Consider the following 80,746-nt stretch of genomic DNA (forward strand, 5'->3'; position numbering starts at 1 on the left):
CCGCGCCGCTAAGCCGGCAAAATCGGACTGCAGCGCGGTTTGGTCGCGCCTCCTCCGCTGTAGTCCGGAAAAACCGGACTACAGCATGCTCGCTTCACGGGCAGCGCTCTCTAGTCCGGTTTTGCCCAGCTGCAGCAAACTTCGCCCCATGTCGCCGACCGCACCACCGCGCCGCCATGCAAAAAAGGACTTCCATCTCACTGTTCAGTGGAAATGGAAGTCCTTTCTATTATCGCAGCTCCGGCACGATGTTCGGAGCAGTCTCACCTTTCAACGCCAGCACCAGGTTGCGGGCCGCAACCATGGCCATGTCGTTGCGCGTCTTCAAGGTCGCCGAGCCGATATGCGGCAGCGTGACCGCGTTGCTTAGTTGCAGCAGGCGGTTCGCCGGATCGACCGGTTCCTGGTCGAAGACATCGAGGCCGGCGGCGTAGATCGTCTTTTGCTCCAGCGCCTCGATCAAAGCCTCCTCATCCACCAACGCGCCCCGCGAAGCATTAATGAAGATGGCGGTTTGTTTCATTAAGGCAAATTGCGCTTTGCCGATCATTTTGTGCGTTTCCTTCGTGTGCGGCGCCATCAGTACAACAAAATCGGAAGTCGCCAGCAGCTCATCCAGCGGAGCGTATTGCACGCCAAGCCTTTCCTCAATGTCAGCTTTGCGGCTCCGGTTGCTGTATTGCACGTTCATATCGAATCCGAATTTGGCGCGCTTGGCAATGGCCTCGCCAATCCGGCCCATGCCGATAATTCCGAGCGTGGCATGGTGAACATCGACGCCGAACAGCTGCTCGTCGCGGACCGATGACACCCAGCCGCCGTCTCTGACCAGCTTGTCCAGCTCCGGCAGGCGGCGCGCTGCGGAAAGAATGAGACCAAACACCAGATCGGCTACCGTATCATCGAGGACATATGGCGTGTGCGTGCCGATGATGTGTCTGGCTTTCATCGCTGCAATATCAAAGTTGTCGTAGCCCACGGAAATATTGCTGACTACTTTCAGCTGCGGCGCGGATTCCAGCAAGGTGTTGTCAATGCGAACTCCAGCTGGAATGAGCCCCTCCACTTCCCCTAACAAAGCGGAAAACTGCAGGCTGTCTGTTTCATTTGAAGAAGGAATGATGATTTCGCAATGATCCGATAAATAAGACATCACTTCGCTTGGAAGCTTTTTCATAACAAGGACTTTAGGCTTGCTCATCGTACGACCTCCTTTTTCTAGTAACTGCCAGTTTCAGCATACCAGAATCACGAGTCAGGAGACAATCCTAATCGTTATGCGCTTCTTTTCATGACGCTGCTCATGCTACGCGAAGGTTTGCGATTCACGAGAACGATACTCATTAATATCAAAATTAACCCCTCTAGCAGCGAAAGCGAAAACGGCTCATGGAAGAATAGCGTCCCTGTCAATATAGCGACTAACGGGATCAAAAACGTATAGGAAGCCACTTTGCTCGCTTCACCGGAATCAATCAGCTTATAAAATACAAGCCAGCCTATCGCAATCACAAAAATGGAGATGAACAGCAAGCTCCAAATAAATGACGGCTCCCACGCAACTTTAGACCAGCTCTCTACTTCGGAGCCTAATAGCGTCATCAACACACCGCCGACGAGCAGCTGAAGGGTAACAAGCCAAATGGGGTCTACCATAGCCCCCTTTCTTTTTACATAGATCGTACCTAAGGCCCAGCTCAATGAAGATCCGAGTGCAAGCAAAATCCCCGCGGCAGAAATATGACCGGACACACCGCCGGAACCAAGGCAAATAACCCCGACACCGGCGAAGCCGAGGATCAATCCGGCGATTTTCAAACCGTTCATCGACTCTCCGAGCCAAATCCAGGAAAAAATGCCGACCAGCACAGGCTGAAGAAAGACGATCGCTGAAAATAAACCGGCAGGCAAAAATTTAAGGCCAATCGTTTGCAGGCCGTAATATAAGATGACATTTACCAGGGCGGAGACAAGATAGATGCCCCATGTTTTTTTCAACTGCAAATGTTTCCATCTAGGTATCGCGACGAACAGCAGCAACAAGCCGCCCAGCAGCGTTCTCGTCCCGGAGAACAATACGGGAGGCATATATGCCAATGCATATTTAGATAAAGGCCAGTTGACACCCCAGACGAGTACTAAGAAGACGATCAGCAGGGCGGTTTTCAACTTCGTAGATTTATTCACTTTGATGTTATTCTCCTTTATCTGCTTTTTACAAGAATGCTTTTAATATCCATGGTGTTATAAAAAGTGTAATGACGGCAGCCATGATCATCGAAATGCTCGATACCGTGCCTGTAAGGCTGCCAAACTCAAACGCTTTGGAAGTGCCGGCCCCGTGAGCGCTCGTTCCGAGCAGCACGCCGCGGGCGATATCGTTGCGGATGTTGCACAGCCGAATCACAAAGGGCCCGATCAACGAGCCGAAAATGCCCGTGATCATCACCGCAATAGCCGTTATCGTCGGAATGCCGCCAATCGACTGCGAGACGGCCATAGCAATCGGCGTCGTCGCGGAATGCGGGATGAGGCTGAAGATGAGCTGCGAGTCCAGATGCAGTGCTTTGGCGAGCCACATGGACGAGGCCACGGCTACCGCGGAGCCTGTCAGCACGCTGACGATAATTTGTACAGCATGTTTTTTCACGAGATCAAAATGCTTCGACAACGGTATGGCAAACGCAATCGTGGCGGGCTGAAGCATATCGGACAGCCAGTGCGCCCCTGCGTTATAGGTTTCGAATTGAATGCGCGAAGTCAGCAAAAGCACCGCTAAGGCCACAGGCGTAATAATTAGCGGAGAAAGAATCATAATAGGTTTGTAGCGATAAAGATGGCTGGATACTACATAAATCAGTACCGTGACCAAAATACTGGCAGCCCCCAAGATCATGGCCGTGATAACCCCTTTCGTTTGGCGATCACTTGCGCGACCAGTCCGCTGCAAACCATCACGATGACGGTTCCGAACACGATCACAAGCACGATTTGCAAACCCTTATCCACTAGCAATTGCCGGTATGAAATGATGCCGACCGCAGGCGGTATGAAAAACAGCAGCATCGTCGCGATCAGCCAGTTAGAGCCCGCCTCCAGCAGCTTGCGGGGAAGCAGCTTCATTTGGAGCAGAAGAAAAACGAGAATCATGCCTAGAATACTTCCGGGTACAGGGATATGCAGCCATTGGACAAGTTTGTTCATAAGCCAGGAAACGATGATTAAAAAAGCAATTTGGATACTAACGGTAAGCCCCGTCTTCATGGATCCATCCCCTTTCATGAAAAGTGTACAGCAGCCACTTTCATAGGTAAAATACATTTACAGAATGGTTTTCATTCCATTCGGTTATGAAGTTAGGGGGAGGAAACATCCGTTGGAAATCCGGCATTTGCAATACTTTTTGGAAGTGGTGCGGTGGCAAAGTTTTACTAAAGCCGCTCAGGCGCTCTATATTACACAACCAACGATCAGCAAAACGATTAAAATGATCGAAGACGAGCTGGGTGTCGTCCTGTTCGAGCGGATCGGCAGCAAACGCATCGTTCTGACCGATGCAGGCTCGATTCTTTTGGCACAGGCCGGGCAGATGGTCCAGTCGTTCGAATATATGACGTCGCGGCTCGATGAGCTTATGCAGGTTAAGGTCGGACGCATCCGCATAGGGCTGCCGCCGATGGTCGGGGTAAGCTTCTTCCCGCCCATTATCGGAAAATTCCACGAGCAGTTTCCGAAGATCACCCTGCAGCTCGTCGAGCACGGCGCCAAAAAAGTCGAGGCTGAGGTCGGGTCGGGCGAGCTCGATATCGGTGTCATCCTGCTGCCGACCAAGGACGAGCTGTTTGAATCCATATGCCTGGTGAAGCAGCGGCTGATGCTCGTCGTCTCCACTGCGCACCGATTGGCTTCAAGTCCCGAAGTTCGGTTGGCTGAGCTGAGGGAGGAGCCTTTTCTGCTGTTTCATGAAGATTTTGCTTTGCATGACCGGATTATTGCCGCCTGCGAGGAGCAGGGCTTCCAGCCGAACGTTGTTTATAAAAGCACGCAATGGGATTTTATTTGCGAGATGGTCGCCGCCAATCTGGGCATCGCTTTGCTGCCCGAAGCGATCTGCAAGGAGCTGGATCCGCAGCGCTTGCGTGTGATCGCTTTGACGCAGCCGGTGCTCCCCTGGCATCTGGCTATGATTTGGCGGCGGGACGGTTACTTGTCCTATGCGGCGCGGGAGTGGATCGCTTTTGTGCAGAAGATGTTCGGAGAGTAAGAATACGAGAAAACGAGACGCCGTTTGTGACGTCCCGTTTTTTTGTATTTTTTAAGTGTCCACTTGGGTTGACTGGGCGGATTTGGCAGCAGGAAATTCGGTAACAACGGAACACAGCCTTACTTCAGCTCAAGCAAGTCAATGGAAAATCAATATTAGCAATGCCGACGGATCCTCTGGTTCATTTGATGCAGCTGTTCGTGATGGACGACCTGTAAGATTTAAAATACATACGCACTTGCAGCGAAAAGAGCCTCCTAACCGGGGGCTCTTTTCGCTGCAAGCTCATTCGTTTCACCGATGAGCTCATGTATGATGGCGATGGCGCTTAGCATATCATCTCCATTAACCGTAAGCCCCGTGTAAGCTTGTTGCACACGCGACTCAAACTGCTCGGGCGCGATGGCGAATCTCGCCACGTAGGCTACGGCGCCTTTTTCATTCAGCATGTAGTCGCCATTCAAGGCAAAAAGCACTTGCGTCAAGCAGCTTACCGCACGAAACAAATGCCCGGCGATATAAGAAATATCGCCGCGGGACACGCCTTTTGAGGCGTTGTCAGCCGAGAATGCCGCTTCCCATAGAAACTTGGCGACTGTTGCTTGTTGCAGCACCGGCGAATACGGCTGCGTATGAGCTTTCAACCCGGCAATCAGCCCTTTGGGGTCCCATAAAGGCCGGCATACCGCGATTTCGCCCATATAAATACTGTTCACAAATCCATGCGGGTGACCAGGCTGATAATCGATGCGCACCATGCCATGCGTGCAATCCTCGATCGTTTCCGCCACTTTCTCGAGCTCGCGATACAGAAAATCAACGCCCAAACCGTTCACTTGCAGCCAGCCGCCGCCATTAATCCACGGTCCCCACTCGCCGATCGGAGTTACCAGACTATCCCGCTTCAAGTCATCGAGCTGTCGGGCAATCTCTGACAATGCATCAAGGTCAAGCGGTCTATTCGCTCTGTAATAAATGCCGATATCCAAATCGGATTTCTCGGTATGTGTCCCCCGAGCACGGGAGCCGCCGAGAACGACGGCTTCCACGCCCGAGACATTTTTCAGTCGATCTGTGATCCGTTCCAGTAAGGAAGTAACTTCCATAGCCGCACCTGCATTCCCTTAACATTTCCTTGTGGCCTTGTTGCCTTATTGCCTTATTGCCTTATAGCCTTATTGCCTTATAGCCTTATTACTTTATTGCCTTCTAGCCTTCTAGCCCTGTGGCCGCCACTATGCGCCAAACGGTCAAACGCATGCCCTTTCCGCTGCCCGCCTACAGCGTCCAAGTTTTCCCGCAAGCCTGCACCTCGATGCCAGCAGCATCGCCGTGCAGGACGCTAACGACAGGCTCAATTTCGCCTGTTGCGCTGTTCTTCGCTTGGCTGTAGGTTCCCCAAGCCGTTCCTGTACTCCAGAAGCAGGTGAACTGCTCCTGCTCAATGACCGGCGCAAATTTCATTTGTTTGCGCGCCATATCAAACTCAAAACCGCTCAGCGCCACCAGCAAGCCCCAGCTTGCCATGGAACGCGCATAGTGGTGGCCGCACTCCACTTCGTTCCACGGGCTGCGGCGCACGCCGTCGTGACGGTCGCGCACGGCTTTGACGACGGTCAGTCCTTCTTCGATCAGGCCTTCATAGATCAAGTGCGTAGCGACTTGGTACTCAATACCGGTCCATACCTCGTCGGAATACACAAACGGCAGGCGGGGACGTCCGCCTTGCGGCCAGGAGCAGAGGAGCAGTCCCTGCTCGTCATTGAGCACGTAGGTTCTCTGACAATTGGCATGATTGGAGAAGTCCGTCTTGAAGTTGTATTTGAACACGGAATGAATCGCCTGCTTGACATGCTCCTTCGGCAATAAATAACCGAGGCCGTACAGATGCGCGAGCTGCTGCCCCAGCAGTTGGTCGGACAGACAGCCGATGCCATGCTGATACTTATACGCATTGACATCTTCAAGGCGCTGTACGTAGTACTCGCCGTTCCACGTCAGCTTCTCGAGCTGGGCGGAGCTTTTGGCGAATACATCTTTGTACAAGTTAACCGTGGCTTCTTCGCCCAAATAAGCGGCCATTTCCTGTCCGGCTCTTAATGCCCCCAGGAAGAAGGTGCCCGTCAAAGGGTTCGGCCCGTAAAACTCGATATCGTACGTATTGTGCTGCACGCCGTCAAACACATAATCTTCATCCGTGTCCCAATGGTTGAAAGCGAATTTCAAAGTCTTTTTCACCGATGGCCACAGCTCACGCAAAAAGGTGTCGTCTCCGGTCAGCTTCCATTCCCGGTACACCCTCATGATCGCGCCCATCTGCCCGTCGGCGGCCGCCGGAGCTTCCTTGCCGTGCCAAATCCATTCGGTGTCGAACATTTTCAGCGCGCGGAAGTTCATTTTCCCATCGTCGTTGATCTCTTCTAGGAACTCGGTGCGCCGCATGTTCTGTTCCAGAGACGGGAACAGGAATGCCAGCGTCTGCGCATAGTTCCATACATGGGTGCAGTTCCCGTCGCAGCAGCCCCAGTCGTTGAAGCAGCCTTCGTAGCCGAGGAAGCGTCCGTCCTTCAGCCAGAAGCAAGTCGTGCTGCGAAGCACTGTGATGTTGTTGGCGATCGCTTCCGTCACGTAAGGCGGGAAAGTGCTGCTGAACAGCGCGTCCCGGAACTTGAACGTTTCCTGCTGTAAGCGGGGTAAATGGTTGACCAGATACGAAGCCGCAGACCACGAGCTGTCGAACTGATTGACGTAGTGATTTTGCGTCAACTCACGCCCTGGCGCCTTTACCCTGACATTCTCGCTCCACCCATTCAACCGATTGGGGAAATACCAGGACAAAATGAACTGGATCGGTTTGGTTTCGCCCGGAGCCAGCGTTTCATACACGCCAAGCGTTGCTGTATCCGTTTTCCCTTCCTCGCTCGGTGTTTCATAGCCTAGGTCATTAAGCCGTCCATCCTCGGCAAAATCATCCCAGAATTCCTGCAGGAAATCAAACCAAACTCCACGCAGCCAAGCTCTTTTGTACGTCACCTGCCGATTCGTTGTCACCAAGGATAAGTTGCCATACTTCTCCTCGCCGGATTGGTATTTATTGGAATATAGATGAAGTCCGCTAAACCCCGCAGCGGTCCGGTACTCATTCACATTTTGCCCCGCTTCAGGAGTGATTAGATTGTAGAACTTATCATAGCTGAAACCGCCAATCGGATTAAGCAGCGATCCGGCGATCGTCACATCCACCGGCTTATCGGATGTATTGGTCACGTGATACGTCAGCACGGCGCCAGGCAGTCCTGAATCGTTCGGATTCAAGGGGATGAACGGGGTAAAAGCTTCCAGCGATACGGACACGGGCAGATCGCGATCTGTAAAATCAATGCGGGCAACAGGGAACTCCCCTCGCAGCGTTGAGGCATCGAGGCGGGGCAGCCCTCCGCCCGAGATCGGATGATAGCCGTGCGACAAGCTGTGCGGCGGCGTGATTTTGGACTCCAGCACCTTCGCGACCGGCGCAGCGCCTTCAGCTTTCGCCCAGATGGCGAAATAGCTGTTCGGCAAGCTGACGCCTTTGCCCGGGTGGTTGAACAGTTCCCAATCGCGCAGCTCCCCTCTCGCACCGAGCGATACGTTCCCGGCGCCGATCCCGCCAAGCAGGAAAGCCGCCTCCGTAGCCTCGCCTGAATAGGTCCGCTGCGGACCTAATTCAAATAATGTTTCCCTCGCATTTCCCATGTTGTTTGCTCCTCTCCCGACATGCATATTTTTGTCATCATGAAGTTCATGGATGCCGTCAGCTAGATTTTCAATCCACCTACAGACAAGCCTTCAATTAAATACTTTTGGCCAAACATATAGAATAGAAGCGGTGGAATTAAGGACAGTGTGACACCGGCGAGCACGGCGGACAAGTTTCCCGTTCCGAAGAGGCCGGTTAATACGGTCATCCCGAGCGGCAGCGTCATTTTCTCATATGTATTGAGGAAAATGAGCGGACGGAAAAAATCGTTCCAGTTGGCAATGAACAGCAGCACGGATGTTACGGATACCGCAGGGAATGCCATCGGCAGAATGACTTTCAAGAACACCCACATGCGGTTCGCGCCGTCCATGTAGGCTGCCTCATCATAGCTGTGCGGAATCGTCAGCATCATCTGGCGAATCATGAATATTCCGAGCGGGTTAATGAGCGCCGGCAAAATGATCGCCCAGTGCGTATCGACAAGCCCCAGCTTCGAGATCAAAATGAACTGCGGAATGATCGTCACCTGTGACGGAATCATCAAGCCGGATAAAAAGACGAGGAAGATGACATCCCTGCCGGGAAATTTGATGCGCGAGAAAGCAAAGGCCGCCATACTGGAAATCAACACGTGGCCGATGACGACGATGGCTGCAATTTTAATGCTGTTGGTGATGAAAGCGGCAAACGGAACTTTCTCGAACACTTCCTGGTAATTCTCCCACACGAAGGAGGTCGGAAAAATGGCCGGCGGCAGCGCGAACGAATCCTTCGCCAGGCGCAAGGAAGTAGAAAATATCCAAAGAAACGGGATAATCATGTAGGCTGCCACAAGCAGAAGCACAATGTAAAGCAGCACGGTTCGGGCTTTAATTCTGGCGCCTGGCCTTCCCGCTTTAACCCCGATCACGCTGTTCGCTGCATAAGCTGGTTTGTGCGCATCCATTTCAATCGGACACCTCCTTTACTCCTGGTCATAGGATACCCATCGGCTGCTGAATCTGAATTGCATGATGGTGATCGCTAGAATGATGATAAATAAACTGAGGGAAACCGTTGAAGCATAACCCATTGCATGGTTTTGAAACGCTTGCTCATAGATGTACAAGCTGATCGTCCTCGAAGCGTCTCCAGGCCCGCCTCCGGTAATTAGGTACGGCTCATCAAAAATCTGAATCGCGCCGATCAAGGTGACGACCAGTACGAAGAAGATCGTCGGTGTCAGCATGGGCAACGTAATGCGGAAGAAAGATTGGGTCGCGTTGGCGCCGTCGATTTCGGCGGCTTCGTACAAGCTTTTCGGAATGTTTTGCAAGCCGACCAAATAGTAGAGAAACGGGTTGCCGACAAACTTCCAGAAACTGAAAATTGCAACCGACACATATACCCAATGCGGGTCATTCAGCCAAGGGATCGGCGCAGCGCCAAACAAACTGAGCAAATAGTTCATGATCCCGAAGTTGAAATCGTACATATACACCCACGCTACGGCCACAGCAGCCGTCGTCACTAACACCGGGAAATAAAAGGCGGTGCGGAAAATATATTTCCATTTCACGGACACCACCTTCGTTACCCCGAGCGCCAAAAGCAAGCCCATGATCAAATGTAAAGGCACGAGAATGAGCACAAATTCAATCGTGTTGCCGTAGACGGTTCCTAAGCGTGTATCATGGAAAAACTTCACAAAGTTATCAAGTCCGACAAACACGGCCGGCGTAATGACATCGTAGCGATGAAAACTTAAAATGATCGAATTCACCAACGGCTCAGCGATGAATAAGCCGAAGACGATCAGAGCAGGCAGCAGGAATAAATAGCCGGCGAACGCGTCTCTTACGGCTTTGCTGTTCATTTCTTCTGCGCCAATAGATCGTTAATTTCTTGGGCAGCCTTCTTCATCGCTGTTGCTGCATCCGATTGATTTGATAAAATATCCGACATATGTCTGTTAAAAATAGCTTCAATGCCTGCATATTCAGCCGGCGCTTGAACCGCTACGGCAATGTCCGCACTTTCGGAATATACGCTCCAGTTCTTGATCGGGCTCTTCGGCAGCACTTCGTTCATGACGGATTTGCGTGCTGGAATGGAGTCGGCGGAAAGCATCGTTCTTTGCGAATCAGGGTTGCTTAAGAAAGCTGATAGCAAATAGGATTCTTTCGGGTGCTTCGTGGATTTCAATACCGGGAAGCTGCCGTCACCGTAGATCACTTTTTGCGTTGTAAACTTTGGTACGAATTGGACTTCTACGGACTTGAAGTTATTTTTCTCGTAGGTGCCGAACGGCCATTTGCCTGCTGCAATCATGCCCACCTGTCCTGTCATCAATTGATTAATCATATCTGTCTTCGGATTCGGTACAGGCGCAACTTTATATTTGTAGATCAAGTCTTGGAAAAACTGCATCACTTCGATCGCTTTCGGATCATCCAGCGTACTCTTCGTCATATCAGCGTTCAACACGTTCGTGTCATTGTTGAGCAGCCATGCGGATGCACCGAAGTAGTAGTTCGGAATAGCGAAGCCGTACGTTTTTTTGCCGTTCTCTTCCGTTGTCATCGCTTGCGCATATTTCAAGAAGTCATCCTTTGTCCAATTCTTATCCGGCACAGGCAGGTTCGCCTTCTTCAGCATGTCCGTATTGAAGTGAACGACGACGTTATTCCAATCCCAGGCAAAGCCATATGTTTTGTTGTCAATGACGAATGCTGACTGCAGTTTCGTATGGAAGTCATCGTAATTTTCCAAAGCTGCCGGATCGCTCTTCATATAGTCATCAAGTGGAAGCGCCATGCCGCTTTTGACGAACATTTGAATACCTTCGATCGCAACACGGATGACGTCTGGGGAGTTGCCGCCAGCAGCCATCGTCTGTAATTTGTTAAAATAGTCTGCCCAGCTATTGTTCGGTACAAAGATCAGCTTCACTTTGATGTTAGGGTATTTATCCGTGAACTTCTTCAGAAACTTCTCCAGATCATCCTTCTTCTCGTCTCCGCCAGGATAAGCCAGCGTAAGCTCTACTTTCTCCCCGCTGCCGGAACTTGATGCGGTCTGACTTGAATTGCTGCTGCAGGCTACCAAACTCAACGTGAAAACCAAGACCAACACCCACGTCAGAATCTTTTTCATTTGAATAGACACCTCTCCGCAATCAAAATGAAAAGCTGTTCCTTCATTTGCGTTCACGTGAACGGAAACCTTGACGAGTAACACCGTTCACGTGAACGAGTTCATTATAGCAAAGCCCAATCGTTCGTGTAAACGCTTTATTTTGTCGTAATTTGGAAAGGTGGACAAAAAATATTTTTAACAGAAATTAGAAATCGTGCACGTGAACGGGATTGACCGCTGCGCCATCCCTGTTATACGATATGCCTATATGCTTCTTTCGTAGGAGGTTAAGTGCCAAGTATGACCATTACCAGCTTCCAGATTGCTGAACTTTGCGGTTTATCGCGAGGAACCGTCGATCGCGCCTTAAATAACCGGCCGGGCATCAGTCCGAAAACGCGGGAAAAAATACTGAAAGCCGCCGAAGAGCTCGGCTACCGACCGCATTTTCTGGCGCAAAGCCTGGTCAAGGGCCGGACGAAGACGCTAGGCCTGGTCATGTTCGATGTCCAGAACCGTATCTTCGCCCAGTTGTTCCATTCTTTTGAGGCCGAAGCGCGCAAGCAAGGTTTCTTCGTCTATTTGGCTCTATCGAACAAAGACCCCGATTTAGAAATCGAATATATTAACAACCTGCTGGATCGAAAAGTCGATGGCATCGCCCTGCATTCCGTAAATAAAGGCAAGGAGTTTGAAGCGTATCTCCACAAAGCGAGAGTGCCGATCGTTTCCTTCGGCAACCAGATTTCCAAGCAGTTCCCGCTCGTTTGGATCAACGATAAAGTAGCCATCAAAGAAGCTGTAAGCTTGATTCAGGCCAAGGGCTATCAGCATATTCTCTATGTCAGTCCCCCGCTGCGTTACAAGGGGAAGAGTAATATTTTCGGTCCGGAGCAGCGGCATAAAGGCTTCCTGGAAGCGGTCAAAGAACAAGCGGAGCTAAGTTATACCGTGATTACGGAAAAAGATTTTCTGGCGGTCATCGGCCATTATTTGTACCTCCCCCACAAGAAAACCGCAATTCTTTGTACGAGCGATATGTACGCGTTAGATGTTTTGAAATTTTTAAGCAGCAAAAAAATCCTTGTCCCCGAGCAAGTCGGCGTCATGGGCTTCGATAATATTGACACGTTAAACTACGTCAATCCCGCCTTGACCACCATTGACTACAGTGTCGATGACATCGGCACGACGTTGGTGGAATCTTTGATCCGCAAGCAGGAGGGCCAAAAAATCCCCAATCTGACGACGATCTCCCACCGGATTATCGTTAGGGATTCGATATAGAACAAAGATCGCCAATTTATCCATCGTGGACGAAGGATTGGCGATCTTTGTTTACGGTTACGAAGAAGCTGAACCTAACTTATGGGTGTTACAGATAGAGCTGCTTTTGACTGCTGCTGTCGATGAAATGTGCCGCCTCTAGCATTAGGGTGGGGGTTCTTTTGGTCGTTCAGAGGAAAGGTGTAAATAAGCTGATAGCCATTTTCCCTTTTTTGAAAGGTGAAATGGGTTTAAGGTAAAAGCATACAAAACGATAAAGAAAGAGGAAATTCTTATGAAGGATCTGCGAAAAGTAGGGATTGGCATCATCGGGTTAGGGGGTGTGGGCCAAAAGGTGCTGCAAACATTTGCCCGCCATCCTCAGGCCGAGGTTCGTGCGGTTTGCGACACGGATGTTGCTTTACTTGCCCGTACCAAGGCCATGGGAAACGACCTGTTCGCCAGTACGCAATATGAGGACGTGCTTGCTCATGATCAAGTCGATCTCATCTATATCGCCGTTCCACCCAAATATCACTACCCCATCGTCATGAGTGCGATTGCAAAGCAGAAGCACATTCTGTGCGAGAAGCCTCTGGCCAATTCGCTGGAAGAAGCTGAAGACATGCTCCGCGGAGCGGCCGATTCGAAAATTGTGCATGCGATGAACTTCCCGACCTTTTTTCGTCCTTCGTATCGCGAATTCTCCCGCTGTCTGCAAGAACGGAGGATCGGTGAGCTGCGCCGGGTCGAAGTGACCTTGAACTTCCCCGTCTGGCCCCGTGCCTGGCAGCAAAACGCGTGGATCGGCAGCCGTGAGCAGGGCGGATTTGTCCGCGAAGTGTTGCCGCATTTTATTCAGCTCATCTTGGCTGAGTTCGGAGATTTGCGGCAAATCGCTTCTTCTCTGGAATATCCCGCGGACACACAACTCTGTGAAACCGGGATTTTGGCCCTGCTGGAGCTGGATCGGCAGGTGCCTGTGCTCATTACCGGGATGAGCGGCGCTGCTGCTGCTGAGCACGTTGCTTTAACAGCGATAGGAACGCATGGCACGGCTTCGCTGACGAACTGGAGCCAGTTCCTGTACGCGGCAAGCGGGGAACCGCTTGCTCCTGTTGAACTGGCTGAGACGGACCATCTATACGCGATGGTGGATGGCGTCATTCAATCGGTGCTCGGACACACGTCCGTCGTCGTTAATTTTGCCACAGGCTATAAAGTTCAGCGCATTTTAGAGGGGCTGCGGGGGAGCGGCGCACTTCGTTAGACCGCAAAAAACGGAGCCCGCTCTGCCGCGAAGGACCCTTTATCAGGCAGACACAGTTATCTGCAAGGTCACTTCACAGCAGCGGCTCCGCTCTGTTGTCATGTCAGCGAAATCGGTTCTTCCAGGGCAGCCTCCAGAGGTTGTCCTTCTTTATAGTACAATTTAGGCGACAATAGAATGAAGAAAATATGCGCGTCGCGAAATCCATGCTCGGCCAGCAAGCTGTTCATAGCCAAAGCGATGCGGTCATGCATGTCCTGATCGCGAGGAAACATAAGAATCTCGAGGGATGGCGGAGAATTCGTAATCTGCTCGACGAGCAGAAGCTCGATTTTCACCTTTTGCGGCAAGACGCCTGTAATCTTGGAAAACTCACGAATGATGTCAGTCGAAATCGACGAAACGAACTCTTTTTGAAAACCTTTAAACCGGAGAAAGGGCATGCTGATTCCTTCTTTGCATAAATGTTAGCGAATTTATTCATTTTATTAGAAAAATCAACCCAAAAACAAAACCAATTTTAGATCAAATCATTCTCAGAACTAGATAGATATGTGCAAAACCAGCAAATTAACCGCTCGCTAACTCCATCCTAGGCGATCTTTGGACCGTCTCCCGCCAAACGTCAAGCATCGTCCCCGACTTAAGACCAGTCTCCAATACCGTCGTCAGTCTGTTTTCCCCTACTCGCAGAAGTCTTATACTCAGTACATGAAGTTAAGTACTTAAGCACATAACGACTACGAACAAGGAGTGTATATACAATGAGTAAATTTTACCGTTCTTCGACAAACAAATGGGTAACAGGGATTTGCGGAGGCATCGCTCAATATTTGAATGTGAACGTAACGCTTGTGCGGATCGCCATGGTGTTGGCCGCATTTTGCAGTTTTGGCACGACGCTGCTATTATATTTCATCGCCAGTATGCTGACGCCTAAAGACCCTTTTATTCAATATCAGTAACAGAATCGCATACAAAAATAACAGGAATCAGCCTATCCTGCGTGCTCAGAATTCACTATACTGAGAACTGAAGCAGGCATGTGCACGCCTTGTTTCATCAAATTAGTCAAGGTGGAATCTGAACATGCTGCAGAAGCAGGCTGACCTCGTAATACGCCGGAAAAGTGACTCCCAGTTGACGGCTCTTCGCGGCTTGCAATTTTGGTTGTATGCAACAAATGTGTTATCGCCGTTCCTTCCGGTTTACTTCCAGACGAAGGGGTATTCTTCCGGACAAATCGGTTTCATGATGATGCTGGGGCCGCTGTTGGCCGTGTTCTTCCAGCCTGTATGGGGATATTTGAGCGATCGGTTAGGTACCGTAAAGAAAATCATTTTCCTCCTCTGGACCTTAAGCATCCTATCCAGTATCGGCTTATTCACTGCAAACTCATACGAATTGACATTAGCGTTTGTCACCCTCTTTTATTTCTTTTGGCTGCCATCCATTCCGCTGATGGATAGCATCACGATAAAAGCGACTGAACGCAGAGGCCAATCTTTCGGCTCAGTCCGTCTGTTCGGGTCGCTCGGCTTCACAGTCGTCCTAATCATCGGAGGCATCCTGCTCGGCCAATGGCTGGGCATCCATAGCTTGTCCCTTATTTTCTGGGCGACATGGATCGTTCCGCTGCTGCTTCTTTTCAAGCTCCGGGATGAGCCGGCCTCTGGTGAGCGGATGTCCTTGCAATCGCTAATGCCGATTCTGAAAAATAAATCGTTCTTATGGTTTCTGCTGCTCGTCTTCATCATCTCCGTCCCGCACCGGATGCATGATGTGATGTTCAGCTTGTATCTCTCCAAAGCCGGGGGCTCGGACGCCATGGTCGGCTGGTCATGGGCTTTGGCTGCGTTGGCGGAGCTGCCGGCGTTTGCTTTGCTTAGCAAATATTTACACCGGATGCGGGAATTCAATGTTATTGGCTTGGTTTGCTTGCTATACGTGCTGCGCTGGCTCGCATATGCCTATACGACGGACCCTTGGGTGATGTTCGCGCTGCAAGCAGGAGCGGCTGTTACGTTCGCCGTATTCTGGATCACCGTCGTCCACTGCACCGTCTCTATGCTGCCGCGGCAGTTGACCTCCACAGGGCAATCTTTGCTGGCGATGGTCTTCCTCGGATTCGCCGGCATCTCCGGCGGGAGCATCGGCGGCTGGCTGGAGGATCACTATGGCGGATCCAGCATGTACGTGTTCGCAGCCATCGTCTCTTTGGTGGCGAGCTTGGCCTTTTTCGGCAGCGAATTCGTTGCTCGCAGGCGGCGTGAGGCACAGCTGCTCAGATAAGCCTCCCTCTTCCAGGGGGGCTTTTGCTCGTCCTCTCTCGCGGGGCTGTGATGATGCTTGTGTGCCATCTCATGCAGGCGCGCTCCACTGCGCGCCCTGGCGACCCGTCAACCCATCATTTCCTCCACCACAAACGCCCCATTCACCGCCCGGACACGAAACAGCCGATCGAACCCTTCACACAGCTCGGGTGGCTTTAATTTGTTCATGACGCTGCGAAGGCCTGCTTCCGCAACTTGGGTTTTTCCTTGCCTCTCCTTATTCCTTGCCAGCGAAGCTTCGAAGTCCGGCTCAAAGAAATAGCCGATCACCTGGAATTTATGCTGCTTCGCCAACTCAATATACGTCTTTCTGTCCTCCGCCGACGGGTTGGTATTATCGACCACAAAAGGCTGCTTAGCCTCAAAGGAAGCCGTCAAGTAGATACGCTCCCTATGCCTGGTTCGGAGCATGTCAAGATTAATGCGGATGTGCGTATTGAAAAAGCGCTCCTTACAAAACGTCGATTTGCCGGAAGCTTGAAGCCCCATCAGGATCACACATTCCATGCTACTCCTCCTTGTCCAGGTAGACAAATTGATTTAAATAATCCCGATTTTGGGAAAAGATCGGCGTATCAAGATCAACTTCCCACTTGTGCCGGACAGCCTCCCCTTTCAGGTAGCTCTGTTTGATGACGCAAACGCCGCGTTTTTGCCACACCGGCAGGTCGTTCCAATTCAAGCCTTTTTCCAGGAACAGCTTGTCCTGCAGCCGCTTGCCGTCAAGCCCTTGCAGTTCCTGATGCGCGAACTGGGATTGGGCCACCATCGAGATGCTATTTTTCGTGGCATCCTGCTGTCTCCATACAAAATAATTCGCCACCTCATCATGAGGCACCACCCAGGCTCTGGCATCGAAAGTTGCCAATTGTTTGTCAGGGTAGTACAGGCGAATCTGCTCATTGAATTTGGCGGTCGCAAGAGAGGCGGAGACCGATACTATTTTTTGCAAATTGTTATCAAACCAGGATTGGGTTGTTAATTTATCATAGTTGGTCAGCAAGATGGAAATTTCATCGCTTTGTTGATACACCACCTTGCACCCCATCATATTTTCCGCCAAAAATATACAAGTCGCCCACATCGCTTCGGTTAGCGATTTATCGAAGGGCTTATCGAGTCCTCTTGTAAACGTATGAAAATGGCAACCATCAATCCGAAGAATTACGGGAAGACGGCGTGGTAAAGTAAGTCGGTAAGCATTTTCATAGTCTTTCATCCTGTTTCCAAAGTCATCTCGTTTCATCTGCAGGTCACTTCCTTTCTTTTCTGTCCCCATAGGAATCCCCATCTACCTGTATAAATTTTACAATAAAATTGAATATTAGGGTATATACCTACATCATCCCCGGAGAACTGCCTTATGCCAACCGAGAATCTGATCGTCAGCCGAATAAAGAAAAGCCTGCCTCACTCTATTGATCTCATCGTGCAGCATGCCGTCAATGACCAGATTGAGGTCGATTTCTTATATTTCTCCACAGCCATCGACCATTCGCTGTTTTATCAGCTCGTCTCGATGCCCTTATTTGATAGCCAGAGCTATGAGCAGTTCCAAGAGAAGCTGTCCATTTTCGGTGCCAAAAAATCCACAACTATTACAGATGCGGTTAACCAGATGCTGCAGGGGAGCATCGTTGTCGTTTATTATGATGACATCATTTGTCTGAATATCAAAAAGGTGTGGAATGAGGATCCCGAGCAGACGACGACTGAGAACGTTGTGCTGGGCTCGAACAAAGCTTTCGCAGAGGATATCACCTCCAAGCTGTCAATCGTTCGGACGCGGTATAAAAGACAGGAGCTAACCGCTCAGCAATTTGAGATCGGCACGCAGTCGCATACGAAAGTCATGCTTGTCTTCGATCACGAGCTGGCGAAGCCGGATGTGATCACCCTGATCCAGGAGAAGCTGCGTACGATCAATGTCGATGTCCTGCAATCCTCCGGACAGCTGGAGAAGCTGTTGAATAAGCGCCGTTACTCGCTGTTCCCGACGATGATGATTACTGAGCGTCCTGACCGGGCGACTTTGTGCCTGGCCCAAGGCAAAGTGGTTATTTTAGTGGAGGGCACGCAGTTTGTGCTGATTATGCCAGCGGTCTTCTTTGATTTCATGTCAGCTATGGACGACTTGTATCAAAGCTTTTGGGTATCCAGGCTGCTCGTAAGTCTTCGTTATGTTTCTCTGTTTATCACGCTCGTGCTTCCATCCCTCTATATTGCCATCGTTTCTTATAATCCGGAACTCTTTCGCGTCCAGCTGACCTTGTCCATCGCAGGCAGCCGTGCAGCCGTGCCCTATCCTTCTTATATAGAAGTTCTTTTCATGCTGTTCATGATTGAAGCTCTCACGGAAGCCAGCTTAAGGCTGCCGAAATTCATAGGCTCTACAGCTACGACGGTCGGTGGGCTGATCCTAGGCCAAGCCGCACAGCAAGCTGGGCTGGTCAGCAGCATCATGATCATCATTACATCTGCGGTAGCGATTTCCAATTTTGTGATTCCGATCAATGCCATGAGCTTTGCCATGCGCTTCGTCAAATACGTTTTAATTTTATTTGCTTCGCTGTTTGGCATCATCGGTACGACCGTAGGTTTATTTCTCGTCATCGGATACCTGGTCAGCTTACGGAGCTTCGGCGAGCCTTACTTAAAAATATCTATTGGAGAGAAGGTTGTCAGCTTCCCTAGCCCCTCTTCTGCACCAGACGGTGAAGCGACATGAACCGGTATTATTTTTATCCGGTCTTCATGTGCATGCTGACCAATACCTTGATCTTCATACCCAGCATCCTGATCAAACAACGGTTCCATGGGGCGGTTCCCGCCATACTGATCAGTATCTTGCTCGGATATGGCCTTGCCCATTTATTTACGAAGGGCCTGACCCGCTTCCCTGGGCAAGGATTGCCGGAAATTTTGGCCGCCAATTTGCCTGCTCCGATCCGAATCATCATCGTGTTCTTTCTAGCTTTCATGTGGCTGGCTGCAGGCAGTATAGTTCTTATTTCTTATTGCCATATCATTCAAAGATTTGTCAATCCCGACTTCAATCTGTTTCTGTTAATCGCTTTTATAGGCATGGTATGCGCCTGGACGGCCACGAATCCGAGTAAAACAGTGCTATATATTACGGAAATCGTACTGCTCCTCAATCTGCCTATTATCATATTCATTGTATTCAAAGCAATCCTTAGCGAAAACATGAATTGGGATGCCGTCAAGGTGATGCGTCACTACCTCTTCACCTTCCCTTCTTGGAAATCGTTGACAGCTTCTACTTATGTATTCACAGGGTACGTGAATTGGGCGATTTTTAATCGTGAATTTCAAAGCATCAACTTGAAAAAGCAGCATCTATGGGTGATTCCTATCATAGGTTCTCTCGTATTAACGACAACCTTCCTCATCCCCATCGGTTATTATGGAACCTACGGTGTAGAAGACTTTGTGTATATCTGGGTCAGCACAGCCGATTCGATGAAAATGGAATTCGGGTTCATGGAACGGGTGATGTTTATTTTTCTGCTGCTTTACTTAAGTGTAGCATTACTATTTATTTCCATAACCTGGCATGTAGGCAGTGAACTTACCAAAAATTTGCTCCCACCTACAACGAAGCCCTTCTTGCAGCAGTACCCGACCACATCCGGCATGGCGATCACTGGCATGACAGTCGTGCTAGCCGAGCTTTTTGCGCTGATGCTGGATGAAAAACATTTTATGATGGCAGCTTCGAACTGGTTGCAGCTTCGTCTGCCTTCGGAGATCTTCATCGTGCTGCTGGTCTATGGACTTGGAATGAGGAGACAACAACAACCATGAACCGCTGCTTCTTCATGATCTTCCTGCTTGCTGCACTATGCTTCAACAGCGGATGCGGCATGAAAGATCTGGATAAACGCTTCTTTGTACTCGCTATCGGCGTCGATCAATCCGGGGTGCCGGACAAGCCCTATCATGTGTCCTTAAAGCTAGGGATCCCCTCTCCGCGTATCGAACCAGGAAATTCGAACAAGTATCAGCTTGTGACGCAGGATGCGAATTCCGTCACTGAAGCGATTCGACTGCTCAAATCGAAGGTCGATAAGGAATTGGATTTGGGACACGCCAAAATATTCGTATTCGGGAAATCACTCGCGAGCGAAGATATCCAGAAGCCACTCGATTGGTTTATCCGCAGAAGGGATATCCAAAAGATCGGCTTCGTCGCCGTCGGTGACCCCACAGCAGAGGCTGTGTTGGATACCCGGGTAAGCTCGGAAAGATTGCCGGCGAACTCGCTCTTTTTAAGCTTTGACCGGGAGGGAACGGAATCCGCTTATATCATGACGGAAAATTTATCAGACTTTTATCGTCGAATGACGGAACGCGGCCTGGATCCTTATTTACCCGTTATTCGCCCGCGTGGGCAAATCTTTGAAATTGATCAAGTCGCGATCCTGGATAAACATCGCATTCGAGCGATTTTGAATCCGGATCAGACGCGCATTCTGAACCAACTTACACGGAATGCTCGGAAGCTGGATATTCACACGAATCATCAGAATGAAAACTTCGATATTTCTATTCAACATTTTAAACGTAAAATCCACATCTCGAATCCTAACCAAAATGGCATGCCGGATGTCAGGATTGAAATGAAAGCTGACGGTATGGTGGAAGAGTCCTCTCGTCCGTTATACGATGATGACTGGAATGAATTGGCACAATCCGTCCAGGCACAAAGTAAGGTCCGCTGTATGAATGTGTTAGCTCTGCTTCAGGAAAAAGGTGTGGATCCCATCGGCTTCGGACTTCACTACCGGGCTTTAGGCTATGTATCCGATAAGGACTGGCAGCATTGGATCGACATCTATCCCAACTTAAACCTTCAGGTCAATATTAAAGTGAAAATACTAGGCACAGGTGTCGTTCGTTAACCAAAGGAAATTCACGGTTCAGGTATGATTTTGCCAAACGAAGTTATCATAAAAGAGATGGGTGCCATGCGCATCACGCTTGCACCTGAAGCTTTTGTTTTAAAGGAGAGAGGTTGTGCGGCGTACAAGAGCATTGCTTTCCCAGTTCAGTACCAATCAGCTCCACTTGCGTAATCCGTGGGTTGTTACTTTTTTTGCCTTCTCCTATCCGGGATTCGGCAACTTAATTCTGCATCGTTACGCGAAAGCGTTGATTTTGATTTTGTGGGAATTGTTCATCAACCATCAGGCCAAAATTAACTTGGCGATCATGTATACGATGCAAGGTCACTTTCAAAGCGCCAAAGAGGTCATCGATGAAAGATGGTTTATTCTTTACGTCGGTATCTATATGTTCGCGATTTGGGACGCTTACCGCTCCACCGTCGATATTAATAAGCAATATATGCTGGCAGATCGTGAAGACGCTCCCATGATTACGCTCAAGATGGGCGTGTGGGATATGAATTATCTCGATAAAAAGCTCCCCTGGGTCGCCCTCGCCTGGTCTGCGCTTGTGCCGGGTTTGGGCTACTTATACATCCACAAGGTGATTTCCGGCTTATTTATGTTCGGCTATACCACAGCGATCGTCTATTTCTCGCACTTGCCGCAAGCGATTCATTGGATGATGATCGGTCATTTTGAACAGTCGAAAAGTGTCATTAATATGCAGTGGCTGCTTTATTTGCCTTCGATCTACACCTTTATTTTTTACGACTCCTACATCTCCACCGTGGAGCAAAACAAGCTCTTTGAGAAAGAGCAGTCCAAATACTTGAGAATGTATTATCAAGCTTCTGCCAACGTGGAAGCAATATTCCAGTCAGCGCAGGTGAAATCGATGAAGTTTATCGTAGCCACATTTGAACAAACCGTCTTTCTGGAGATGGCCATCACTGCTGTCGAGCGGCTTGGCATTACGAAAGATAAAATTACAGCCCTTCCCCTTGATAAAAGATCGGAGCCTCGCAAAATTTTTGATTCGATCCATACCGCCGACGGTTTTAGCATGATGGATCTTGCCGCCGTTCTGGGTACAATCTTTATGCTTTTGGGGGCCATTTATGGCTTCGAGTTAAAATGGGGGCCTATCCTATGGGGAATTATTGGGGCTGTGTCAGGGATATTGCTCGGATTTTCTATCAAGCTGATGATTTTGAAAAAAAACAGAACCGGCGTCAAAGGGATTACATCCGAAGTGGTGGTCATGATTCAATGCGAAGAGGCTCTATTGGAAAAAGTCGAGGAAGTTCTTTGGGATCACACGGCGCTAGGCGTATCCAGAATGGCTTAACCACATAACATAAGCCTGCGCAACGCGCAGGCCTTCTTTTTTACTGCAGCAAATGCTGCAAAAGCTTACTAGCAGGCTGGAACACAAAAGTGATCAGATCCAGCGGGTTCGGAAGTGTCCGATGAACAATTTTAATCGCTCCCAGAATCGTTCCGAGCAGCAATAAACAGCAGAACACGATCAAATCTTTGTACATTTTATTCTTCCTCAGCCTTGGAATCTCCAAAAGGGCTATTCCTGCAGCGGATATAAGCAGTGCACCCAGCGACCACATGTAATCATTCCTTTATTTTTTGTAGCAAAGAATCGTTGACCGTCCCCATGCGGCGGATCTTGACTTCAACATTCACCTGCACAGGCAGTTCTGCAAACTGGTCCATCCATTCGCCCTTGTGTTTTTCCCAATATTTGGGTGACGATCGATTCACCGCTTGCCCAAAGCCGAAAATATCGGCGTTATAGGTTTTGGCTTTTTCAATCGCGCCTTTTATAATTCCTTCCACCCTTTTTTGCGCGATTTGTTCCAAATCGGCGATTTGCTGCGGATCCATCAGATCAATTTTACACTGGACTTCGCCCACATCCTCCTCAATAAACGAATCCACCTGCACCTGCGGTTTCCCGTTTTTCACCGTTCCATGCACCTTCGTCTTCGCTCTCATGATCTCAAGCGCCATGATCCCCCCTTCCGGACAAGTTACATGGCCTATTGTGCTCTTCACATTGTTGGAAATATAATTGTACCCCTTGCTTTCCAGCTCATCCATCCAGCCAGCAAGCTTATCGTTCTTGAATACGGCAAGCCCTGAATATTGCAAGGTCGCATAAGGGACAGTGCGGTTGAGATTGCCTTTGTCACCGCCTTTAGAAGGGTCGCCTTTGATTTGAATGCCAGTCAACACAGGATCTTTGCCTTCCGTTTGCAGATCGGATATCAAGGTGTCGAGCTTGACTTTCACCGTAGGCGCCCACACCTTCTCTGACATTTCCAACGTGGTAAACAACTTATTGGAAGGGATCTTTTCAATCGGCGTCAAGGTTCTCAGAATACTTTCCGCTGACGTCCCCCGTGCTACGGTGATGTAGAAATCAGAGCGCATTTCATGATTCCGCGAAATCCCATCGAGAATGGGGGTAATGCCTTCCTTCGCGATCTCTTCGCTGATCACCAGTATCCGCAGATGAGAGGCGTACACTCGCCGTGGACTCACCGTTGCGAGTTTCCTTAAAGCCTCAAAAATGGTCGGCGATGTCGCCTGGTAAGTGGTCACAGACAAATTGCCGGTCGCGCCCTTTTTGGATGCCACTTCGCTGGGATTGACGACCTGGATCGTCACCTGCACCTCATCCCCTTTTTTATCAAAGCTCATCCCGACGACGATCGCCAGATCATTCAGTTCAACACGGCTCCAGCAGCCGGTCAGGACACAGGCGAGCAGGCAAATAGGAAGCAGCCGTATGAATTGGCTTCTTCGCATGTCCGATACCTCCTTTACTTCCGGCGTCCGGTTGGCGGCGTATTAGGAGCGGTATTGCGCTCACGAACACTGTTTTTTTGACTAATTAGCCGCGGTCTGGCAAATAGCGCCCATAAGGGCAGTCGAAAGATCGTATCCTTCTGGTCTTCTAGAATGAAAGGCGCCATTGGTGCCATGTACGGAACGCCAAACGATCTAAGGCTGCACAGATGCAGCACAATGGCGATCAGTCCGACCGTGACCCCATACAGTCCAAAGGAAGCTGCGACCAGCATTAACAGAAATCTGAGTATCCGGATTGAAATAGCCATATTAAAGGACGGTATGACGAAATTGGAAATCGCGGTAATCGCCACGATAATGACCATTGCCGGCGAGACAAGCCCCGCTTCGACCGCCGCTTGGCCGATGACCAAGGCGCCAACAATGGAAACCGCTTGTCCGACCGTTTTCGGCAGCCGCACGCCCGCTTCGCGGAGAATCTCGAAGGTGACCTCCATCACGACCGCTTCAATAAAAGCCGGGAACGGAATCCCTTCTCGCTGCGCAGCCAGACTGATGAGCAGCGACGACGGCAGCAGCTCCTGATGGAACGTCGTAATGGCAATATATAATGACGGCGCCATCATGGAGATGAAGAAGCAGGCGTAGCGCAGCACACGCAGCAGCGAAGCAAAATCGGCCCGCTGGTAATAATCTTCCGCAGATTGATAAAATTGCGTAAATAAAGCCGGCGCCATGAGGACGAACGGCGTCCCGTCGACCAGAATGGCGACGCGCCCCTCCATTAACCCTGCCGCGATGACATCCGGGCGCTCCGTGTTATATAGCGTGGGAAACGGCGTGTACGTTTCGTCTTGGATCAATTCTTCCACGTTGCCGCTCTCAAAAATCGCATCAATATCGATGCCCTGCAGCCGTCTTCGCGCTTCCTCAATCAGCCCGTCATTGGCAATCCCATTGACGTACATGATCGCCATAGCGGTTTTGCTGACTCGCCCGATCGTCATCGACTCCATCCAAAGGTTGGGATCCTTGATTTTACGCCGGATGAGGGCGATGTTGGTGCTGATCACCTCCGTGAAGCCTTCTCTCGGCCCTCTGACGACCGATTGCGTCGTAGGCTCTTCAACGGCGCGATGCTCCCCGCCCGGTGTATTCGCCGCAAAGCCCTGCGCATAGCCGTCTAGCAAGACGACCGTCAAGCCCGATAATAAGCTTTGATATAAGGTGGCAAAGTCGGTTATTTCCGATACCTGCCCTAAAGTGCTCAGGGACGACTCCAAAGCGGTCATGGGCTGCTCATCCAAGTCCAAATTGATGTTTTGGGCGAGCAGTGACTGCAGCGCATTCGGGCTTACCAACCCGTTGATGTAAATAAATCCCAGTTGCAACGGATACGTTTCATCCGGAATCATACTTTGGATCACCACATCATGACTATGGCCAAAGTCCATTTTGATCCGTTCCAGATTCAGATCCAGCGATAGTTCCAGCTGATCATTCGGAAGCGTCAGCCCATGCTGCTGCAGATCAATATCCGCTGATATTCGATTTTTTCCCCATAGCTGTTGAATAAATCCCATTGTACCTCCCGCTATCCAGCAAACTTAGTTCTTAAGCTTGGACTTGCGCATGACGCTAACCGCGAGGATCAGCAGCGGATAAACCAAACCGGCCGTTAATGCGTAAGGAATATACGCTTTGGTATCGAAGCTCGACATATAAGCGACATTGGGATATACCACCAGCGAATAAATGACCAACAGCATGCCGGACGGCATGGCCAGTGAGCGGTAATCCCTGATATTCAATATTTGCGCTAAGCCCCTGACAAAGGCATAGAAGTAGAACGTCGTTTTGAAATACACGGTGAGAAACCACATGCCCGCAATCAGAATTTCAACCCGCTCCAGAAAATTGCCGATATTAATCTGTTTGGCCAATGAATAGCTAGGGAACATATGTCTTTCTGTCATATAAGGCCCCAGCACCGATACGCACAGAAAGGTGATAATAATAAAGCAGGCACCGCCGATGGCGGTAGCGATCAGGTAAGCCTTTTTCGCTAGATCCCTACGGTTGAGATGAGCTGGAAAGACCATGAAGAGCACAATAAAAGGAAGCGATGATGTTCCGACCACCGACATAGCCCCTTTGATCACCGGCTTGCTGCCAGCTGCCAGAACGGGCTGTATTTTGTCAAGGTGTGCTTGCGGCAGCAAACAGACGACTAAGATGACGAATAACAGAATGATCCAAGGAAAAAAAATCTCCGCTGTCCGAGCCAACGTCTCAATGCCAAGACGGACCCCCATGACAACCACGGTGGCAAAAATAATATTGACGGCCTGGATCGGCGTTTCCGGCATCACCTGTGTATTGACGAAGTTGCCCGTATAAAACAGAACAGTTGCCGCTCCGATAAATGCAAAGAAAATAAAAAGGAGGGAAATCACCTTTCCCAGCCATTTGCCAAACAAAGCTTCATTATATTCAACAAGCGTCAAATTCGGAAAATAGTTGCTAATGAAATTGTATAAGCAAACGAGCAGTACATTGAGACCGACGCCGACGATCGCAGCGATCCAGGCGTCTTGTTTGGCATCGGCGGCAAGCCCCGAAGGGATGACCAGAATGGTCGTCCCGATTGTAAAAATCATGACGAGAACGGCGAACTGGTTCACGGATATCTTAACGTCTTTCAAGCGTCATCCCTCCGCTCCACGATTCCATCTAGGGATATTATTCCCAATTTCGCCTAAATCATGAGCACAAAACAAATAACCCCGCCGCAACGGCAGGGTCTCTATTATTTTTCATTTTTAATAGCCGATATATACTTATTGCATACGCCAACATTAAACAAAATCGAGTTGACATAATGGAAACCGGATAAAAAAACTTTTTCCTTCACCGAATAGCTTCTCGTGTGCAACTTTTCGCATTGAATGCAGTAATAACTATTCATTATCGACATAAATCGACCTCCCACATCTAATTATATCCGCTTTCTAGGGGAATTTTGGGAGTATTAAGCGAATTTTATCGATTCTTTATCATAATTTGATGTTCACCTTGTCGAACTGGCAATAAAAACCTATAAGCTTTTGGAAGCGAAAATGATATAATCTACACGCACTATTAAGCTTATAAGCTACATATATATGCTATCAAATCTAACACGCCAAAGGGATTAAGAGAGATGCCAACCAGCTCAAAAGCTCAACGATCAGATTCCGCTTTGAAAATTACGCTTGTCTACGTGTTCATCGGCAGTATCTGGGTCATCCTGTCCGATTCACTCATCGACTACCTGCAGATGTCGGCCGGGCTGACCATCAATTCATCTAAAGGGCTATTCTATATTGCCATCACAGCCCTCATTCTTTACTTTTGGGTCAAACGGTTGAAAAAGGCGTTAACTGAAAGCGAAGAACGCTACCGGGTCATCGTGGAACACTCACCGGAGCCGATCGCCGTGCACTGTGAGGGTAAGATTGTGTTCATCAACCCGGCTGGAGCGATCATATTTGGCGCCAAGAGCCCGGATCAACTCATTGGCCTGCCTCTCTCTAGATTTATCCATCCCGATTATAAAGAGATTGTGCAAGAGCGAATCCGGCAAGCGCTAGTGGATAATGAAGCGACCGTACCGATCGAAGAGAAAGTATTCCGCTTGGACGGCACGACATTTGATGTCGAGATCAGAAGTGTGCCCATCACCTATCTGGGAAAACCGGCCGTGCAGCTATTGTGCCGGGATATCACTGAGCGCAAGCGGACACAGCGCAAGCTGGAAGAAAAAGAGCAGGGCTACAAGTCGCTTGTCGCACATAATCCGGATGCTATTTTTACGCTCGACTTCAACGGACGCATGATCGATATGAATTCAGCGACCGAGAAAATCATGGGCTACCGGCAGGACGAACTGCTGCATCAATCGTTCTTTCAGCATATGATACCTGTGGATCAGGAAGCGGCGTTTCAACTGTATGAACGATCCGTTAACGGCGAATCGAACAGCATCGAAACCGCGATTACCCACAAAGATGGCAAAAGCGTGGATTTGAACTTAAAATGGGTGCCCATCATCGTCAATGATAAAGTGGATGGCGTGTATGGCATCGCCAAAGATATTACAGAGCGTAAACGGACGGAAGAGCTGTTAATCAAATCCGAAAAGCTTTCTGTCGTCGGGCAGCTCGCAGCCGGTGTGGCGCATGAAATTCGCAATCCCCTGACTTCTTTGCGCGGTTTTGTGCAATTATTACAAATGAAGACGACGCAATTTGAAGATTATTTCCAAATTATGCTAAGTGAGTTGGACCGCATTAATGACATCGTGAGTGAATTTATGGTCATTGCCAAGCCGCAGGCCGTGAAGTTCGAAATGAAGGATATTCACAAAATCGTTCATGACGTCATCTCGCTGCTGGAAACGCAAGCGATACTTAGCAATATCCAAATTCATACTGAATTTGCGCAGGACCTTCCTTTTGTGAAATGTCAAGAAAACCAATTGAAACAGGTCTTTATTAATGTGCTTAAAAATGCCATGGAATCGATGCCGGGCGGCGGGCACATCTTGATCCAGATGATGGCGGTCGACGGCAACCTTGCCATTCGTTTTATCGACGAAGGCTGCGGCATCTCGGAAGAACGCATCGCAATGCTGGGTGAGCCCTTCTACACGACCAAAGAGAAAGGCACGGGGCTTGGCTTAATGGTCTGTCATAAAATTATGGAGGCGCATCGCGGTAGCCTGCGGATTCATAGCCAACTGGAACAAGGAACCACGGTTGAACTCACACTGCCTCTGCAGTCCGCGCTCGACAAACTGTAGATCATCATACCACAAACCGGTATCATCCTTCCGCTAGCGCGGAAAGTGTTGATGCCGGTTTTGTTTTACTATTTCAGAACCCCCGTTGTAGTGATATGCACCTGAACATTAGGATGGATGCGGACGCCAAAACCGAACTACAGCATTTTTTGACGCACACTCCTTATCGAATCCCCTTAGAGTCTTGGGCGAAACAATACCCATCTGTCAAAAGATGAAAATCATGATTGACGATCGTTTAACTGCCGCTTACCATGGAGGATGCAGAACAATAAATGGGAGAAAAACAATTCACTCAAGACGATTTTCAAATAAATTGGACAAGTATGCAACCCCACACCCGGCTTAATAACTTATATTGAAAGGAGCAACACAATTGAATAAGACAGCAATTGTAAGCGAGAAATTAAAGATTGCACAATGGGCGCAATCCTTATGCACGCTTAGCGATGAGCGATGGTTTCAAGCTTTTTATGAAGGCTCTTGGGGTACGGCGGATGTGATCGCTCATTTCATAGTCTGGGACCGGTTTATGATGGAGCAGCGGATCGCCTATCTATTGAGAGATGAACTCCTTCCACAACACCCCATCGATGTGCAAACAATGAATCAACAAGCCTCACAATATGCGCGCTCCGGAATTTCGAAGGGAGATTTGATTGAAACGTTCCTATCGATTCGCCAGGCGTTAGTCTCTCAAATTGAAGCGGTCCCGGATGAGAAATTCCCTCTCCCCCTCCCTGGTAAACCATCACTAACACTCGCAGCCTATTTGGAGAGTATGATTCAGCATGATCTCAAACATCAGGAGCAGATTGATCAGTTCTTGCAGATGAGCAAGGACTAGCTTACAAACATCCCAGCCCAGTCCAACCAAACCAAGGCTAAAGACTTTGCAACACGCAAAAAAAAGGAAGCCCTAAGGCTTCCTTTTTGATCTTTAATGCATGGAGTTCATTGCTGCATGTTTCACAACGACACGGCGGATGAAGAACGCCATCGCCAGGCCGATCAGGGTGACGATCATCGCAAACAGGAACACATTTTGCGAGCCCAACGTCATCGCCTGAGCGACTTCGTTCACCGCATTCGGCGCCGCGGATTTGTGCAAGTAGTTCTCCATGCCGCTGGTCAGAATGCTGATCGCAAGCGCCGTACCGATGGCTCCGGCGACCTGCTGCAGCGTATTCATAACCGCCGTACCGTGCGGATAAAGCTCCGGCGGCAGCTGGTTCAATCCATTCGTCTGCGACGGCATCCAAACCATCGAGATACCGATCATCAGGCCGATGTGCAAGGTAACGATGAAGGCAATCGAGGATGCTTGTGTAATGCCGGAGAAAAACCATAATGTTGCCGCTACGATCGCGAGGCCGGGAATCACAAGCCACTTCGGACCATACTTGTCAAACAACCGTCCCATGCGCGGAGACAGAATACCGTTCAGCGCGCTGCCCGGCAGGAGCATAAGTCCAGCGGAGAACGCGGACAGCTTCATGCCGTTCTGCAAATACATAGGCAGGATAATCATGCTGGATAAGATGATCATCATACACGAGAGAACCATGAGCAATCCTACGATGAACATCGGATACTTGAAGACGCGAAGATTCATCATCGGTTCTTTCATAAAAATTTGGCGCAGTGCAAACAGCACAAGGGTAACCAGGCCGATCGCGATAGAGGTGATCACGACCGCACTGGTCCAGCCTCCCGCGCTTTCTCCTGCCTTACTGAAGCCGAATACGACACCGCCGAAGCCAATTGTTGACAGCACAACAGACAGCACATCGATCCGCGGCTTCGTAACTTCCGTCACATTTTCCAAATTCTTAAGTCCAACAAGTAATCCTATAACAAGAAACGGCAGGGAAAGCCAGAAAATGTAGTGCCACGTGAAATATTCGATCAATAGCCCAGCGACAGTCGGTCCCGTTGCCGGTGCAAACATGATAACCAGACCTACAAAGCCCATCGCCGCTCCACGTTTCTCAGGTGGATAGACAACGAGGATCGTATTGAACATGAGCGGAATCAATAGCCCCATGCCCACCGCCTGCAGAACTCGTGCTGCCATCAGCATTTCAAAATTGAGCGCGAGAGCTGCAATCAGTGTACCAGCAATCGAGCTCGCTAGCGAGAATATAAACAGCTGTCTCGTGGTGAACCATTGAAGCAGAAGCCCTGTCATTGGCATCAAAACGCCTAGCGTGAGCAAGAACCCTGTCGTTAGCCACTGCGCTGTAGCAGCCGAAATGTGAAACACGTCCATTAAATTGCTGATCGCAATGTTGAGCGCCGTTTCGCTGAACATCCCGATAAAGCCGCAGATCAGCAGCGACGCCATAATAGCCCGCGTATTGTATTGCTTCATTATGAATTTCACTTCCCTCTCCCATGTAATCTCTCTCTTTATACGGACCTGATTCGATCCGCTATCTGTTACCATAAAGTTTACAGCTTACAAAGTCAATACAAATATTTGTAAACCAAAGCATTGGGCCTCCCGGCTTCATTAGAACACCAGTTTCTGATCCAGCTCCTTCCACTGACGCAAGTGATGACGGAAATGCATGTCGACCAGATCATACCATTCCTTTGCATTCAGCCATCCAAAACCGCCATGTTTCACTTTGTAATCAGCATGAATCTCGTCTACAAGAGGTGCCCATTCGTTCAGCCTCATCTCGACCTCGAATAGCCTGTTCAATAATGTTTGCTTGCTATCGGTATTGTTAGGCGGGCCATTGAGCTCGTCGGGCAGCTTAATCTTGATCGGCGGGAATCCTCCTTCTCGAAATAATTGCTCGCCGAATACTGTTTTCCCAAGCTCCTGCACGGAATGCGACCTGGCACAGTGCTCTACATTATCCAAATACTCATGGGCGACGAGAATCATATGATCATACATTTGACCAATCGACCAGACTCCTTCAGCCGAAATAAATCTTAACTGTTCCAGAGAATAGTTCTGCAAGAAGCTTCTGTACGATCCAATCACATGCCTGTCGCTCATTATCATCTCTCCCAAAGAAATATAATCAACAACCGATTCTCCACTCAGACGCCGCCGCGAACACCGCCATACTTTACAGCTCGATGACCTTTGTCGCTATGTTGTGGCCAAACTCACGATCATGCTCCACAAAAAGCATCGTTGGCGCGTACTCCAGCAGCAGCTCTTCGATTTGCATCCGGGAAATAATGTCGATGAAGTTGAGCGGTTCGTCCCAAATATACAGATGCGCTTTCTCGCAGAGGCTTTTGGCAATCAGCACCTTTTTCTTTTGCCCGCCGCTAAAAGATGCAATATCCTTCTCGAATTGAATTCTGGAAAAGTCCAGCTTTCTTAAGATCGCTTTAAACAGACTCTCGTCAATCCCGTGATTGCGGGCATAGTCCGTTAGATTGCCCTGCAAATGCGAGGTATCTTGCGAAACGTAGGAGATCTTTAGCTGACTTCCTCTGCGGAGTGTGCCTGTGTAGTGGAGGTCTTGGCCACAGATCAGCTTGAGGATGCTTGATTTCCCAGAGCCATTCTTGCCTGTTAGCGCCACTCGTTCACCTTGCTCAACCGTGAAACTAATGTCTGTAGCAGCTTTCTTCCCGCTGTAATCAACCGTTACATGTTCCAGCTCGACAAGCTGGTTCTTATGATAAGCTAGAGGCGATATTTTCAACTCCTCCGAGCTCTCCACATTGCGAAGCAGCTGCGACTTATCCTCGATCGCCGCTTGCTGCCTCTGCTCAATCGATTTCGAGCGCTTCATCATCTTGGCGGCCTTATGGCCGATGTAGCCTTTGTCTACCTTGGAGCCGGAGTTTCTGGTGCCATTCTTCGTTTTCTCGACTTCGTGCGACCAGTTGCTCGTTCGTTTCGCGGCTTCCGACAGCCGCTTGATATCTTTCCGCAGCTTTTCGTTCTCGGCCAGCTCATAGTGATCCTGCCTCTGCTTATTTTCCCACCAATCGGAGAAGTTGCCCTTCTGCACCTCAATGTTCGTTTTATTAATCGAAAGGATGTGATCTACACAGTTATCCAGAAAAGCCCGGTCATGAGAAACCAGAATAAATCCCCGCTTGGTGCTCAAATATTCGCTGACAAGCTGCCTTGCTTCCATATCCAGATGATTGGTAGGCTCATCAATTAACAGGAAGCTGTGTTCCTTCAAAAATAAGGCGGCCAGCATCACTTTCGTCTGCTCCCCGTTAGACAAGGAGGAAAAGGGCCGATACAGCACATCATCCGCCACTTTCAGCAAAGAAAGTTCACGCATGATCTCCCATAATTGATAATCAGAATAAATATCGCTGATCACGTCGAGCGTATTCTTCTCCTTGTCCGCGACATGGAAAGGAAAATATTCAAAGCTTACATGAGCGGAGATGCTCCCGCTGTATTCATACTTGCCAAGCAATAAATGAAGAAAAGTCGTCTTGCCTCTGCCGTTTCTTCCCGTAAAACCCAACTTCCAATCCGTATCCAATTGAAAGCTGACATTTTCAAAAATATTATCGTAACTTCCATCATAAGCAAAGGTCAAGTTGGTCACATTGATTAATGACATCGCTGAATCCCCTCCTGCTGCAAAAAATAAGGCTATGTCAACCTCATTAAATATACTCGAAAACAGAACGAACTAAACGGTAAAAAATAATTAAGGATAAACTATCCTGTCTGAGTAGTCGCAGGTGGGTCGGACTGAAGAGGCACATACATGAGGTTATGGAAGGTTTATCCTCATTATAGAACAAATGTTCCCATCTTTCAAGTGCTATCAACTTCAACGTCAGCCCTAACAAAAAAGAGCAGCGAGAGAATGACCTCTTTACTGCTCTTCCATAATCGTTTATTGTTTTAGCTTCGCAATAATCGTCTAATGACCATCGCTGACATCAAGCCGAATTGGATAGATATATGTTTTCAAATGATTAACCGGCAATTACCGGTGGAGCTGCTGGATAGCTGTCGTATAGGCAAGAATACTAGCTCCAATCGAGCTGCAAACCACAGTAGCGATCACATTCGCTTGCATTAAGTTGTAAATCCCTAATACTGCCATTAAAATCACCAGCATATGGTGAAACTTCAGTTTGGCCACATTTCGTTTCTCACTGATTCTGCGGAGAAGTTCAAGATAATAATCTGACACATTATAATTACCGCTATGGATAAAAGTTCGCATCGCGTCTCTTTCGACGGGAATGTTCGAATCTTTGGCTACCCGGTACAAGATGGACTCCGTCTGCTCGCGGCTGCCTGGCAACTCTTTCATCATCGTTGTCGAGACGATGGACACGGATTGGCGGAGCTCGGCTTCAAACAGCTTGGCTACATACAGCAGGAATGCTTCTTCCGTTGTTCGCTTCAAATCGATCCTACCTTCTCTATTGAAAATACAAGCTTGCCATCCATCATAACATATTTAGATAAATGGGCTTGCACATCGATACAGATTAATGGAAGAGAACATGCAACCCTGTTCCCCCGAGCGCTCCAATCATGACAATAACCCAAGGCGGCAGCTTCCAATAGTAAAGCATGGCGAAAAGAATCGCCGCTAAAGCAAAATCAGCGCTGGACAGCACTGCTGACGTCCATATGGGATTATAAAAAGCTGCCAGCAAAATCCCGACAACAGCCGCGTTCACACCCATTAACGCCCCCTGGACGCTCGGACTGCGGCGAAGTGCGTTCCAAAAAGGAAGCGCTCCGAGGACGAGCAAGAATGCGGGCAGGAAAATCGCGGCGGTTGCCACCAACGCTCCCCGGATGCCCCCGTTCATCGCGCCCAAATAGGAAGCAAATGTAAATAAAGGGCCCGGTACTGCTTGCGCAGCGCCATACCCTGCCAAGAACGCCTCTTTGCTAATCCATCCTGTCGCTACCGTTTCCCGTTCCAATAAAGGCAGGACAACGTGGCCGCCTCCGAAAACCAGCGCACCTGAACGATAAAAGCTGTCAAAAACATCGAGCAAGTGGTGAGCTGTAACGCCCCGTAAAATGGGCAGACCAATTAACAACACAAAGAACATCAACATGAAGACTGCTCCTGTTTTTTTGTTGATTGGCATTTGCAAGTCTACAGGTACTGACGCTTTTCTTTCCGCTGTGCGATACAGCCATAGCCCCGCGACAGCGGATGCGGCAATCAGCACAATTTGCAGCAGCGCCGTCGGCCACATGAGCGATAGCGCAGCAGTAGCGATAGCAATCGTAATCCGGCTGCGGTCGGGCGTCAGCTTCTGCCCCATGCTAATAATCGCTTGCGCGACGATGGCGACAGCCACAATCTTCAATCCATGGACCCAGTCGGCCTGTCCCATATCAAAGCCCTGCAGCAGGTAAGCAAAAGCTACCAGCGCAATGACCGATGGCAATGTGAAGCCAAGCCATGCCACAAGACCGCCAAGCACGCCTGCTCGCAGCGTGCCAATGCCGATCCCTACTTGGCTGCTGGCCGGACCTGGAAGAAACTGGCACAAAGCTACCAAATCAGCGTAGCTCCGCTCATCCAACCATTGTCGGCGGCGGACGTATTCATCTTGGAAGTAAGCTAAATGAGCGATTGGCCCCCCGAAGGAAGTCAATCCAAGCTTGAGCGACACGCCAAAAACCTCGAAGATGGTATGTATTCCCTTTTTATCAACTCGTTCACTCACTTCTGTATCCCTCCTAATTTCAGTATAAGAGAAAAAACCTGTCTGCGGGAGACGTTTACAACAAAAATAAAGCCGAGGGCTGGATTAGCCTTCGGCTTGCATCGAGATGCTGTACTCCTCGATTTTTCGGTATAAAGTCGTTCTGCCTATTCCCAACAGATGGGCGGCCTTGCTCATATTCCAGCCTGTTGTGACGAGCGCCTTTTTAATGGCTGCAACTTCCGCATCGCGAAGCGAATGTGCGGAATCATCGCTAGCTCCAGTCTCCAGCAATGCGGGGGCGTCGACATCCAATTGCAAATGCTCGGGGCCAATCATCCCCCCGTCGGCCAGAAATGCAGCCTGCACAAGGACGCTGTTCAATTCGCGTATATTTCCCGGCCATGCATACTGCTTGAGCTTGTGAACCGCCGCATCCGATAGATGAGCGCTTAAACCGTGATGTTTGCACAATAAATAGGCGGCTAGCTGAGCGATATCACTGCGTTCACGAAGCGAAGGCAGCGTGAGTTGAATGCCTTTTAACCGGTAATACAGATCGGAGCGGAATCGGCCCTCGCGGATTTCGGTTTGTAAATTCCGATGCGTAGCGGCAATGATGCGGATGTCGATAGGTTTGCTTTTATGACTCCCTACAGGCGTGATGGTGTGCTCTTGCAAAACGCGCAGCAAGGCTGCCTGTGCACGCAAAGACATATCACCGATTTCATCCAAGAAAATCGTTCCTTTATTCGCCGCCTCGAACTTACCGGCATTCCCCTCTCGATTCGCTCCGGTAAAAGCGCCGCGCTCATAACCGAACAATTCGCTTTCGACCAGGCTGTCCGGGATGGCGCTGCAGTTAACGGCAATGAACGGCTGATGCGAGCGCAGGCTTGCGTTATGCATGGACTGGGCAAACAATTCTTTCCCTGTACCGCTTTCGCCAAGGAGAAGAATGGGAAAATCGGTGAGCGCGGCCTTCTGCGCCAGCTCTTTCTTCTGCAGCAGGTTCGGGCAGGAGCCGGCGATATCGGCAAACGTATACCCGCGATGAACGCCTGCCCCTTGGCCAGGAAACGCTGCAGAACGCCAAACCATACGGCGGTGATCGTGGATCGATTCCAAGGAAAAGCCTTCGGCGCCGGCAAACGGCTTGCCGATTGCATCTTTGCCGATGACCCGCAGCGCGGCATGGTTCGCGCGGACAATGATGTTCTCCTGGTCCAAGGACAGGAGCGGCATAGGGTTAATCTTCATCGAGCATTCCAATTCCTTCAACAGGATCAAATGCTCTTTTCTCGCTTCTTCGACGAGCAGCTGATTCGTCAGCGCCTCCGAAGCCATCGTGGCGAGCGCTAGGCTATAGTCGCTATAGCTTTCCATTTTACCGCTAAAATTGATCACGCCCAGCAGCTGCCCCGCCGAACCGAACACTGGCGATGAGGCGCAAGTAAGAAAATGGTTCTTTTGACTGTAATGCTCCGAGGCGTGCACGCGGACAGGCACTTGCTCCGTGATGGCCAGTCCGATGGCATTGGTCCCCTTTCGCTTTTCAGACCAATTAGCTCCAACCTGCAGCTGAACGGCGGCAGCCCGCTTGGAGAAGTCGGGATCACCGACGGAATAAATAATCGTACCGCCAGGATCAATCAGCATAGCAACTTGTCCGGATTGTTTAATGAAGTGATCCATTTTAGCGAAAATGGGCGTGACGTGCTGAATCAGCATTCCATTCTTTTTGACAATTTCGTCGATAAGTTTACCAGTCAGCAATTGATCGTCAACAGCATCTGTTTGTTTTAAACCAAAGTGATGTGAGCGCTTCCAAGAGTTCTCAACTAATTTGTTTTGGTTCCTTTCTTCCGGAATGGACATGACGAGCCCTCCCCTGCAAATCCCAAAAAATAACTGATTACTAATAATATATCATACCTAGTTTGATTATGTATTTTGTTGCGATAGATTGTTTCAAAATGTTACACCTCTTCGTTCATCCTTCCTGATCCACTGTTTCAGTTCGGCACACCTCGGCAAGTGCACTTACCGACATATCGCAAGGAAAAGCTGTGTTGGTTCGATTTTCTTAGATTGGCATGATTCTTGCTTAATAAAAAGGTGTGGAAAAAAAATCAATGTTATGGGAGGCTGTAACCTATGATCTACGCACAACCAGGGCAAACCGGCTCCAAAGTCACATTCAAAAAACGCTATGACAACTATATTGGAGGAAACTGGGTTCCGCCAGTCAAAGGGGAATATTTTGAGAACGTTACGCCGGTAACAGGCAAGGTCTTCTGCGAAGTCGCCCGTTCAACGGCGGAAGATATCGAACTCGCACTGGATGCGGCCCATGCTGCCAAGGACGAGTGGGGCCGTACTTCAGTAACACGGCGCGCGAACATTTTGCTGCAAATTGCTGATCGCATGGAAGCGAATTTGGAGTTGCTTGCTGTGGCGGAGACGTGGGACAACGGCAAGCCGGTGCGGGAAACGTTGGCGGCAGACCTCCCGCTCGCGATCGATCATTTTCGCTATTTTGCCGGCTGTGTTCGCGCACAGGAAGGCACGCTCGGTGAAGTGGACAACGACACCGTCGCTTATCATTTCCACGAGCCGCTCGGAGTCGTCGGGCAAATCATCCCTTGGAATTTCCCGCTGCTCATGGCGACATGGAAGATCGCGCCCGCTCTTGCCGCCGGCAACTGCGTCGTCCTGAAGCCGGCAGAGCAAACGCCAGCTTCCATCCTGGTGCTTGCCGAGCTGATCAGTGACTTGCTGCCGCCTGGCGTGCTCAACATCGTCAACGGCTTTGGGCTGGAAGCCGGCAAACCGCTTGCCTCAAGCAACCGGATCGCCAAGATTGCGTTTACCGGTGAAACGACGACCGGCCGTTTGATCATGCAGTACGCTTCGCAAAATATTATCCCGGTGACGCTGGAACTCGGTGGAAAGTCGCCGAATATCTTCTTTGAAGACGTGTTCGCCAAAGATGACGCTTTCCTGAATAAAGCGATCGAAGGCTTTGTGATGTTCGCCTTGAACCAAGGCGAGGTGTGCACGTGCCCTTCCCGCGCGTTGATTCAGGAATCGATCTACGAACCATTCATGGAACGGGCGTTACAGCGCGTAGCTGCGATTAAGCAAGGCAATCCGCTCGACACTGACACGATGATCGGAGCGCAAGCTTCGTCCGAACAAGTGGAGAAAATTTTGTCCTATCTGAGCATCGGCAAGCAAGAAGGAGCGCAATGTCTCATCGGCGGCTCCCGCGCAGAGCTGCAAGGGGATCTGGAAGGCGGCTATTACATTGAACCTACTGTGTTCAAAGGCCATAATAAAATGCGGATTTTCCAGGAAGAGATTTTCGGGCCGGTCGTGTCTGTCACCACTTTTAACAATCAAGAGGAAGCGCTCTCCATCGCCAATGATACGCTGTATGGACTTGGCGCAGGCGTATGGACCCGCGATATGAATACGGCTTACCGCTTCGGCAGAGGCATCCAAGCCGGACGCGTCTGGACCAACTGTTACCATGCTTATCCAGCACATGCAGCCTTCGGCGGTTACAAAGTGTCAGGGATCGGCCGTGAAACCCACAAGATGATGCTTTCTCATTATCAGCAAACGAAAAACCTGCTCGTCAGCTACAGCCCGGACGCTTTGGGCTTCTTCTAAGTCGGGCGGCCAAACCATGGACGTACGCAAAGTTCTGGCTACAGATGCCGCACTGGAGCTGATCGGACGGCTGCAAACGAAGTACGGGCCGGTGATGTTCCATCAGTCGGGTGGGTGCTGTGACGGCAGCTCGCCAATGTGCTATGGCGAAGGTGAATTTCTGCTTGGCGACCGCGATGTGTTGTTAGGGGAAATCGGCGGGGCCCGATTTTATATAAGCCAGGCTCAATATGAGTACTGGAAATATACGCAGTTAATCATTGATGTCGTTCCTGGCCGAGGGGGCATGTTCTCGCTGGAAGGGCCGGAAGGGCTGCGGTTTCTGACACGTTCGCGCGTGTTCACGGAGGAGGAATCGAAGGCTCTCGGTCTGTAAGGGCTAGAGGCGCCTAGGCAGGCATTAAAATGGAAAAAAAGCGGAAGCGCTGCTTCCGCTTTTTTCTATGTGCAGCTTCGCCGTTACAGCAAGCCCGCTGCAATAAGCCCATTACGGACGCCGTCTTCGTCCACATGCGTCGTCACATAATCGGCATAGGGCAGCAGATCCTTGTGGGAATTCCCCATCGCAATGCCCATGCCGACAAATGACAGCATCTCCATATCGTTCAGCCCGTCTCCGAATGCGACCGCTTCTTCCGGCTTGATGCCGACAAGTTCCAGCAGTGCGGCAATGCCCTGCGCCTTGGATCCGCCTGCAGGCAAAACGTCCATCGCATGCGGATGCCAGCGAATCAGCTTGAAATCCGCCTGCAGTTCTTCATATAAATGCTCATCCTGCGGTTCACAGTGCAGAAAGATTTGATAAATATCGTTCGTTTTCCAGAAATTCGGGTCATAACCCGGCAGATCCACTTTCAACGACGAAACGGAACTGTTGACGAAGGGATGATCCTCAGCGTCAGTAAAAAACTCGTGCTCCCCTTCAAAGACGAGGGAATGCTTATGCTCTGCCGCCAGCTTCACCAGCGATTCGATGCTGCTCTTGGCAATGATCCTTCTATAGAGCGGCTCTCCTCGATAGACGGCATATCCCCCGTTCAGACACACATAGGAATCGATGCCCAATTGTTCAGCCAGCGGCTTAATGAAGTAAGGCGCCCGTCCGGTTGCAATAACCGGCTCAATGCCCAGCTGCTTAAGTTGATGAACAGCTGTTACTGTAGATGCAGGAACTTGCTTCTCCTCATTCACGAGTGTTCCGTCAATATCAAAAAATACAATTTTATACACAGTCGGTTCTCCTTTATCCTTGTCTTCTCTTTAATATAAGCGTTTGCTGTAGCTTTCCTCCAGCCGCCCGGCAATTTGCTCTGCGCTCATACCGGCAAGTCTGGCATGCTCCGCCAGAATGCGTGCAGCAGACGGCAGCTCTTCCTTGCGGTGCCAAGAGTCCGCTTGCCAGAGCCGTGACCTGTGAAAAGCTTTGGCGCAATGCAAATATGCTTCCTCCACTTCAACCACGATGCCGATCACCGGAGCGCGGCCATCTACGGCCATTTGCTGTAACCATCGTTCATCCTTGGTTATCGACGCGCGCCCGTTTATTCTTAATGTTTCGCCTAATCCCGGGATGATGAAGATGAGGCCGATATGCGGATTGGCGATGATATTGCGTAGTGAATCAAATCTTTTATTGCCTGGCCGTTCGGGAATGAGCAACCGATTGGCATCCATTACCTGCACAAAGCCTGGGTAGTCCCCGCGGGGCGAAACATCGCATTTGCCTGTCGCATCAGACGTCGACAGCAAGACGAACGGAGATTTGGCCATGAAATCCCGGCAATGAGGGTCCAACTGGTGAACGACCTTGTGCGTGACCAGCTCACTCGGCGAGCCTAGAAGCTCGCGCAGCTCAGCTTCTGTATGAATCATTTGGGTAGGATCGAGCTCGTCCAAACGTCTCACCCTTTCTTTATCCTTCAATCACTCTTTCGATTATTATCGGTCATAATGGTACAAAATGCCACTGCTAAAAAGAAAAAGCATGGAATCAACCATCCTGCTTCTCTCCGATGATTCAGAAGATGCGGATTTGCTCCATGCTTACATATTACGATCTTGCTATGTTCGGATACCGGGCATGCAAGCCAGCCAAAAACGTATCGATAATCTTCTCCAGGCTGACATCAAGATCCACAGGCAGGCCGAAGCCTCCTTTTTGCTCCAGCGAAGCGAAGCCGTGCAGGATGCTGCGAAAGGCTCTAGCCATATGAATCGCGTCTTCATCCACGAGTTGATACGCTTTCAACACTTGCGTGACGAGGTCCACGATTTCTTGGCCGACCTTGGACACTTCCTCATCTTGCGGCCCGTTGGCGAGGAGTGTCACTTCGTAGAGGCCGGGGTGCTTGCGCGCGAAATTCACGTAAGCTTTGGCCATCTCCCTGATCGCTTGATCGCCGGCGCGGCCGATGGCTGAGCGGGTCAGCGCATATTGCAGCTGCTCTAACCCATAAACCGAGAGCAGCTTGCGAATGCCGCTTAATCCATTGAAATGGTTGTATAGGGACGGTGAGCGGATATCCAGCTTTTGCGCAAGTGAAGTTAATGTTAAAGCTTCCACGCCGCTGGCATCCACAATCTCCGTAGCTGCCTGCAAAATTGCCTGTAAGTTAATACTGTTTCTTGGAGCCATGTGCGTTACCCTTTCGTTGTAGAGATTGCTCCCATTATAACTAATGATTATAGTTAAATCAAATTCAAATTCCCTTAAATTTAAAAATACTATCACCATATCGATATTGTCATTAGTTTCATGTAAAAGTCAAAACCCTTTTTCGAAGCAGTCGACCACTTTACCGATACTCGACATTTTTGAATCATATTGTTGAAAGCCCAAAGCTTCCCAGAAACGCCTGGCAGCCTGATTCTCAGGAATAACGCCAATCCGCAGCGATCGTTTACTGGATCAGATAGCTGATTTGCGGGTCTGCCGGATCGAACTGCTCCGCGATTTCTTCTCGGCTGCGCAGGGCATTTCCGTTCTCCATCAAGTTGTAAGCCTGGTTGGAGTTTATCATTTGCGCAATGTGTTCCATGTCCGTATTTTGAACCACAGCAAAAGTGATATCGTTTGTCATGTGCATGCAACGATCCTTACATGTAATTCGTACCCCGCTACTCGCCTTTCCGATAATATAACGGCGCATGGCCTGTAACGATTTTAAACACCCGGCCAAAATGCGTCACACTGCCAAAGCCGACTTTCTTGGCGATCAGATTAACTTTCATCGAAGACCGCTCAAGCAGGCTTTTCGCTTCTTTAATCCTGACACTATTCACATACTCCACGAATGTGAAGCCTGTCGCTTCTTTAAAAAAGCGGCTTAAATAATAGGGGCTGACATAAAACCGCTCCGCCAGCAGATGAAGCGAAAGCTCCTGCATGTAATGGTTGTTAATATAACGCACAACCTCCGAAATACGCTCATGCATCGGACTTGGAGATGCCAGCGGCTCTATCTGATTCACTAGAGCTTGCCGGCAGCAAATCATAAGCAGCTGCAGAACTAACGTCTGAGCATACATCTCAAAGCCAAACTTCTTCTCCTGCATTTCCTGCACGATGCTGTGCGCAAGGGCATCAATGGCGATTCGCTCTTGCAGCGCACAGCGAACGATGATGTATTCCTGCTCGAGCAAGGGCTTGAAAATATCCATGCCGGAACCATTCGCCAATGCCATATAGCTCTCGTGAATATTCACGATGAGCCGTTCGTGCGCCGGTGTTTCCGTATTGGTGGTACGATGCAGGATGTTCGGCGGAATAATGATGACATCGCCCTCGTGGATCACCACCGTCCTGTCCTTAATGAAAAATTCCCGTTTGCCGGACATTAAATAAAAGATTTCGAATGTACTATGAAAATGACTGGCCGGCATATGGTGACTCAAAGCCTTCCGATGGGAGACTAGGAAGGATCCCTCACTATTTTCATATAGAATTTCTTCCATCCGATGCCCCACCTCTCCTGCAGCTTGTCCTTTATTATACGCCACATCCAACTTCCTGCAAGATATAAGAAGAACTTATGTAATCCCGCAAAAAATGTACATAATCCTCTGCTAAGATAGGCTTAGATGAGAAGGAGGAATGAATGCAATGAGTTTGAGAGCTATTCAGTTAACCCCCATTCAATGGGCGGAGAAAGCCTGCGAGGCGTTAATGAACAAATTTGAACCGGAAGTGCTGCCGCCAGACCGGTTTCACTATCATCAGGGCGTTTTTTTGTCAGGTATGGAGAAAACGTGGCGGCAGACCGGGAAAGATAAATTTTATACCTATATCAAAAGGTGGGTAGACAGCCAGATTCTCGCGGATGGCAGCATCAAAAAGCTCAACGCCGATGAGCTGGATGATATCCAGCCAGGCGTGCTGCTCTTTAGTCTCTATGAGCAAACCGGCGATGAACGCTATCGAAAAGCGCTGCACACCCTTGTACCGCTGCTCCGAACTTGGCGGACCAATCCGTCCGGCGGGTTCTGGCACAAAGGATATTGCCAAAATCAAATGTGGCTGGACGGCTTATACATGGCTGGACCGATCGCCGCCCAATTTGCCAAAACATTCGGCCATAGCGAATATTTCGACATGATGGCCTTCCAGGCGATCCTTATGGCGAGGCATACCAAAGACCCCGTTACCGGCTTGCTCTATCACGGGTGGGATGAAACCAAAGAAGCTTCTTGGGCTGATCCTGTGTCAGGGTTGGCGCCAGAGTTTTGGGGGCGAGCGATCGGCTGGTACCCTGTCGCCCTGCTGGAGATGTTCGAACATTATCCTGAGGATCATAAGGATAAACCGGCGCTCACAGCCATCCTGCAGGACCTGCTGATCGCTTTGACCAAGTACCAAGATGAGGCTACCGGCCTCTGGTATCAGGTCGTCGATAAAGGAGATCAGCCGGATAATTGGCTCGAAAACTCTTGCACCGCTTTGTATGTTCATGCGATCGCTAAAGCCGTGCGGCTGGGCTACTTAGACGCTGCATATTTGCGATATGCGTGGAAAGGGTATCAAGGTGTCATGGATACGCTGAAGTTCGATGACAACGGCCATGTGATCATTGGCCAAATCTGCATCGGCACGGGGATCGGCGACTACGCCCACTATATCGCCCGTCCAACCAGCGAGAACGATCTGCACGGCGCTGGCGCCTTTATTCTCATGTGTGTGGAAATGAGCCAAGCGCAATCCATAGACGCATAATGCACAAAGCTGTGGCCGATACATCAGGCTTCAGCTTTTTATCATTTGATGCTATTTTATTCAACGTATTCATAATGCCATTTTCACAAGAACTACATCCAGCTCTTCAGCTATTTGGCAAATATTTATAAATATCTAAAATATGCTCCCAATCGCTTTACAATTTTGGTACAATCGTGACATTAGTCCTAAGCGCACCCGAAGGAGGGGACAAGATGGCTCATTTCAACCTGACAACCAAGCCCCAATTTCGACATTTAACCTATACAACGAAGTCCGGCTATTCAGAACTTAAGTTTCATCATAAAATATGGGAAATCTTTGAATATAAACAAATTGAGGACCGTTTGCGCGCTTGGACCCGGATCGCCGAAGGGCACTATTTTCGCCGTCCGGTGAATTGGCATTTTATTGGGGAAGAGCTTTATGTTCAATTGCCTCCTCTTCCTGAGGCCTATTTGCCGTTCTCGCACATCCAGGAAGCCAACCTTAGTCATCCTGACAAAATAAATCTGCTCCTCTCCCTTGCTGAAGCGTTATCCCAATTACATCAGCAGCAATTTTATATGGGCTTGATATGGCCGGATATGATCTACTTCGATCCGCATTCCTTGCACATTATCATGGATATTCAACCATTTCCGTCTGCCATCGAATTTATCAACCATTTGGTGGAAGATTATCCGTTCGACGCCATTTCACGCTTCGCACGCCGTTTTCGCCTATCACGTATAGCAGACTTTGAAGCCATGCATGCGCTGATCCATACCATGTTTGAATCCTTGCCTGCATGCTTGCAACCTTTAAGCGTGCAGCTAGCTGAAAAGCCCGAAACGATTCTCTTTGCGGAAGAAATTGCAGATTACTTGCGAATATGCCTGGGTTTGGCTCCACAGCGGCCTCATCTCACTTACTCGACGCCAGATTGGCTGCATCCTGCTGCGCCTCCAATCACGCAAGAACAGCAGGAGAGTCTGAGCTTATTTTTTAATTCTAACCAGGAAAGTTTAATAGCGCTCCTCTGTGAGGATGAAGCTATACGAAACGATATTTTTTCCCATTATATTAATGAAGTCTTAGAAAAGGGATATTTCTTCAAAATTGTTTGTCAGGATCTTCCTTATTCTACCTTGCGTGAAGTCGTATCGCGAACGTTAAACATTGCGTACGACGTACTGCCGGAATCCACCACTTTGCTGCGCAATCTGGCACGCAAGTTTGATCAGCTGCTCAAGAAGCACTATGAAGGCGTCGATATCCTTTATGCGCTAACTGATTGGCTAAATCAATTTTTCACGCACATGATTCCGATTTTTCCCGTGCAAAATTTCTACTATATATTTGAGAACTGCGAGCATTTCGATGAAGATTCGCATCTCATTTTACAAAATTATTGGCACGAACATGGCCACCAAGTTTCGGGCTTGCATGCGATTCTCAGCGGAAGCCGCATGCCTGCGCAATTGCAAGATAGTTCATACCGAACGATCGAGATTCGGCATTCCGATCCGGCCATTTATGAGAAGCTGCTCTATTCGCAGTTCGGGCGTGCTGACGATACATTGATTGCCGATCTAAAAGACTGGTTTTATCGGCAGCCCAATAAAGTCAGCCATTGTCGCATCATAATTGAACAGTTGATTCAAGAGGGATGCATTCAGCTTACGCACGCCGGGTGGTCGAAAACTGCCCTATTCAAACTCGATGCTGAAAAATTGAACGCCGCTCAATTGTTTGCCCATAGAATCGCCCTGCTAGATGACGATCAGCTGCATTTGTTGCGCGTATTATCGTGCCTGCCGATGCCTATCGCGGCACGGTCTTTATTTTCAGCGAATCGGTTCGATCTTGGTGTCATTTATTCGCACATTTACGAATTGTCTCAGCTTGGACTTATACAGGTCAGTCATTATGATAACCTCTATATAGCCAAGGAAATTACGGAATTCGTTTTACAACCACTTTCGCCAGATGAAAGCAAGCATTATTATCGGCTCGCTTTACGCTATCAGCATCAATACCGGCCAGCCGCGTTGCCACAGCTCATTGCCCTGGCCAAACAGGCGGAAGAGTCACAAGTCGAATACTATTTGCTGTTAAAATATTATCGGCAAGTCCGTTCGCGTCTTTCCTATAAGCAAAAGTTATATTTACTAGAGCTGATCAAAACATTGCACAGTAGACTGAAACGGCCGTATCTGATTTTTTTGGATAGGCTGCTGAGCCGGATTTATCAACTCTTGAATCAGCTTGCTCTATCCGAGCAATTAGCCCTATCTGTTTACGAGCAAACAGGGCGTACGACCGACCGTTACGGCTGGATGTATATTCAGCTCCTGCAAAACAAATTGGATGTTTACCAATTGCGCGAAGAGCTTTTTCCTTTGTTATATGATGAGCATTATCCGTTTGAGGACAGGGTACGCGCCGCTTTCTTACTTAACACCAGCAACCTCTGCTTCCCTCTACAAGACGAGGAGATGCACCAGCTCCATGCTTTCTATTCAGAACTCGTGTATCCGCAGCGAAATTCGATTACTTTGCGCCATTTTGCCGAGCTGACCAATTATTATGTCATCAATATGCTGATTCATTTTCCCGAAACTGAAGATTGGGCGCTAGCCGTTGCTGCGAAGCTGGAAGCGCTGCTCGAAGCGTCCTCACATACGGATTTAATGCTGCGGCTGTACGACATGTACTCTTATCAAAGCAATAATAAATTGATCAGCACCTATGTCTATCGCGGGATTGAAGGCGCTGAGCGCTCCGGCTACACCATCAAAGAACAAGTCGGCCATCTGAATGCCATGGAATTCTCCTTACATCAAGGAGATTTGGCTAGTTACCGGTACCATAAAGAGCGTGTGCTCGAGGTAGATGCGATTCGGCGCAAAGATCTGGCGGATGAATATTTGATTTATCAGTTCTTACATGCGATTGAGTGGGAGCAATGGGACTTGTTTCACGAGCTGCAGACCCATCTGTTCGCCCAGCAAATGACGGAGGCCAATTTAACGCACTGGACCGTATACCGCACTTACGCTTATTTTCGGCAAAAAAAACCGCTCACATTGCCCGTCAGCAGTGTGGTCAAAGATAGCGCTAGCGCCATCTTCTTAGAAGCTCTGTTTCATGCCAGCGAAGGGAATGACACGATGGCTTGCCAGCTTTTTCAACAGTTTATTAGGAAAAGCAATTCCGGAATTTACGCGGGTTGGGCTTATCGCGAACTGCTCACCATTATGCTAAAGTTGCGAATGGAAAATAGTGGGGAATGGTTTGAAAAATTTGAGGCTTATCTCAAACGGTGCTCCTTCGATCTCTTTTGGCCGGATTATTACCGGTTATGTGCGGAGAAGTCGATACAGGACGCGGATATCCAGCATGCGATGTTATATTTGCGGCGGGCATTAAACGGCTATCAAATTATTGAAAAAGAGTCGTGGCAGCATGATTTAGCTGCCGCCATGGACGAAGTCATGTTGCCGGCTGGCCGCATCGCTGACACCTCTATCGTACAACATGAATTTGTCCAGCAAATGATCAGCGATCGTGAGCAGTGGCTGTTGTTATCGCTGGATTTGCAAATTATTATCGAATTGAGCGAACAGATTACCGATACGCTGGATATGACAACGGCAATTCAAAGATTGACCAAGGCGCTCTTTGACTATTTTCCTGTCATCCAGCTCACCATTGCCTATAATTTGCTGCACTATACCCATAAATTTTTTGTCACGGCTTCGGGGCATAGGGATCATGATGAATTAACTGCGTATCAGCAGCGAAGTGAAGCGAGTTCGGTTCTTACCTTTACACTTTTTCAGCGCGGTGATCAATCCATTACGCTGCAAGCGCTTGTCGAGGGGATCTCCAAAACCAAGCTGCAGCATATGGAACACTTTCTGGCGTTTATCAAGCCCCATATCAGCAATGTTCTCTTGCATCGGGAGATGGTGATTGATAACTTGACAGGATTCTTCTTGCGTGGGCATTTCATGGAGAAGCTGCGGGAAGAATTTGCGCTCTCGAGCCGTTACGATTTGGACCTATCATTGATCATGATCGATATTGATAACTTCCGCAAAGTGAACGAATTCGGACATGCGGAAGGAGACCGCGTCTTGCGGGAGATCTCTGACATTTTCCGTTCTAGTCTGCGCAAGAGCGATATTCCTGGCAGATATGGCGGAGAAGAACTGATCATCATCCTGCCCAAGACCGATGGCAAAGTGGCGCTGAAAATAGCTAATCATCTGCGCAGCCAAATTGAACGGGAGTTCGCGTACGGACGACCCTATCAGGTCACTGTCAGTGTTGGGGTGTCATCGCACCAGCTCTGCCATCCCGATACGGTCGAACAGCTTATTGAGCAAGCGGATCAAGCAGAAATCACAGCCAAACGAACGGGCAAGAACAAGGTTATCGCTGCCTGGGATGAAAGAAAAAGCCTCCAATAGGAGGCTTTTTCTTTGTTTCAATGGCCGATCTCTCTAAATCGCAGGCCGATCATACCAGCGGTCGTTAGTCCAGCAGCGATAAGGGTCAATAGAATGATCGGAGCGGCGGCGATACTGCTGGTTGGGTAGACATACGAAAACGGTGAGATACGAAATGCAGCCACACTGGCGATGTGGAGCTCCCATAAGAACTCAACGATAAAGAACATGCCCAGCAGCGTCCAGCTCATGCCAGCCGTAAGCTTCGGTATCAGTCCATATACAAAAACGGCTAGCGCAGCAACGACCCACACAGCGGGGATCTTGGCCAAGCTTGCGCAGACAACGTGAACAACTTCACTGCTGTTATGTGTCACCGCGCTTAACGTAATGCCCGCACCAATCCCCATGGCAGCAATGATTAGGGCTGTGCCGGCAAATGTATACAGGAGATGGCTGGCAGCCCATCTCACGCGGCTGACGGTGCTTGCCAGGAGCGGCTCTGCACGCATTTCATTTTCCTCCGAGTAAAGGCGCAGCGTTGTTAGAATGGAATAGGCGGACGCCACTTGCGCCAACACGTAAATCATAAATAACAGAAACGCTCTCCCCGTTCCTCCAAGCCCCGTGATCCAACCGGCCAGCGCCGCGCTGTCGTTGAACATCGATTGAATTACCGGCGCCAGCGAACCGAGTAACGCGCCGAATAGCGCGAAACCCGTGATCCAAGCGATGAGCATCCCGCTATGCAAGCGCCACGATAAGGCAAACACATTGTTAAAGCTCGCCTTGGCATTCGCGCTGCCGCTTCGATCCGGGAGCAGGCCTGCCCCCAGATCACGTTTTCCCAACAAGACGTAAGCGGCTATGAGGACCATGGCTATGAGAATAAGCGCGATTACAAATACGCCAAAGTTCTCCCCGGCATAGGGCCTGGCCATCGTTTCCCAAGTAAACGGCGAAAGATAGAAAATGCCGCCAGGACTGCTTTGGAAATTGCCGATCGCCTGGAAAACCACAAAACATCCAAGAATGGCGTAAGCGATAGCACTTGCCGCGCGGGCGCTGGACGCCACTTGCGCAGCAGCGCAGGCTACAGCTGCGAAGAAACAGCTGCACAGGCCTGTCGCCAATCCGGCCGCCAGCGAGCCGAGCGCGGGAAGCCCTGCAGCCATAAGCCCTCCGGCCATGAGCAGGCCCCCGATGATATTCGCCATACAGGCCAGGACTATGACGGCGGTTAAGGAAGCTTTCCGTCCTACGTTTCCGGAGCGCAATAGCTCCAATCGCCCCGACTCTTCTTCTTTTCTTGAATTTTTGATCGCAAATACAATATTGAAGATGGCAGCAAATAACAATGTGCTCACTCGAATGCGCCATACGGTGACCCCGCCTAACGTATCTGAAAGGACGTGCCCCAACATGCCTAAAGAGACAGGACTCGCTGCTGCCTGTTCAATATAGGTTCGCAGCTCTTGCGGAGAGTGAAACATCAGTGCAAATGAAGCCGCAGATCCGTACGCCAGCAGCATCGGGAGGAACAGCATCAGCAAGATGTTGATCTTATTCTGACCCAGATAAAGTTTCACGAGGCTGCTTGTTGCCATGAATTCGCTTTTCTTCATCCCCATCACCTACTTCTGCGAATAGTGACGCAAGAACAACTCCTCCAGCGTAGGCGGGGAGCAAGTTATGGCACGCACGCCGAATGGGGCTAGGAAGGCCATGATGCGGCTAAGCGCACTTGCGTCTGCATTGAAATGGATTCGAACTCCATCGTTTTCAACCTGATAGACGCCATCTATATGCGATAGGCCGTCGACTTGCTTTTCCGTTTCCACGACGAAGGCCGTTCTCGTAAAATGGCGGAGCTCGGCCAGCGTCCCCGCTTCGATAATTTTGCCGTCCTTAATGATGCTCACCCGGTCGCACAGTTTTTCCACCTCGGCTAAAATGTGGCTGGAAAGAAAAATCGTCTTTCCCTCCTTCTTTAGCTCGCGGACGCATTCTTGAAAGACGGCTTCCATCAATGGGTCAAGTCCGGTCGTCGGCTCATCCAGAATGAACAGATCCACCTCTGATACTAAGGCCGAAATAATAGCTACTTTTTGCCTGTTACCTTTGGAATAGGTTCTGCATCTTTTCGACGGGTCAAAAGCAAACCGCTCGATGAGCTCCGCTCGACGTCTGCTATTGATGCTGCCGCGGAGCTTCGCCATCAAATCAATCACTTCGCCTCCTGTTAAATTCGGCCACAAACTAACGTCGCTGGGGACATAGGCTAGACGTGGATGGAGCGCCACCGCGTCGTGCCACGGATCACCGCCAAATAGCGATATTTCGCCCTGCGTCTTCCGCAGCAGCCCAAGAAGGATGCGTATGGTCGTGGATTTACCGGCGCCATTGGGACCAATGAACCCAAACACCTCGCCTTCGCGCACCTCCAAGTCAATGCCATCTAAAGCTTTCACCTTGCCATAATGCTTGGTCAACTGATGCGCTTGAATAATGGGCATCTCATCCACCGTCCTTTTGATAAAAGCTCGTTCTGAATATAGCAAAATAAGCATCCAGCTCAGTCATCAACTTGTCATAGTTGATCTGGCCCAAGTCGGTTACGTCTAGTAAACGCTGCTGCGCATTTGCAAATCCTTCCATCGTCCAGGCAAGGATCTGAAGCGCTCTCGGCAGATCGACTTCAGGCCGGAATTGGGTTTCGTCGATATTGGCAAACAATCGGTCATAGCTGGCCGCGATCAAAAGTTTATTTCGGCTCTCCAACTCATCTTGCATCGACTCGCCTCGCTTGAAATTAGCAGCCATAATAAAGTTAAAGATGTCCGGGTGCTTATGGATCAACTCAATTTTTAGCAGGGAAATTTGACGGCATCGCATTAGGACATCCCGTTCTGCTAGATCGATGCGGCTTACATACGATGCCTCAACCATCCCTAATGCATAGTCATACAGAAATAGAAAAAGCTCCTTCTTGCTGTTGAAATAATGAAAAAGCAAGCCTTTGGAAATGCCCGCCTCCCTGACGATCGCATTCGTAGATGCTGCGTCATAGCCGTTAATCGCAAACTCCTTTAGCGCTGCATTTAAAACTCGTTCTTGCTTCTCTGGTCCTAACTTCAAAAAAAATTCCTTCATGGTTTGCCCTCATTCTCAGGATACATCTATCATTGACCAAAGTGGTCAATTTTATTATCTCTCAATTGACCACTCCGGTCAATGGCTTAATCAGATTCCCCCTCTCAGCCAAAAGAGGCCGCCGGTTATTCACGCGGCAGCCTCATATAGTTATTGTATAGGGTTGATGAAATTAATGACTTCAATGGAGCATACGATCGTTATTTCGCAAGAAACTGGCTGCCAAATCAGCCGGCAGCGGTTTGCTTATTAAGAAACCTTGCATAATGTCGCACTCCAATTGCTTCAACTTTTCAATTTGACTCGCGGTCTCCACACCTTCAGCGATCACTTTCATGCCCATCCCGTGCGCTACTTGAATCATCGCTCTCGCGATCACATAGTCGTTCACATCATCATTAATCCCATCGATAAAGGATTTATCAATCTTCAAAATATCAATCGGAAGGTGCTTCAAATAATTAAGTGAAGAATAGCCTTTGCCAAAATCGTCTATTGCGACCTGAATGCCAATTTCTTTCAATGCGTTAAGTTTCTTGATAACACCATCTAATTGGTCGATACCAATACTTTCGGTAATTTCAAATACAAAATTGCTCGCGTTCATCGCTGTTTCTTTAATGATAGATTGAATCGTGTTCACGAAGCCAACATTGATGAACTCTCTTGGCGAAATATTAATGGCAATGCTCGGAACCTGCAGTCCCTCGGTCTGCCATAAGCTGATATGATGACTCACTTCACGAAGCACCCACTCGCCGATCTGGCAGATGAGCCCGTTCTCCTCAGCGATCGGAATAAACTCTCCAGGTGAAATGAATCCTAATTGTTCGTGCTGCCATCTCACGAGCGCTTCCATCCCTAGTACGGCTCCGCTTTGAATATTCAGCTGCGGCTGAAAATAAACGGATAGCTGTTTCTTCTCCAGCGCCTTTCTTAATTCATACTCCAATACGACCTTGCGTTGAAAGCTCTCATTAATCTCGTGGTTGAACAGCTGCAGACCTCGTTGGGTCTTCTTCGCTTCGTACATCGCAAGATCTGCGGAACTAATCAACGTCTCATATTCCTGGCCATGCAGTGGATACATGCTAATCCCTATGCTTGGGCTAATAAACAACTCGTGATGTTCGACGTGAAACGGAGAATCAAAGCACTGGATTAGCTTCTGTGCTAATTGATTCACCTGTGTTTCAGATTCAATATCTTCAGAAACAACGACAAACTCATCTCCGCCTAATCGTGCTACGGTATCTTCTTTTCTAGTGTAATTAACCAATCGATTGGCCACTTGTTTAAGAAGCTTGTCTCCGAACACATGTCCCATCGAATCGTTGATAACCTTAAACCGATCAATATCGAGAAAAAACAAAGCAACGATCGAATTATTCTCTTGTGCTTTGACCATGGCATTATCTAGGCAGACCTTTAATTGTGCCCGGTTCGGTAAGCCAGTCAGCAAATCGTGGTGAGCTAAAGATAACAGATGCTCCTCTGAACGCTTACTCTCGGTAATATCCGAGAAGCTAGCAATGTAATTCACGATTCGCTGATGTTCATCGAAGACAGCATTAATATTCAGCTTTTCAGCATAAATTTTGCCATCTTTTCGCCGATTCCATATTTCACCCTTCCATGAGCCTTCTTCTTTCAAAGATTTGCTCATTTTCGCATAAAACCCCGGTCCTTGGATACCTGAACGCAAAATGCCTGGCGTCCTCCCTAGTACCTCAGCTGCCTCATATCCAGTCGTTCGTGTGAAGGCTGGATTAACGAAAATGATCTTTTGATCCGCACCCGTAATCATAATGCCTTCGCTAGCCGTTTCAATGATTTTTGCATGGAGATGATTTTGCCAGTTCACTTGAGTTCTTTCCGTGCAGTCGGAGAAGATGCCTACATAATTGGTTACGTGATTCTGCTTATCTAAGATAGCGGTGATGGATAGCCAGACAGGAAAACTATCACCGCTCTTCTTCTTATTCCAAAGTTCTCCTTGCCAGAATCCCTCTATTTCAATGGTTCCCCACATTTGTTTATATAACTCACGATTTTGATCCTCTGAATTTAAAAATGACGGGTTCTTGCCAAGGACTTCGGCCTCCGAATAACCTGTAATCTTTGTGAAGATTGCATTCACACAAATGATTCTGGATTGATGATCCGTGATGAGTACAGCATCCCGGGCATTATCCAAAATCTTTGCGTATAGTTGTCCCTTTTCGTTAAAATCCATGATATTCATGTGTACAGCTCCAGTCGTTGCCTGTATAGATTGATTATCTTATATTTTAAGACAATCCTATTAAATCGAATCTAAGCAGATGTTACACAGATATATTTTTATCTAATGCTAAATTAATACTTATACATGCAGTGATTTTTAACTCATAAATAAATACATCCCCTCCTGCTTAGACGTTATTTTCCATGAACAGAGGGGGCGTAAACTTATTTCAACTCAACGGCTATCATCGTGATGTCGTCATTAATATCTGAACAAGCGTCAAGCATATCTATGACTTTCTTAAGCTTAACGATCAATAAAGCGGCATGGCAGTCTGAAAAGAAGGACGACCCTAAACTGATAATTAATGGTGCAGCGATCCTCCAACAGAAAACATATCGAGGCTGGATACCGGATAGCCAACTCATCGGCGGCTTAAGATGGATGGAACCTGGCACCTTACAGCCGTTCTTGTCATATCGAATACAATGGGGAAACCATCATCCAATAATGAGACGAAAAAAACTCCGTGCGGGAGGTTTTCGTATGCTTTTATATTTTGAAGCGGCTGATCTTCGTCTGAAGCTCTTCCGCCATATGGGATAAAGATGCGGACGAAGAGGAGATTTCTTCCATGGAGGCCAGCTGTTCTTCGGTAGCTGCCGTAATGTTCTGCGTCCCAGCAGCCGAAGTTTGTGCAGCTTCATGGATGACCTCGATTGTGCGGATCATCTGCTCCGTGCCCGCGGCCATCTGTTGAATGGCCGAGGACACTTCTTCAATCTGCCCAGCGACGTTATTGACGGCTTGTTGAATTTGTTCGAACGAGACTCCAGCCGTCCCTGCCCGTTCAATACCGTTTAACACTTCATTCGTAGCCAGCTTCATGGACTGCACAGCCTGATTCGTGTCGGTCTGGATCGAGTTGATAATATTAGCGATCTTACTGGCAGACACTGAGGATTCCTCAGCCAGTTTACGCACTTCAGCAGCAACAACGGCGAACCCTCTGCCGCTTTCACCAGCTCTAGCTGCCTCAATCGCGGCATTCAACGCTAGCAGATTCGTCTGTGCGGCAATGCTGGTGATCGTGTCCACAATCTCTCCGATTTGTTCGGAGCGTTGGCCGAGCCCGTCAATTACTTGCCCCAAATCGTGGATAGCGCCTTGAATCGAATTCATTTGCTGCCCGACCATCATAATAGCTTCGTTGCCTTTGACCGACTTCTCCGAAGCTTCCGTCGACGTATCGGATACGATCTGAGCATTGGCTGCAATTTGCTGCACACCAGCGCCCATGTGCCTCAACGTGGCCGTAGCTTCCTTCACTGAATTCACTTGTTGACTCGCTCCGCTAGCCACTTCCTGAACCGTATTGGCGATGCTCTCACTTGCAACACTTGTTTGTTCAGCACTTGCCGTGAGCTCGGCCGAATAAGACGCCACCAAATGAGCAGTTTGCTTGATATCGCCAAAAAGCCCTCTTAATTGTTCCATCATTCTATTGAAAGAACTTGTCAGCTGTCCGAGTTCATCTTTCGCTTGATATGGAATATGTCCTGTGAAATCGCCTTTTTCGGCTTCAGCCATCTTTGCTTGAATCATTCGGATCGGTTTGACAATCATACGTGTAATTAAGATCCCTAATCCGCTACATATGATGATCATCACCACAGAAATAACGATGGAGAACAGGATCGCCTTACGGGCATCAGCCGCATTGCTATTGCTCATCGATTCGGCATCCGCTTGAATGATACTCTCCAATTGATTGCCGAGTGTTATTACCGTATTCATGGGCTCAGCAGCTTTAGTTGTATAGTAAGTGTAGGCTTCATCGTTTTTGTTAATTACCCCTAGATCTATCATGGTCTGGAGCGCATTCAAGTAATCCGGGTAGGCGGCAATAATTTTGGCAAGAACCTCCTTTTCTTGGGGAGGGAGATCTTTACTCTGAAGATCCTTGAGGAACTGATTATTCGTATTTGCTAACGTCTTGAATTTCGCTTCTAGCTCGTTGCCTTCTTGGTCCATTGTTCGCTGCATAATCTGAAAAACAGTCGTTTCCATAGCACGGTTATTCGCTCTATACTTACCGTAATTAATAGCAGGCACCAAGCGATCCTCGTACATGACTTTCATGCTCTTGGATAGTCCGTTCATGGAAGAATACCCAATTCCCGTTAAAACAGCCATAGCGACAGCAGAAATACAGACTAACAAAAATAACTTTCTTGCCACTGTAAGCATCTGATTCATCCTTTTTAAGTTTATGAAATGCGGTATACAAATGAAATCATAAAACAAATAGTTTACATAAGTTCGAGACAGATGTTACATAGTTATTTATTTAGTATTACTAATGCTAACACTTTGCAAAATCAAAAAAATCCCCTCTTAAATAGAGGGAATTAGATGTTAAAGCCTTGCTCAACCTTTAGAATATTTGTAGCCAAGCCCCCAAACCGTCTTAATAAACTGGGGATTCTTCGGGTCTTTCTCAATCTTATTGCGAAGCTTGGTCATATATACATCAATAGCTCGTGAGCTCACCAGCGTTCCGTTGCCGCGTAAATAAGTGATCAGTTCTTCTCTAGTGAACACCCTACCTGGGTTTTTATCGAATAAATACATGATTTCGAATTCGGAGAACGTCGTATCCACTTCATGTCCATTGACGATGATTCTGCGTAAGCCCTTGTCTACGCTTACATACGCTTCTAGCTTTTCTTTCCCCTTGTTTTGCTCGAATTGAATGGATAAATTCACTCTCCGCATCTGTGCAGCCACCCTGGCTGACAGTTCTTTCATGCTGAACGGCTTGCACATATAATCGTCCGCGCCGGCTAACAAAGCATCGATCCGGTTAGAGACATCGGTATTCATCGAAATCATGATAATGGGCACATACGAAATCTCGCGCAACTGTTTACACAGCTCAATCCCATTGATGTCGGGCAGAAAACAGTCGATAATGGCAATGTCCGGATCAAACTCGCGTATGGCTTCCAGCCCTTTCGTACCGTTGTCCACACGTTGAACAGCGTGATGTTCATCAGCCAAATACATGGCGATCATATCGCCGATCACGGTTTCGTCTTCTATTAATAAAACTTTCATTGTTCAACCTCTCCATGAACTTAGATATGACTGTATCGAAGTGAGCACCACATCTAGCTCTCTCTCTAGCATTTCTATATGCTCTTCATAAGCTTCCTCGTTCTCAATAGACTTCTCTAAAGCTGCCGCCGCCATGAACAGCCCCAAGGCTGAGATATTTCCGGCAACGCCCTTAAGCGTGTGGAGCATCTGTTGGGCATGATCGATGTTTTGCCGCGTCAGCGTCGCCTTTAGTTGTTCCATATAAATACAGTAGTCACGTTGAAACATCCTAAACATATGGAACATGATCTTTTCTTTGCCGTCGATTCGGTGTTGTAGCGCAGCGATATCGATTCCTTTGATTTGTTTCAAATCCGATTTCTTGCGGTCAGACGTTTGATCCGTGCGCCCTTGCTGATCGGAACACTTATGAATCGCCGCAATCAGCTTATCAATTTCTAGCGGCTTCGTTAGTACTTCATTCATTCCGATTCGGTAGTACATCTCATGTTCTTGTTTCACTGCTCCCGCGGTTAAAGCAATAATTGGAAGTTGATCAAAGCGATGATCTTCCCTGATGATTTTGGTCGTTTCGATTCCGTCCATCTCTGGCATATGAATATCCATGACAACAACGTCCCACTTTTTTTGGATCAAATATTTCAGCACTTCGAATCCGTTCTGGGCAATCGTTACCGAATAACCATGCGAATTCAACTGTTCACTAACGACAAGCTGGTTAATTTCATTGTCTTCCGCAAGCAATATATGAGGTACCTTCTCCTGAGGTTTACTTAGATGTTCGATCTCTTGGCATGAATCTTCGGAAATCTCGTCCTCGAACAAAGTGCTTAACGTTTGACAAATGCCTATACGATTGATTGGCATAAGAATGATCGCATCCGGCTGCTCGCTCGCAGGCAGTACCTGAATCATCTGATCACGGACGATCGGCGTAGCAACCGCTACAAGGCGAGTCGTCGCAGAATAGTTCTCACTAGCCTGCAGCCCTTGGCGAAGCTTGCTCCATTCCTCAGGCGCGCTTACATCGGCAAGGATCACGTCCAAACTGGCAAGCGCATTCATATCCATCTCTTCGTCACTTGCACACCCGCAAACTTGAAAATTCATCGATTCCAGCATGTTGCTTATACTCAGTCTGATAAGTGGATTATTCTCAATAACGAGAGTGGATCTTTGTTCGAAATCCAAATAATTCGTTCGTTTGGCAAGAAGGCTGCAATTGCCTTGCTCGAACGGCAAAATAAACGAAAATTTGCTCCCTTGACCCGGACAGCTTGTTACTTTCATAGATCCGCCCATCAATTCAACAAAATATTTACAGATGGATAAGCCAAGTCCTGTACCGCCGGATTTATGACTCCTGGTATAACCGACTTGCGTAAAAGGTTTGAACAGCTTATGGATTTGCTCGGCGGAGAGTCCAATCCCCGTATCTTCTACAGAGAATTCAATGTGGATCACATCCTCCTCATCATACACAGGCTCTGCTTTCACATAAATGTAGCCTTCATCTGTAAACTTGATCGCATTATTAATCAAGTTAATCAAGATCTGTTCGATGCGCATTAAATCGCCGATTATTGTTTCAGGAATATCCGCTGAAGTGTCGATCACGACCTTGAGCTGCTTGGGCCCTATCAGGACACTTAACATATCGGATAGTTCTTGCATCATTTCGTGGATATTAAATTCTTCCTGTTCCAAATCAATTTTGCCGGATTCAATCTTAGAAAAGTCTAGTACATCATTAATAATGCCAAGCAGTGTCCGGGAAGATGATAAAATTTTTCGCAAATAATCCTGCTGAAGAGAAGACATTTCTGTCTTCTGCAAAAGTTCTGACAGTCCAATGACACCACTAATCGGCGTGCGAATTTCATGGCTCATCCGTGCCAAAAACTCGCTTTTAGCATGGTTAGCTTCATCCGCTTGTTTTCTTTTTTTGATATCTGTGACGTCGTGCATGGTGCCGGTGATCGAGGTTATCGTCTGATTAACATAGTTCGGGCAGAAGATCACGTCAAACTCATAATCGTGGTTATCTATCTGAAAGATGCACTCGAATCTTTGCGTTACGCCTTCATGAACCGACTTATGGAAGTAAAAATCAAAGATGTCCAGGTGTTCACCAGCTGGAAGAAGATCATAAAAAGAACCGATACGGTCCGGATTCACCCTGAATACGTCGCGGACTTTCTGATTCATAGAGGTTATCATTCCTTCTAAGTCGAAACGAAAAACGAAATTTTGCGAACTTTCTACCAATGTTCGATATAATTCTTCACTCTCTGCCAGTTGTTCCTCAGACCGCTTCCGAGAAGTAATATCGATGCCTGAGCCGATGATCGCCTGGACTTCGTTTTTAGCAAAAATCGGTTTCAACGAGAGCAAAATCGTATAATTGGCGATTTCCACTTCATAAGATACGGGCTGTCCTTTCCACACTTTGTCGTGTTGGATCTGCAGCAACTCCAATAATGGTTCAGGAAAATACGGAACCTCTTCAATTTCTTTCCCTAACAATTCTTCGGGTGGAATCCCGATCTCATGGAGAAGTTTGCCGCCAGCCATCGCATATTGCGCTCGGCCATTTTCTTTTTTCAGCTTAAATGTAAAGCCCGCTTGGGAATAAAGAACCTCCAGCAGATCTTTTTGAAGAGCATCAAATTTTTGTCTTAATATTTGAGCGTTCCTTAAATAGTACATTTTAACGGCAATAAATAAGCCGCAAACTTCGTAGGTTAAGCAATAGGGAAGAACAAAGCTATCTATGTGAAAATGGCGCATAAACGCAAAATAAATAAAAATAATGATATTTGTCCATGTTACGGATGTAAGCCAATTGATCCAGTAATTTTTTATAAATCGATTCGTGATGAAACTGACCAAGGAAATGATAGAAATAGCGACTGAGACTTCAAACATGATCTCAGAGGATGAAGGGAACAGCAAACGAGCTAAAATGACCATCAATGTTGTAATAAGGGCAGATAAAGGGCCTCCAAAATAGGAGGCGACGAGGATGGCGATAGGCCTAAAATCTGTAACGCTATGACTCTCGATTTGAGATCCGAAATAGATTAAAATGACGCCTAATATGCCTTGAAATAATCCAACTTTCCATTTATATGCAGTATCATTTTTCATTTTTCGCTCAATATTAAAAATGAAGTTGCCAAAAAAGAACATGAAGGTCGTTAATAAACAGAAGTTAAGAATTAGATCGCGTACAAACACTTCTCGATCACTCCAGTTACGTGTATTCTAAGTTGTCAGATGTACGTGATTGCAGCTATTGGATGAACTGATCGACGACCTCGACTAAACGGGCAATTTCCGGTTTATTGATTTGTGCGTTAGCGCCTACGACTTCCCCTTTGTGCCTCAGATCGTCCGTAATCAACGAAGAGAAAATGACGACTGGAATTCGCTTCAACAAGGGATGTTCTTTCACGCGCCGGGTTAAGTGCAGTCCATCCATCCGCGGCATCTCGATATCGGTAATGATCAAGTGAACGTGATCTTCCAAACGTTCTTTTTGGGCAAAAGACTCCAGGGCTTCCCATGCTTCCTTGCCGTCTGAAAAAGTTTGCAGTTGTTGATATCCAGCTTCTTTTAAAGTACCCTCTAACAGCGCAGATAACATGGTGGAATCTTCCACGATCAAAATTTTTTTGTCAGAACGCTTCCTTGTGCCTAAAGATTTCACTTGCTGGTCAAAGGCATGCACGTATGGCATCATTTCACCGATGATTCTCTCAAAGTCGAGTAAAAGAATCATTTGCTCCTGCAAGCGAATAATGCCCACGGCCGCATTTTCCTTGCCCTTCATCATTGCACTCGGCTTTTCGATGTTTTCCCAGGAAATACTGTGGATTCTAGTTACCTGGTGAACATGAAAGGCAACTTTCACTCTGTTCATCTCACAAATGATATATTTGTCATGTGCGGCTTCAGCGTGGTCATTCTCATAACTTAGCCATTTCACCAAATCGACGACCGGAATGATTTCATCTCGTACACAAAAGATCCCCTCTAAACATGGATGCGCTTTGGGGATCGGTGTGATCGCTTGTTCTTTAGACTTCGCGATGACTTCTCTCACTTTAAGTACATTAATGCCGTAACAATCGTGACCAAGTTTAAACTCTAGAATATCAACCTCATTCGTTCCGCTCTCTAATGCAATATGATTGTTGTTCATCGTATTCGCCCCCTACATAGTTCAAATTTTTCCATGAATACAACTATACAATTAAATAATTACATTTTTTCCATAACTAATATTTTGTTTTCGTTGCAGAATTCCATAGTTCTTTAACATTTTGCTTGAAACGATGATTCTGACATTCATGAAAAAAGTGGGTGACGAGCGGTACGATGCATGACGAAAGCAATCAAGCATTCACGTGTGTCTCTTCCGAACGCCTCACTTATTCTAAATCGTACGCCCGTTAAAGTGTATTAGGGGATTCTGCTGATCTTTAAGCAACTCGTTTTGTTGGCTATTTCCATTGTCAATTGCGAATCTATCACTTCATGTTAGGGGATTCCCTGATTGACCGTTCCACCAATCGGACAATGAATCCTCCAATCTATCCCGCCTCTGATTACTCCTTTCCAAATCACTTCGCAACACCAGCGTTTCTGCCCATTTCAAAATGCGCAAGTTCAAATTTAGCACGAGAATCTAAAGATTCATGTGTGTAAACGTCACAGATCGAATATTAGAAATATTTTTCAATAATAAATTTTTTTGAAATACGTCCTTTATTATTTTGTAACATCTCTAAGCTACACTTACTTTAGTTCAAAAATTTAGAGATATGTTTTAAAGGAAGAGGAAGTATGACCTTAAACATTCGAACTCAAATCTTTATTAGTATTTTTCTAAGTGTCTTCATTTCTCTTGTCACTTTTATTTCGGTGAATTATATCATCGGTAAACGGACAGCGCTCCATGATCAGATCGTGAGCAAACATAAAGTTATCGTGAGTTTATTGGAGCTGCAGAAGGAAACCGCTTACTCCGATGATGCCGGTGCCTATCTGCTAATGGCGGACGATCTAAAAGACATTAATTACATTCAACAGCGTTATAATCTGAGCCGGTTAAAAGCAAAATCGCTCTTTCAACTGCTGAAATCAGAAGCTAGTTCTGCAGCGGATATTAAGGAGATCCTACATATGGAGCAAAGCTATACCAAATACTTTTACTTATTAGAAGATAGTTTCCATTTAAAAGAAGCGGGCAATGTCAGAGCCGCTCAGGATCAAGACATCGCCAACCTCATTGACCCTACGCTTCATTTATTAAGCCAATTTATTGACCGGAAAGTAGCAGAGTCTGATATGTTAGAGCATTCTTTTGAAAAATCAAAAACGATTGCCAACATGGTGTCACTATTCTCCGCAATTTCGTCGGTCCTCCTATTCATACTGGCCTGCTTCTGGGTTAACAAGATGAATGTAATGAATACGATCCTGGCCGAGCAAAAAGATAAGATTAAATATCTAGCTTACCATGATGCCTTGACTGGAGTAGGGAATCGCAGACTGATTGCCGAGAAAATCAAAGAAGCGATTGAGGTAAGTAAAGTGAATGATTCGAAGATGGCGATCTTCCTGTTTGATTTGGATGGATTTAAAGGCGTCAATGATACGTTTGGTCATGATATCGGTGATGAATTGCTGATTAAAGTCGCCAAGCGCGTACAATTTGCCCTGAATGAGAAGGATACATTAGCCAGACTAGGCGGCGATGAATTTATTATTCTGGCGCTATACGTTGATGAAACTACCGCAGCCAAAATTGCTCAACGCATCATCAATAAAATAAAAGAACCGTTCCATGTTCTCAACAAGCAAGTGAAAGTGTCCGCCAGTGTCGGCGTGAGTATCTTCCCGAATGACGGCGATAACTTTGAGAAATTGATCAAGAGTGCCGATCATGCGATGTACAGAGCCAAGAAAAGCGGTAAAGACCAATTCTTTATGACGCTAGTCTGATATACATTTTTTAGAAGGTGAGCTATATGATCGACAATAAACGAGAAAACTTCAGGATTCATCTGGAAACGCCTTTATCCGTGAAATGCAGAATTGTTGGCATTCGAAACAAAGAGTCTACATCCAATTATACGAAGACTGCATTCAAAGATATCAGCTTAGGCGGCGCCCGTATGCATTCACAACTGGATTTTCCTGAACATATCGATATCCTGTTTGAATTTATTTTTACGCTTTTCGGCAATGAGATCAAGATTATAGGAACAATTGTAAGGAAAGCTGAACTTCATCCTTCTCTATTCGAGTACGGGATCAAGTTCAGCATTACCGAAGCAAGCTTGGATCAATTGCTCTCCACACAATTACAGCGGCTTAGCATCCGGCTGAGAGATTCCACTATTCATAAAGACTGCAGTTTTTGCACAGAACATGAGGTTTCAACTCTTTATAAGGGCGCCATCACGAAATAATTGGAACGCAGCAGCATATTATCCCCCCGCTACTCCTGAGTTATCCGCAAACTCTATTGGAACGTCAAATATTTCCCAAATGTTAGGATAGCAAGCCGTTTTTTTCAAAAGTATTAAAATCGCTACGATTTTACTGCAAAGCAAAGCCCTGAACAGGAATGTTCAGGGCTTTTGAATTAAGCTTCGCTAGTTCGCTGCGTGACAACGATATTTTTCAAGAGAATTCGCAAATTTCCGAGTACCGTGGTTTCCCCTTTAAGAATCCGGGGCAGACTGGAAGCCTTAACTTTGGCTACGCCCACGTTGACACGCTTGATTAATTTCGTGCCAGGCGCGTTCAATCCATCCAAGCCAGTAAAGTAATATTTGTAGCCTAACGCATCGCCAAGATCAAGCAAGGTTTGATTATATCGGCCATGCGGAAAACAAAACAGCTTGTCTTGACTTCCCAGTTTTTGCTGAATCACCTTTTCTGCCTCAGCAAGATCAGAGGTGACCCGCTCTCTATACTCGCTCTCCGTTTCCATCCTGTTTTTCTCCTTGAGATAGATCGGATTCGTTAGCGGGGCGACTGGGTTACCCTGCTGATCCGTCGCAAAGTCGTGCGCATTGTAGGTGTGCGAATAAAAGTTGAAACCGTCTGCCTGCATTTGCTGAATTTCGTTCCAATTTAAGAACGGAGTGCCAGGATTCGTCCCTAAATAGCTGACTATAATGAAATTGGTAGCAGACATCTGCTCCTCTTTTAAAATCGGGTAAGCGTATTTATAGAAAGATTCATACCCATCATCAAAAGTAAGGACCACTGCGTTCGGCGGCACTGTCCCTGTGCCATTCAGAAAATCAATAAATTGTTTCATTGGGATGACATGATAATGATTGTTTTTCAGCGCTTCCAAGTGGCTCTTGAACATTTCCGGTGTAATCGTATAGTCTGAAGCAACTGGATCAATATGATGATATTCAAGCACAGCAACACGGTTGCTGTAATGATAACCGCCTGTTCCCTTATACCAGTCATTCAAGACCGAATAAATGAAAACAACACAAACAAAAAGGATACAGATCAAGTTCAACACTTTCGATTTAGACATGGTAGAACGGACCCCTCCAGCTATTCATCTCTAATTTGGAACGGTTTCTTTTGATGGACAACAACACTTAGCACGAGCCCCATCGAAAGCATATTGGTCATAAGCGAACTTCCGCCATAACTGACAAATGGGAGTGCAATTCCGGTTAAGGGCATGAGCCCTGTATGCATCGCTATATTTTCGAAAATTTGCAGAGTGAACATCGATATGACGCCAATGATGACATAAGACCCTACGAAATCCTCACATTCCATAGCAATACGGATCATGCGGTAAATTAACAAAAAGTAGAGCAACAGCAGCACCGCCGAGCCGCCGAAACCGAACTCTTCACCAATGACGACATAGATCGAATCCGCATAGTCATAGGGGATATATCCATTTTGAACCATGTAGCCGTGTAGGTATCCTTCTCCCATGAGCTCGCCGGAACCTACGGCTTTCATGGAATTCAGCACTTGATAACTTTGATCCGGATCGCTTGCGGGGTCCAGAAAGGTTTGAATGCGATGTAGTTGATACGGTTTTACAATTTTATTGAATATATTTATGTCAACAAAATATAACGCTATGATAGCCCCAACTACGCCGACAATCACAATCAGCCCGATGAATCCATGCTTGAGGCGAATTTTTCCAATCCATAGCATCCCGATTAAGATGCATATGAACACAATCGATGTTCCTAGATCCGGTTGCTTCATGACGAGCACAAAAGGAACACCGACAGCCGCAATCATCGGAATTAAATCTTGCGTGAAGCGCAAATATTCCCCTTTGCGCTTGTCCAACATTTTCGCTAACAGAAGAATGACAAACACTTTGACGAGTTCAGAGGGTTGAAACTGCATCACATGCAAGTTGATCCAGCGCTGCGATCCATTAATGTTCATCCCTTTAAACATGACAAATATTAAAAGCAGAATGCCAATTCCATAGAGAATAAGGGACAAATGCTGGACGATATCCCGGTAATCCACCATGGCCAGTAATAGCATGAGAACGAAGAGGACTGCGAACATGATCAAGTTATTAATATGAAGTCCTGCAAACTTCGAATGATTCGTTGCGGAATATATGACTGCTGTACTAATCGCCATGAAACATATCAAGATGATGATGATCGTAAGATCGAGTTTTTTCGCTTTCTGCAATATGTCTTTCAACACTTTAATACCACCTCGCTATTCGAGGCTCATTATATTCCTTATTCATTAAGAATAAATGAGAGATTAGCTCAAGGAGGCAAAATAAAAAGCCCTTGCCAATAAGCTACAGGCAGGGCTTCATGATTACTCCTGCAATTCATTGTACGGCGCCATTTGGGACATTTGGATCGCCTTTTTGGCTGAACTCGAGTATAATGTTGCCGCTTGCGTCAGATGTGTAGTTTCATCTTTATCACTTAGATGGTTGTCCATTTCCTGCAAACTTCCTGCGAATTCCCCCATCGTATCTTCCAAAAGAGAATGAAATTGCTTATATTCCTCGGGCGGTGTGGAATTCAGCAATTGACCTAAAGCTGTTTTGAATTGCGGCAGATTCCCCTTATCCATATCCTTCATTTTTTGAATATCTTCATCCCGTTTCATGGATACGCCATGCAGAACAATCCCATAATCTGGAATATCACGAATGAGTTTCTTTATTCCTATGCGGTTCAACGCACTTACATATTCCTGTTTGGTCATGACGACATTGGTCGCTTGCTGCTCTTCCTTCTGATTTTGGCAGCCTGAAACCAAGAAAACGATCGCAATGAGTAAGCAAATAACACCTTTATTCCATTTTTTCATCCCATTGACCCCTCACATTAGCCCATACTTTTGTGCTTAACTAACAAACCTAGTTATTGTAAGATAGAAACCTTAAAATTTGATGAAAAAAGCAAAAAAAAACCCTTCACCTTCCGAAGGGGATCTGTTAACCCGCTCAACAACCGATCATCACTTTAAGCTGCTGTCCATGAAATAAGCTGCAGCTTTCGCCATGCATCGCCTGCCCGGTCATATGCAGCGCAGCTCCTTACATACCTTGTATCCGCACGGCGTGCGTGTATACATTCAATGACAAATTGCGGATAAAACCAACGGTTGTGATGCCTAGCTCCTCAGCCAATTGAAGCGCTAGCTCCGTCGGAGCCGATTTGGTAAGAACGATCCCGCAGCCGATCTTCGCTACCTTGAGCAGGATTTCGGAAGAAAGGCGCCCGCTGAATACGATTATTTTATCGGTTAACGCAATGTTATTTTTCAAACAATATCCGTATATTTTGTCCAGCGCATTATGCCGGCCGATATCCAGTCGCGACAGCACGATGCCGTCCTTATCACAAAGTGCAGCGTTATGCACCCCACCGGTATCGCGGAACGTCTGGGCCGAGCTTTGCATGAGGCTCATCAACCGAAAACAGTCCTCGAACGTCAACGTCACCTGCGTGTCCTTAATCACTTTGGCTGTTTTGACATCATTGACGAAATAGAAGCCTTGCCGGCTTTTACCACAGCAGGAAGTGATATACCGTTTGGAATGGAATTTTTGATACAAGTCATTCCATTTTTTCACCTTGATATGGACAAAGCCCGCTTGCTCTTCAAACCAGATATCGACAATATCTTCAAAACGCGCGATTACACCCTCCGAAGCGAGAAACCCGATGGCCATATCTTCGATATATTCCGGCGAGCTGACCATCGTGGCAAATTCTTCACCGTTAATTTTTAACGTTACTGGATATTCAGTCACGATCTTGTCCTGCAGTCGTTCGACCCTGCCATTGTGAAAGCGAATGATCTCGCGAGTTTTCTCAACGGGACTCTGCACATTCGTCCACCCCTTCGTCCTTGCGGGTCATTCTACAGGCTCACTTGCAAAATGACTTGCAGCATTCTTGAAGCTTCCGGCAAATTGCCGATCCTTCACACAGGAAGAACAAACATGGAGGTGTTCCCCTTCACCTGCAAGGCCGGATTCCAGCGCATCTGCGCCTTCTTCGACGCCCCCGCAAATTTCACATTTCATCATCATCATCATCATGCCGTACCATCCTCTTGGTTCACGTCAAATCCGAGCTCGCGAACCGCTTGATGAAAATCTTGGAAAGAGGCGGCCGCTTCATCATACGTGAACACCGCTTCTTTCCTCGCTAAACTGACCTCCGCCTTATGAATCCCCCAAACCTGTTGCAAGGCTTGGCTTATTTTATCGGCGTCTTCTTGAACATTCATATCTTGGATTACCATCGTTCTCGTAACCATGCCACACCTCTCAATGACGGTTGTTCAAGCCGCTGCCCATGCCCTGTAAAAACCTCGTCATCATGTTCAATGATGACATCGCTTCAGGTTGGCGGATCGTTCTGAACATGTCCCATAATCCCGGCTTTTTCTGCGCCGCACCCGGATCAACAGCATGGTCCACACCGGCGATCACACCGTTCAACAGCGTTTGCAGCTTGCCAGGCTCCATTTGGCTCAAAAAGGATACGGCGCCCATCCCATTCTTGATGATCCGATGGGCACCGGGCTTATTCAGCTGATCGACGCCGATTAGGGCGATTTGCTTGCTATTTTTCAGCGCACCTTGAATGGCGTCCAAAATGCCCAGCTGCTTGAGTTCCTCCAGCACATCCATGAAGGAGAGCAGCGCATCGCGATGTTTGGCAGCCGCTTCCAAAATTTGCTGAATCGCTTGCGCCTCTTCCTCCACATGATCGGGGATATGTTTTTCAATGTGAGTAATCGCTTTGGCCATGCATAGTTCCCCCCTCGATGATCTCCGGTATCGGTATATAGTCGGAACGCTTCCACTTCTCTTCGATTTTGATCCCGATCTGCGGAACTCGGTTGCCGAATCGGAAATTGACGCGAGGCAGCGGACGCTTGCCCGTCTTCGTAAGCACGTCCATGCGCACACCCATTTCCTTATACGCAGGTGTGTGTGTGACCTTATCGTGATAACTGCTGGTCAAGCGGTTCACTGCCGATTGGACCGAAGACGTATTCATCGTCAAATACAGTTCGTTCCCTTTGACCCGATCGGTCACCTCGACCCGCACCTCGACGTTGCCATAAGGTGAAGTGAGGCGCACCGAAGCACCGCTTTCGATACCGCGTTCCTCGGCAAGCTCAGGCGAAACCTCCAGCCACTCGCTTGGCACTTTATGCGACAAACCTTTGGATTTGTACGTCATGTTCCCTTCATGGAAATGCTCCAGCAGCCTGCCGTTATTCAAATGCAAGTCGAACTCCTTGTCGGCTTCAAATGGCGGCGTCCAATCGACCGGAAACAATCTCGCTTTGCCGTCAGGGAATCCGAACTGCTCCGTAAATAACAGATGCGTACTCGTTCCGTTCGGCGCTACCGGCCAGAGCAAGCTGTTCCATCCTTCCAGCCGTTCATAGCTGACCCCAGCAAATAACGGCGCGAGGCTAGCCGCCTCTGCCATGATCTCGCTCGGATGCGTGTAGTTCCAGTTTGCCCCCAAACGATTGGCAATTTCCTGAAAAATCATCCAATCCGGCTTGGACTCTCCTAATGGCTCGAACACCTTGTGAAACCGTTGAATCCGTCTTTCCGTGTTCGTAAAGGTGCCGTCTTTTTCCAAGCTAGGCGAAGCAGGCAGCACGACATCGGCAAATTGGGCGGTTTTGGAAAAGAACACGTCCTGTACGATAAATAGCTCCAGACTGCCCAAGGCGGAATCCACATGGTTCAAGTTGGAATCGACCAAAGCCATATCTTCACCGAATAAATACATCGCCTTCAGCTTGCCTTTATGGATGGCTTCAATCATTTGATGGTTATTCAGCCCCGGCTTCTCCGGAAGCGTCACGCCCCATGCCTGTTCATAGCGGGCGCGGACCTGTTCATCCTGTACCGCTTCATAGCCGGGGAACCATGAAGGCATGCTGCCAAAATCACAAGCGCCCTGCACATTGTTATGGCCTCTTAACGGATAGGAGCCAGTCCCTGGTCGTCCGTAATTGCCGGTCACCAGCAATAAATTCGATATCGCCGTGCTTGTGTCCGTCGCTCCCATATGCTGCGTCACACCCATGGCCCATAGCGCGCAAACCGATTTGGCTTCATAGATCATGGTAGCGATTTGCACGAGCTCATCTTTGGTGAAACCTGTCATTTCCGCAGCGTAATCTAGCGTATAGGATTCAAGAGATTGCACGAACATCTCATAGCCATTAACCCGTTCACTTAAAAATGATTTATCTTCCCAGCCTTGGTCGATGATGTACTTCGTCACGGCATTCAGCCAAATGAGGTCGGTGCCTGGGCGAGGACGTAGGAACAGATCCGCTCTTTCAGCCAGCTCGTGTTTGCGGAGATCGATCACCATCAGCTTCTGGCCGTGAAGCTTATGCGCGCGCTTCACGCGTGTTGCCAGCACGGGATGCGATTCCGCTGGATTCGCACCGATCACGATCACCAGTTCGCTGCTTGCTATATCCACAATCGTCCCGGAATCGGCACCAACGCCAACCGTACGCATGAGCCCCGCCGTAGCTGGCGACTGGCAGTAGCGGGAGCAATTATCGATATTGTTCGTTCCCATGACCGCACGGGCCAACTTCTGGAACAAATAATTTTCTTCATTGCTGCATTTCGAAGAAGCGATGTAGCCGATAGCATCCGGACCATATTCATTCTTGATCGCTTTCATTTTCCCGGTAATGAAGGATAACGCTTCCTCCCAAGTCGCTTCGACGAATTTGTCGCCTTGACGCAGCAGAGGCTTGGTTAATCGCTCTTCGCTATTGATGAAATCCCAGCCGAATTTCCCTTTCACACACGTCGAAATGCCATTGACCGGCGCCTCCAACTGAGGCTCGATTTTGAGAATTTGGCGGTCCTTGCTCCAAACTTCGAAGCTGCAGCCCACGCCACAATACGTGCAGACGGTCTTCGTCCTTTGAATTCGCGATTTTCTCATCGCTGCTTCGACTTCCGAAATGGCGAAAATCTCCTGGTAGCCAGGCTCAATTTCTTTGGTCAGATCGATCATCGGCAGCAGCAAATCATTCGGAATGCGTGTTAAATATCCGGCTTCACCGAGCATCGTTTTTTCCATCAAAGCATTGCATGGACACACCGTGACACAATGGCCGCACGACACACAGGAAGATTCATCGATCGGAACACCGTTATCCCACAGGACACGCGGTCTTTCCAAGCTCCAGTCGATCGTTAACGTTTCGTTCACTTGCAGATCCTGGCAAGCCTCAACACATCGGCCGCACAGAATGCACTGATCCGGTTCATAGCGGTAAAAAGGGTGCGAGTTATCTTGCGGATAAGGCTTCGGCGTAAACTCATACTTCGAATGCTCGACTTGCAGATGCTCCGCCGTATTATGCACCATACAATTGCCGTTATTATTGTCGCAGACGGTGCAGTACAGCTCATGATTTTTCAGGATCCGCTGCATAGCCTCCATTTGCGCATCTTTCGCTCTCGAGGTCATGCTTTCGACTTTCATACCGGGCACTGCCTTGGTGGCACACGCCCTTTTCAATTCGCCGTTAACTTCCACCATGCACGTATCGCAAGACTGAATGGGTCCAAGATTGCCATGGAAGCAAATGTGAGGAATGTAATAATCGTGCGCTTTAGCAATTTCCAAAATAGTTTGGTCCGTCTGACAGGTGAACTCACGATCATTAATTTGGATGGAAAGTTGCCTCTGTTCTACGTCATTGATCATTACCAAAAACCTCCTTTACGGAGAGTATTTCCTAAAACTTTTTAAACAAATCTCACTTTTATTAAAAAAACGCCTCTCTGCCGGAGCAGAAAGACGTTCTTCCGTGTAATTAATTCGCTGCTTGCTCGATCTCGACTTCCACTTGAGCCGGGAGATAAGCGACGGCCGTTGGAACCGTCAGCACTTCCGCCGACATTTCGCCTTGAGCCGGGTCTTTTAACGTGTATTGAATGACCGCGTGGGTCGCATCTTTAAATGTAATGCTGTTAACGATGATGCCATATCCCGCCGTCGGCTTTTGGGCTCTGCTTAGCGTTACCTTGTTCACATCATTGTTTACTTTTTCAACATTGACCGCTACGTTTTCCGCTTGCACAGGCGGCTTAATGTTCGCGATATAGTTGAGCGCACGGTAAATCCAAATCGCGGTTTCACCACGCGTCAGCTCACGCTTCGGATTAAAATTGCCGTTCTTGTCTGTATCTGCGATTTTATAATGCAGAAGACGCAGGACGCTGCCTTGAAGAGCTGGCGTAATATTCGCCTCATCCTTCAAATCCACATGAAGGTTAATCAAGGGAAGCTTGGCTTTTTGCTCAAACGCACTGTCGAGTAAATCAGCGAATTGCTCCCGGGTCACAGAGGCGTTCGGATTCACATCCTTGGGGATGTCCAAACCATTGTAATGTGCAATCACAAAAGCGTTCGCATACCACGCATCATCTCGGATGTGGCTGAAAAACTCGGAAGCTGCCGGCGGATGATCGAACCGCATCGCGTCCAGGTTATAGCCGAACGCTTTTACAATCAACTGTACGCTCGCAGCATAGCTGATTGCGCCTCGTGGTGCAAAATGTTCCGCGTCTACGCCATTGACGATGCCCTTCTTCTGCAGCATGTTGACTGCATCCGCTTCGCTGCCGTCCACATCGCTAAAGGCAAACGCCGTTCCGAACGATAGGCTGCTCAGCAGCATCGAAGCAGCCGCAACAACGGCTAACTTTTTCTTCATCATTCTTACCTCCTAAATCATAGTTGAGCTTCCGTCTTCGAAGACAACTACTAAACGGAGGTCAATTAGCAAATGTTACAATTTATATGATTAAATTATTGTAAACAAAAAAGGCATAGCCCCCTCAATTTTTTGAGGAGCTGCACCTTTTCACAAACCTTCACATTATTCCTTGACTGCACCCAGCATAATGCCGGAAACGAAATATTTTTGCAGAAACGGATAAACAATAAGCATCGGCACCATAGCGATAAAAACCTTGGCCGCATTCAGCGTCCTGTTAGATAGTTCGGACAGCTTTTTGTACTGTTCGGGTGTCAGGTTGGTGCCGACAGGGATGTTGACGACCAACTGCTGGATATAAGTTTGCAGCGGATATTTGTCAGACGTGTTCATTAGCACCAAACCGTTAAAAAACTCGTTCCAGTGATACACGCTGATGAACAGAGCCACTGCCGCCAGCACAGGGATCGAACAGGGGATATAGATCCGGAATAAGGTCGACCAAGGGCCGGCGCCGTCAACGATGGCCGCTTCACTAAGATCTTTTGGCAAATTCCTGAAAAAGTTCATGATCAGAATAACGTTAAATATTGGAACGCCACCGCCAAGCACAAGCGCCCAGATGGTATTGATCAACCCATAGTGTTGGATCGTCAGGTACCATGGAATTAGGCCGCCATTAAAGAGCATGCAAAACACCAGGATCCACATAAACGTGTTGCGCATCTTAAATTCTCGCTGCGGTCTCGCCAGCGGATACGCCATCAGTACGGTAACCAGCATGGAGAATACCGTCCCCAAGACGGTTCGTTGGATGGAGATCCAGAACGAATTCAAGAACAGCCTGTCGTTAATAATCTCCTTGTAAGACGTAAGCGAGAAACCGATTGGATAAATGGTGACCAAGCCTGCGTTCGCCGCCGATTTGTCAGAAATGGATACACAAAACGTATACCAGAGCGGGTATAAGCAGCTAACGAGCAGCAGGCCGAGCAGAATGACATTGACAACTTCAAACGTGCGTGAGCCTAACGTAACATTTCTAACCATGACAATCCCCCCCTTTAGAACACCGTATAATCGGCATACCTGTACGCCAGCCGGTATGAGATGACAATGAGCACGAAGCTGATGACAGATTTGAACAAACCTGCCGCTGTCGCCAGTGAGAATTGTAGGTTTTGCAAGCCGAGCCGATATACCCAGGTGTCAAGAATATCGCCAGTTGAGTAGACGAGCGGATTATAAAGATTGTACACCTGATCGAAACCGGCATTGAGCACGTTGCCGAGGCTGAGCACACCGAGCAGCACAACGGTTGTCGATAGCGCAGGCAGCGTGATGTTCCTAATCAGCTGCCAACGATTGGCGCCATCAATGGCAGCCGCTTCATACAGATTCAAGTTGACGCCTGTCAGTGCCGCGAGGTAAATGATGGCGTTGTAGCCGAACTCTTTCCACACGTCCGTGCCGATCACCAGCTGGCGAAATATGCTTGCATCGGCCATGAAGAGCTTAGGGTCGCCGCCAAACATCTGGATGAGCGTGTTAATAACGCCGTAATAACCAAAAATACCGATAACAATCGTCGCCATAATAACCCATGACAAAAAGTGCGGCAAATAAACGACGGTTTGCACAAACTTTTTATAGCGCATGTTGGTCAGCTCGTTCAGCAAAATCGCAAATATCAGCGGGATGACCAAGTTGAACACGATTTTGCCGACAGCGATAATAATCGTATTGAAGATGACCGATTTGCTGTCATTCAGTTGAAACATATATTGGAAATTTTCCAATCCGACCCACTCGGAACCGAAGATGCCCGCACCTGGATTATAATTCTCAAAGGCCATCACGATGCCGAACATCGGCACGATGCTGAACAGAATGAGCCAAACCATGCCGGGAAGCAGCATCAAATAATAATGTTTCTGAAAGCCAGTTTTTCTCATAACGGTTGTCCTCCAATCTCCACAGCCTTAACCGAATAACCTGCAAAAAGCGTTGAGCTTGCCAACGCCTTTTGCAAGTTTTTGACATGTTATTTTTTCAAGAGATCCGCGACTTCCGTTGAAATTTGATCCCCGCCTTGCGACTTCCAGTCTTTTACATATTTATCAAACGAATCGATAGGAGCTTGACCCAGGATGATTTTGAGAACGGTCTCATCTTCCAGCTTCTTCAGGTTTGCCCATCTCGTTTCCATCGTCGGTGTTTGGTTATACGTGACGCTGTACACTTTCTTAGTGATCGGAATCGTCGAGAACGGACGGTCGCCAATCATCAAGGAATAGAGCCGCTGGAAGTCACCGAAGTTGGATTTATCGAAGTTGCCGACATTCAGATTATCGAATGGCGGTTTGATGACGTTTTGCACTTTTTTCGCATCCGCATACATCAGCTTATACAAGCTGTTCGGCACATTGTAATCTTCTGGCTTCTTCTGGCCGTTCAGCACCTTGAGCAGCTCGGTGTACTCGTATTCGGTCTCATTGGCAGCCGCCATAACGTTACGCAGCGGGTACCAGCTCACAGCAACCGACAGATCAAAGGTAGCCTCATCGCGGACAAGCGCGTTATTCATAATCAGAATCGCTTTGACAACATCTGGCTTCGCGTTTTTGCTGATCAACGTATACGTGCTGCCTGTCGTCTTCATGTGCGTATTCCATTTGCCATCATCGGAATAGACTGGATAAGCTTGCCAGTTGGCGTTCGGATCATTTTTGAAGGAGTCGCCATTGCCGTATCCGCCGTTCCACCATGGGCCGAAGAAGATGCCCGCTTTGTTGGCATTGATCGGATCGCCGACGTTGTCACGTGTGCCAACCTCAGGGTCGATCAACCCCTTTTTATACCAATCAGCCAGCAAGGTGAGTGCCTTCTTCGTATTGTCCGAAGTCGTTCCGTATGTGACGGAGCCGTTGCCATTGTCGAGCCAGTAGCCCGGATAAGCATCCATAGCGCCAAAAATCGGATCGAAGCCCCCCATGTTGTTAGAAGAAACGAGGAAGGTCGCGTAAGGGAACGTATTCTTCGACGGACCGGCGATGCCGATCGTTTTGTCACCGCCCATTTTGTTATCGATGAACGCTTTCGCGGTTTTCTCGATATCTGCAACCGTCTTAGGCACAGGCAAATTCAGCTTATCCAGCCAATCCTTGCGGATCCACATGACGTGAACGCCATCGGTGTCCACCGTAATGTTGGGGAGGGATACCATCTTGCCTTTGTAGCTGGCGTTCTCTAGCGCGCGCCCTTGGGTACTGGCCATAATATCTTTGACTTGCGAGGAAGAGTACTGATTGAACAAATCCGTAATATCGTACAGCAGTCCGGAACTGGCAGCCTTCGTCATGAAGGAGCGGTCATCCACGACCATACCGTCCGGAAGTTTGCCCGATGCGATAGTCAAGCTGACTTTCTGCTTGTAGTCATTGCCTGTTGCCGCCGTCCAATCCACAATCACGTTGATATTGTATTTATCTTTCAAATAGCGTGTGTACTGGTTATTTCCCACACTGTCACCCTGCGGCAATGTTTTGTCCGTCGGGTCCACCACCATGCCGATATGTACGTCGACCGGATTCGGGAATTTGCTAAAGGCGAGATCATTTCCCGATGCCGGTACTGCAGTCGTGGCAGGTGAAGCTTTGGTGTCGGCGGATGGAGACGCTTTCACATCTGACGTTGAAGGCGCTTTCACATCATTCGTCGTCGTAGCCGGAGACGTACATGCTGCCATGGTTGAAGCAAGGACTGTCGTCAGAAGTACGCATGCTAATTTTCTTTTCAACCTAATCCCTCCCTTGTATCTTTCCCCTCTATTATACCTTCAAGGTTTAGATAAAAAGTCGGATGGATGTATCGTCTTTACCATAGGCCCCATCTTCCGGGGGGGGGCATTTGTTCGCTGAACAGCGATCAATTCTCCCTGTTGAATTGAGCCCGGAATTCGGATGGCAGCAGCCGCGTCTGCTCGTAAAAAATTTGCGAGAAGTACTTGGAGTCGCCATATCCGACAGCATGGGCTATCCAGGATACCGGCCGATTGGTCTCGCATAAGAGACGCTCGGCGGCACGGATCCGCTCTTGCCGCAAGTAGTCGTTAAACGTCGACCCCGTCATCTTCTTGAAGATTTGGCTAAAATAACTGCGGCTCATATTCACATGCTCAGCCGCATCTTCCGCATGCAGCGTGCTCGCCGCATGCTGGCGGATGAACAGCACCGCCTTCAGCATGCAGACCATCGTTTTGGTCAAGTCTGTCGACTTGGCGACCTGCGTATAGATGAGCAGCCGGTAGCGGCGGATCCACTCCACGGCTGAGCGAATGTCGTCGACTTCCGCCCAGAACCCGGTGTCGAGCTGAGCGGCGATCTCCACTTGCGAGATGACGCGCATGAACAGTCCTTCCAGACGGCGGATGGGACGATTGGACGCGATCGTTTGCGTGCACAATTGCTCGAAGATCGCATCATTATAGAGCCAGTACAAGGAGCGCCAGTCTTGTTCGAGTTTGCGCCACGCTTCATCATCAAGCGTGGGTGCAGGCCCTTCGCCAGCGGCTCCACTTGGAGGAAGCACTCCGGATACAGGTTTCGACGCCTGCGCCGGCGCAGGCACCGGCTGAAATTCATCTTCCATTTTTTCCCGGATACGTTTCAGAATTAAATCGTCGTCCTCCAGCTCCAGACGCACCTTAGAAATATAATCCAACACCCCCATCCGGTAAGCGGTCTGCACATGTTCGAATTCTTCGTGAAAAGTAAGCACGACAGAACGCAAATTCGGGTGCTTTTGGCGCACTGCCTGAATCAGTTCTATTCCTGACATTACGGGCATCGAGAGGTCGACAAACATCAGATCCACGGCATGCTGCTCCAGGAATTCCAGCGCTTTGGCGCCGTTCGCCGCCTCTCCGGCAACAACCATGCCATGCTCCGACCAGGGCATGATGGAAATCAATCCTTTGCGCGCGAGCTTATCATCATCGACAATCAATACTCGGATCACATTCACTTCTCCTTTCAATAAGGGAGATACATGGTAACCGTTGTGCCTAGTTTCGGTGTACTGTCAATCTGCAACCGGGCGCTGTCGCCATAAAATGTTTCCAGCATGGACCGCACATAGCGCAGGCCGATCCCCCGGCCCATCTGCTGTTGGCCAGGTGCTGCAGGCTGCAGCAGCGCCAAGGTCTCCTCGCTAAGCCCCTTGCCGTCATCGCGGATGACGATGGTGATCATCCGAGCGCTCTCATCAGGCCGAATACACACGTCCAGCTGCCCGTGCTCGTCAAGGCCATGACAAACGGCATTCTCGACAATCGGCTGAAGGATGAACTGGGCGACTGGACCATCCAAATAGCTGCCCTCCGTAATATCCAGCTTCACTTCAAAATCGTACCGCATTTGCTGCAAATCCAAATAAGCGCGCATGACCTTGATTTCCGTTCTCAGCGTAGCGGCTTCCTGGGACTTCCCTAAATTGTAGTTAAGCAAATAAATCAACGAGTTCACGAACTTGTCGATGTCCGCCTGCTGATGCATGACAGCCAGCCAGCGTACCGAGTAAAGCGCGTTCATCAAAAAATGCGGGTTGATCTGGTAAGCCAGCTTCTCGATTTCCAGCTGATGCCGCCGCTTTTCCTTTTGCTCCACATCGATGATCAACTGCTGGATTTGCTGTTTCATCGTATTAAACTGGTCAAATAACTTGTCAAATTCAGAAATGCCTGTACGGTATTTCATCGCGCCCATGTGCCCTCTTCCGAGAGCGACCATTTCCGATTCGAACACACGCAGCGGTCTGTTGATCAGCCGCAGCAGCAGCAGAGCAATCGACAACAGAATGATAAGCGCGATCCCCAATATGACCAACATATGATTTTTCCAGGTGTAAAATTCGCGGTTATAGCTCTCGACAGGAAGCAGAAGGGTGACATAATAACCATAATCATTCGCCATTTGATCCCAAATATAACCACCGGTTATGCCGGAACTCCCGCTGAGTGTCAAGCTACGGCCTCCAGGAAAAACACGCGGATTACTACTGTATGTAACCGCCCCGTCTTGATCGGACAAAATCAGCACATAAGGCAAATTTGAGCTCGACGCCAGCTTGCTCATGTCCGTCGCGATATCGGTCTTCGCCTCGACATAAATCACTTGCTTCGTCCCGTCGGAAAACGTGATCTCCCGCGTCACGGATACGACCTGATCATCGCTAAACCGGCACAGCGACAAATGGGGCGGCTGATAATGGATGCTTTCGTTGCCAGCAACATTAGCCAAGGATTGCAGCGTAAAGCCTTCACGCAGCGGCAAATTCGAGTAGACGGGCTGCTGATCATCGGGATTATAGTACATCACCAGCTCCATGGCTGGGTTGGAAAAAGAGATCATGCCAATATTGTTGGAGATGCTGAGCGAGATTTGAAACCTGTTGTATAGATCATTCGTGGAGAAGTACGTTTCCAAGAGGTTGCCGACGTTGCCTTGAGGTGTCATCTGCTGTGTAACTTGGAGCAAATTATAGTAGATTTGTGTGAGTTTCAACGATTGCTGGTATAAATCAAAATCCATCGAGGTTTTAATTTTGTTCTCCTGCATCGTCGTAATTGCGTTGTACGAGACAGCCGTCATCAGGATCGAGCAGGCTAGAAAACCGGCGGTCAGGAGAACGACAATTCTTTTCCTGAGCGAAGAAATGCCGAAGATGTTGCGAACTACACTTCCTACAGCCGCCTTCATACGAGTGGATATTGCCTTCAAAGGATCAAGCGGTTTCTTGCGCAGCGCACGTTCACCACCCCACATCGAGACTGAGACTTCATCGTTATCAGTATTCGATACGGGTTTTATTTATCCTTCTGACAACACGGAAAGACGGCGCTGACCACAGGCATCGTCCTCTCCGTTACTCTCTGGATTGTTTAACCCTTTCTGCAAGCACAGTGAGATCATGCCAATTTATAGTTTTCCCCTTCCGTCTGTGCTTCCGATCGATGGTGATTCATTCTATAATCTTGATTTGTCTAACACGTGTAAATTCACTACTTGCAGGAAGACCATTCGTTATTTCACCATAAAACCAATACCGGATGTGCTGTCCTTGTTGTAAAGCATCGAATTTAGACGAGGTCGTGTCTTTTAGTATAACGGTCTTTTTGTCCACTTTAATCAAACTCCGAAGATTTACATCATCGTTTTTTGCCTTAGGATCATGTTCAGTAGCTACTACGTTTTTCTTTTTATAATCAATTTCTGAGATATATCCGTCGATTCCGTGACCGAGTATCTTGTCATTTTCATTACTTTCTTTGGCTGAGCATGCGGTAAGTATCAACATAAATAAACTTGCGATCAGAGCGATTAATAGGTGTATCCTCATACTTCACCTCGATGATAAAATAAGCCACTTATTAAAAATAATAGCTTACTTTTAACTCAATATCCTAGGACTGGAGTTACACTCAGAAGTCTATTGACATTAGCAATATGGGAGTATACTACATAATCATCGCCCGCGTTTCCTTTCAGAACCCCCATTAGAGTAAATCCAGCCCACATTGGTGAACCGCTATCACCAGATATTGATTTAAAATTTACTTTTCTCAAATTTGAAAATGCTACTCCATCTTCGGTCTTGCCCGAAAACGATTTTGTCTGGAGTATTCCACATTGGGTAATATTCGCCCTGCCTTGCGATGAACAAACAGTATCCCCGACGGTATCCGCATCGGCAGCTTGAGAATATTTAAAAGTCGTGAAAGCTGATGTACCGTAAGCAAATGCCTTTGGACTTAAATTCGTAATGTCAGCAACTTTCATTGCGGCAGCATCTACTGAACCAGAATACACTTTTCTAGTTGCAGTTGCTACTAATTCGTACATAGGTGAGCCTTGTCCCCATTGTTCCCCAGTAGAATGCATACAATGTCCCGCTGTAACCAAAAAGGTGGAACTGCTATTGTTATCAGTAGCTAAAAATCCGATAGTGCAAGAATACTCTAAATCAGTCGTCCTGATCTCTACTCCTGCTTGCAGTGGACGGAACTTATCAAATGAACTCAAATTATCAACCATTGGCTTGCCTTTAAAAACACGAATCGCGTCCGCATTAAATAGTTTATTTAAAATATTTTTTTTACTTTCATCAAGGTCTTGCACATAAACATCAACTTTCTGATCGATGATGTTTGTCGAAACCTCTGCTAGTTTAATATTATTTTGTTCAAGCATAGTACGTGCCTGATCAATTTTCGTATGTATATCTTCTAGTTCATCTTTGAAGTGACCCCTTAAAGTTAGACAAATATTTTATGCAACCTGTTGGGCGTGAGCACGGTATTGTACCGGGCTCATGCCTTTTAATTTTGATT

69 protein-coding genes are annotated in these 80,746 nt (G+C 48.1%); 17 read left to right on the forward strand and 52 right to left on the reverse strand.

All coding sequences use genetic code 11. The features are described from left to right. Positions 1 to 229 precede the first annotated feature (229 nt). The 4 genes from O9139_RS00005 to O9139_RS00020 all read right to left on the reverse strand — a co-directional run bounded on the left by O9139_RS00005 (position 230) and on the right by O9139_RS00020 (position 3,264). On the reverse strand, positions 230 to 1,201 hold the full coding sequence (locus O9139_RS00005) for a 2-hydroxyacid dehydrogenase (RefSeq protein WP_270877386.1): 972 nt from the start codon (positions 1,199 to 1,201) through the stop codon (positions 230 to 232). A 74-nt stretch (positions 1,202 to 1,275) separates the two neighbouring features. After that, positions 1,276 to 2,187, reverse strand: coding sequence for a DMT family transporter (locus O9139_RS00010; protein ID WP_270877387.1), 912 nt, complete (start codon positions 2,185 to 2,187; stop codon positions 1,276 to 1,278). 28 nt (positions 2,188 to 2,215) lie between these two features. Next, the gene (locus O9139_RS00015; RefSeq protein ID WP_270877388.1) at positions 2,216 to 2,896 is read right to left on the reverse strand and encodes an LrgB family protein; all 681 of its coding nucleotides are present in this window, start codon (positions 2,894 to 2,896) and stop codon (positions 2,216 to 2,218) included. After that, on the reverse strand, positions 2,893 to 3,264 hold the full coding sequence (locus tag O9139_RS00020; RefSeq protein ID WP_270877389.1) for a CidA/LrgA family protein: 372 nt from the start codon (positions 3,262 to 3,264) through the stop codon (positions 2,893 to 2,895). The genes O9139_RS00015 and O9139_RS00020 overlap by 4 nt, the downstream gene beginning before the upstream one ends. Positions 3,265 to 3,376: 112 nt before the next feature. Between O9139_RS00020 and cidR the strand changes: the two genes are divergently transcribed. After that, positions 3,377 to 4,264 (forward strand): cidABC operon transcriptional activator CidR, encoded by an 888-nt coding sequence (gene cidR, locus O9139_RS00025; RefSeq protein WP_270877390.1) that lies wholly within the window; start codon positions 3,377 to 3,379, stop codon positions 4,262 to 4,264. A gap of 257 nt (positions 4,265 to 4,521) precedes the next feature. Here the strand turns inward: cidR and O9139_RS00030 are convergent, their stop codons facing one another. The 5 genes from O9139_RS00030 to O9139_RS00050 form a co-directional block, all read right to left on the reverse strand. After that, on the reverse strand, positions 4,522 to 5,370 hold the full coding sequence (locus O9139_RS00030; protein ID WP_270877391.1) for a nucleotidyltransferase domain-containing protein: 849 nt from the start codon (positions 5,368 to 5,370) through the stop codon (positions 4,522 to 4,524). 172 nt (positions 5,371 to 5,542) lie between these two features. Further along, a complete protein-coding gene (locus O9139_RS00035; protein WP_270877392.1) occupies positions 5,543 to 7,999 on the reverse strand; it encodes a GH116 family glycosyl-hydrolase in 2,457 nt (818 codons plus the stop codon). Between the two features lie 62 nt (positions 8,000 to 8,061). After that, on the reverse strand, positions 8,062 to 8,952 hold the full coding sequence (locus tag O9139_RS00040; RefSeq protein WP_270877393.1) for a carbohydrate ABC transporter permease: 891 nt from the start codon (positions 8,950 to 8,952) through the stop codon (positions 8,062 to 8,064). 18 nt (positions 8,953 to 8,970) lie between these two features. Beyond that, on the reverse strand, positions 8,971 to 9,861 hold the full coding sequence (locus O9139_RS00045; RefSeq protein WP_270877394.1) for a carbohydrate ABC transporter permease: 891 nt from the start codon (positions 9,859 to 9,861) through the stop codon (positions 8,971 to 8,973). Then, entirely contained in the window at positions 9,858 to 11,141 is a 1,284-nt protein-coding gene (locus tag O9139_RS00050; protein WP_270877395.1) for an ABC transporter substrate-binding protein, read from the reverse strand. The genes O9139_RS00045 and O9139_RS00050 overlap by 4 nt, the downstream gene beginning before the upstream one ends. Before the next feature lie 282 nt (positions 11,142 to 11,423). Here O9139_RS00050 and O9139_RS00055 point away from each other — a divergent pair, with 282 nt between their 5' ends. Both O9139_RS00055 and O9139_RS00060 read left to right on the forward strand, forming a co-directional pair. Further along, positions 11,424 to 12,410, forward strand: coding sequence for a LacI family DNA-binding transcriptional regulator (locus O9139_RS00055; protein ID WP_270877396.1), 987 nt, complete (start codon positions 11,424 to 11,426; stop codon positions 12,408 to 12,410). A 274-nt stretch (positions 12,411 to 12,684) separates the two neighbouring features. After that, positions 12,685 to 13,659 carry a Gfo/Idh/MocA family protein gene (locus O9139_RS00060; RefSeq protein WP_270877397.1) on the forward strand — a complete coding sequence of 325 codons (975 nt, stop codon included), beginning with the start codon at positions 12,685 to 12,687 and terminating at the stop codon, positions 13,657 to 13,659. Positions 13,660 to 13,757: 98 nt separating this feature from the next. Here the strand turns inward: O9139_RS00060 and O9139_RS00065 are convergent, their stop codons facing one another. Further along, positions 13,758 to 14,102 carry a DUF1904 family protein gene (locus tag O9139_RS00065; RefSeq protein WP_270877398.1) on the reverse strand — a complete coding sequence of 115 codons (345 nt, stop codon included), beginning with the start codon at positions 14,100 to 14,102 and terminating at the stop codon, positions 13,758 to 13,760. 321 nt (positions 14,103 to 14,423) lie between these two features. Here O9139_RS00065 and O9139_RS00070 point away from each other — a divergent pair, with 321 nt between their 5' ends. Both O9139_RS00070 and O9139_RS00075 read left to right on the forward strand, forming a co-directional pair. Then, the gene (locus O9139_RS00070; RefSeq protein WP_270877399.1) at positions 14,424 to 14,624 is read left to right on the forward strand and encodes a PspC domain-containing protein; all 201 of its coding nucleotides are present in this window, start codon (positions 14,424 to 14,426) and stop codon (positions 14,622 to 14,624) included. A 124-nt stretch (positions 14,625 to 14,748) separates the two neighbouring features. Continuing rightward, positions 14,749 to 15,951 carry an MFS transporter gene (locus O9139_RS00075; protein WP_270877400.1) on the forward strand — a complete coding sequence of 401 codons (1,203 nt, stop codon included), beginning with the start codon at positions 14,749 to 14,751 and terminating at the stop codon, positions 15,949 to 15,951. A 107-nt stretch (positions 15,952 to 16,058) separates the two neighbouring features. Here O9139_RS00075 and O9139_RS00080 read toward each other — a convergent pair whose 3' ends face one another. Together O9139_RS00080 and O9139_RS00085 are read right to left on the reverse strand one after the other, a co-directional pair. Then, positions 16,059 to 16,499, reverse strand: a complete 441-nt coding sequence (locus O9139_RS00080; RefSeq protein WP_270877401.1) for an AAA family ATPase — start codon at positions 16,497 to 16,499, stop codon at positions 16,059 to 16,061. Position 16,500: 1 nt separating this feature from the next. Beyond that, complete coding sequence (locus O9139_RS00085) at positions 16,501 to 17,238, reverse strand: tRNA(His) guanylyltransferase Thg1 family protein (RefSeq protein WP_270877402.1); 738 nt, start codon at positions 17,236 to 17,238, stop codon at positions 16,501 to 16,503. A 117-nt stretch (positions 17,239 to 17,355) separates the two neighbouring features. Here O9139_RS00085 and O9139_RS00090 point away from each other — a divergent pair, with 117 nt between their 5' ends. The 4 genes from O9139_RS00090 (at position 17,356) to O9139_RS00105 (ending at position 22,253) form a co-directional block, all read left to right on the forward strand. Further along, positions 17,356 to 18,720 (forward strand): spore germination protein, encoded by a 1,365-nt coding sequence (locus O9139_RS00090; RefSeq protein ID WP_270877403.1) that lies wholly within the window; start codon positions 17,356 to 17,358, stop codon positions 18,718 to 18,720. Beyond that, entirely contained in the window at positions 18,717 to 19,820 is a 1,104-nt protein-coding gene (locus O9139_RS00095) for a GerAB/ArcD/ProY family transporter (protein ID WP_270877404.1), read from the forward strand. Before O9139_RS00090 ends, O9139_RS00095 begins: the two co-directional genes overlap by 4 nt. Then, complete coding sequence (locus O9139_RS00100; RefSeq protein WP_270877405.1) at positions 19,817 to 20,917, forward strand: Ger(x)C family spore germination protein; 1,101 nt, start codon at positions 19,817 to 19,819, stop codon at positions 20,915 to 20,917. The genes O9139_RS00095 and O9139_RS00100 overlap by 4 nt, the downstream gene beginning before the upstream one ends. A gap of 115 nt (positions 20,918 to 21,032) precedes the next feature. Continuing rightward, positions 21,033 to 22,253 carry a hypothetical protein gene (locus O9139_RS00105; RefSeq protein ID WP_270877406.1) on the forward strand — a complete coding sequence of 407 codons (1,221 nt, stop codon included), beginning with the start codon at positions 21,033 to 21,035 and terminating at the stop codon, positions 22,251 to 22,253. A gap of 40 nt (positions 22,254 to 22,293) precedes the next feature. On the opposite strand, the gene O9139_RS00110 is transcribed toward O9139_RS00105, so the two are convergent. From O9139_RS00110 to O9139_RS33240, 5 genes are all read right to left on the reverse strand, one after another. Then, positions 22,294 to 22,449: a hypothetical protein gene (locus O9139_RS00110; RefSeq protein ID WP_270877407.1), complete on the reverse strand. Its 156-nt coding sequence runs from the start codon at positions 22,447 to 22,449 to the stop codon at positions 22,294 to 22,296. A gap of 82 nt (positions 22,450 to 22,531) precedes the next feature. Continuing rightward, the gene (locus tag O9139_RS00115) at positions 22,532 to 23,731 is read right to left on the reverse strand and encodes a Ger(x)C family spore germination protein (protein WP_270877408.1); all 1,200 of its coding nucleotides are present in this window, start codon (positions 23,729 to 23,731) and stop codon (positions 22,532 to 22,534) included. Positions 23,732 to 23,745: 14 nt separating this feature from the next. Next, positions 23,746 to 25,317 carry a spore germination protein gene (locus O9139_RS00120; protein ID WP_270877409.1) on the reverse strand — a complete coding sequence of 524 codons (1,572 nt, stop codon included), beginning with the start codon at positions 25,315 to 25,317 and terminating at the stop codon, positions 23,746 to 23,748. Positions 25,318 to 25,341: 24 nt separating this feature from the next. After that, the gene (locus tag O9139_RS00125; protein ID WP_270877410.1) at positions 25,342 to 26,439 is read right to left on the reverse strand and encodes a GerAB/ArcD/ProY family transporter; all 1,098 of its coding nucleotides are present in this window, start codon (positions 26,437 to 26,439) and stop codon (positions 25,342 to 25,344) included. Positions 26,440 to 26,543: 104 nt separating this feature from the next. Next, positions 26,544 to 26,711, reverse strand: coding sequence for a DUF3973 domain-containing protein (locus tag O9139_RS33240; protein WP_408638355.1), 168 nt, complete (start codon positions 26,709 to 26,711; stop codon positions 26,544 to 26,546). A gap of 225 nt (positions 26,712 to 26,936) precedes the next feature. Between O9139_RS33240 and O9139_RS00130 the strand changes: the two genes are divergently transcribed. Together O9139_RS00130 and O9139_RS00135 are read left to right on the forward strand one after the other, a co-directional pair. Then, on the forward strand, positions 26,937 to 28,577 hold the full coding sequence (locus tag O9139_RS00130) for a PAS domain-containing sensor histidine kinase (RefSeq protein WP_270877411.1): 1,641 nt from the start codon (positions 26,937 to 26,939) through the stop codon (positions 28,575 to 28,577). A gap of 376 nt (positions 28,578 to 28,953) precedes the next feature. Next, positions 28,954 to 29,424 (forward strand): DinB family protein, encoded by a 471-nt coding sequence (locus O9139_RS00135; protein WP_270877412.1) that lies wholly within the window; start codon positions 28,954 to 28,956, stop codon positions 29,422 to 29,424. A gap of 93 nt (positions 29,425 to 29,517) precedes the next feature. Here O9139_RS00135 and O9139_RS00140 read toward each other — a convergent pair whose 3' ends face one another. The 6 genes from O9139_RS00140 to O9139_RS00165 all read right to left on the reverse strand — a co-directional run bounded on the left by O9139_RS00140 (position 29,518) and on the right by O9139_RS00165 (position 37,097). Continuing rightward, positions 29,518 to 30,951, reverse strand: a complete 1,434-nt coding sequence (locus O9139_RS00140) for a DHA2 family efflux MFS transporter permease subunit (protein WP_270877450.1) — start codon at positions 30,949 to 30,951, stop codon at positions 29,518 to 29,520. A gap of 141 nt (positions 30,952 to 31,092) precedes the next feature. Further along, positions 31,093 to 31,593: a DinB family protein gene (locus O9139_RS00145; protein ID WP_270877413.1), complete on the reverse strand. Its 501-nt coding sequence runs from the start codon at positions 31,591 to 31,593 to the stop codon at positions 31,093 to 31,095. A gap of 73 nt (positions 31,594 to 31,666) precedes the next feature. After that, positions 31,667 to 33,145: an Lsa family ABC-F type ribosomal protection protein gene (locus O9139_RS00150; RefSeq protein WP_270877414.1), complete on the reverse strand. Its 1,479-nt coding sequence runs from the start codon at positions 33,143 to 33,145 to the stop codon at positions 31,667 to 31,669. A gap of 375 nt (positions 33,146 to 33,520) precedes the next feature. Continuing rightward, on the reverse strand, positions 33,521 to 33,949 hold the full coding sequence (locus tag O9139_RS00155) for a hypothetical protein (RefSeq protein ID WP_270877415.1): 429 nt from the start codon (positions 33,947 to 33,949) through the stop codon (positions 33,521 to 33,523). Between the two features lie 85 nt (positions 33,950 to 34,034). Further along, complete coding sequence (locus O9139_RS00160; protein ID WP_270877416.1) at positions 34,035 to 35,240, reverse strand: chromate transporter; 1,206 nt, start codon at positions 35,238 to 35,240, stop codon at positions 34,035 to 34,037. An 84-nt stretch (positions 35,241 to 35,324) separates the two neighbouring features. After that, complete coding sequence (locus O9139_RS00165) at positions 35,325 to 37,097, reverse strand: sigma-54-dependent Fis family transcriptional regulator (protein ID WP_270877417.1); 1,773 nt, start codon at positions 37,095 to 37,097, stop codon at positions 35,325 to 35,327. 279 nt (positions 37,098 to 37,376) lie between these two features. On the opposite strand from O9139_RS00165, the gene adh reads away from it, so the two are divergent. Both adh and O9139_RS00175 read left to right on the forward strand, forming a co-directional pair. Further along, complete coding sequence (gene adh, locus O9139_RS00170; RefSeq protein ID WP_270877418.1) at positions 37,377 to 38,897, forward strand: aldehyde dehydrogenase; 1,521 nt, start codon at positions 37,377 to 37,379, stop codon at positions 38,895 to 38,897. A gap of 16 nt (positions 38,898 to 38,913) precedes the next feature. Then, positions 38,914 to 39,273 (forward strand): DUF779 domain-containing protein, encoded by a 360-nt coding sequence (locus tag O9139_RS00175; RefSeq protein ID WP_270877419.1) that lies wholly within the window; start codon positions 38,914 to 38,916, stop codon positions 39,271 to 39,273. 83 nt (positions 39,274 to 39,356) lie between these two features. Here the strand turns inward: O9139_RS00175 and O9139_RS00180 are convergent, their stop codons facing one another. From O9139_RS00180 to O9139_RS00200, 5 genes are all read right to left on the reverse strand, one after another. Next, positions 39,357 to 40,127, reverse strand: coding sequence for a Cof-type HAD-IIB family hydrolase (locus O9139_RS00180; RefSeq protein ID WP_270877420.1), 771 nt, complete (start codon positions 40,125 to 40,127; stop codon positions 39,357 to 39,359). 30 nt (positions 40,128 to 40,157) lie between these two features. Then, positions 40,158 to 40,769, reverse strand: a complete 612-nt coding sequence (locus O9139_RS00185) for a pyridoxamine 5'-phosphate oxidase family protein (protein ID WP_270877451.1) — start codon at positions 40,767 to 40,769, stop codon at positions 40,158 to 40,160. 178 nt (positions 40,770 to 40,947) lie between these two features. Then, positions 40,948 to 41,532 (reverse strand): TetR/AcrR family transcriptional regulator, encoded by a 585-nt coding sequence (locus tag O9139_RS00190; protein ID WP_270877421.1) that lies wholly within the window; start codon positions 41,530 to 41,532, stop codon positions 40,948 to 40,950. 265 nt (positions 41,533 to 41,797) lie between these two features. Continuing rightward, complete coding sequence (locus O9139_RS00195; protein WP_270877422.1) at positions 41,798 to 41,977, reverse strand: hypothetical protein; 180 nt, start codon at positions 41,975 to 41,977, stop codon at positions 41,798 to 41,800. Positions 41,978 to 42,014: 37 nt separating this feature from the next. Further along, a complete protein-coding gene (locus O9139_RS00200) occupies positions 42,015 to 42,851 on the reverse strand; it encodes an AraC family transcriptional regulator (protein WP_270877452.1) in 837 nt (278 codons plus the stop codon). A 148-nt stretch (positions 42,852 to 42,999) separates the two neighbouring features. Here O9139_RS00200 and O9139_RS00205 point away from each other — a divergent pair, with 148 nt between their 5' ends. Then, positions 43,000 to 44,106, forward strand: a complete 1,107-nt coding sequence (locus O9139_RS00205; RefSeq protein ID WP_270877423.1) for a glycoside hydrolase family 88/105 protein — start codon at positions 43,000 to 43,002, stop codon at positions 44,104 to 44,106. Positions 44,107 to 44,321: 215 nt separating this feature from the next. Continuing rightward, positions 44,322 to 48,566 (forward strand): GGDEF domain-containing protein, encoded by a 4,245-nt coding sequence (locus tag O9139_RS00210; RefSeq protein ID WP_270877424.1) that lies wholly within the window; start codon positions 44,322 to 44,324, stop codon positions 48,564 to 48,566. 17 nt (positions 48,567 to 48,583) lie between these two features. On the opposite strand, the gene O9139_RS00215 is transcribed toward O9139_RS00210, so the two are convergent. The 8 genes from O9139_RS00215 to O9139_RS00250 all read right to left on the reverse strand — a co-directional run bounded on the left by O9139_RS00215 (position 48,584) and on the right by O9139_RS00250 (position 61,255). Then, a complete protein-coding gene (locus O9139_RS00215; RefSeq protein WP_270877425.1) occupies positions 48,584 to 50,170 on the reverse strand; it encodes an ABC transporter permease in 1,587 nt (528 codons plus the stop codon). 9 nt (positions 50,171 to 50,179) lie between these two features. After that, complete coding sequence (locus tag O9139_RS00220) at positions 50,180 to 51,061, reverse strand: ABC transporter ATP-binding protein (protein ID WP_270877426.1); 882 nt, start codon at positions 51,059 to 51,061, stop codon at positions 50,180 to 50,182. 1 nt (position 51,062) lies between these two features. Next, positions 51,063 to 51,698, reverse strand: coding sequence for a TetR/AcrR family transcriptional regulator (locus tag O9139_RS00225; RefSeq protein WP_270877427.1), 636 nt, complete (start codon positions 51,696 to 51,698; stop codon positions 51,063 to 51,065). A 181-nt stretch (positions 51,699 to 51,879) separates the two neighbouring features. Beyond that, positions 51,880 to 53,943, reverse strand: a complete 2,064-nt coding sequence (locus tag O9139_RS00230) for a sensor domain-containing protein (RefSeq protein WP_270877428.1) — start codon at positions 53,941 to 53,943, stop codon at positions 51,880 to 51,882. A gap of 534 nt (positions 53,944 to 54,477) precedes the next feature. After that, complete coding sequence (locus tag O9139_RS00235; protein ID WP_270877429.1) at positions 54,478 to 56,175, reverse strand: methyl-accepting chemotaxis protein; 1,698 nt, start codon at positions 56,173 to 56,175, stop codon at positions 54,478 to 54,480. Between the two features lie 180 nt (positions 56,176 to 56,355). Then, positions 56,356 to 57,045 (reverse strand): response regulator transcription factor, encoded by a 690-nt coding sequence (locus O9139_RS00240; protein WP_270877430.1) that lies wholly within the window; start codon positions 57,043 to 57,045, stop codon positions 56,356 to 56,358. A 3-nt stretch (positions 57,046 to 57,048) separates the two neighbouring features. Next, positions 57,049 to 60,288 (reverse strand): response regulator, encoded by a 3,240-nt coding sequence (locus tag O9139_RS00245; protein WP_270877431.1) that lies wholly within the window; start codon positions 60,286 to 60,288, stop codon positions 57,049 to 57,051. Between the two features lie 55 nt (positions 60,289 to 60,343). After that, positions 60,344 to 61,255 carry a chemotaxis protein gene (locus tag O9139_RS00250; protein WP_270877432.1) on the reverse strand — a complete coding sequence of 304 codons (912 nt, stop codon included), beginning with the start codon at positions 61,253 to 61,255 and terminating at the stop codon, positions 60,344 to 60,346. A gap of 644 nt (positions 61,256 to 61,899) precedes the next feature. On the opposite strand from O9139_RS00250, the gene O9139_RS00255 reads away from it, so the two are divergent. Beyond that, positions 61,900 to 63,060 carry a GGDEF domain-containing protein gene (locus O9139_RS00255; RefSeq protein ID WP_270877433.1) on the forward strand — a complete coding sequence of 387 codons (1,161 nt, stop codon included), beginning with the start codon at positions 61,900 to 61,902 and terminating at the stop codon, positions 63,058 to 63,060. A 26-nt stretch (positions 63,061 to 63,086) separates the two neighbouring features. Next, a complete protein-coding gene (locus O9139_RS00260) occupies positions 63,087 to 63,530 on the forward strand; it encodes a PilZ domain-containing protein (protein WP_270877434.1) in 444 nt (147 codons plus the stop codon). Positions 63,531 to 63,706: 176 nt separating this feature from the next. Here O9139_RS00260 and O9139_RS00265 read toward each other — a convergent pair whose 3' ends face one another. The 16 genes from O9139_RS00265 to O9139_RS00340 all read right to left on the reverse strand — a co-directional run bounded on the left by O9139_RS00265 (position 63,707) and on the right by O9139_RS00340 (position 80,606). Beyond that, positions 63,707 to 64,624: a polysaccharide deacetylase family protein gene (locus O9139_RS00265; RefSeq protein WP_270877435.1), complete on the reverse strand. Its 918-nt coding sequence runs from the start codon at positions 64,622 to 64,624 to the stop codon at positions 63,707 to 63,709. 20 nt (positions 64,625 to 64,644) lie between these two features. Then, positions 64,645 to 65,790 carry an FtsW/RodA/SpoVE family cell cycle protein gene (locus O9139_RS00270; protein WP_377523792.1) on the reverse strand — a complete coding sequence of 382 codons (1,146 nt, stop codon included), beginning with the start codon at positions 65,788 to 65,790 and terminating at the stop codon, positions 64,645 to 64,647. A 126-nt stretch (positions 65,791 to 65,916) separates the two neighbouring features. Next, positions 65,917 to 66,420 (reverse strand): hypothetical protein, encoded by a 504-nt coding sequence (locus O9139_RS00275; RefSeq protein ID WP_270877436.1) that lies wholly within the window; start codon positions 66,418 to 66,420, stop codon positions 65,917 to 65,919. Positions 66,421 to 66,649: 229 nt separating this feature from the next. Continuing rightward, positions 66,650 to 67,417: a formate dehydrogenase accessory sulfurtransferase FdhD gene (gene fdhD / locus O9139_RS00280; RefSeq protein ID WP_377524272.1), complete on the reverse strand. Its 768-nt coding sequence runs from the start codon at positions 67,415 to 67,417 to the stop codon at positions 66,650 to 66,652. Positions 67,418 to 67,474: 57 nt separating this feature from the next. Beyond that, entirely contained in the window at positions 67,475 to 67,660 is a 186-nt protein-coding gene (locus O9139_RS00285) for a hypothetical protein (protein ID WP_270877438.1), read from the reverse strand. Continuing rightward, complete coding sequence (locus O9139_RS00290) at positions 67,657 to 67,881, reverse strand: heavy-metal-associated domain-containing protein (protein ID WP_270877439.1); 225 nt, start codon at positions 67,879 to 67,881, stop codon at positions 67,657 to 67,659. The genes O9139_RS00285 and O9139_RS00290 overlap by 4 nt, the downstream gene beginning before the upstream one ends. A 10-nt stretch (positions 67,882 to 67,891) precedes the next feature. Next, the gene (locus O9139_RS00295) at positions 67,892 to 68,377 is read right to left on the reverse strand and encodes a DUF1641 domain-containing protein (protein WP_270877440.1); all 486 of its coding nucleotides are present in this window, start codon (positions 68,375 to 68,377) and stop codon (positions 67,892 to 67,894) included. After that, positions 68,352 to 71,342, reverse strand: coding sequence for a formate dehydrogenase subunit alpha (fdhF, locus tag O9139_RS00300; protein ID WP_270877441.1), 2,991 nt, complete (start codon positions 71,340 to 71,342; stop codon positions 68,352 to 68,354). The genes O9139_RS00295 and fdhF overlap by 26 nt, the downstream gene beginning before the upstream one ends. Positions 71,343 to 71,451: 109 nt before the next feature. Further along, positions 71,452 to 72,357, reverse strand: a complete 906-nt coding sequence (locus O9139_RS00305) for an S-layer homology domain-containing protein (RefSeq protein ID WP_270877442.1) — start codon at positions 72,355 to 72,357, stop codon at positions 71,452 to 71,454. A 162-nt stretch (positions 72,358 to 72,519) separates the two neighbouring features. Further along, entirely contained in the window at positions 72,520 to 73,407 is an 888-nt protein-coding gene (locus O9139_RS00310) for a carbohydrate ABC transporter permease (RefSeq protein ID WP_270877443.1), read from the reverse strand. Positions 73,408 to 73,421: 14 nt separating this feature from the next. Beyond that, positions 73,422 to 74,312 carry an ABC transporter permease gene (locus O9139_RS00315; RefSeq protein WP_270877444.1) on the reverse strand — a complete coding sequence of 297 codons (891 nt, stop codon included), beginning with the start codon at positions 74,310 to 74,312 and terminating at the stop codon, positions 73,422 to 73,424. 89 nt (positions 74,313 to 74,401) lie between these two features. Then, entirely contained in the window at positions 74,402 to 76,156 is a 1,755-nt protein-coding gene (locus tag O9139_RS00320; RefSeq protein ID WP_270877445.1) for an extracellular solute-binding protein, read from the reverse strand. Between the two features lie 128 nt (positions 76,157 to 76,284). Next, the gene (locus O9139_RS00325; RefSeq protein WP_270877446.1) at positions 76,285 to 77,376 is read right to left on the reverse strand and encodes a response regulator; all 1,092 of its coding nucleotides are present in this window, start codon (positions 77,374 to 77,376) and stop codon (positions 76,285 to 76,287) included. A 14-nt stretch (positions 77,377 to 77,390) separates the two neighbouring features. Continuing rightward, on the reverse strand, positions 77,391 to 79,181 hold the full coding sequence (locus O9139_RS00330; protein ID WP_270877447.1) for a sensor histidine kinase: 1,791 nt from the start codon (positions 79,179 to 79,181) through the stop codon (positions 77,391 to 77,393). A gap of 196 nt (positions 79,182 to 79,377) precedes the next feature. Then, a complete protein-coding gene (locus O9139_RS00335; protein ID WP_270877448.1) occupies positions 79,378 to 79,755 on the reverse strand; it encodes a DUF3221 domain-containing protein in 378 nt (125 codons plus the stop codon). Between the two features lie 56 nt (positions 79,756 to 79,811). Then, positions 79,812 to 80,606 carry a chymotrypsin family serine protease gene (locus O9139_RS00340; RefSeq protein WP_270877449.1) on the reverse strand — a complete coding sequence of 265 codons (795 nt, stop codon included), beginning with the start codon at positions 80,604 to 80,606 and terminating at the stop codon, positions 79,812 to 79,814. Positions 80,607 to 80,746 lie beyond the last annotated feature (140 nt).

This window comes from Paenibacillus aestuarii (assembly GCF_027789125.1).
GTDB classification, from domain to species: domain Bacteria; phylum Bacillota; class Bacilli; order Paenibacillales; family NBRC-103111; genus Paenibacillus_E; species Paenibacillus_E aestuarii.

Coding starts and splice junctions, on each gene's coding strand:
- O9139_RS00005 (WP_270877386.1), bottom strand. CDS start 1,201: ATGAGCAAGCCTAAAGTCCTTGTTATGAAAAAGCTTCCAAGCGAAGTG.
- O9139_RS00015 (WP_270877388.1), bottom strand. CDS start 2,896: ATGATCTTGGGGGCTGCCAGTATTTTGGTCACGGTACTGATTTATGTA.
- O9139_RS00020 (WP_270877389.1), bottom strand. CDS start 3,264: ATGAAGACGGGGCTTACCGTTAGTATCCAAATTGCTTTTTTAATCATC.
- O9139_RS00030 (WP_270877391.1), bottom strand. CDS start 5,370: ATGGAAGTTACTTCCTTACTGGAACGGATCACAGATCGACTGAAAAAT.
- O9139_RS00035 (WP_270877392.1), bottom strand. CDS start 7,999: ATGGGAAATGCGAGGGAAACATTATTTGAATTAGGTCCGCAGCGGACC.
- O9139_RS00040 (WP_270877393.1), bottom strand. CDS start 8,952: ATGGATGCGCACAAACCAGCTTATGCAGCGAACAGCGTGATCGGGGTT.
- O9139_RS00045 (WP_270877394.1), bottom strand. CDS start 9,861: ATGAACAGCAAAGCCGTAAGAGACGCGTTCGCCGGCTATTTATTCCTG.
- O9139_RS00050 (WP_270877395.1), bottom strand. CDS start 11,141: ATGAAAAAGATTCTGACGTGGGTGTTGGTCTTGGTTTTCACGTTGAGT.
- O9139_RS00055 (WP_270877396.1), top strand. CDS start 11,424: ATGACCATTACCAGCTTCCAGATTGCTGAACTTTGCGGTTTATCGCGA.
- O9139_RS00060 (WP_270877397.1), top strand. CDS start 12,685: ATGAAGGATCTGCGAAAAGTAGGGATTGGCATCATCGGGTTAGGGGGT.
- O9139_RS00065 (WP_270877398.1), bottom strand. CDS start 14,102: ATGCCCTTTCTCCGGTTTAAAGGTTTTCAAAAAGAGTTCGTTTCGTCG.
- O9139_RS00070 (WP_270877399.1), top strand. CDS start 14,424: ATGAGTAAATTTTACCGTTCTTCGACAAACAAATGGGTAACAGGGATT.
- O9139_RS00075 (WP_270877400.1), top strand. CDS start 14,749: ATGCTGCAGAAGCAGGCTGACCTCGTAATACGCCGGAAAAGTGACTCC.
- O9139_RS00080 (WP_270877401.1), bottom strand. CDS start 16,499: ATGGAATGTGTGATCCTGATGGGGCTTCAAGCTTCCGGCAAATCGACG.
- O9139_RS00085 (WP_270877402.1), bottom strand. CDS start 17,238: ATGAAACGAGATGACTTTGGAAACAGGATGAAAGACTATGAAAATGCT.
- O9139_RS00090 (WP_270877403.1), top strand. CDS start 17,356: ATGCCAACCGAGAATCTGATCGTCAGCCGAATAAAGAAAAGCCTGCCT.
- O9139_RS00095 (WP_270877404.1), top strand. CDS start 18,717: ATGAACCGGTATTATTTTTATCCGGTCTTCATGTGCATGCTGACCAAT.
- O9139_RS00100 (WP_270877405.1), top strand. CDS start 19,817: ATGAACCGCTGCTTCTTCATGATCTTCCTGCTTGCTGCACTATGCTTC.
- O9139_RS00110 (WP_270877407.1), bottom strand. CDS start 22,449: ATGTACAAAGATTTGATCGTGTTCTGCTGTTTATTGCTGCTCGGAACG.
- O9139_RS00115 (WP_270877408.1), bottom strand. CDS start 23,731: ATGCGAAGAAGCCAATTCATACGGCTGCTTCCTATTTGCCTGCTCGCC.
- O9139_RS00120 (WP_270877409.1), bottom strand. CDS start 25,317: ATGGGATTTATTCAACAGCTATGGGGAAAAAATCGAATATCAGCGGAT.
- O9139_RS33240 (WP_408638355.1), bottom strand. CDS start 26,711: ATGTCGATAATGAATAGTTATTACTGCATTCAATGCGAAAAGTTGCAC.
- O9139_RS00130 (WP_270877411.1), top strand. CDS start 26,937: ATGCCAACCAGCTCAAAAGCTCAACGATCAGATTCCGCTTTGAAAATT.
- O9139_RS00140 (WP_270877450.1), bottom strand. CDS start 30,951: ATGAAGCAATACAATACGCGGGCTATTATGGCGTCGCTGCTGATCTGC.
- O9139_RS00145 (WP_270877413.1), bottom strand. CDS start 31,593: ATGAGCGACAGGCATGTGATTGGATCGTACAGAAGCTTCTTGCAGAAC.
- O9139_RS00150 (WP_270877414.1), bottom strand. CDS start 33,145: ATGTCATTAATCAATGTGACCAACTTGACCTTTGCTTATGATGGAAGT.
- O9139_RS00165 (WP_270877417.1), bottom strand. CDS start 37,097: ATGTCCATTCCGGAAGAAAGGAACCAAAACAAATTAGTTGAGAACTCT.
- adh (WP_270877418.1), top strand. CDS start 37,377: ATGATCTACGCACAACCAGGGCAAACCGGCTCCAAAGTCACATTCAAA.
- O9139_RS00175 (WP_270877419.1), top strand. CDS start 38,914: ATGGACGTACGCAAAGTTCTGGCTACAGATGCCGCACTGGAGCTGATC.
- O9139_RS00185 (WP_270877451.1), bottom strand. CDS start 40,769: ATGATTCATACAGAAGCTGAGCTGCGCGAGCTTCTAGGCTCGCCGAGT.
- O9139_RS00190 (WP_270877421.1), bottom strand. CDS start 41,532: ATGGCTCCAAGAAACAGTATTAACTTACAGGCAATTTTGCAGGCAGCT.
- O9139_RS00195 (WP_270877422.1), bottom strand. CDS start 41,977: ATGACAAACGATATCACTTTTGCTGTGGTTCAAAATACGGACATGGAA.
- O9139_RS00200 (WP_270877452.1), bottom strand. CDS start 42,851: ATGGAAGAAATTCTATATGAAAATAGTGAGGGATCCTTCCTAGTCTCC.
- O9139_RS00205 (WP_270877423.1), top strand. CDS start 43,000: ATGAGTTTGAGAGCTATTCAGTTAACCCCCATTCAATGGGCGGAGAAA.
- O9139_RS00210 (WP_270877424.1), top strand. CDS start 44,322: ATGGCTCATTTCAACCTGACAACCAAGCCCCAATTTCGACATTTAACC.
- O9139_RS00215 (WP_270877425.1), bottom strand. CDS start 50,170: ATGAAGAAAAGCGAATTCATGGCAACAAGCAGCCTCGTGAAACTTTAT.
- O9139_RS00220 (WP_270877426.1), bottom strand. CDS start 51,061: ATGCCCATTATTCAAGCGCATCAGTTGACCAAGCATTATGGCAAGGTG.
- O9139_RS00225 (WP_270877427.1), bottom strand. CDS start 51,698: ATGAAGGAATTTTTTTTGAAGTTAGGACCAGAGAAGCAAGAACGAGTT.
- O9139_RS00230 (WP_270877428.1), bottom strand. CDS start 53,943: ATGAATATCATGGATTTTAACGAAAAGGGACAACTATACGCAAAGATT.
- O9139_RS00235 (WP_270877429.1), bottom strand. CDS start 56,175: ATGCTTACAGTGGCAAGAAAGTTATTTTTGTTAGTCTGTATTTCTGCT.
- O9139_RS00240 (WP_270877430.1), bottom strand. CDS start 57,045: ATGAAAGTTTTATTAATAGAAGACGAAACCGTGATCGGCGATATGATC.
- O9139_RS00250 (WP_270877432.1), bottom strand. CDS start 61,255: ATGAACAACAATCATATTGCATTAGAGAGCGGAACGAATGAGGTTGAT.
- O9139_RS00255 (WP_270877433.1), top strand. CDS start 61,900: ATGACCTTAAACATTCGAACTCAAATCTTTATTAGTATTTTTCTAAGT.
- O9139_RS00260 (WP_270877434.1), top strand. CDS start 63,087: ATGATCGACAATAAACGAGAAAACTTCAGGATTCATCTGGAAACGCCT.
- O9139_RS00265 (WP_270877435.1), bottom strand. CDS start 64,624: ATGTCTAAATCGAAAGTGTTGAACTTGATCTGTATCCTTTTTGTTTGT.
- O9139_RS00275 (WP_270877436.1), bottom strand. CDS start 66,420: ATGAAAAAATGGAATAAAGGTGTTATTTGCTTACTCATTGCGATCGTT.
- O9139_RS00285 (WP_270877438.1), bottom strand. CDS start 67,660: ATGATGATGATGATGATGAAATGTGAAATTTGCGGGGGCGTCGAAGAA.
- O9139_RS00290 (WP_270877439.1), bottom strand. CDS start 67,881: ATGGTTACGAGAACGATGGTAATCCAAGATATGAATGTTCAAGAAGAC.
- O9139_RS00295 (WP_270877440.1), bottom strand. CDS start 68,377: ATGGCCAAAGCGATTACTCACATTGAAAAACATATCCCCGATCATGTG.
- fdhF (WP_270877441.1), bottom strand. CDS start 71,342: ATGATCAATGACGTAGAACAGAGGCAACTTTCCATCCAAATTAATGAT.
- O9139_RS00305 (WP_270877442.1), bottom strand. CDS start 72,357: ATGATGAAGAAAAAGTTAGCCGTTGTTGCGGCTGCTTCGATGCTGCTG.
- O9139_RS00310 (WP_270877443.1), bottom strand. CDS start 73,407: ATGGTTAGAAATGTTACGTTAGGCTCACGCACGTTTGAAGTTGTCAAT.
- O9139_RS00315 (WP_270877444.1), bottom strand. CDS start 74,312: ATGAGAAAAACTGGCTTTCAGAAACATTATTATTTGATGCTGCTTCCC.
- O9139_RS00330 (WP_270877447.1), bottom strand. CDS start 79,181: ATGTGGGGTGGTGAACGTGCGCTGCGCAAGAAACCGCTTGATCCTTTG.
- O9139_RS00335 (WP_270877448.1), bottom strand. CDS start 79,755: ATGAGGATACACCTATTAATCGCTCTGATCGCAAGTTTATTTATGTTG.
- O9139_RS00340 (WP_270877449.1), bottom strand. CDS start 80,606: ATGCTTGAACAAAATAATATTAAACTAGCAGAGGTTTCGACAAACATC.